Raw genomic sequence first — 80,985 nt, 5'->3', positions numbered from 1 at the left:
TGCCGTGCGGCCGCTCGGGCGTGCCCTCCGAACGCGGGAAGAACTCGTACCACGAACCGAACAGGGCCCGTTCACGCTCCACCAGCAACGGCAGCACCTCGGAGACCGTCACCAGCTCCCGCAACGGATACCGCGCCAGGACCTTGTCGACCTCGGGCGTGAGGGCGGCGGCCAGCCGCCAGGGGGCGGGCCGTTCCTCGTCGCGCAGGGCGGCGACGGCGGTCAGCAGGATTTCCCGTTTCTTTGCCTTCGGGACCCCGGCGACGGCCCGTTCGTAGAGCCGGGCGCCCTCTTCCAGGACCAGCTCGGTGTCGATGCCCGCGGGTATCTTGATCTGCGCGTGGTGGCGCCAGGTGGCGACCGGATCTCCCCATGCCTCGACCTGGTAGGTCCAGCGGCCCGGTTTCCCGTCGACGGTGACGGTGGCCCCCCAGCGGTCGGTGCCGGGGGCCAGCTCCCGCATCGGCGTCCAGGGCCCCGGGCGGCCCTTGGGGTCCTTCAGTACGACGTTGGCGGCGACGGCGTCATGGCCCTCGCGGAAGACGGTGGCGGTGACCTCGAACGACTCCCCGGTGACCGCTTTGGCGGGCCGGCGCCCCTGCTGGACCAGCGGGCGGACGTCGAGGACGGGTATGCGGCCGACGGCGGTGGCCTCGTCCGCGGGAGGCGGCGCACCGGGTGGCGTGCGCCGGGTCGGAGGTGCTGACGGTTGGTGCGTGGCGGGCATGACCGCTCCTGTCCGCGGCAACGAAGGTGTGGGCGGATGGGTGGTGGGGAGGTGGGTCCTGCGGGGTGTATCTGCTGTTGTACCGCTGCCTGGTGTCAGTGCTGTGTCTGTGGGGTGTACCGGAGGAGCCTTCCCACCCTATTCGGGTGGGCAATCCGGCACTTTGTTAACTACTCAGCCGTATGTCTACACACAAGACCGGCCCCGTTCACGGCGAACGGGACCGCTGGCGTGTTCGGATACCGGAAACCGCTTCAGGACTCCGGTACCCGCAGGAGCCTGTTCGGCGCCCCGCGCCCCGCATCCGACACCTTCCCGCTCGCCGCCCCCGCAATCAGGGCGTCGGCGACCGGGGCGAACAGACCGACGGCGAGGGGCATGGCGAGCCGTCCGGCCTGTGCAGCGCTTGCCGCGACGGCGTAGCCGTTCGGCACACTGCCACAAGTATGGCTTGTTTGCGTCCGGCGCGGCCCGGTCCGCACCGCCTCCGGCCCGTCCGGCGTTCGAGGACGAGGCCGTTCAGGCCGAAGCGGGGGTCTGGGGACGGCAGCCCCCAGCGGTACCCCGACACCGGTACTGTCGGACAGACGCCGAGCCGCACACCGCCGTACGGCTCTCACCGCGAACGCGAAACGCACGAGGTGGAATGTGAAGGCGATCCGTCGGTTCACCGTCCGTCCCGTTCTCCCCGAACCCCTCCGCCCCCTCAGCGACCTGGCCCGCAACCTGCGCTGGTCCTGGCATGCCGAGACCCGTGACCTCTTCCAGGCCGTCGATCCCGAGCGCTGGGCCGCCTCGGAGGGCGACCCGGTGCGGCTGCTCGGCAGTGTGCCCCCGGCACGGCTCGCCGAACTGGCGGGCGACCGGCGCTTCCTGCGCCGGCTGACCGCGGTCGCCGACGACCTGGGCGACTACGTGACCGGCGACCGCTGGTACCAGTCCCGCCCCGAGGCCGCCGAACTCCCGGCCGCCGTCGCCTACTTCTCACCCGAGTTCGGCATCACGGCCGCCCTGCCCCAGTACTCCGGCGGCCTCGGCATCCTGGCCGGCGACCACCTCAAGTCGGCCAGCGACCTCGGCGTGCCGCTGATCGGCGTCGGCCTGCTGTACCGGCACGGCTACTTCCGGCAGACCCTGTCCCGGGACGGCTGGCAGCAGGAGCACTATCCCGTCCTCGACCCCAACGAACTCCCCGTGGCCCTGCTGAAGGAGGCCGACGGCACCCCGGCGCACGTCTCCCTCGCGCTGCCCGGTGGCAGACTGCTGCGCGCCCGCATCTGGCTGGCCCAGGTCGGCAGGGTGCCGCTGCTGATGCTGGACTCGGACGTCGAGGAGAACGACGTCGGCGAACGCCAGGTCACCGACCGGCTCTACGGCGGCGGCAGCGAGCACCGGCTGCTCCAGGAGATGCTGCTCGGCATAGGGGGTGTGCGGGCCGTACGGACGTACTGCCGGCTCACCGGCCATCCCGAGCCGGAGGTCTTCCACACCAACGAGGGCCACGCCGGCTTCCTCGGCCTGGAGCGGATCGCCGAACTGGTAGCCGAGGGGCTGGACTTCGACGCGGCGCTGGAGGCGGTGCGGGCCGGCACGGTCTTCACCACCCACACGCCCGTCCCGGCCGGCATCGACCGCTTCGACCGCGAGCTGGTCGCCCACCACTTCGGCGCCGACGCCGAGCTCCCCGGGATCGGCGTCGAGCACATCCTGCGGCTCGGCATGGAGACCTACCCCGGCGGTGAACCCAACCTGTTCAACATGGCCGTGATGGGGCTGCGGCTCGCCCAGCGCGCCAACGGGGTCTCGCTGCTGCACGGCAACGTCAGCCGGGAGATGTTCTCCGGGCTGTGGCCCGGCTTCGACGCCGACGAGGTGCCGATCACCTCGGTGACGAACGGGGTGCACGCCCCGACCTGGGTGGCCCCGGAGGTGGTCCGGCTGGGTGCCCGGCAGCTCGGTGACCGCCGCACCGAGGAGGCGCTGACGGTCGGTGGTCCGGAGCGCTGGGACGCGGTCGCCGAGGTCGCCGACCAGGAGATCTGGGAGCTGCGCCGCAGCCTGCGCGAGCAGCTGGTGCTGGAGGTGCGGGAGCGGCTGCGCGCGTCGTGGCGGCAACGCGGCGCCGGCACCGCCGAGCTGGGGTGGATCGACGGGGTCCTCGACCCCGACGTGCTCACCATCGGGTTCGCCCGGCGCGTCCCGTCGTACAAACGTCTCACGCTCATGCTGCGCGATCGCGACCGGCTGCTGGATCTCCTGACCCACCCCGAGCGGCCGATCCAGATCGTGGTGGCGGGCAAGGCGCACCCGGCCGACGACGGCGGCAAGAGGCTGGTGCAGGAGCTGGTCCGGTTCGCCGACGATCCGCGGGTCCGGCACCGGATCGTCTTCCTGCCCGACTACGGCATGGCGATGGCGCAGAAGCTCCTGCCCGGCTGTGACATCTGGCTGAACAACCCGCTGCGCCCGCTGGAGGCATGCGGGACGAGCGGGATGAAGGCGGCGCTCAACGGCGGCCTCAACCTCTCGGTCCTGGACGGCTGGTGGGACGAATGGTTCCAGCCGGACTTCGGCTGGGCGATCCCGACGGCGGACGGCGCCGGCACCGATCCCGACCGCCGGGACGACATCGAGGCCGCCGCGCTGTACGACCTGCTGGAGCAGCGGGTGACCCCGCGCTTCTACGAGCGGGGCCGCAGCGGTCTGCCGGACCGCTGGATCGAGATGGTCCGCCAGACCCTCACCCTCCTCGGTCCCAAGGTGCTGGCGGGCCGCATGGTCCGGGAGTACGTGGAGCGCCTCTACACCCCGGCGGCCCACGCCCACCGGTCCATGACCCCAGACACGGCCCGGGAACTCTCCGCCTGGAAGGGCAGGGTGCGGGCGGCCTGGCACGGCGTCTCGGTGGACCACGTGGAGACGGCCGCCGCGACGGCCACCGCCGAACTCGGCACCACCCTCGCCGTCCGCGTCCGGGTCCGCCTCGGCGACCTGGTCCCCGACGACGTGGAGGTCCAGGCCGTCTCCGGCCGCGTCGACCCGGAGGACCGCATCACCGACGCGACCGCGGTGCCCCTGAAGCCGACCGGCGGCCCCGACCTGGAGGGCCACTGGACCTACGAGGGTCCCCTCTCCCTGGACCGCACGGGCCCCTACGGCTACACGGTCCGCATCCTCCCCACCCACCGCCTGCTGGCGTCGGGCGCGGAGCTCGGGCTGGTGGTGGTCCCCGCGGAGGGGGCGGTGACGGGGGCCGGGCTGCTGATGCGCTGAGGTCCGGGCTGCCCCGAGGGCGGGTGGTCTCCGCTCGCCCTCACGTCCGTCCCTCGGCGGTCCGCCCGTCGGGCTCCGTCAGAACTCCGGCGCCGGATCCGCGCAGAGGCGGCGCACGACCGCCCCGCACCTGCGGGCGTACGCGTGTTGCAGTCCGCGGGCCGCGGCGCCGCCCGCGCGGGCGTACCACTTGGCCGGTCTGCTGAAGGCCGCGACCGTGAGCCACACCGTGCCGTCGCCGGTGCGGTCCACCACGAAGGCCTCCTCGCCGCTTTCGGGGTGGCCGGCGAGGGTGCCGTAGGCCCAGCCCGCGCGGCGGGACTCCTCGGCCGTCCAGACGACCCGGCAGGGGGCCTTGATGAGGCCGGCCAGGGTGACGGTGACGTCGACGCCCGGGGCCGCGCGGTCGGCGGCGGCGTCGATGCCCAGGCCGAGGGCGCGGTGGAGTTCCCAGGTGAGGACCGCCTCGGCGGCCCGGCGGAAGACTTCCTGGCCCTCGCCTATGCGCGTGCGCACGTGCAGCGGGTGGAAGCCCGGTGGGCAGGCGGCGAGGTTCTCGCGGGTGGCGCCGACCGCCTCGTACGTGAAGGACATGGGAGAGAGCGTAGGGCGGGCCCCCGGGACAGCTGCTCCCCGGGGGCCCGCCCGTAGCGCTCGGCGCGGGGTCAGCTGACGTTGACCGCCGTCCAGGCCGCCGCCACCGCGTTGTACTCGGTGGAGCCGGAGCCGTACAGCGCGGCCGCCGCGGAGAGCGTGCCGGTGCGGGCCGACTTGTAGTTGGTGGTCGACGTGAAGTACGTCGTCAGCGCCTTGTACCAGATCTGCAGCGCCTTGGCGCGGCCGATGCCGGTGACCGTGGAGCCGTTGTACGTCGGCGAGTTGTAGCTGACGCCGTTGATCGTCTTCGAGCCGCTGCCCTCCGAGAGGAGGTAGAAGAAGTGGTTCGCGACGCCGGACGAGTAGTGCACGTCGAGGTTGCCGACCGAGGAGGACCAGTAGTTGGCGCTGCCGCCGTCCTTGCTGGGCTTGTCCATGTAGCGCAGCGGGGTGCCGTCGCCGTTGATGTCGATCTTCTCGCCGATGAGGTAGTCGCCCGGGTCGGAGGCGTTGTTGGCGTAGAACTCCACGCCGGTGCCGAAGATGTCGGAGGTCGCCTCGTTCAGGCCGCCGGACTCGCCACTGTAGTTGAGGCCCGCGGTGTTGGAGGTGACGCCGTGGCTCATCTCGTGGCCGGCCACGTCCAGCGAAGTCAGCGGGTGCGTGTTGCTGTCACCGTCGCCGTAGGTCATGCAGAAGCAGCTGTCGTCCCAGAAGGCGTTGACGTACGAGCTGCCGTAGTGGACGCGGGAGTAGGCGCCGACACCGTTGTTCTTGATGCCGCTGCGGCCGAAGGTGTCCTTGTAGAAGTCCCAGGTCTCCTGAGCGCCGTAGGCGGCGTCGGCGGCCGCGGTCACGTCGGTGCTGGAGCTGGAGGCGGCGCCGGTGCCCCACGTGTTGGTGGTGTTGGTGAACAGGGTGCCGGTGCCCGAGGTGCCGTGCTTCAGGTTGTACGTCTTGTGGCTGCCGCGGGAGGCGTCGGTCAGCGAGTACGTCGAACCCGACAGCGTGGTGGTGAGGCTGACCGTGCCCGAGTACAGGGTCTTGCCGGTGCCCGTGGCGTTCTCGGCTTCTTGCCGGTGGCGGCGTCGGTGATGACGTGCAGCTGGTTGGGGGTGCCGTCGTCCTGGAAGCCGCCGACGACCGTCTCGTAGGCGAGGACGGGGGTGCCGGAGCCGGCCCAGATCACCTTGCGGGCGCCGTCGGCCGCCGACTTGGTCGAGCCGAGGGTCCTGGCGACGCTCAGCGCCGACTTCTCCGCCTTGGCGGTGCTGATCTGCGGCTTGAGGGAGGCCACCTTGATGGCGGTCTTCGTGGCCTTGGTGACGCCCTCGGTTTTGCCGGCCTTGGACGTGTGCACGACGAGGTCGCCGCCGAGGACGGGCAGGCCCGCGTAGGTGCGCTCGTAGCGGGTGTGGACCGTGCCGTCGACGTCCTTCACGACGTCCTTGACGACCAGCTTCTCCTTGGCGCCGAGGCCTATCTGCCGGCCCGTCTCGGCGAGGTTCGCCTCCGCCTTCTGGATCAGGGCGGTGCGGGCGGAGTTGGAGAGCAGGGTGGGGGCGGCGGCCAGCGGCTGCTTGTCGACGGCCGAGGCGTTCGCGGTCATAGCAGTGGTGAGGAGGGCGCCGGCGGCGACAGCGGTGGCGATGGCGAGCGTGGTGCGCTTGTGACGCGCGTAGAGGGGGCTCACTCAAGCTCCTTCAGGATGTGGGGAGTCCGGGCGGAGTGGGGTTACCGGCCCGGCTGTGGGGTTGTGAAGTTGCTGTGCTGTGCGACGGGTGATGGAAGAGTGACATCAAGGTCGCGTACATGTCAGGACCCTGAAGTGATGTTGGCCGAAAAGCAGGTGTTGGGTGAACATTGCGGCCATGTAAAACGTGCGCCGCCCGCGGGGGAGACTCCCCGTGGACGGCGCCCGGAGTGCGCGTCGGGTACCTGCGGTTACGGGAAGGTCAGCTTCCACCCGTTGATCGTGCCGACGTCCTGCGCGGCCTGGTCCTGGACCTTCAACTTCCAGGTGCCATTGGCCGATTCCGACGAGGCGTTCACCGTGTAGGTGTCCGTCACGTCGTCCGCCGAGTCGGAGGAGCTGAAGTTCTTCAGGCGGTACGACGTCCCGGACGGACCGACGAGGTCGATCACCAGGTCGCCGCGCCACGTGTGGCTGATATTCGGCGTTACCTGGAGGTTGCTCGGTGCGTTCCCGGTCCGGCCGGAGACCGTGATCGACGAGGTGACCGCCGGGCCGTTGTCCGGAATCGACACGGGTGTGGTGCTCTCGTACGACGTGCCCGTACCGCCGCCACCGCCGGACCGCGAGCCGACCGCCACGGCCGCCCAGGCGTCCTGCACCGCCTTGTACTCGGTGCTGGTGGTGCCGTACAGCTCACCCGCCGCCGCGAGGGTGCCGGTGCGGGCGGCCGCGTAGTTGGTGGTCGAGGTGAACTTGGTGGTGAGCGCCCGGTACCAGATCTGCAGCGCCTTGTCCCGGCCGATGCCGGTCACCGGAAGGCCGTCCTTCGTGGGCGAGTTGTAGCTGACGCCGTTGATGACCTTGGCGCCGCTGCCCTCGCTCAGCAGGTAGAAGAAGTGGTTCGCCACGCCGGACGAGTAGTGCACGTCGAGGCCACCGACCGACGAGGACCAGTAGTCGGCGCTGCCGCCGTCCTTGCTGGGCTTGTCCATGTAGCGCAGCGGGGTGCCGTCGCCGTTGATGTCGATCTTCTCGCCGATGAGGTAGTCACCGACGTCCGAGGAGTTGTTGGCGTAGAACTCCACGCCGGTGCCGAAGATGTCCGAGGTCGCCTCGTTCAGGCCGCCGGACTCGCCGCTGTAGTTGAGGCCCGCGGTGTTGGAGGTGACACCGTGGCTCATCTCGTGGCCGGCCACGTCGAGGGCGGTCAGCGGGTCCGCGTTGCCGGACCCGTCGCCGTAGGTCATGCAGAAGCAGCCGTCGTCCCAGAAGGCGTTCACGTACGAGTTGCCGTAGTGGACGCGGGAGTAGGCGCCGACGCCGTTGTTCTTGATGCCGCTGCGCCCGAAGGTGTTCTTGTAGAAGTCCCAGGTCTCGGCGGCCCCGTAGTGCGCGTCGGCGCCCGCGGTGGCGGCGTTCGAGGTGGTGCCGTTGCCCCAGGTGTTGCTCGACTGCGAGGCTTCTTGCCGGTGGCGGCGTCGGTGATGACGTGCAGCTGGTTGGGGGTGCCGTCGTCCTGGAAGCCGCCGACGACCGTCTCGTAGGCGAGGACGGGGGTGCCGGAGCCGGCCCAGATCACCTTGCGGGCGCCGTCGGCGGCCGACTTGGTGGAGCCCAGCGTCTTCGCGGTGGCGAGGGCGGTCTTCTCGGCGCTCGCCGCGCTCTTGGCCGGGGTGAGGTCGGCGACCTTGAGGGTGTGGCTGTTCGCCTTGATGACCCGCTCGGTGGCGCCCGACTTGGCGGTGTCGACGATCAGGTCGCCGCCGAGCACCGGCAGGCCCGCGTAGGTGCGCTCGTAGCGGGTGTGCAGGGTGCCGTCGGCGTCCTTGACGACGTCCTTGACGACCAGCTTCTCCTGGGCGCCGAGGCCTATCGCCCTGGCGGTCGCGGCCCGTTCGCCGCTCGCATCGCGCAGCAGTTCGGCGCGCTGCGAGGGGGAGAGCCTGACGGCCGCGTGGGCCGGGTTGGCCCTGCCGGGCTGCGGGGCGGCGCTGGCCGCGCCCGACTGGACCGCTGCGGCGATCAGGGCGCCGACCCCGGCGAGGGCGACGGCGGCGGTGCGGCGGTACGTGCTGTGGGGGGTGCGTCTGCGAGAGGAACTGCTTCTCAACACTGACTCCTTCTGCGTGGCCGCGGGTCACACGGCCAGGGGAGATCCGGACGGCGGGTGGGCCGGCCGGGCAGAACTGGGCGGAGCGCGGAACCATGTGCGCGTGCAGTGCCGGACCGACGGCGACGGCGGGGTGAAGCTGTGGGGTTGCTGTGAGTCGGCCGTGGGAAGAGTGGCACCAGAAAACGCAAACTGTCAGGACCGCGTCAGAAACTTGGCCGGAAATCGTCCGTTGTCCGGATGTTCATGTTCGGTATGCGGATGTGTTGCGGTGAGGCCGCGATCGGCACCCGCTCCGGCGGCTCAGGGCGCCTTGTCACCGTGCCAGGTCGCCCACAGGGCCGCGTACGCCCCGCCCGCCGCCACCAGCTCCTCGTGCGTGCCCAGTTCGGTGAGGAGGCCGCCCTCCATCACGGCCACCCGGTCGGCGTCGTGGGCGGTGTGCAACCGGTGGGCGATGGCGATGACCGTACGGCCTTCGAGTACGGCGGCCAGGGCGCGCTCGGTGTGCCGGGCGGTCGCCGGGTCCAGCAGCGCGGTCGCCTCGTCCAGGATCAGCGTGTGCGGGTCGGCCAGCACCACCCGGGCCAGCGCGAGTTGCTGGGCCCGGGAGCCGTCGGTGGTCGTGCCGCCCGTGCCGAGCGGGGTGTCCAGGCCGCCGGGCAGGCCGCGCACCCAGTCGTCGGCGCCGACGGCGGTCAGCGCCGCCCACAGGTCGGCGTCGGCCGCGGCCGGTTCGGCGATCAGCAGGTTGTCCCGGACCGTACCGAGGAAGACGTGATGTTCCTGGGTGACCAGCACGACCTGGCGCCGCAGCCGCTCCGGCTCCAGTCCGGCGATCGGCACCCCGCCCACCGTCACCGTGCCCGACCCGGGCGCCTCGACGCCCGCCAGCAGCCGGCTCAGCGTCGTCTTCCCGGCACCGGAAGGACCCACCACCGCGAGCCGCTCCCCGGGCCGCACCGTCAGATCCACCCCGCGCAGCACCTCGCCGCCGCGCTCGTAGGCGTAATGCACCCCGCGTACGTCGATCCTGTCGTCCGCCGGCGTCGGCGCCGTGCCGTCCGCCGCCGCCCGCGGGGCCCGCGCCAGCCCCTCCACCCGGGCGAACGAGGCGCCGCTGGACTGGAGTTGCTCCACCCGGATCAGGATCTGGTCCAGCGGTTCCGTGAACTGCCGCAGATACAGCGCCGCCGACACCACCACCCCGACGCCCGTGTGCAGCAGCCCGCCGACCAGCAGCACCCCGGCCACCGGCACCGAGTACGACACCTCGACCGCCGGGAAGAACACGGTGCGCAGCCACAGGGTGTAGAACCGGGCCTTCCGGTTGGTCTCCAGCGCGTCCCGGCTCGCCGTGATCCGCTGCCCCTGGAGCCGGAACGCCTCGACCGTGCGGGCGCCCGCCACCGTCGCCGTGACGATCTCCGCGACCCCGGAGGTGGCCGCGCCCTCTGCGAGGTAGCCGTCCCGGGCCCGGCGCAGGTACCAGCGCAGCGCGAACCAGACCGGGGTCAGCCCGAGCACCCCGAACGCGGCCAGCGCGGGGTCCAGGACGAACACCGCGCCCATCACGAACACCGCCTGCACCGTGTTGACCAGCAGCTCGGGACCGGCGTCCCGCAGCGTGGTGCCGACGGTGTTCACGTCGCCGGTGCCGCGGGCGGTCAGGTCGCCGGTGCCGGCCCGCTCCACCACCGCCGCGGGCAGCGCGAGCGCCCGGCCCACGAACTCCTCGCGGACGCGGGCCAGCGTCCGCTCGCCGAAGCGGTGGCCGAGGTAGCGGGCGGAGCGGGCGAGCAGCAGCTGGGCGAGGGAGCAGAGCAGGATCCACCGGGCGAGGTGGTCCACGGCGCCGACCCCGCGGCCGGCCCGTACCTCGTCCACGATCCGGCCCACCAGCCAGGGGCCGGCCAGGCCGGCGCAGGCCGCCGCCGCGTTCAGCAGCAGCGCGGCGGCGAAGGGGCCGCGGTCCGCCCGCACCAGGCGCAGGGTGGCGCGGCGGACCTCGGCGGGTTGGGCGACGGGGAGTTGACCTGTCGTCACCTTGCGAACTCCTCGTCCTCCGTGTCCCGGGCCACGAGGGCCCGGTAGCCGGGTGCGTGGTCCAGCAGGCCCTCGTGCGTGCCGGTCGCGGCGACCTTGCCGTCGACCAGGAAGACCACCTCGTCCGCGTGGGCCAGCAGCAGCGGGGAGGTGGTGGTGACAAGGGTGGTGCGGCCGCGGCGGGCGGTGCGGAGGCGCTCCGCCACGAGGGCCTCGGTGTGGGCGTCGAGGGCGGAGGTGGGCTCCACGGCGAGGAGGACCTCGGGGTCGCTGAGCAGCGCTCTGACGAGGCGGATGCGTTGGCGTTGGCCGCCGGAGAGGTTGCGGGCGTTGGCGTCGATGGGGGAGTCGAGGCCGGCGGGGAGGCCCTGGACGATGTCGTTCGCCGCGGCGGCGTGGAGGGCGTGGGTGATGTGCGCGTCAGGGGGTGGGGTGGGGTGTGCGTCGGCGGGTGCGGGATGGTCGTGGCTGGTCGCGCAGTTCCCCGCGCCCCTTTGGGGCGCGTTGTGGCTCGGGCCTCGGGGTGTGTCGGTGGGTGAGTGGGGGCTGGTCTCGCCCGCGCGGCGGCAGCCGCAAGTCAGAAACAGCCCCGCGCCCCTTTGGGGCGCGTTTGCGGTGCCGGTGATGACATCGATCAGGGGGCCCGCGAAGAGGTCGGCATCGTTGTCGGCGACCAGGATGCGGGACCTGACCTCCGCCAGGGGGACGGCGTCGAGGCGTACGCCTCCCCAGGTCACGTTCGAGGGGGTGTAGCGGCCCAGGCGGTCGATCACCGTGGTCGTTTCCGTCGCGCTCACCAGGGCCGTCAGGCGGCCGGGGCGGACCAGTACGCCCGAGTCGGGGTCGTGGAGGGCGGACGGCTCGGCCGGGGCCGGTGCGGAGCCCGTGTCCGGTTGCGGCTCGTGGCGCAGGAGGCGGACGACCCGGCGGGCGGCCACCACGCCGCGGCTCAGCTGGTAGCCCATGTCGAGGAAGAAGGCCACCGGGCCCACCAGGACCGCGACATAGCCGTACACGGACACCAGCTGGCCCACCGTGATGTCGCCGCGGGCGGCCATCCGGGCCGCGATCCAGGTCACCACCGCCAGGAACACCGTCGGCAGGCCCATGCCCAGTGCCTGGACCCAGCTGGCGACCGCGCCCACCCGGTAGCCCTGGTCGCGCAGGTGCCGGGAGTCGCGGCGGAAGGCGTCCGCGAACAGGCCCTTGCCGCCGAGGCCGTTGAGGACGCGCAGGCCGCCCGCGAGGTCGCCGATGCGGGCCGTCAGGATGCTCTGGCGCTCCCGGTACTCGGTCTCCCTGCCCTGCAGCCGCCGGGCCAGCGGGCCCGCGACGAGGGCCACCACCGGCACCCCGAGCAGCACCACACCGGCCAGCAGGGGCGAGATCCTCAGCAGGAGACCGGCCACCACCGCGTACACGACGACCGCGCCCACCCCGGGGCCGACGACGGTCAGCGCCTGGGCGATGGTGTGCACGTCGCCGACGCCGATCGTCACGACCTCCCCGGCGTCGGACCGGCGCGACAGCTCGGCGCCGAGCCGTACCGTCTGCCCGACGAGCACCTTGACGGTGCGGAAGTAGGCGTCCATCCGCACCCGGGTCATCGTGCGGTGGCGCATGATGCTGATCCAGGCGTTGACCGCCCCGAGGACGAAGATCGCCGCCGTCCACCCGGCCAGCACCGCCATGCGGCCCGGCACCAGGCCGTCGTCCACCGCCCGGGACATCATGTACGGCGTCCCGGCCATCAGCGACAGCCACGCACTGCCCAGCAGCGCCCCGGCGAGCGAGCGGCCGGGCTGGCGGGCCACCAGCCACCACAGGTAGGACCACCCGCCGCGCGTGTCGGGCGTGCCCGGATCCTCGTACGCGTCGATCACCCTGCGACCCCCGTTCTCCCGCCGTCGGCCGGCTAGGCCAGACTGTCCCGCCACGCCCGGTGCAGATCCGCGAACCGGCCCGTGCCCGCGATGAGTTCGGCCGGGCGGCCGTCCTCGACGATGCGGCCGTGCTCCATCACCAGCACCCGGTCGGCGATCTCCACCGTGGACAGCCGGTGCGCGATCAGCACCGCCGTGCGGCCCTTGAGGACGGTCGACATCGCGCGCTGCACGGCCCGTTCGCCGGGAATGTCCAGGGAACTGGTCGCCTCGTCGAGGATCAGCACCGCCGGGTCGGCGAGCAGGGCGCGTGCGAACGCGACCAGTTGGCGCTGCCCGGCCGAGATGCGCCCGCCGCGCTTGCGGACGTCCGTGTCGTACCCGTCGGGAAGCGCGGCGATGAACTCGTGCGCGCCGATCGCCTTGGCCGCCTGCTCGATCTCCGCGCGGCCGGCGTCCGGGCGGCCGATGGCGATGTTCTCGGCGACCGTGCCGGAGAACAGGAACGACTCCTGGGTGACCATCACCACCCCGCGGCGCAGTTCCGGCACGGTCAGCTCGCGCAGGTCCACGCCGTCCAGGAGGACCCGGCCCTCGGAGGGGTCGTAGAAGCGGGCGAGCAGTTTGGCGAGCGTCGACTTGCCGGCGCCGGTGGAGCCGACGACCGCGACCGTCTGCCCGGCCGGGAGGGTGAGGTCGAAGACGGGCAGCACCTCGCCGCCGGTGCGGTAGGCGAAGCGGACACCGTCGAAGACGACCTCGCGGCCCGGGAGTTCGCCCGCCGGCGGGGGCAGCTCCTTCGGGACCGAGGGCTCCGGGACGGACGGGGTCTGGGCCAGCAGGCCCGCGATCTTCTCCAGGGAGGCCGCGGCCGACTGGTAGGAGTTGAGGAACATGCCGAGGCGGTCGATCGGGTCGTAGAGCCGCCGCAGGTAGAGGACGGCGGCGGCCAGGACGCCGAGCTCCAGCGAGCCGGACGCCACCCGGTAGGCGCCCCACAGCACGATCACCGCGACCGAGGTGTTGGCGACCAGCCGGGAGCCGACCACGTACCGCGCCATTTCGAGGAGCGCGTCGCCGTTGGTGCGCTCGTGGCGGCGGTTCAGCACGGCGAACTCGGCGTCGTTGGCGGCCTCGCGGCGGAACGCGCGCACCGGGCGGATGCCGTTCATCGTCTCCACGAACTTCACGATCACCGCCGCGATCGCCGTGGACCGCGCCTTGTACACCCGTACCGCGCGCCGCTGGTACAGCCGCACGAGCAGGTACAGCGGTACGAAGCTGGCCACCGCGACCGCGCCGAGGCCCAGGTCCAGCCAGAGCAGCATCGCCGAGATGTAGAGGAAGGAGAGGATGACCGTGACCAGTTCCTGGAGGCCCTCGGCCAGCAGCTCGCGCAGCGACTCGACGTCCGTGGTGGAGCGGGAGATGAGCCGGCCGGACGTGTAGCGCTCGTGGAAGTCGATGCTCAGCGCCTGCGCGTGGCGGAAGATGCGGCCGCGCAGGTCGAGCAGGACGTCCTGGTTGACGCGGGCGGAGGCCTTGACGAACGCGTACTGGAGGCCGCCGGAGAGCAGGGCGCTCAGGCCGTACCCCGCAGCGACCGCGAACAGCGGGCCGTGGTCGTGGCGGCGGAACGCCGGTACGGCCGTGTCGATGGCGTACGCCACCAGCAGCGGGCCCGCCTGGACCGCCGCCTGCTGGAGCAGCAGCAGGAGCGTGGTGACGGCGACCCGTGCCTTCATGGGGGTGAGGAGCGAGCGCAGCAGGGTGGCCGTGGCGCCGGGCGGGGTGGGCAGGACGTCGCGGTCGAAGGGGTCGCCGCCGGGGGTGCCGGCCGGGTGCGGGCGGGGGCGTTCCTCGTCCTCGTCGGGGGCGGGCAGGGAGGTGGCTGCGGTCATCGGCGGTGATCCTCCCCGGACATCAGGTGGGCGTACTCGGCGTTGGTGCGCAGGAGTTCGTGATGGGTGCCGACGGCGGTGACCCGCCCGCCGGAGAGCAGGGCGACGCGGTCGGCGAGCAGGACGGTGGAGGGGCGGTGGGCGACGATCAGCGCGGTGGTGTCGGCGAGTACGTCGCGCAGCGCCGCCTCCACGGCGGCCTCCGTGTGCACGTCCAGGGCGGAGAGCGGGTCGTCGAGCACCAGGAAGCGGGGATGGCCGACGACCGCCCGCGCGAGCGCGAGGCGCTGGCGCTGGCCGCCGGAGAGGCTGAGGCCCTGCTCGCCGACCTGGGTCGCGGTGCCCTGGGGGAGGGCGTGCGCGAAGTCGGCCTGCGCGACGGCGAGGGCCCGTGCCAGCTCCGGTTCGCCGGCGCCGTCCCCGGCTCCCATGAGCACGTTCTCGCCGACGGAGGCGGAGAAGAGGGTGGGTTCCTCGAAGGCCACGGCGACGAGGGAGCGGAGTTCCTCGCGGGGCATGGCGGTGATGTCGACGCCGTCGAGGGTGATCCGCCCCGAGGTGACCTCGTGCAGGCGGGGGACGAGCGCGGTGAGCGTGGTCTTGCCGCTGCCGGTGGCGCCGACGAGGGCCATGGACTCGCCGGGGCGGATGTGGAGGTCGACGAGTTCGAGGGTCGGGGCGGAATCGGGGGCGGCGTCGGGGTAACGGAACCGCACGTTCTCGAAGCGGATGCCGTCGGGTTCGGGGGCCGGTCCGCTGTCGGGTGCGGCGCCGTCGTGGCTGGTCGCGCAGTTCCCCGCGCCCCTTTGGGGCGCTGCGCCGAGGCGCCCGGTAAGGGGCGCGGGGAACTGTGCGCTCAGCCCCCACGCACCCGCACCCGACGCCGCGTCGGCGCCCTCCTCCAGCGCGTCCCGCACCTCGAAGTACCGCTCAGTGGCAGTGGCGGCCTCCTGGCTCATCGCCAGGAGGAAGCCGATCGACTCCACCGGCCACCTCAGCGCCAGCGCCGTCGACAGGAACGCCACCAGCGTCCCCGCGCTCAGCTCGCCCTCCGCGGCCTGGATCGAACCCCACAGCAGCGCCGCCCCGATCGCCACCTCCGGCAACGTCACGATGACGCCCCAGATCATCGCCAGCATCCGCGCCTTGCGCAGCTCCGTGCCCCGCAGGGTCCGTACCAGTTCGCGGAACGCGTGCGCCTGGCTGCGGTGGCGGCCGAAGCCCTTGATGATGCGGATGCCGAGCACGCTCTCCTCGACCACCGTCGTCAGGTCGCCGACCTGGTCCTGGGCGAGCCGTGCCACCTCCGCGTACCGGCTCTCGAAGATCACGCACGTCCAGATCACCGGGATCGTCGGCCCGAGGATGACCAGGCCCAGCGACCAGTCCTGGGCCAGCATGATCAGCACGCCGACGAGGATCGTCACCCCGTTGACCAGGAGGAAGGTCAGCGGAAAGGCAAGGAACATGCGGAGCAGCATCAGGTCGGTGGTGGCCCGGGAGAGCAGCTGGCCGGAGGCCCAGCGGTCGTGGAAGGCGACCGGCAGACGCTGGAGGTGGCCGTACAGGTCCGCCCGCATGCCCGCCTCGACACGGGACAGGGGCCGGGCGACCAGCCAGCGGCGCAGGCCGAAGAGCAGGGCTTCCGCGATGCCGAGCAGCAGCAGGTACAGCGCGCCGAGCCACACCCCGGCCGGGTCGCGGTCGGCCACCGGGCCGTCCACCATCCACTTGAGGACGAGGGGGATGACGAGCCCCGTACAGGAGGCGACGATCGCCACGAACGCGGCGACGGACAGCCGCACCCGCACCGGCCGTACGTACGGCCACAGGCGCAGCAGGGTGCGGATGGCGGACCGGTCCTTGGTGGTTGCACGTGTCGGAGGCATCAGGGGCGAGCCTACGGATCGGCACTGACAACGCCCACCGAGTTTTGGCCGGACCGGAGTCGGCCGCTGGTCCTACGACCTGGGCGTTCGAAGGGTCGTACAGGTGGATCCGCGGCATCAGCCGATCGGTTGATGACGGTTCGAGCGGGGCGGCCGATGTGGCGGACCCGGGCCGGGCGGGACCCTCGGAGCATGCCAACCGTCATCGAAGTGACAGACCTGCGCAAGTCCTACGGCGGCCGGGCCGTCGTGGACGGGGTGAGTCTCGCCGTCGAGGAGGGCGAGATCTTCGGGATCCTCGGGCCGAACGGGGCCGGCAAGACCACCACCGTGGAGTGCGTGGAGGGACTGCGGGTGCCCGACGCGGGGCGGGTCCGGGTCACCGGGCTCGATCCCGTCGCCGACCACGAGAAGGTCGCCCGCGTCCTCGGCGCCCAGTTGCAGCAGAGCGAACTGCAGCCCAAACTCACCGTCCGCGAGGCCCTTGAGCTGTACGCCTCCTTCTACCCGAGCCCGCTCGACTGGGCTCCGCTCGCCGAGCGCCTCGGCCTCGCCGACAAGCTGGCCACCCGGTTCGGCAAGCTGTCCGGCGGCCAGCGGCAACGCCTCTTCATCGCACTGGCGTTGATCGGCAACCCGCGGATCGTCGTCCTCGACGAACTGACCACCGGGCTTGACCCGCGGGCCCGGCGGGACACCTGGAAGCTGATCGAGGACGTCCGGGACCGCGGGGTCACCGTCCTCCTCGTCACCCACTTCATGGAGGAGGCGCAGCGGCTCTGCGACCGGATCGCGGTGATCGACAAGGGCCGGGTGGCCGCCCTGGACACCCCGGCCGGGCTGATCCGCCGCAGCGCCGGGGCCACCGTCATCAGCTTCACCCCGTCCGCCCCCCTGGACGACCACGACCTCGCCGCCCTCCCGGCCCTCGCCTCGATCGAGCGCAAGGACGGCCGGATCACGCTCTCCGGCACCGACGAGACCGTCAACGCCGTCATCACCCTGCTCGCCCGGCACCGCGTCACCGCCCACCAGCTCCGGGTCGTGGACGCCACCCTCGACGACGCGTTCCTGGACCTCACGAAGGAGGCAGACGCAGCATGAACACCGCCGTCCTGCGCACCGAGTTCCGTCTCTTCCGCCGCGAACCCGGCGCCGTCTTCTGGGTCTTCCTGTTCCCGACGCTGCTCCTGGTGATCCTCGGCTCGATCCCCTCCTTCCGGGAGGCCGACAAGTCCCTGGGCGGGCTGCGCCCGGTCGACGCCTATGTGCCAGTCGCCGTGCTAATCGCCCTGATCATGTCCGGGGTGCAGACCCTGCCCCAGGCGCTCACCGGCCACCGGGAGCGGGGCATCCTGCGCCGGATGCGGCTCACCCCCGTACGGCCCTCCGCGCTGCTGTCCGCACAGATGGTGGTGCAGGGCACGGTCGCCCTCGGTTCGGCGCTGCTGGCGCTCCTCGTGGGCCGGCTCGCCTTCCACGTACGGCTGCCGGAGCAGCCCGGCGGATACCTGCTGGCCCTGCTGCTCGCGGCCGCGGCCGCCCTCGCCCTCGGCTCCGTCGTCTCGGCGCTGTCCCGCACCACGAAGATCGCGGGCGCGATCGGCTCGGCGGTGTTCTTCCCGATGATGTTCTGTGCGGGCGTCTGGATCCCGGTCCGGGAGATGCCGCACGCCATGGCCCGGGTGGTGCAGCTGACCCCGTTCGGCGCGGCGGCCCGCGCCCTGGACCGGGCCGCCGCCGGACAGTGGCCCGGCTGGGAGCACCTGGGCGTGCTCGCCGTCTGGACGATCCTGCTGACGGCGGGTGCCGCCCGCTGGTTCCGCTGGGAGTAGGAGGCGGCCCGCCGTGCAGACTGGGGACATGACCGCGGAGGACAACCGGATCGACCGGCGCTGGGAGCAACTGCACACCTGGGGGCCGTACGGGTTCCTCGGCATCAGCATCGTCCTCGGAGTCGCCTCCGCCGACCCCCACACCCCCGACACCGTGTGGCTGACCGCATGGTCGCTGGTCGGCGCCGCGCTCGTGCTTCAACTGTGGTGGCACGGCACCCGGTTCCGCCGACCCGGCCACGGCCGCACGCCCTCCGCGGCCGGCAGCGCGTACTACCTGGTCCGCTGGGCCCTCGCCTTCGTCCTCACCTGGCTCAGCCCGTTCTTCGCGTTCTACGCGGCCACCGGCTACATGGACGCCGACGAGCTGCTGCCGCGCCGGTTGCGGCGGCTGGGGCTGCTGGCGAGCGCCGTCACCGTGGCGGGTGCGCAGTCGGGCGGGATGCCGTTCGGGAGCGTGGTCCAGTGGACCCTCTTCGCCGTGCTGCTGCTCGCCAACTCGGCTCTCCAGGTGGGGATCGCCCACCTCAACGAGCAGGAGAAACTGCGGTCGCGTGAACGCAGCGAGACGATCGCCGCCCTGCGCCAGGCCCTGGACGAGAACGCGGCCCTGCACACCCAGCTCCTCCTCCAGGCCCGGGAGGCCGGGGTCGCCGACGAGCGGCGCCGGCTCGCCGCAGAGATCCACGACACGATCGCCCAGGGCCTGGCCGGGATCATCGCCCAGCTCCAGGTCGTCACCAACGCCCCCGACCCGGAGGTCGCCGAGGAGCACGTGGGCCGCGCCCTCGCGCTGGCCCGGCACAGCCTGGGCGAGGCCCGCCGCTCCGTGCACAACCTGGCCCCGGTGGCCCTGGAGCACGACGGCCTCCCCGAGGCGCTGCAGAAGACGGTCACCGAGTGGAGCGAACGGACGGGCATACGCGCCGAGTTCACCGTCACCGGCACCGCCGAGCAACTGCACGAGGAGGTCGCGGCCACCCTCCTGCGCATCGTCCAGGAGGCCCTCTCCAACGCCGCCCGGCACGCGCACGCCTCCCGCGTCGGCGTCACCCTCTCCTACCTGGGCGACTTCCCGGGCGGCGAGGTCATCCTCGACATCCGCGACGACGGCACCGGCTTCGACCCGCTCGCCGTGCCCGCCCGCACCCGGGCCGGCGGCTTCGGCCTGGACGGCATGCGCGCCCGCGCCGAACGCATCGCCGGCTCCCTGACCGTGGAGTCCGAACCGGGGCTCGGCACCGCCCTGTCGGCGCGCGTACCGTTGGTCCGCCATGACAACTGAGCCCCCGATCTCGCTGCTCATCGTCGACGACCACCCCGTGGTCCGCGACGGACTGCGCGGCATGTTCGAGTCCGCCGCCGGCTTCACGGTCCTCGGCGAGGCGTCCGACGGCGCCGAAGCCGTCACGCTCGCCGGTACCCTCGACCCCGATGTGATCCTCATGGACCTCCGTATGCCGGGCGGCGGCGGGGTCGACGCCATCCGCGAACTCACCCGGCAAGGCGCCCGCGCCCAGGTCCTCGTCCTCACCACGTACGACACCGACTCCGACACCCTCCCCGCGATCGAGGCGGGCGCGACCGGCTACCTCCTCAAGGACGCCCCGCGCGAGGAGCTCTTCACCGCCGTCCGCGCGGCCGCCCAGGGCCGCACCGTCCTCTCCCCGGCCGTCGCCTCCCGCCTGGTCTCCGCCGTCCGCACCCCCACCGCCCCCGCCAACGAACCCCTCTCCGCCCGCGAACGCGAAGTCCTCACCCTCGTCGCCCGAGGCACCTCCAACCGCGAGATCGCCCGCGAACTCTTCATCAGCGAAGCGACCGTGAAGACCCACCTCACCCACCTGTACGCCAAACTCGGCGTCAACGACCGCGCGGCTGCGGTCGCGACGGGGTACCAGCGGGGGATTCTGGGCTAGATGATCAATTCCAAGGGACGCTTGCGGAGGGTGTGGGGGTTGGCCGTGGCCGAAGCCACCGCGAGACGGTCAGGCGGTGGGCTGTCGGCCCTGGTTGTCGAGGTGGCAGCGGGCGGTCAGGCGTCAGGGTCGACTTCGGGGTGCGTGAACCGCACGGGCTTGCCCAGCGACCGGGCGTAGGCGATTTCGGCTCGGGTGCTGTCTCCGACGTAGTCGCCGACTACGAGCACCTCGTCAGCGAGCCGGATCTTCGCCCGATGCAGATCGTCGAGTCGAACCTTCAGCGCCTCGGCCTCGAGAGGATCGGGCCAGAGTTCGTGCGGCGACTTCATGTCACAGCCCGGTTTGACGACAATCTTTCCGGCTTTGGTCTCCCGCAGATCGGCCTCGTCCATCTCGGTCATGAAGCGGGTGGAGCCGCAGATCACGACGATACGCGGGAGGCTCAACAGCTTCTTCGCGGCGGCGAGCTTCTCCTCGGGGGTGAGAAGTTGCGGGTATGACACTGGTTCCTCCTGGTGGTTCTGATCACAGAAAAAGCCCCGGTTTCTCTTCGTGTTTTGTACGGCAGATATCGGGGTGATTTCTGCGTTGTGCAGAGCCGTCAAATGCTAACGGGCGTTGCGCGCGACCATAGCTCTTCGGCGTGCTCAGTGAACCGCTCGAACAGTCCGTCCTGGTCACGTCGGCGTAGGTGCAACAGGGGGGAGTCGTGGCCCACAAGCCTGGCAAGGTGAGGTGTTACGAGAGCCTGGGAATCGAACCGGAAAACAGAAAGACTCACGTGATTCGCTGCATCTTCCGAGACGCTAAAACGCGTTTCCAGGTTTTCTGCGCTCCCCAACTTGCCTAGATTCTCAAGCGTGATGCGGATGCGTGTCGAGACGGACAAGGCAACATCTTCGATAGCTTCACGCTGGCTTGTGATTTCACTTTCGGGATCGCCCAGAAGGAATCGGACTCGACAACCGCTTTCGAGTTTTTTGCGCAGGGTGGCTACGAAGTTCGGTTGGTCGATGAATAGGAAATAGTTCGTGTATCCGGCAAAGAACAGGTCTTCTTTCGTGCTGGCCACAAGCTCGCCCCAGACCGTTGACGGGCAGGCCGAGCGGTAGGGGTAAGTCCGCACGATTTCCAGGTCTCCACCTGTTTTTAGGCGATCCTTCACTGCCTGCGGCCAGAGCATTTCCTCATCTACTTTCAGTGCTTCGGCGGCGTCTGCCCTGTTTCGAGCATGCGGAATTAAGTTCTCATCCGCGACCCAACGTTCAATGGTTTTGCTCGCGACTCCTACACGGACCGCAAGCTGTCGCGGGGACAGCCGGGCGTCGTTCATAGCTGACCGTAGGCCGTGGTTCAAGTCCGCTCCTCTGGACGTTTGGGCGTTTTCAACGCTACCGCCCAACTGGCCCAACTGTCCTTCCATGTCCGGCGATACGGCCACCAGGTGTCAGGACGATTGGGCACGCAAGAGACCCCGGCGACCGCGCGAACGGTCCCGGGGCATGGCCAACGCTTTAGAGGAGCGGTGACAGTGTCCTACCTATCACAGGCACTCGAATGGATGAGAGGCGTCCTGTTCGGGCGCCGTACGCCCGGCAAGCACGCGGCCACCCACACGCGCCCAGCAGCGCCCCCGGCGTTCCGCGGGCGCTCCGCGCCGGACGTCTGGGGGGCACGGCTGGTCATCGCTCGCAGGCGGCGCGCGCAACGGCAAGCCTGGACCCCGTATCCGCCTCAGCCGTACGGACGTTCCGAGTGGTTCGCGTCGCGCGACTGGGAGGCTCAGGAAGCGTGGGAGCGTACGGGACCTATTGTCCGGCCCTACGTCGACACGTGGTGCGAGGTGCCCAGGAACAGCTGCCCAGGCGTTCAAGTAGACCCCTGGGAGCACATCCAGTGATGACGATCGAGGTCTACAGGGTCAACCCGGCGACAGGCGCCCGTACACAGGTGCGCGGCAAGCGCACTGTGAAACCGTCGGATGTGCCGGACCTCTCCAGCGGATACCCGCCCTGCGCGTGCCCATGCTGCACCGCACCAGGCAGTCGCAGCAGGATGCATGCCCTTGTGACCGAAGCCAACCGGCGTAGCAGGGGGGAACTGTGATGCGCGCGCTGATCACTGCCGCTGAATGGACCCTCGGGGCCGAAACCGGCGAGGGTGCCCCGTCGGGCATCCACTCGGCCGAGTGCCTCATCTGCGGGGCGCAGGCGCAGCCAACCGACGACGAGCGCCTGCCGGTTGAGATCTGGGCGCTGAAGCACACGGGTCTGAATCCGACACATCGTCAGTTCAAAGCAGTGGCGGAGACCTTCTGGCGAGTCACCCCCGCCCACGGCAACCCGTACGCCAGGCAGGGCACAGGCCAGGGCGCGCCCAGCGCACGCTAGCACCACCCCCGGTTGTGCGACTTGCCGCACAACCGGGGATTCTGGCTAGCGTGTGCCGCCTTGCAGACTGTCGACCAGCGCGAACGCGTCCTCGGTCTTGGGGTGGGTCCTGCCCAGCCGGGTGTGCAGGATGTGTGCACCCCGGCGCGCCAGGTCCGCGGCTGTCGAGTCGTTCAACGTGTGCAGGACCCGGGCCTGGAACAGCAGGACGTACCCGATGTAGAGGTGGTCCGGCGCGTACTTGGCCTCGCGGATCCGCAACGCGCGCGCGATGAGCGGTGCGGCACTCGCGTGGTCGCCGAGATCGACGTGGACGTTCGCCAGCGCGATCAGGTCGAAGCTCACGTACGGGTCGTCCGGCCCGTACGCCGCCTCGTCGATCCGCAGCGCCCGCTCGGCCAGAGGCCGCGCCGCCTCGTGTTCACCGAGGATGCACAGCGTCCGCGCGAGCGTGGCCAGATCCGTCGCGATGGCGGGACTGTCCGCCGGCAGACAGGACTCGTGCACGCTCAGCGCGCGTTCCGCCAGCTGACGTGACCGCTCCGGCGCGCCGAGATCCCGGTGGATCTGCGACAGGGCGATCAGATCGAAGCCGACCTCGGCGCTCCGGCCGTCGAGCGACTCGTCGATCGCGAGGGCACTTTCGCACAGGTGCAGCGCCACCGAGTAGTCCCCGATCTGGACGAGGAACTCCGACGCCAGCCGCAGCAGCACCGCCGTATCCGCGGCACACTCGGCCGGTGGATCGTTGTTGGCCACCGCGAGGACGTGCGGAAGCAACTGCTGCCACCGCGGCCGGGCGTCCGGGGCACTGTGGAGGTCGTCCGGTACGGCCGCCAGCAGCGCACGACACAGCCGGACCCGGGCGTCGACGTGCGCCTCGGCCGGCATCCCGGCCCGGATGGCGGCCTGAACCAGCCGGTGCACCACCAGGGACGCGTCACCGCGCCTCGCCAGACCCAGACCGGCCAGGGCGCCGACTGTCGCGTCCCACGCCAACGGATCGGCGGGGACTCCGTCCAGTGTTTCCGGGCTACCGGTGAACAGGTCCAGCGGGACCGGCTCCGGCGCCAGCAAGGCGCAGAGCTCCAACAGGCTTACCGCCTGAGGCTGGTCAGTCTCCAGTCTTTCCACGCTGAGCTGCCACAGGGTCGCGACGACGACCGAGGGCCGGTGGCTCGGCTCACCCCGCCCGATCATGTCCTCCAGGTGCGACGCCAGCAGGTCCCGGTACCTTTCGGGTGTCGTCTGGTGGTAGCCCATGTATCCGGCCGCCTGCTCCAACGCCAACGGCAGGTCGCCCAGTTGCTCGGCGATCCGGTCCGCCACGGCCTCGGTCATGCCCGGCACCCGTTGTGCCAGCAGCTTCATCGACTCCTGCCTGGTGTACACCTCCAGGTCGACGACACCGGCGCTGCTCGACCAGCCGCTCACTCTGGTCGTGACGATGACATGACCGTTGCCCGCCAGGCCCCCCGACGGCAGCGCGTGTGCGAGCGTGCCCGGTTTCTCCGCGTTGTCGAAGATGATCAACCAGGGCCTGCGGTCCACCAGGTTGCCGTACACCCGTGGGATCGCTTGGTCGGAGCTCACCTCCGCCAGCCCCAGCTCCCCGGCCAGTGACACGAACTGCGGCGCGACCAGGTCGGGTGTCTCGGCGTCCAGGAAGGCGACGAACCGGTACTTCGACAGGTACCGGTAGGCGTACTCCACCGCGAGCTGGGTCTTGCCGACGCCGCCCAGCCCGTGCACGACCAGCATCGCCACGTCGTTCACCGAGGTCAGGCGCTGCCGCACCTGCCGTAGCGTTGCGTCACGGCCGGTGAAGTCGGAGTTGCGCGGCGGCAGCCGGTACGCCGTGGCCGGGAGTGGATCCTGCCCGCGGTCGGGGCGCGGCGGCTGCCCCAGCCCGATCAGCGCCAGGGGGATCAGAAGGAGCAGCACCACCCACGGGTGGACCCGCACGAAGTCCAGCGGCCCCGGCCAACGGCTCTGCCCGGACGCCGCGTTGAAGGCAAGGCTGCCGACGAACAGTACGAGCAGACCAGCCACCGCACCCGCCAGCCTTCGCCACATGGCTCCCTCTCCGGTACGGCGGCCGACCGCGCCGGTCAGCGGTCGGTTCGGTCTTGTCCTAGAGCGTAGCCCGGGTAGAGGTGAAGCCCGGAGTGATCTTCTCTCAGGCCGCCTTCAGCCGACCACCCTCAGGAAGAGCACCGCCCGCCCCGGTACCGTGACCACCGCCCCCCCCTCGTGCACCACCCCCGGCTCCGCGCCCTGTTCCTCCAGTGACGTGTCCACCAGCACCTCGTAGCGCTCCGCCCACGGCGCGCCCGGCAGGACGAACCGTGCCGGGCGGTCGCCGGCGTGCAGGACCGTCAGGAAGCTGTCGTCCAGGACCGGGGCGCCCCGCTCGTCGCGGCCCGGGATGTCCCGGCCGGAGAGGTACATGCCGAGGGTGGCGGCCGGCGCGTACCAGTCGCCCGCGGTCATCTCCTCGCCGCGGGCCGTGAACCAGGCCAGGTCGCGCAGGCCGTCCGCCGAGTGTGCGCGTCCGGAGAAGAAGGCGCGGCGGCGCAGCACCGGGTGGCGGTGGCGGAGCCGGATGAGCCGGGCGGTGAGGTCGAACAGCGGCCGCCAGGCCGGGTCGTCCAGCAGGCTCCAGTCCAGCCAGCTGATGTCGTTGTCCTGGCAGTAGGCGTTGTTGTTGCCGCGCTGGGTGCGGCCCAGCTCGTCGCCGGCGACCAGCATCGGGACGCCCGTCGACAGCAGCAGGGTCGTCAGCAGGTTCCGCAACTGCCGCCTGCGCAGCGCCCGTACGCCCTCGTCGTCGGTCTCGCCCTCGGCCCCGCAGTTCCAGGACCGGTTGTCGCCGGAGCCGTCCCGGTTCTGCTCGCCGTTGGCCTCGTTGTGCTTGCGCTCGTACGACACCAGGTCGCGCAGGGTGTAACCGTCGTGCGCGGTGACGAAGTTGACGGAGGCGTACGGGCGGCGACCGCCCCACGCGTAGAGGTCGCTGGAGCCGGAGAGGCGGTAGCCGAGGTCGCGCACGTCCGGGAGGGCGCCGCGCCAGAAGTCGCGGACGGCGTCGCGGTAGCGGTCGTTCCACTCGGTCCAGAGGGGTGGGAAGGCGCCTACCTGGTAACCGCCCGAGCCCACGTCCCACGGCTCGGCGATCAGCTTGACCCGGCGCAGCACCGGATCCTGGGCGATCACCGCGAGGAAGGGGGAAAGCATGTCGACGTCGTGCATCGAGCGGGCCAGCGCGGCGGCGAGGTCGAAGCGGAAGCCGTCCACGCCCATCTCCGTCACCCAGTAGCGGAGGGAGTCGGTGATGAGGCGCAGCACGTGCGGGCGGACCACGTGCAGGGTGTTGCCGCAGCCGGTGTAGTCGGCGAAGCGCCGGGCGTCGTGGTCCTGGAGCCGGTAGTAACCCCGGTTGTCGATGCCCTTCAGGGACAGCGTCGGGCCCAGCTCGCCCGCCTCCGCGGTGTGGTTGTAGACCACGTCGAGGATGACCTCGATCCCGGCCGCGTGCAGCGCGCGCACCATCCGCTTGAACTCGCCGACCTGCTGTCCCGTCGTACCGGAGGCGGCGTAGGCCGCGTGCGGGGCGAAGTAGCCGATGGAGTTGTAGCCCCAGTAGTTCTTCAGGCCGCGCCTGAGCAGGTGGTCCTCGTGGGCGAACTGGTGGACGGGGAGCAGTTCCACCGCCGTGACGCCGAGGCCGACCAGGTGCTCGATCGCGGCCGGGTGGGCCAGTCCCGCGTATGTGCCGCGCAGCTCCTCGGGTATCCCGGGGTGCAGTCTGGTGAAGCCGCGCACGTGCAGCTCGTAGATGACGGAGTCCGCCCACGGCGTCTTCGGGCGGTGGTCGTCCGACCAGTCGTCGTCATCGTGGACGACCACGCCCTTCGGGACGTACGGCGCCGAGTCCCGGTCGTCGCGGACGGTGTCGGCGACCTGCTGGTCCGGCCAGTCCCGGACGTGCCCGTACACCTCGGGCGGCAGCGCGAACTCGCCGTCCACCGCCCGCGCGTACGGGTCCAGGAGCAGCTTCGCCGGGTTCCAGCGGGCGCCGGTCCAGGGGTCCCAGCGGCCGTCGACCCGGTAGCCGTACCGCTGTCCCGGCAGTACACCGGGGACGAACCCGTGCCAGATCTCGTGGGTGAGTTCGGTCAGCGGGATGCGGGTCTCCCGCCCCTGCTCGTCGAAGAGACAGAGCCGGACCGCCTCCGCACCGGCCGCCCACAGCGCGAAGTTGGTGCCCGCCACCCCGTCCGGCCCGACCCGGAACCGGGCGCCGAGCGGTGTCGACGCCCCCGGCCACGCCGCCGGCACGGGGAGGGGCGTCCCGTTCACCGCGGGGGCGTGCGCCGTGGCGCCGTCCGCCCTCGGGGCCCGCGCCGGTGCCCCCTGCTGCTCGGCTGCGCTCGTCACCTGTCGGCCCCTTTTTGTGTCCCGCGGCTCGCCGACCACCGGGGCGCCCACCCGCGTGAGAGCAGCCGACGGCGCCCGGACTCCCGGTCCCGGGCACGGTCGGCGGCTCGCTACGGACGTGCCCGCGACGGTTCGCGCACGGGCACGGCGGCTCCCCAGCTCGTCGTCCTTCCCTCTGTTCTGCCCAGTGCCGGCGTCGCACTCACGTTTCCCAGGGGCATGCCCGCTCGTTGAGCCGCACGTGAGTCATCCACAAGGGCGCGCACGGCGCGCGGGGGCCGCGCTGGCCGCGGCACTGACATGGGCGGGGCTGCTGGCGGGAGCCGCCGGCTGCTCCTCGGACGGCACGGACGGGCTCGGCATCGACCGCGTCCTCGGCGGCAAACCCGCGGCGCCCGAGGACGTCATCCGTATCTCCCCGGACGACGGCACCAAGGCCGTACGGCCCGACGGACGGCTGGCGGTGCGGGTGCCGGCCGGCCGGCTGGAGTCCGTCAGCGTCGTCAGGTCCCAGGACGCCCAGGACTCCCCGGTCCCCGGGCACATCGCCGCGGACGGCAGGACCTGGCGGCCCGACGACCCGAGACTCGCGCTCGCCGCCAAGTACACCGTCGACGCGGTGGCCGTCGACGGCGCAGGCCACCGGTCCGCCCGCCACACCACCTTCACCACGCTCGTCCCCGACGAGCGCTTCATCGGGTACGTGACCCCGGAGAACCGGGCCACCGTCGGCACCGGCATGATCGTCTCCCTCGCCTTCAGCCGCGACATCGACAACCGCGCCGCGGTCGAACGCGCCATCCGGGTGACCGCGAAGCCCGCCGTCGAGATCCGCCCGCACTGGTTCGGCAAGAACCGCCTCGACTTCCGCCCCGAGCGCTACTGGCAGCCCGGCACGGTCGTCACCGTCGGCCTGGACCTCCGTGACGTCGAGGGCGCCCGCGGCGTCTACGGCCTCCAGTCCAAGACGTTCACCTTCACCGTCGGCCGCAGCCAGGTCTCCCTCGTCGACGCGGCCGCGCACACCATGGAGGTCCGCCGGGACGGCGAGCTGCTCGCCACCGTGCCGATCACCGCCGGGGCGCCCGAGCACACCACCTACAACGGGAAGATGGTGGTGATGGAGATGCACGACGTGACCCGCATGAACAGCCGCACGGTCGGCTTCGGCGGCGAGTACGACATCCCCGACGTCCCGCACGCCCTCAAACTCACCGACTCCGGCACCTTCCTGCACGGCAACTACTGGGCACCGGACGCCCCCGGCCACGTCAACGTCAGCCACGGCTGCGTGGGCCTGCGCGACGTGAAGGGCGGCAGCTCGGACACGCCCGCGGGCTGGTTCTACGACCGCAGCCTCATCGGTGACGTGGTCGAAGTCGTGAACAGCAAGGACAAAACCGTCTCTCCCGACAATGGCCTCGGGGGATGGAACATGGGGTGGAAGGAGTGGAAGGCGGGCAGCGCGGTCAAGTAACCAGGTGGGGGCGGGTCGGTGGGGGCGGGAACTTGCGACGCAACGGTGACATTCGCCCAACACCAAGCTCAAAACCCTGCGGTTACTATGCGCCAATGCGCGCGCCTGACGCGCTGGGGTGGGCCTGACCAGGCCCTGGGAGGGGAGAACGACTTTGAACGAGCGGCCGATATCGGGGGCGTCGGTTCGGGGGGCGCGGAGGAAGCAGGGGATGGCGGTCGTCGCCGGAGTCCTGCTCATGGCCGTCACCGCCTGCGGCGGGGGCGGCTCCTCCGCCAAGGGGGCGGACCAGGGCAAGGCCAAGGACTCCACCACCCAGGCGAGCAAGCAGTCCGTCGCCACCGTCAGCATCAGCCCCAAGTCCGGCGCGACCGGCGTGGACACCAGCGGAGCACTCAAGGTCAACGCAGCCAAGGGCAAGCTGACCGACGTCGAGGTCAAGGACGCCAAGGGCACGGAGATAGCCGGGGCGATAGCGGCGGACGGCGCCAGCTGGACGCCGTCGACACACCTCGCCAACTCCACGAAGTACACCGTGCACGCGGTCGCGAAGGACGCCGACGGCCGTGAGTCGGCGGAGGACTCCAGCTTCACGACACTGACCCCGAAGAACACGTTCATCGGCTACTTCACGCCGGAGGACGGTTCCACGGTCGGCGTCGGCATGCCGTTCTCCATCCACTTCACCCGGGGCATCACCGACCCGGACGCGGTGGAGAAGGCGATCACCGTCAAGACCGAGCCCGCGGTCGACGTCGAGGGCCACTGGTTCGGCAACGACCGGCTCGACTTCCGCCCCGAGAACTACTGGAAGTCCGGCACGAAGGTCTCCGTCTCCCTCAACCTCAACGGCGTCGAGGGCCGTGACGGCGTCTACGGCGAGCAGGCCAAGACCGTGAAGTTCACGATCGGCCGCAGTCAGGTGTCCGTCGTCGACGCCAAGAAGCACACCATGAAGATCATGCAGGACGGCAAGGTCGTGAAGACCCTCGCGGTCACGACCGGCAAGCCGGGCTACGACACGTGGAACGGCCAGATGGTCATCAGCGAGAAGCTGCGCGTCACGCGCATGAACGGCGAGACGGTCGGCTACGGCGGTGAGTACGACATCAAGGACGTGCCGGACGCGATGCGGCTGACCACGTCCGGGACGTTCATCCACGGCAACTACTGGGGTGGCGACGCGTTCGGCAACTACAACGCGAGCCACGGGTGCGTGGGGCTGCGCGACCTCCGGGGTGGGGGTGACCGGTCGGTGCCGGCCGCGTGGTTCTTCGACCACTCGATCATCGGCGACGTGGTGACGGTGAAGAACTCCAACGACCGGACGGTGTCGCCGGACAACGGGCTCAACGGGTGGAACATGTCTTGGGCCGAGTGGACCAAGTAGTTCGTCGGCCGGCGGGTGCGTGGGGGCTGGTCGCGCAGTTCCTCCCCCAGCGCCCCTGAGGTAGGGGGCGTGAACGCCCGCTAACCTGCGGGGCATGACTGTGACCCTCGAAGTCTCCGAAGGCGTCGGCACGCTCCGTCTCGACCGGCCGCCCATGAACGCGCTCGACGTCGCCACCCAGGACCGGATCAAGGAGCTGGCGGGAGAGGCCACCCGTCGCGAGGACGTTCGTGCCGTCGTCATCTACGGCGGCGAGAAGGTCTTCGCGGCGGGAGCCGACATCAAGGAAATGCAGAACATGGACCACGCCGCCATGGTTCTGCGCTCCCGTGACCTCCAGGACTCCTTCAGCGCCGTCGCCCGCATCCCCAAGCCGGTCGTCGCCGCCGTCACCGGCTACGCGCTCGGCGGCGGTTGCGAGCTCGCCCTCTGCGCCGACTACCGCATCGCCGCCGACAACGCCAAGCTCGGGCAGCCCGAGATCCTCCTCGGGCTCGTCCCGGGAGCCGGCGGCACCCAGCGGCTGCCCCGGCTGATCGGCCCGTCCAGGGCCAAGGACCTGATCTTCACGGGCCGTATGGTCAAGGCCGACGAGGCGCTCGCCATCGGGCTCGTCGACCGTGTCGTGCCCGCCGCCGACGTCTACACCGAGGCCCACGCCTGGGCGGCGAAGCTGGCGCAGGGTCCGGCGATCGCGCTGCGGGCCGCCAAGGAGGCGATCGACACCGGCCTCGAGACCGACCTGGAGACCGGGCTCGCCGTCGAACGGAACTGGTTCGCCGGGCTGTTCGCGACCGAGGACCGGGAGCGCGGGATGCGGAGCTTCGTCGAGGAGGGGCCGGGCAAGGCCAAGTTCCTGTGATCTTCGCCCCGCTGTGAATGCCCCGAACCACTTGCAATTGACGCGATGTCTGATTCCGGGTCCCCCGATGGGGCGGATTATGGGAGCCTTAAGGCAACCCTAAGCCCGCCTTGTCGAGGGGGTCTGGCGATTGCCCGGAGATGGTACGTCTTCGCAGGTAGGACCAGTTGTCGATGAGTCCGTTATGCCGACGGCATATGCCGATCGCCCGGTATCGGACGGAAGCTTTGCGGGGGCGTATTCCCCGGGAACGGCCACGGAGGGCGCTCCGGGCGGCCATGATGGGGGCATGGCGGGGCTGGAGGGCATCGAACAGCCGCGGGGACACAGTCGTGCGGCCGCGGCGCGCTGGTCGCCTGCGGTCGAGGACGAGCGGGCGCTCAAGGCGATCGAGCTGTTCGGCAACCCGACCGACGCGGAGGTTCCGCTGCCGTCCCGCCCCGAGTCCGCGGCGACCGCCCGCCGGCTCGCCCAGGTCGTCGTCCTCCGCCAGTGGCGGCTCAGCCCCAAGATGACGGAGGACGCGGTCTTACTCGTCTCGGAGCTGGTGGGCAACGCCGTACGGCACACCGGCGCCCGGGTGTTCGGCCTGCGGATGCGCCGCCGCCCCGGATGGATCCGGGTGGAGGTGCGCGACCCGTCGCGGGGGCTGCCCTGCCTGATGCCGGTTCAGGAGACGGACATCAGCGGCCGCGGCCTGTTCCTGGTGGACAAACTGGCGGACCGCTGGGGCGTGGACCTGCTTCCCCGCGGCAAGACGACGTGGTTCGAGATGCGGGTGGCTGATCGATAGGGGCAAGCGAAGGCGCCCCGTCAGGGGTGCGGCGAACTGTGCGACCAGCCCCACCCGTCGCGACTTGCAAGAACAACCCTTTTCGGGTCAATAGCCCACTTTCTTACCTATGCACCCTTAAATGGTGCAAGTGACCCCTACCAATCGACGCGACCTCCTCCGCGCAGGCGCCGCTCTCACCGCCGGCGGCACACTCGCCGCCGGATGCGGCACCACAGGTACGGCCACCGCAGCACCGCCCACCGTCACCCCCACCTCACCGTCGGCTTCCCCCCGCCGGCTCCCCTTCCAGGTCACCCACGGCCCCCGCGCCACCGCGTCCGTCGCCCTCACCTTCCACGGTCAGGGCGACCCCGCCCTCGCCGACCGGCTCCTCACCACCGCCGAGCAGCACGGCGCCCACCTCACCGTGCTGGCCGTCGGCAGCTGGCTCGACGCGTACCCCGCCATGGCCCGCCGTGTCCTCGACGGCGGCCACGACCTGGGCAACCACACCCAACGGCACGTCTCCATCAACGCCATGGCGGAGCCGGACGCCCGCAAGGAGATCACCGAGTGCGCCGAGCGGCTGAAGCGGCTCACCGGATCGATCGGGAGCTGGTTCCGCCCCTCCCGGGCGCCGACCGCCTCCCCGCTCGTCGCCCGGCTCGCGGCCGAGGCCGGCTACCCGCACGTGCTGTCGTACGACGTCGACTCGCTCGACTACACCCGGCCCGGCGCATCGGCCATCACCCGCAAGGTGCTCGCGGAGGTCACGGGCGGCTCGGTGGTGAGCATGCACTTCGGATACCCGGACACGGTCGCCGCTCTCCCCGCCGTCCTCCAAGAACTCCACCGCCGTGGACTGCGCGCGGTCACCACCACGGAGCTGCTCAGCTGATGCGAACCACGAACGCCGCCCGTCTGCTGTCCGCCGGTGCCGTCCTCGCCGTCCTGGCGCTGCTGCCCGCCTGCAGCGGCGGTTCCGAGAGCCCCGTGAAGCCGGCCGCCGGCACCACCGCGGCCGTGCAGCCGCCGGCGAAGAAGGCGGAGCAGGCCGTCGACGGACTGCCGGGGATGCCCCCGGTCCTCGACCCGAAGGACGTGTACGCCGCCGACCGCCCCGGCAACCTCTCACCCGTCGTCAAGGGCTTCCCGTCCCTGGTCTACGTCCCGAACACCAACTCCGACACGGTCTCGGTCATCGACCCGAAGACGTACCGGGTGATCGGGACCATCCGGGTCGGCCGGCAGCCCCAGCACGTCGTGCCGTCCTGGGACCTGAAGACCCTGTGGGTCAACAACGACCTGGGCAACAGCCTCACCCCCATCGACCCGAGGACCGGCAGGGCCGGCAAGCCGGTCGCCGTGCACGACCCGTACAACCTGTACTTCACGCCCAACGGCAAGTACGCGATCGTGATGGCCTCCAACGACCGCCAGCTGGTCTTCCGGGACGCGCACACCATGCAGACCGTCAAGGCCGTCCCGGTGAGCTGCTACGGCGTCAACCACGCCGACTTCTCCCTGGACGGCCGGTACTTCATCGTCTCCTGCGAGTTCAGCGGCGAACTGCTCAAGGTGGACACCGAGAAGATGAAGGTGCTCCGGCAGGAGAAGCTGCCGTACCACGGAGCCATGCCGCAGGACGTCAAGGTCTCGCCGGACGGCAAGCGGTTCTACATCGCCGACATGATGGCCGACGGGGTGTGGGTCCTGGACGGCGACGCCTTCACCAGGCCGACCTTCCTGGCCACCGGCAAGGGAGCCCACGGGCTGTACGTCAGCCGGGACTCCCGCGTGATGTACGTCTCCAACCGGGGCGAGGGCACCATTTCCCTCTTCGACTTCGCCCAGAACCGGCTGACCGGCAAGTGGCGGCTGCCGGGCGGCGGCAGCCCCGACATGGGCGGGGTGTCGGCGGACGGCAAGGTGCTGTGGCTGTCCGGCCGGTACAACTCCGAGGTGTACGCCATCGACACCCGCACCGGCGCCGAACTGGCCCGCATCCACGTCGGCAGCGGCCCGCACGGCCTCGCCGTCTACCCGCAGCCGGGCCGCTACTCGCTCGGCCACACGGGCATCTTCCGCTGACCTGTGCGGGGTCAGGCCTTGAGCAGCAGCGCCTCGGCGCCCACCGGCACATAGCCGGCCGCCTGGAACGCCCGGACGCTGCGGGCGTTCCCCGGCGCGACCTGCGCCCACAGGGGCTCGTCCGCGAGCTGCCGGGCGGCGGCCACCAGGGCCCGGCCCAGCCCCCGCTGCCGTCCCCCCTCGTCCACCTCCACCGAGACCTCAAGACGTCCCGCGACCCCCCGGCCGAGCACCACCACCCCGCCGTCCGCCGCCCAGGCGCGCACCTCCTCGCGCCGGTTGCGGGCGTAGGCGACCCGGGAGTGGTCCGGCCCGGTGAGCTCGGTCAGCGGGAGATCCGGGCGGCCGGGCAGCGGGCCGGCCACCAGCAGCGCGTCGATCGTCTCCTGCTCGCGGCCGGTGCGGTCCATCAGGGCGGTGAGGAAGCGCGCGTTCATCGTCGCGCACAGGGGATCGCAGGGGACCGCGCGCAGGGTGTCGTACACCCACCCGGGGTCCTCGTCGACGAAGACGACCGAGTGGGCGGTGAAGGAGAGGACCCCGGCGTCCCGCGGGGAGGGCTGCGGCACGACCGTCGTACGGCCGTCGGGCGGCGGGAAGACCCCCCGGGCCGCCGCGTCCAGTATGTCCCGCAGGGTCTCTGTCACCGTGCTCCTTGAGTCTCCACCCACTGGAAGGCCCACACTCGCAGACATGATCGACGACGGCACCGGACTTTTCACCATCGGCGAGCCGGCGAAGGCCACTGGGCTGACCGTGCGCACCATCCGCTACTGGTCCGACGAGGGCGTGCTCACCCCGGTGACCCGCTCCGCGGGCGGCTTCCGGCTCTACGACGCCGAGTCGTTCGCCCGCCTGGAGCTGATCCGCACCCTGCGCGAGCTGGGCCTCGGGCACGTGTGTGCAGTGCTCTCCGGTGAGCAGACCGTGGCCGAGGTCGCGGCCGCGCACGTGGCGGCGCTGGACGCCCAGATCCTCCCCCAGAGGGGGGACCCCCACCTCAAGGTGACCCGTGCGGTGCTGTCGACCGTGGCGCGACGCGGTTCCGATGCGGAGGAGATGACGCTCATGAACAGGCTGGCACGGCTGTCGGCAGCCGAACGGAAGCGGATCATGGAGGAGTTCGTGGCCGAGCTGTTCCAGGGGCTCGACACCGTGGACCCGGCCATCGAGGACCGGATGCGCTCCATCGCCGTGGACCTGCCGGAGGACCCCACCCCGGAGCAGGCGGACGCCTGGGTGGAGCTGGCCGAGATGGTCCAGGACCCGGAGTTCCGGGCGCAGATGCGGCAGGTGGTCGCGTTCAACGCGGCGGACGGCGACCGCTCCCTCGCCCCCGGGCGGGCCACCTGGTTTCCCATGCGGCTGGTGCAGCTCGGCGCGGAGGCCCGCGAACGGGGAATCGCCCCCGAGTCGCCCGAGGCGGAGGCGATCGTACGCCGTGAGGAGTTCGCCTGGGTGGTCGCCGCACTGCGGGCCCGCGCGGCCGGTTAATCTGACCTCCGTCAACAGGCAGTAAAGCGTACGAAGGGGCGGATCCGGTGGCGGACATCGAGGAAGCACGTAAGCAGTTCGAGCGGATCGATACGGACGGTGACGGCGTCATCACCGCGGCCGAGTTCAAGACCGCCCTGGCCCAGGGGGGCGACTGGAACGTCACCGAGACGGTCGCCGAGGCCGTCATCAAGACCCGTGACCTCAACGGCGACAAGGTCCTGTCGTTCGACGAGTTCTGGGCCTACCTGAGCCAGTGACCCGAGGGGGGCGGCCGGCTCCGGGAGCCGGCCGCCCCCCTTCTCATACCCCGGCCTCGACGGGCTTGCCGACCTGGTCGCCGGTGAGGACGTCGGCCGTTCGCGGGCTCTCACCCGTCTGGCCCAGCAGCGGAATAGGTCACGCACCCCCGAGGTTGTCGCCGCCGACAGTACGTATGCAAGTGCATGGACTTTCGAAAGGCGTGTCATGAAGATCGGCATCATCGGCGCGGGCAACATCGGCGGCAACCTCACCCGGCGGCTGACCGCCCTCGGCCACGACGTGTCCGTGGCGAACTCGCGGGGCCCCGAGACGCTCGCCGGGCTGGCCGCGGAGACGGGAGCGACGGCGGTACGGGCCGAGGAGGCGGCGCGCGGTGCGCAGGTCGTGGTGGTCACGGTCCCGGTGAAGGCGGTCCCGGACCTGCCGTCCGGTCTCCTGGACGGCGCCGCGGAGAACGTCGCGGTGATCGACACCAACAACTACTACCCGCGGGAGCGGGACGGCCGGATCGCCGGCATCGAGGACGAGGGCATCACGGAGAGCCGGTGGACCGAGCGGCAGATCGGCCACGCCGTGATCAAGGCGTTCAACGGCACCTTCGCCCAGGACATCCTGGACCGCGGCCGCCCCGCCGGTGACCCCGACCGCCAGGCCCTCCCGGTCTCCGGCGACGACGAGGCCGCCAAGCGGGTCGTCCGCGCCCTGATCGACGAGCTCGGCTTCGACACGGTCGACAACGGCGGCATCGACGACTCCTGGCGCCAGCAGCCGGGCACCCCGGTGTACGGCCTGCGGGCGAACGCCGAGGGGGTCCGCAAGGCCCTGGCGGAGGCGTCCCCGGAGCGCACGGAGGACTTCCGCGGCTGACGGCGCCGCGGGTCAGTGGGCCTGTGGGGCAGCGGACCTGCGGGTCTGCGGGGGTGGCCGACGGTGGGATCGGACCGGGGAGCCCGGTCCCGCCGCCGCTGCTCAGTCCTCCTTCGACGCCCAGGCCTTGAGGGCGGCCTTGTCGGCGAAGTCCGCCACGTTCTTGTCGTGCGGGTTGCTGGTGTACTGGTGAAAACGCCAGTCGGCCTTGATGCGGGGGTGGCCGGCGCTGACGTAGTCGGCGATCCAGAGGCCGTCACCGGCGTACGAGGTGGTGTCGATGTTCAGCCAGAAGTCCCGGTTGGTGTAGAGGATCACCCGGTGGCTGGGCCGAAGCGCCTTCACCTTGCGGATGAAGGAGTCCTTCTCGGCGTTGCTCGCGTGGGTGCCGTCGCCGGTGGTCTCCCAGTCGACGGCGAGGATCTCGCCCGCCTTCTCGGGGGCGTGCTGGACGAAGTACTCGGCCTGGGCGGTGAGGTTGCCGGGCCAGAGGAAGTGGTAGAAGCCGACGACCAGTCCGGCGTCGCGGCCGGTCTTGGTCTGGGCGGCGAGTTTGGGGTTGAGGTACGAACGGCCCTCCGTCGCCTTGATGAAGACGAAGGAGAGGCCGTCCGTGTCGTAGGCCGATGGCTGGTACGCGCTCACGTCGATTCCGTGCAGCATGTGCGGGGACTCCCTGGGTGCCAGTGGGGTGACACGAATTGCAACTGCGTAGGTCGTATGCCCCGACACGCCGAGAGCGATCCGCGAGGGTGCGTGTTTTGTCAGCCGCGGGCCGCCACTTCGCCGAGCACGGCCGCCGACTTCGTCGACCAGTCGGAGGTGATGATGCTGGCGTGGTCCGCGGCGAGCAGCGCCAGCCGGGCGGCGACCTCGGCGTCCGTCGGAGCGGTCGAGGAGATCGCCGGTGAGACGTTGTAGGCGTCCGTCATGATCAGGATGTAGTGGTTCGCGGCGTAGAACGACGTGTCGTAGCCGTTGTTCACGTACGTCGCCGCGTCGCCGTCGAAGAACACGAACCAGGGCTGGATCGAGGCGTCGTACCTGCTGGTCCGGGGATCCCCGTTCGCGGCGCCCAGTACCGCCGGGAAGGCCTGGGCCTGGGAGATGTTCCCGGCCGCGTACAGGTCGCGCAGGTGGTCGCCGTACTCCTCGTCCGTCCAGTAGTGGTCGAACGGGTTGGCCTCCTCCACCGTGCCCGGGATCAGTTCGAAGATGAACTTGCCCTTGAGCTGGTCACGGGTGGGCCAGGCGTCGGCCTTGGCGGCGGCGTCGAGAGTGGAGTACGAGGAGCCGAGCAGGTCGGCCGGCTTGTACACACTGCTGCCGAGCTTCTGGGAGACGAGCGTGTCGAACGCGCCGGGGCCGAGGCCGATGGTCTGGTTGAACCCGACCTTCATCTCGACCTTGACGACGACGGGCGCGTGGTCCGGGTGCAACTGCTCCCAGGCCGCCATGTTGTCGAGGCAGCTGCCGAGGTCCTGGCTGGTGGCCTGGCTGTACAACTGGCCTGGGGCGTTGGCGTGTTCGCAGTTGTTGTCGTCTCCCCACGGGTTGCTGTGGCTGACCCGCCACCGCTTGCTGATGCTGTCGACGTACACGTCCAGCTCCAGCAGCGAGGCGCCGGAGTCCAGGGCCTGCGCCCAGTAGGTGTACTTGTCCTTCTCGTACGCGTTGTGCGTGCCGATGGAGGTGGTCTCGGAGAACTTCGCCGCGCTCAGGTCCGTGTCCGCGTGCGCGGCGGAGCCCGCCATCACGAACAGGGCCCCGGCACCCACGACCGCCGCCAGCCGTCTCAGTACACGCATGACCCAACTCCCTTGGGTTGGTGGTGAGTTGGCGGCAGCGTAGAAGCAAGTGGTTACTGAGCGGTAGCCCCTGGGGGAACATCGGCCTCCGGGACGTCGTCCGTGTCCCCAGAACGGGTGAGTGGCCGTAGTCTCCCCGGGGCGGGAAGGCTCCGCGGGTGCCGACGAATGGAGCCCTCCGAGCCCTCCGTGCGACTCAACGCCCGTGTGTGCCAGGAAACGGACTCGCCGATCGGCCTGGCGTACGACCTCCTCGACCACCGTGCCGGTGACCGCCCGCAGCTGGGCCTGGCGCAGGCCGCCCCGCAGTACCCGGCCGCGCCCGAAGCGGTCGCCCATGCTGCCGCCGTCGCCCGGGACGCCCGCGGCGCGGACTGCGTCGAGATCGCCGGTCTGCCGAAGCTGCGGAAGGCGTTCGCGGCCGAGCTCAGCGGCGCCTACCGGGGGGCGGTGCGTACCGAGCACGTCGTCGTCACCGCGGGCTGGCGGGGATGCCGTCCCCGTTGGCGTCCGGGGTGCCGACCGTCGGTCCGACTGCATACGCCCACGCGGGTCCTGCCTTCCGCGCTCTGATGACCGAGGGCATGACGGCGGGGGGAATCGAGGTCCCCGAGAGCTGGCGGGCGTGATTTCCGCTGAGCCCCGTCACCTTCTTCGTGGCCTCGCAACACAGGCCGCGTTGAGCTGCTCGTCGGAGTCGGCGCTGTCGTGGGAACCTGCTGTGAGGGATGTCGCTGGTGAGGCGAGCTCCACGCTCAGGCCTGGGTGGTGCTGCATGCAGCGATGCGGCATGGAACCGTTCGTGAGGCGCTGAGCTTGGCCGGCGTTGGTGGGGCTCGGGCCGCGGGCGGCCCAGGAGCTGCCGGGGAAGAGGAGTTGGCGGACCGGTTACGCACGGCCGCGGCCCTCCCCTTTCCGCGCCCGCTCGCGGTCGATCTGGAGATACGCGCCGTGCTGTTGGAGGGCGCCTTCGCCGAGCCGGCGTCCACCGGCGAACTGGAGCCTGGGCCCGGGGCTCAGGAAGCGGACGGCAATGGCTGTATGTGCTGGCTCTGGGTTCCCCGGTCAGGCACGGGACAAGGAGTTGTTCATCGACGGACTCGCGACTGCCTGCGGATTGCTTTCCTGCTACCGGTTCCGCGAGTTCGGGATTTGCTCTGGCAGGGAAACCCTGGGGACTTTTCGAGGACTTTCCGCCGCCTAAGCAGGTAAGGCCCCGACAGCACAGAAAGAAACGAACGCGCTGGTCAGGGCCCCTTCCTCTAGCACTCTGATGTTCACCGCCAGCCCCCCGCGCGCCGTCTCCTTGTACGTGACGTACATGTGGACGGTTATTGATCATGGGGTTGACCTGCAGTTTTGGCATGCCCAGGCTTGTCTTGAATCACGTCTGGGACTTTTTGGGACTTCTTGTCGAGAGCTGATTGCAACGTATCCCGCTGCGTGAGGCACCTGCGGGGTTGGGCAGTTGATGCTCGGGCGGCAAGCGATGGCTTCGGCGAGCCCCGCACTCGTCATGCGTAGGTCTCGGGTTCGGATCCCGAAAGCGGCTCCATGTCGAACCCCGGGGCGGGCCTCTGGCTTGGGGTTTCTCGGTTTCGTTGACCTTGGAATTCGGGCCAATCGGGCACGTGTGGCCTATGCATCGCAATGCGTAGGTCTGAGGTTTGCAGCCAGTGGCGGTTCTGCTCTGTAGGGCTGTGAGCTGGCCTTTTGTCTCTTGCGGTCGCTCTCCATCGGGCTGTTCGGATTGGCATGGTGGCCATGTGGTGGCCGAGCGTGCAGACGGGCTCCGGGACTACCGCGAGATTGGTGGTTCACGGGGGAACGATGGTCGTGGCATCCCGGCAGTGGGTGCGTGCTCCTGGCTCAGCAAATTCCGGGCGTAATGGGTGCGGCATCGCTGCCAGGAGGCTCCGGGCAGCGTGGCGCCGATCGCGTTGACCAGGCCGGTGTGCGCGTCGGAGATGACCAGCTGGACGCCGGACAGGCCGCGGGCGATCAGCGAGCGCAGGAAGGCGAGCCAGCCGGCGCCGTCCTCGTTCGACGCGGGCGTGGATCTTGCCCCGCTTGCCTTCAACACCCCAGCCATATAGCGGAGATGCCCTGTTCACGGCCTTCTGCAAAGCGTTTTGGGCGATGGCGCCGCCGGTGGGAGCGTAAGTGAGCGCGCCGGGGGTCGTGAGTGTTGAAAGGGATCTTGAGGGAGATGCGAGTTGCGTGAGCCTGAACTCAGTTCTGCTCGCTGCTGTCCCTCACCAACCACCTTTGGAACTCGATGTGCCGGAACTGGTACGACCTGCCGGCGACGCGCAGGAGTCCGGCGTGATGAGCCCAGTCCAGGAAGCGGGCCAGCCGGAACGGCAGGCGCTTGCGTGCCGCACAGACACCCAGGACGAGCAGGTAGCGCACCGTCGCCTGCGAGGCGATGAAGACGGTGGCCAAGGAGACCGCGAACGCGGTCGCGGGGTAGGGCAACAAGAGCACCAAGGCGACACAGGTCACGAGGGAGGCCAGGGTGAGAACGGCGTCCCGGCGCAGTGGGTCGCGAGGCCGGACGGCATCCGCGGTGTCGGCGTAGTCGATGCCCCTCGCGGCGGCGGTACCCAGGGAGATGGCCACTGCGAAGAACAAGCCGCTGGCCAGAACGCCGCCGCCGTAGAGGGCTGGTGCGAACCACCATGCCGGTGGTGGGCCGAGCAGGAGATTGGCGGTCCCCAGAACGAGGAGCAGGGGCAGGCCCATGAGCCCTCCGAAGGCCAGTCCGTACCCGAAATTCTTACCGATCGTGTCGCGTGGCTCAGCCGAAGCTGTCCTGGTCCACAACCGTCCCAGAGTCAGCTCCATCGGCCGCTCATCGGCCATGCACCGGCCCCCGGGCAGGAGAAGGATGAAAAGCTGGGCCCCGGCGGCAAGCACCAGGTCACGGACGTCCCAACTCCTCGCCCGTAGACAGGTGAGAAGGTACACCGATTCGGCCAGGGACACTCCCAGGACGTAGTGCAGGGAGTTCAGCAGACGGGGCCCGGCCATCGATGACAGTTGATGAAGATTGATGTCCGTGGCGGACCCGCCCTGTCTGCACTGTTGCAGTAAGTGCTCTGCCAACCGGGTCAGCCACAGGGACGTATGGTGTGCTTCGTAGCCCCGGCGCGGCATGGCGTCTACGGACGCGGGGATGAAGCGGGCCAACAGCAGACGGTCGGCGTCTGCTTCGTCCCGGCAGGTGAGCAGCTCAGCCGGGTCTACCCCGCCTCGATAGACAGTGGTGGCCAGAGACAGTCGCCAGGGAGTCGACAGGATGTGCATCAGCCGGTGCGAGTCGGCGTCGATGACCCGCGCCCATGCTGCCTTCTCCACCGGTGGCCGGCAGGCCAGTTTTGCTTCGAGGTACTCGCGGACGCGTTGCGGTTCGAGCGTGTCGATCTGCACCGTGGTGGCCTTGACTAAACCGCCGTTGTGCTCCGTGACCCGGGCATAGTGGAGGTCGCGGCAGGTGAGGACCATGGGAGCGGGTCCCTGACCGTCGTGGTAGCGATTGAGTTGCTCCACCGCGGCCGCCGCGCGCGTGCCGTGCTCAGGGCTGACGTCCAGTTCGTCGAGTCCGTCCAGGACTGGCGTGATCAGGCGGCTGGTCACCAGCGCTCTGGCGACCCGGCGGCGCACCCGGTAGTTCTCGGTGATCCGGCGGGCGAGCCACTGCTCGAAGGGGACTTCAGGATCCCACCCGGACAGACCGATCCGGACCGGCACGGCGGCCCCTGAGGGGCGGCGGTCCAGGAGCCGGAGGGTCAGTTCCACCGTGAGTACGGTCTTCCCGGCCCCTGCCGCACCGGTGATCACAAGACGCTTATGCGGAGCAGCCCGGTACACGTCGGCGATGGTGTCCAACGTGCCGCGCAGTTCACCGGTCGAGCTGCGAAACGAGACCAGCTTCCCGTCGAAGGAAAGATCCGCGGCGGCCCCTTCCACCCCCAGCAGTCCCAGCCTCGTCGACCGCTCGGCGGCCTCGACCTTGTCGGCCAGAGAGTCCGCCAGCCGTTCCAGCCGGGTGGGCGAAACGACGTTGTTGAAGATGTTGAAGATATTGGTCTGCGGGCCTGACCCCGTGTTCACCGCACCGTTGATCGTGGTTCGGTCGAAGCTGGTGTGGAATTGTGCAGAACGGCCGTGATTCCGGTCGTCACTCATGAGCGCTCGGGTCGCTTCTCGTTCCGTAGGTGAGGCCGTACGTGATCTGAGCCCCCGAACCGGTGTTGACCGGGCCGTTGATGGTGGTGTCCCGGAAGTGGGTCTCGGCTTGATTCCGGTCCGCTGGGCCGGCCAACTCGTCCAGAACAGCGCGGAGGTCATGGGCGGCACCAGGGTCGCTGGCCAGCAGCAGGCGAAGTCGGGAGCGCCACTGGGCCTCCAGGCCGTCGACGGTCGTTGGGTCCATCGCCTGACGAGCTGCTACCAGAGTGTTTCTGGAGCGTTCCAGTTCCTCGTCCACGTCCGTGCTCTGATTTCCGAAGAGGGCTGCGAAGCGGCGGCGTACCTGCTGCCAGCCGTCCGTGACCATCAGCCCGATCAAGGTCGTCGCACCTGAGGAAGCGAGCGCCGTTAATTCGGCGTCCATCTGTCCCACCGCCTCTGCTCGTTCACGAATGAGATCGTGCCGTGCCGGCCTACGCAACGCAAGGCGCTCGGGGCGAGGACCGACAGCTCATCGTGGCGCCGTGTCGAGAGACAGGTTGCCTCGCGCCGACGTCGGCCACCAGCCGTGAACTCCCACTTCCGGCAGACGGTTCTGTCGTAGGCATCGTTCAGAGCCATGGCCGCTGCCAATAGAAACTGTCATCCTCCTGGCGGCAGGCCGTTGTTCATCGATGTCCCGTGGCTGATGCGGATGCAGCGTCGGGGTCGCGGCGTGCGATGTCCTGACGGAGTCGGGTGAGCGCGCGGTGCAGTGTGCTCTTGACCGTTCCGGGGGCCATGCCGAGCGTGGCGGCGGTCTCGTCCGTGGTCATCTGCTCGCAGTACCGGAGCACGACGACGCTGCGCTGGTTGGGGGCCAGACTCTTCAGGGCGTCCGTCAGCAGGGCCCTGTCGGCGTGTTGGTCGCTGCAGTCCTGGACGAGTGCCTCGGGTATGTGTGCAGTCGGAACTTCTTTCAATTTCTGTGCCCGCCACCACTCGGTGCGCGTGTTGATCATGACACGGCGCAGGTAGGCGTCGGCGAGTCGTTTGTCGGCGATGCGTTCCCACTGGCGGTAAGTGCGCAAGAGCGCGATCTGCAAGAGGTCCTGGGCGTCGAGCGGGTCGCCGACCAAGCGCCGGGCGCTGCGCAGTAAAGCGTCGTGCCGGGTACGGACGTAGTCCTCGAATTCCAGCACCATGGCGCGATGCTTGCCGGGGTTCATGCGTGGGGCTCCTCACGCGCCGCACTGCATGGCGCGCTCGGGTTGTTCACGGCGGCCGACCTGCCCGATCTTGGTGCGCTTTTTGTGCCGTTTGGCAGGGCGGCCTTTCCGTCCGGACGGAGCAGCCCGTCTGCCGCACCAGGTGACTGGCTGGACCGCAGCTCAGGCGTACTGCTGGGCGTGTCGGCTGCAGGAGACGGATCCGCACCGCTGACGAGCGGTGGGTAACGTCCTGGCTGTCGCGCCGGGCTGCCGGCCGCTCCCCTCGCGTCGGCCAGCAGACCAGCCCCACCGTGCGCTCTGGTGCGGGTTCGGCAGCGGTTGTGCTCAGTAAGAGCTGGTTTGAGCGCAGCCCAAACCGTCAGGCGGGCAGATCACGGCGAAGGATTTGTAACCAGCGTCGTTGATCATTCCGGTCCAGGTGTGCGCCCCGTAGGTCGCCCAGTCCTCGCTGTGCAGGCTTCCACCATCCCGGTAGACCACGATGCGGGTCTTGTAGGGAGCGCTCCAGGTCTCGGCCCACGTGGCACGGCAGGAAGGGCTGTAGTACAGGTACACCACGGAACCGTCGCTGTCCTTGGCGCCCGGCAGGGGCCGGATTGCGTCTCCGGCGCAGGTGGTCTTGTACGGGTTGAGGTGGTTGCAGCTGGAGGCGTAGCAGGAGATGCGCGCCGCCTCGGCTGTTCCCGAGCTGGCGACCATGCCGCCGGCTGCGATGGCGGTAGCCGCCACAGCTGACGCGACCCGTCGCATGTTCATGGACGTTTTCCTTTCTGCGGTAGCCGCCTGCCTGCAGCAGCAAGGCACAATCGGCAGCATCCGGTGAATTGCGAGGTGGTTCGCCCCGCTGGCACGACAGTTCCGGTCGGGGGATTGAATGGGGAGCCGCTTCCGCCACCCTGATCAATGGCCGCACCGCAGGTCATGGGGCAGCCGGGGGCGCTGACCGAAGAGCGCGCCTTTGGTTTGCCCTTCAGCGGCGGGCGCGCGTAGCTTCTGCGGCCACAGCGCCGCATCCACGGGGGAGGCGGGACGAGCAGGGGGCCGTCGATGGCGGGACGTCCAGAAAGCCCACTGGATCCGAGTGCCGGGCCGGTTGCGCAGTTCGCGTTGCAGTTACGCAAACTGCGTGCGGAGGCCGGGAGTCCGACGTATCGGGTGATGGCGCAGCGGGGGGGGGCAGGGGGCGAGCACGCTGCCGCAGGCTGCTGGTGGTGAGCGGCTGCCGACCCTGCTCGTCGTGCTGGCCTACGTGAAGGCGTGCGGTGGTGATCCGGAGGAGTGGGAGGAGCGGTGGCTTCAGGCGGCCGCTGCAGTAGCGGCGGAACCCCGCACTGAGGAGGATGCCGAGCCTCCGTACCGGGGTTTGGCCCGCTTCGAACCTGGCGACGCCGATCTGTTTTTCGGCCGCGACGAGCTCACCGACCGCCTGCTTGAGTTGACCCATTCCCTCCGGTTCACTGCTGTGTTCGGCCCTTCGGGCAGTGGCAAGTCCTCTCTGCTGCGCGCTGGCCTCATCCCATGCCTGCGCAGCCCCGAGGCGACCGGTCCGCGGCCTACCTCCGTGCGCATTCTCACGCCCGGGGAGCATCCTCTGTGCGTCCATGATCGACGGCTGATACCGAAGGACGCCGACGGCGACACGTGGCTGATCATCGACCAGTTCGAGGAGCTCTACACACTCTGCACCGACGGAGCCGAACGCAATCAGTTCATCGACCGAATCCTGGCCGCCACCGACCCGGCAAGCCGACTGCGCGTCGTCATCGCCGTGCGGGCCGATTTCCTAGGTCGCTGCGCCGAACATCCCGCCCTCACCGCTGCGTTACAGGATGGCACCGTGCTGGCCGGCCCAATGAGCCGCGACGAGTTGCGCCAGGCCATCACCAAACCCGCCCAGGCGGCGGGGATGATCGTGGAACGAGAACTGACCGCTGGCATCCTCGACGAGGTCGAAGACGAACCCGGCGCCCTGCCCCTGATGTCCCACGCCTTGCTGGAGACCTGGCGTCGCCGCAAAGGTCGAGCCCTCACCCTGGAGGCGTATCAGGCAGTCGGCGGTCTCAACGGTGCCATCGCCCGCACCGCCGAAGACGTCCACTCCCGTCTGACCCAGTCGCAGGCTGACCTCGTGCGCCGCATCATGCTGCGCCTGATCACCCCGGGCGAAGGGACTCCCGATACCCGACGGCCCGCTCCTCGCACGGAACTCGACTTCGGTGACCCCAACGGCACGGCCAAGGTCCTCGAACACCTCGCCCGCGCCCGCCCGCTCACCCTTGAACAGGACACCGTCGACCTGGCCCACGAAGCTCTGATCGCCGCGTGGCCCCGGCTACAGGCATGGATCAACGAAGCGCGCGACCGCCTGCGTCTTCACCGTCAGCTCACCGAAGCCGCACGGACGTGGGACGACCTCGACCGTGACCCGGGCGCGTTGTATCGCGATACCCGGCTCACCGCAGCCGAAGACACCTTCCTCCGCACAGACGCCGAGAGCGACCTCACGGCTCTGGAGCGGGAGTTCCTCGTCTTCAGTACCACGGCTCGCCGTCGCGAAGAAGAAGCAGCCGGCCGCACTACCCGGCGCCTGCGCCAGTTCGCTCTGGCCTTGTCGATCCTGCTCGTCCTCGCCCTTACCGCGGGACTGATCGCGTGGCAGCAATACCGGCTCAGCGAGCAGCAGCGGCACCAGGCGCTCACCGCACAGCGGATGGCCGTATCCCGCCAACTAGCCGCAGAGTCCGACGGTCTCATCGGGGCCAAGCGGCGACGGGCAAGCTGCGCGTACGTAGTACTTGCCGCCGCAGCTGTTCTGCTGGTACTCGCCGACGCCAAGGATCCCAAGGGCCTCATGGAGGTCGTCGCTGTCGTCGGCGGCAGGGGCCAGGAGCTCTACCGGGATGTCATCGGGAGCCAGCCACGCCAGCGTGGACAGGACGGAGACTGTGAGGGGGGTGCGCTCGGTGAGGGCGCTGATCGTCTGGCTCCAGATCCGGGCGATGGTGCGCTCTGGGTCGACGCCGTCGGGAGCCGTGTCCAACTTGCCGACCAGCCTTCCGCGATAGCTCTCGACGCCGATCCTCGGGTTCTGTGCGAGGTAGGCGCCGGCCTGCTCCAGCGCGAGGGGAGCTGCCCGAGGTCAGCGGCGGGGGCCCGGGTCTCCTGCATCTGACGGGGGGACGGCGGAGTCCACCGAACACGTGTCGGCAGAGGAGCTTGCCCGCTGCGGCCAGGTCGAGTACGTCCAGGGCGAGCGTCGCGACCGAGGTCGACCATCCGGCTGCCCGTCGGCTGGTGGCGATGACGTAGCCGTCCGGCGCGCCGATGTAGGGTCGCAGTTCGGCCGGGTCCTCGACGTTGTCGAAGACCAGCAGCCAACCTGGTTGCCACTGCAGCCACATCATCGCCCAGGCGGCACGTTCCTCGGTGGACGCGCTGCCGGCCCATGCGGGGATCAGGCGCAGAGCGAGGTCGGCCGGCGTCTGCTCGATGCGGTCGGGCGAACCGGCGGCGATCCACCACGCCACGGTGTGGTAGCGACGGTTCCTGTGGGCATACGCGAGCGCGAGAGTACTCTTCCCGACGCCGCCGAGGATGACAGCCGATTGTTCCCCGCCGCTTTCGGGTGCGGGCCCGGGGGAGACTGCCGCACCGACGACCTGCTGCGTGCACTCATCTCAGTCCCCTCTCCGGGCCAGCCGGATGTCTCGCTCTCCAGCACGCAGCGTATGGCGTTCCCCACGACGGGTCAGTATGGGCCGGGCTGCGGCGGCGGGCGGTGGCCTGGAGTCTGGGCCTCCGGCACTCACGCGATCGCCGATGTCGAGGCACGGCACGCTCCCTGTAGGAGCCAGTGGTCTCAATTGCGGTCTCACCGTTCAGCGGTCGGCGATGCCTGGTGTCACGACCCACTCGGTGGGTTGGCCGGTGAGGGAGGCGATCATGTCGAAGTCGCCGTCGTAGTGGAGGACGGTCAGCCGGTTCAGCTCCGCTGTGGCGGCGATGAGAAGGTCGGGGAGTGACAGTGCCCGGTGGAAGCCTGCGTTGAGAGCGTGGCGCTGGACCTCCAGGGCGCGAGTGAAAGTGTGGTCGTCACTGTGCAGGTAGTCGAAGGCGTGCAGCCAGGTACTGATTCGCGTTGCCTCGGCGGCGTCCCGGGCCGAGTGGATCATCTCGTATTCGGTGGGTTGGCAGACCGAGAGCAAGTAGCGCTCGTGGAGGGGCTTGAGTACCTCTCTGACGCCGGGTTTTGTCCAGCGCGCCAGAGCGGACTTGTCGATCAGGTAGCGGTCCTGCATCAGGCGGCTCGGCCACCTTCGCGCTTAAGGGTTCCGTCGGCGTTCCGGGGGCCGGTGCTCTCGATGATCTCGCTGAAGTCGAAGTCGCCGGCGTCCATGGCGTCGAAGCCCTCCTGTCGCAGGTGCCGTTTGACGGCGTCCTCCATGGCGAGGCGTACGGCCTGGGCTTTTGTCTTGGTGCCGAAGATGCGCATGGCCTCGGCGACCATGGTCTCGTCGAGGTCGATTACTGTCCTCGCCATACTGGCCTCCTCGCGTGATTAGAACCACCAAATGATATCAGATTTGCACGAGAAGCGATATCGTATGGCGTGCCCTGGCGGGGTCCGTCATGGCGGTCGTGGAACCTGGCCGGCCTCCTGGGGGCGAGCGGCCGAAGATGTCGATGTGCCGCGGGTGGGGTTGGCCATCAGGTGAGCACCGCTTCTACGGCGGGGCGGACGACGGAGAGAGCGTCCAACTCGCCTGCGATGTGCTGGAGTTCGCTGACCCCGCCGCGTCCGCTCCGGCGCAGGTAGCGGCCAAGCGCGGACAGGGCGAGGGTCTCGCCGAGGCGGCTGCGGTGGCGCATCGCATCGACGACGCTGCGGGCTGCGTTGTACATGGGGATGCTCTCTCCCGGGGCTGCTTCGAACCGTTCGATACCGAGGCCGAAGGTCTTCACGGCGTACTGCGCCACCACGGTCGGCGGGTAGGAAATCGTCGGGCGGCGTGTACCGCGCGGCACGGCGATGTGTACTGCTGCGGGGATATCGTCGATCAGCTCATGCAGGGCCAGGGCGGATTCACCGCACACGACGGCGCGAGGGGCCCGTGCGCAAACGGCCAGCAGATCCGCGTGCGCGGTCTCCGGGGCGTCTGCTCGCCGGTACACCCCACGGGACAGTTCGTCTATCTCCGCTTCCGTGACCAAGTTCGCCAGATCGCGAGGGGAGAGCAGGGCCTGACGTGCTTGCGCGGTCGTGAATGTGGGGGAGAGGGCGGCTAGCCGCTGTTCCAGGCGCGAGCTTTCCGCAGCGTCCATGTATCGAATGGCACCCCTCAGGTGGACCCAGGGGATCGATTTAATACGTCCAGTGGTGGGTGGGCGCTGTATCCGGCGTTGATCACATACCGCGAACCCGCAGGTCAAGAGCCCCTTCCATGGGAACTTCCTGGGACTTTCACGCCTGTCTCAGGGGCATTTCGGGGACTTTCCGCTGCGTAAGCAGAGAAGGCTCCGACAGCACCGAAAGAAACGAAAGCGCTGGTCAGGGCCTGTATCCTCAGCACTCGATGATGTTCACCGCCAGCCCGCCGCGGGCCGTCTCCTTGTACTTGACGCTCATGTCGGCGCCCGTGTCCTTCATGGTCTTGATGACCTTGTCCAGGGACACCTTGTGGGAGCCGTCGCCGCGCATGGCCATGCGGGCCGCGGTGACCGCCTTGACCGCGGCCATGCCGTTGCGTTCGATGCAGGGGATCTGGACCAGGCCGCCGACCGGGTCGCAGGTGAGGCCGAGATTGTGCTCCATGCCGATCTCGGCCGCGTTCTCGACCTGTTCGGGGGAGCCGCCGAGGACCTCGGCGAGCGCGCCCGCCGCCATCGAGCAGGCCGAGCCGACCTCGCCCTGGCAGCCGACCTCGGCGCCGGAGATGGACGCGTTCTCCTTGAAGAGCATGCCGATCGCGCCGGCGGCGAGGAGGAAGCGGACCACCCCGTCCTCGTCGGCGCCCGGGACGAAGTTGATGTAGTAGTGCAGGACCGCCGGGATGATGCCCGCCGCGCCGTTCGTGGGGGCGGTGACCACCCGGCCGCCGGCCGCGTTCTCCTCGTTCACGGCCATCGCGTAGAGCGTGATCCACTCCATCGCGTGCGCCAGCGGGTCGCCCTCGGCGCGCAGTTGGCGCGCGGTCACGGCGGCCCGGCGCTTCACCCGGAGCCCGCCCGGCAGGATGCCCTCCCGGGACATGCCGCGGGAGACGCACGCCTGCATCACCCGCCAGATGTCCAGCAGGCCCTCGCGGATCTCCTCCTCGGTGCGCCAGGCCCGCTCGTTCTCCAGCATCAGCGCGGAGATCGACAGACCCGTGTCCTTCGTCAGGCGCAGCAGCTCGTCGCCCGTGCGGAAGGGGTACTTCAGGACCGTGTCGTCCAGCACGATGCGGTCCGCGCCGACCGCGTCCTCGTCGACGACGAACCCGCCGCCGACCGAGTAGTACGTCTTGGAGAGGAGTTCGGCCCCGGACGCGTCGTAGGCCCAGAGGGTCATGCCGTTCGCGTGGTAGGGGAGCGCCTTGCGGCGGTGGAGCTTCAGGTCGTCGTCGAAGGAGAACGGGATCTCGTGCTCGCCGAGCAGGGACAGGCGCTTCGTGGCCTTGATCGTCTCGATGCGGTCGTCGGCGGTCTCCACGTCCACCGTCCGTGGCGAGGAGCCCTCCAGGCCGAGCAGCACCGCCTTGGGGGTGCCGTGGCCGTGGCCGGTCGCGCCGAGGGAGCCGTACAGCTCGGAGCGTATCGAGGCGACGGACTCCAGCAGGTCCTCGTTGCGCAGGCGGCGGGCGAACATCCGGGCCGCGCGCATCGGGCCGACGGTGTGGGAGCTCGACGGGCCGATGCCGATCGAGAACAGGTCGAAGACCGAGATGGCCACGGGAACTCCTCCAGAGAGGGCGGGGGCACACGCCGTCGGGTGCCCCCACCAGGGAACTACTTGTTCAGACCGGGGTAAAGCGGGTGCTTCGCCGTCAGCGCCTCGACCCGGGTCTTCAGGGCCGCCGCGTCGTAGGACGGCTTCAGCGTCTCGGCGATCACGTCCGCGACCTCGGCGAAGTCCTCGGCCGTGAAGCCGCGGGTGGCCAGCGCCGGGGTGCCGATCCGCAGGCCCGAGGTGACCATCGGCGGCCGCGGGTCGTTCGGGACGGCGTTGCGGTTGACCGTGATGCCGACCTCGTGGAGCCGGTCCTCGGCCTGCTGCCCGTCCAGCTCGGACTCACGCAGGTCGACGAGGATCAGGTGGACGTCCGTGCCGCCGGACAGGACGTTCACGCCGGCCTCGCGGGCGTCGGCGGCGGTGAGCCGCTCCGCCAGGATGCGCGCACCCTCCACCGTACGACGCTGGCGCTCCTTGAAGTCCTCCGAGGCGGCGACCTTGAAGGAGACCGCCTTCGCCGCGATCACGTGCTCCAGGGGACCGCCCTGGAAGCCCGGGAAGACGGACGAGTTCAGCTTCTTCGCGAAGGCCTGGCGGGCCAGGATGATGCCGCCGCGCGGACCGCCGAGGGTCTTGTGGGTGGTGGAGGTGACCACGTCCGCGTAGGGGACCGGGTTCGGGTGCAGACCCGCCGCGACCAGGCCCGCGAAGTGGGCCATGTCGACCCACAGGTAGGCCTCGACCTCGTCGGCGATCCGGCGGAACTCCGCGAAGTCCAGCTGCCGCGGGTACGCCGACCAGCCCGCGATGATCACCTTCGGGCGGTGCTCCTTGGCGAGCCGCTCCACCTCGGCCATGTCGACGAGACCGGAGTCGTCCACGTGGTACGCGACCACGTCGAACTGCTTGCCGGAGAAGTTCAGCCGCATGCCGTGGGTCAGGTGGCCGCCGTGGGCGAGGTCCAGGCCCAGGATGGTGTCGCCGGGCTGGGCCAGCGCGAACAGGGCCGCCTGGTTGGCGGAGGCACCGGAGTGCGGCTGCACGTTGGCGTACTCGGCGCCGAACAGCTCCTTCACCCGGTCGATGGCGATCTGCTCGGTGACGTCGACGTGCTCGCAGCCGCCGTAGTAGCGGCGCCCCGGGTAACCCTCGGCGTACTTGTTGGTGAGGACCGAGCCCTGCGCCTCCATGACCGCGAGCGGAGCGAAGTTCTCCGAGGCGATCATCTCCAGGGTGGACTGCTGGCGCGCCAGCTCGGCGTCGACCGCGGCGGCTACCTCGGGGTCGAGCTCGTGCAGGGGCGTGTTCAGAACGGACATCTGTTTCTACGACTCCTAGGCCGGGGTCTGCGGCGGCTCTCAGCCGGCAATGAAGGCGGTGTACTCGTCGGCCGAGAGCAGGTCGCCCGGCTCGTCCGTGACGCGCACCTTGAACAGCCAGCCGCCCTCGAAGGGGGCCGAGTTCACCAGGGACGGGTCGTCGACGACGTCCTCGTTGACCGCGGTGATCTCACCGGTGACCGGCGCGTACAGGTCGGACACCGACTTGGTCGACTCCAGCTCGCCGCAGGACTCGCCCGCGGTCACCGTGTCGCCGACCGCCGGGAGCTGGACGAAGACGACGTCACCGAGCGCGTTGGCCGCGTGCTCCGTGATGCCGACCGTCGCCACGCCGTCCTCGGCGGCCGTCAGCCACTCGTGCTCCTTGCTGTAACGCAGCTGCTGGGGGTTGCTCATGGCCTGAATTCTCCTGTACGCGGGGGAGTGCTGGTGGATGGGGGACTGCTGGGAACGCGCGTGACCAGCGGCGATGTGCGCCAGGTCACGCCCGGTGGCTGGTGCCGACGCCGGTTGCGGCGATCACTTCCGGCGCTTGTAGAACGGCAGCGGCACGACCTCGTACGGCTCGTGACTGCCCCGGATGTCCACGCCGACGCCCGCCGTGCCCGGCGCCGAGTGCGCGGCGTCGACGTACGCCATGGCGATCGGCCTGCCCAGGGTGGGGGAGGGGGCGCCCGAGGTGACCTCGCCGATCACCTCGCCGCCGGCGACCACCGGGTACCCGGCGCGCGGCACCCGGCGGCCCTCGGCCACCAGGCCGACGAGCACCCGCGGCGGGTTCTGCTCCGCCCGGGCGGCGGCCTCGGCGAGCGTCGCGCGCCCCACGAAGTCGCCCTCCTTCTCGAACTTCACCACCCGGCCGAGCCCGGCGTCGAAGGGGGTGAGCGAGGTGGTGAGCTCATGCCCGTACAGCGGCATGCCCGCCTCCAGCCGCAGCGTGTCCCGGCAGGACAGACCGCACGGCACCAGGCCCACCGGGGAGCCCGCCTTCGTCAGCGCCTGCCACAGCTCCACCGCGTGCTCCGGCTTCACGAACAGCTCGAAGCCGTCCTCGCCGGTGTAGCCGGTGCGCGCGATCAGCGCCGGGACGCCGGCGACGGTGCCGGGCAGCCCGGCGTAGTACTTCAGCCCGTCCAGGTCGGCGTCGGTGAGGGAGGCGAGGATGCCCGGGGACTCCGGGCCCTGGACGGCGATCAGCGCGTACGCGTCCCGGTCGTCGCGGACCTCGGCGTCGAAGCCGGCGGAGCGTTCCACGAGCGCGTCGAGGACGACCTGGGCGTTGGAGGCGTTGGCGACGACCATGTACTCGGCCTCGGCCAGCCGGTAGACGATCAGGTCGTCCAGGATGCCGCCGTCGGCACGGCAGATCATGGTGTAGCGGGCCCGGCCCACGCCGACGGAGGAGATGTTGCCGACCAGGGCGTGGTCGAGCAGGGCGGCGGCCCGGGGGCCGGTCACGGTGATCTCGCCCATGTGGGAGAGGTCGAAGAGCCCGGCCCTGGTCCGTACGGCGACGTGCTCGTCGCGCTCGGAGCCGTAGCGCAGGGGCATGTCCCAGCCGGCGAAGTCGGTCATGGTCGCGCCGAGCGAGCGGTGCAGGGCATCGAGCGCGGTACGGCGGGGTGCGGCGGAATCGGTACTGCTCATCGGTCGGTCGTCTCCCGGAGGTCCCAAGGGCATGACAGGCGAGGGCTGTCCTCCCCATCTGTCATCGGAACCTGAGAGGTTCGCCCTGACCACGGATGTGACCACGGCTTGCACCTTGGGTGGAGCCACTGACACAGCGGCCCGCTTTTCAGATGTGCCTCGCCCGCGCGGTAACGGGGCCTGAGAGATTCAAGGGAGGGACTTGCTCCTTCGGCGCCCCAGCGAAGACGGCTGGGGACTCTCCCGCGCGGATTCAAGCGGCCGGTATGCAGTTGGCGCGGACATCATTGCACGCCGCCCGGGGCCGTGGCAGGCCGGACCTGGCCCTCCGTTCTGTGACGGGCCTGTGGCAGTACGCGAACCGAACCGCGAGACGCCGTGCATTACCTTCTCTTTACGTTAAGTGGGGAGAACCTTTCCTGAACCCCCAGGGAGGACGATCACGGTGACAAGGACCACGGCATACGCGACGACGACGGGCATCGCCGTGCCCCGGCAGCCGGCGGCCCCGGCCCGCGACCGGTGCGGCGAGCTCCCCGCACCGGTCGTCCGCGACCTGCGCGACCGTGCCGGGCACAGTCCGTACGGCCTGCTCTTCGGCCCCCGTGACCTGGTCGTGGTCACCGGGCTGCCCGGCAGCGGCAAGTCCACCCTGATGCACCGCACCGTCCAGGGCATCCGCATCGACTCCCAGGACACCCGCGACCGGTGGGACGCCCGCCTGGCCCGTCTCCTGCCGTACGCCGTCTACCGCCCGCTGGTCCGCCTCGCCCACTACGCCGGGCTGCGCCGGGCCCTGCGCGCCGGCGAGGGCGTGGTCGTGCACGACTGCGGGACCCAGGCCTGGGTGCGCGACTGGCTGGCCCGGGAGGCCCGCCGCCGCGGTGGCACCCTGCACCTGCTGCTCCTCGACGTCACGCCGGGCACGGCACTGGACGGCCAGCGCGAGCGCGGCCGGCGCGTCTCCCGGTACGCCTTCCTCCGCCACCGCCGGGCGGCCGGGCGGTTGCTGCGCGCGGCGGAGAAGGGGAGCCTGCCCGAGGGCGTCGGCTCGGCGGTCCTCCTCGACCGGGACGCGGCGGACGTACTGCGCCGGATCGCCTTCGCGGCCTGAATCGGCTGGTGGGGTGGCTTTGTCGGTGTCACCCGCTAGCCTTTCCAGCCTCAGCAGTGGTTTCCAGCAGGCGGTAGGCAGATGGACTTCCCGGCGGACATTCCCGCGGACTTCCCGGCACAGGCACACCCCCACCCGCACGGCGGGTGGCCCGGCAACGAACTGGAGGAGGTCCTGTCGGCCTCCCTCGGCGTGCCCGCGGCGGCGGGCCGGCTCATCGAGGTACTGGGCCGGAGTTTCCTGTGGATCCCGCTGCCCGAGGGTGGCGGCCCGCACAGCGGCCCGCTGGACCTGCCCACGACGGAGATCGCGGGCCAGGTGTACGTGCCGGTCTTCAGCTCCGAGGAGCAGTTCCGCCTGGTGGCCGGCTCCCACCTCTCGTACACGATCGCCCCGGCGGTCGAGTTCGCCCGCGGGCTGCCCCCGCAGGTCGGCATCGCCGTGAACCCCGGGGGAGTCGTCGGGGTCCCGCTGCCGCCCGAGGCGGTCGCCCAGCTCTGCCGGGCCGGCCGTAGCGAACTGGACGGCCCCGCCTCCGGCGGCCGGGTCCGCCTCTTCGAACCGGACTGGCAGGACGACCCGATGGACTTCCTGGCCGCGGCGTCGGCGGAGTTCGCGGCGATCGGCGTGGTCGCCTCGGCCCGCCGCTGCCTCGCCGCGATCGAGACGGCCGACCCGGTGATGTTCGTGGGCGTCGAACTCTCCCAGTGGGAGGGCGACCTGCGCGCCCTGCCCCTGGAGGCCCTGGGCAAGGCATTGGGCCGGGTCCCGGTGTCGTGGCCGGTGAACCTGGTCCTGCTGGACGTCGCGGACGACCCGGTCGGCCACTGGATGCGGGAGAACGTCCGCCCCTTCTACCAGTACGGCCACTAGAAACGCCCCCAGGGCAGCCGGCCAAGGGGCGCGGGGCTGTACTCGTTTGCGGCTCCGCCGCGTGGGCGCGACCGGCCACCGCGAAGCCGCACCCGCGCACGGACAATCGGCCCTGCCCCTTGGGCGCATAAGCTGTCTCCGAACGCGGGGCACCAGATGAAGGGGCGGTAACACGTGAGCGCCAGCGGCACCGCGGCGACCGGACAGGTCGAGCACATGCTGCGCCAGGTAACCCCCGGGCGCTACGACGCCTACGAGGCACTCCTCCGCGCCCTCGCCACCCCCTCCTCCGGCCAGATCTGGATGCTGCTCTGGCACGGCCAGGCCGGCTCCCCCGACGCCCAGTACGGGAACATGGAGGTCGACGGCCACGGCTACGCCCCCTGCGTGACCTCGGCCCAGGAGCTCTCCGCGAGCGGCTGGAACCGCTCGTACGAGGTGGTCGACGGCATCGATGTGGCCCGCACGCTCTACCCCGACCACTTCGGCCTCTGGCTCAACCCGCACGCCCCCGGCGGCGGCGTCGGCATCCCCTGGCTGGACCTGCGCCGCATCGCCACCGGCCTGGACCGCCAGCCGGCCGGCCCGCTCCGGCTCACCGAACCGGCCATCGAGATCCCGCAGTTCTACGCCCTGCTCACGCAGAACGCCCACCGCACCCCCGCGGTCCGCTCGCTGCGCCGCGCCTGGGTGCAGCCGGCCCTCGGGGCGCCGTACCTCGCGATCGGCCTGGACGTGTACGACACCTCGCCGCCGGCCGTGGACTCGGTGCGCGGGATGATGCAGCAGTCGATCGGGGCGGTGCCGGACGGGCTGCCGGTGTCGACGGTCGCGATGACCGACGAGTACGACCCGGTCGTGATGTGGATGCGGGCGACGGCACGCCCGTTCTACGACCGCGAGGCCCACGCGGCGCTGCCGCCGGCCCCGGCGACGGGGTACGGGTACCCGCCGGCCCAGGGCGGTTACTGACGCGACGGGGCGCCCACCCTGCGGGCCGACCGGGAGGGTTCACAAGATTTACGTAACGAACACATTTCTCCGCGCGTAGATGGCGGCGGAACGTTCCGTTCCGGCCGAATTGGGCGTTCTGTCCCAACTGGCCCGTGTCCGAGGGGCGTTACCCACTGTTCGGATAACGGAATCCCTCGGACTGCATCACGGTTGCGCATACTTTCTCCGCCAGATCTGGCGGGTGATCGCGACGACGCTGAAGACTCGCGAGTCAGACATGAGGTCGGTTTAAACCTCATGATCGAGCAAGTCGACAAAGCCGCAATCCGCGGCTGGCGTAGGCCGGTCACCGCCGGCGAGAGGGGTCGCTCACCGTGACCGCACCGATCGAGACCACCGGGGCGGCAGCCGAGGCACAGCCGGAGGCTGTACTGGAGGGTGCCGGTAAGGGGCAGATCGAGGGTCGTTCCCTCGGGCAGATCGCCTGGACCCGGTTCAAGAAGGACAGGGTCGCCGTGGCCGGCGGCATCGTTGTCGTTCTGCTGATTCTCGTCGCGATCCTCGCCCGCCCCATCCAGGCCCTGTTCGGTCTCGACCCCAACGCCTTCCACCAGGAGCTGATCGACGCCAACACCTCGCTGCCCAACGGCGGCTGGGGCGGCATGAGCCTCGATCACCCGCTGGGCGTGGACCCGAAGTTCGGCCGTGACATCGCCACCCGGGTCCTGGAGGGCTCTTGGGTGTCGCTGGTGGTCGCCTTCGGCTCGACGATCCTGTCCAACGTGATCGGCGCGATCATGGGCGTCGTCGCGGGCTACTACGGCGGCCGTGTCGACTCGGTCATCAGCCGGCTGATGGACACCTTCCTGGCCTTCCCCCTCCTGCTGTTCGCCATCGCCATCTCCGCCACCCTCCAGGGCGGCGCGTTCGGCCTCAACGGACTGCCGCTGCACCTCAGCGTGCTCATCTTCGTCATCGGCTTCTTCAACTGGCCCTACCTCGGCCGCATCGTGCGCGGCCAGACCCTGGCCCTGCGGGAGCGCGAGTTCGTCGACGCCTCCCGCGGCATGGGCGCCAAGGGCCCGTACATCCTGTTCCGCGAGCTGATGCCCAACCTGGTCGGCCCGATCATCGTCTACTCGACGCTGCTGATCCCGACCAACATCCTCTTCGAGGCGTCCCTCAGCTTCCTCGGTGTGGGTATCCAGCCCCCGCAGGCGTCCTGGGGCGGCATGCTCCGCGAAGCGGTGACGTACTACCAGGTCGATCCCGAGTACATGATCGTGCCCGGCCTTGCCATCTTCGTGACCGTGCTGGCGTTCAACCTGCTCGGTGACGGTCTCCGCGACGCTCTCGACCCGCGCAGCCGCTGACGCCTGCTGTCACCGAGAGCCCGAAAAGTTTCCGACAATGGAGGGGAACCCACCCATCATGCGAAGGTCAGCGCTGGCCGCGATCGCGGCCATCGGCTCCGCCACCCTGCTGGTTGCAGGGTGCAGCAAGGCCGATGACAACAAGGATGGCAACGGCGGCAGCTCCGCCGCGGCCAACGCGGCTACCAAGGGTGTCGTCAACGCGTCCGACAAGAAGGGCGGCACGGTCACCTACGAGCTGTCCGACGTCCCGGACTCGTTCGACCCCGGTAACACGTACTACGCGTACATGTACAACTTCAGCCGGCTGTACGCCCGCCCGCTGATGACGTTCCAGCCCGGCCCCGGTTCCAAGGGCAACACCCTGGTCCCGGACCTCGCCGCGAGCAAGGGCGTCCCGAGCGACGGCGGCAAGACCTGGACGTACAAGCTGCGTTCGGGCCTGAAGTACCAGGACGGCACGGCGATCACGTCCAAGGACGTCAAGTACGCCGTCGAGCGTTCCAACTTCGCGCGTGACGTGCTCTCCCTCGGCCCGAACTACTTCCAGCAGTTCCTGGTCGGCGGCGACAAGTACAAGGGTCCCTACAAGGACAAGAGCGCCAAGGGCCTCTCGTCCATCGAGACCCCGGACGACACCACGATCGTCTTCCACCTGAAGTCGGCCTTCCAGGAGTTCGACTACCTGGTCTCGGCCCCGCAGACGGCCCCGGTCCCGCAGGCCAAGGACAACGGCGTCGACTACGTCAAGAACATCGTGTCCTCGGGCTCGTACCAGTTCCAGAGCTACCAGGACGGCAAGCAGGCCGTGCTGGTCCGCAACAAGAACTGGGACCCGAAGACCGACCCGCTGCGCAAGCAGCTGCCGGACAAGATCGTCGTCAACCTGAAGGTCAACGCCGAGACGATCGACAAGGACGTCCTGGCCGGCGACGCGATCGACCTCGGCGGATCGGGTGTCCAGGCCGCCACGCAGGCCCAGGTGCTCACCGACGCCGGCAAGAAGGCCAACACGGACAACACCTACGGTGGCCGTCTGGTCTACATGGCGATCAACACCAAGCTGAAGCCGTTCGACAACGTCGCCTGCCGCAAGGCCGTCGAGTACGCGATCGACAAGGTCTCGGTCCAGACCGCCGAGGGCGGCCCGATCCGCGGTGACATCGCCACCACGGTGCTGCCCCCGGACATCCCGGGCTACGCCAAGGCGGACGTCTACGCCACCACCGGCAACAAGGGCGACGTGGCCAAGGCCAAGGAGCAGTTGAAGGCCTGCGGCAAGACGTCGATCAACACCAACATCACGGCGCGGTCCGACCGTCAGCCGGAGATCGACGCCGCCACGGCGATCATCGCCTCGCTGAAGAAGGTCGGCATCAACGCCACCCTCAAGCAGTACCCGTCGGGCAAGTACTTCACCGACTACGCGGGTGTCCCGAAGTTCGACAACAAGCAGAACGTCGGCCTGATGATGATGCAGTGGGGTGCCGACTGGCCGTCCGGCTACGGCTTCCTGCAGCAGATCCTGAACGGCCAGGCGATCAGCCAGTCCGGTAACACCAACCTGTCGCAGTACGACAACAAGACCGTCAACGACCTGCTGGCCAAGGCGATCGGTACCCAGGACGACACCGAGCGCAACAGCATCTACAAGCAGATCGACGCGCAGACCATGGACGACGCCGCCCTGGTGCCGTTGACCTACTTCAAGGTCCTGCTGGCCCGCCCGACCACCTTCACCAACCTGGTCTCCACGGCGGCCTTCAGCGGTCAGTACGACTACCTCAACATCGGCGTCGCGTCGAAGTAGCAGCCCCGGAAGGCAGGTGAAGGCATTGGTGCCCGCGGGCCGATTGGCCCGCGGGCACCAGCGCCGATCCCCGTGATCTCGTACATCCTCCGTCGGACGCTCGCAGCGGTGATCCTGCTGCTGGTCGTCTCCGCGGTCACCTTCGCCATCTTCTTCGTGCTGCCACGGCTGGCCGGGCAGACCGCTGATCAGCTGGCCCAGCAGTACATCGGCAAGGCCCCGTCGAAGGCGGACATCGCCGCGGTCAAGCACAACCTCGGTCTGGACCAGCCCGTCTACGTCCAGTACTGGCACTTCATCAAGGGGATCGTCTCCGGCGCCACCTATGATCTGGGCCCCTCCACGGTGCACTGCGACGCACCGTGCTTCGGCTACTCCTTCAAGACCCACCAGGCGGTCTGGCCCCAGTTGACCTCCCGGATGCCGGTGACCCTGTCGCTGGCCCTCGGCGCGGCCGTGCTGTGGCTGGTCTCCGGCGTGGCGATCGGCGTGATCTCCGCGCTGAAGCCCCGCTCCTTCTTCGACCGCACCTTCATGGGTGTGGCCCTCGCCGGCGTCTCGCTGCCGATGTTCTTCACGGGCAACCTGGCGATCCTGCTCTTCACCTACCAGTGGCCGATCTTCGGCCGAACGTACGTCCCGCTCACCGAGAACCCGGCGCAATGGGCCAACACCCTGATCCCCGCCTGGTGCTCGCTCGCTCTCCTGTACTCGGCCATCTACGCGCGGCTCACCCGCTCGGGCATGCTGGAGACGATGAACGAGGACTACATCCGCACGGCCCGCGCCAAGGGCCTGCGCGAACGCAAGGTCGTCGTCCGGCACGGACTGCGCGCCGCGCTCACCCCGATCATCACCGTCTTCGGCATGGACCTCGGTCTGCTGCTCGGCGGCGCGGTGATCACCGAGACCGTGTTCTCGCTGCACGGCATCGGCCAGTACGCGGTGCAGGCCATCGACGACAACGACCTGCCCCCGATCCTCGGCGTGACCCTGCTCGCCGCCTTCTTCGTCGTGATCGCAAATCTCCTGGTGGACTTGCTCTACGCGGCCGCCGACCCGCGGGTGAGGCTCTCGTGACCGAACTCTCCAAGACCGGCGCCGCCGTGGGCGAGCCCACGCCGGCCGCCCCGTCCGACGCCTTCCTCGAAGTCCGCGACCTCAAGGTGCACTTCCCGACGGACGACGGCATCGTCAAGTCCGTCGACGGCCTCAGCTTCTCGCTGGAGAAGGGCAAGACCCTCTCCATCGTCGGCGAGTCCGGCTCCGGCAAGTCCGTCACCTCGCTGGCCATCATGGGCCTGCACCGGCTCGGCGCCCGCGGCAAGAACGTGCGGATGTCCGGCGAGATCTGGCTCGGCGGCAAGGAACTGGTGAACGCGTCCCCGGACGAGGTGCGCCGGCTCCGCGGCCGCGAGATGGCGATGATCTTCCAGGACCCGCTGTCCGCGATGCACCCGTACTACAAGATCGGCGACCAGATCGTCGAGGCGTACCGGGTCCACCACGACGTCAGCAAGAAGGTCGCCCGCACCCGCGCCATCGAGATGCTCGACCGGGTCGGCATCCCCGAGCCCGCCAAGCGCGTCGACGGCTACCCGCACGAGTTCTCCGGCGGTATGCGCCAGCGCGCCATGATCGCCATGGCCCTGGTCAACAACCCCGAGCTGCTCATCGCGGACGAGCCGACCACCGCCCTCGACGTCACCGTCCAGGCGCAGATCCTCGACCTGATCCGCGACCTCCAGAAGGAGTTCGGCTCCGCGGTCATCCTCATCACCCACGACCTGGGTGTGGTGGCCGAGATCGCCGACGACGTCCTGGTGATGTACGGCGGCCGGTGCGTGGAGCGCGGCCCGGTCGACGAGATCTTCGAGAAGCCGCAGCACCCCTACACCTGGGGCCTGCTGGGCTCGATGCCGCGCATCGACCGGGAGACCTCCGACCGGCTCATCCCGGTCAAGGGTCAGCCGCCGAGCCTCATCAACGTCCCCTCGGGCTGCGCCTTCCACCCGCGCTGCCCGTACGCGGACCTCCCCAAGGGGAACGTCACCCGCACGGTCCGCCCCGAGCTGGAGCTGGTCGACGGCGGCCACTGGTCCGCCTGCCACCTCTCGGCCGAGGACCGCACGCGGATCTGGACCGAAGAGATTGCGCCGAAGCTGTGAGCGACACGAAGAAGACCGATGACGCCGTCATCCCGCAGCAGGCGTCGGCTCCCGAGAAGGCCTCCGCGGACCGGGAGGTGCTGCTGAAGGTCGAGGGCCTGGAGAAGCACTTCCCGATCAAGAAGGGCATCCTGCAGCGCCAGGTCGGCGCGGTGAAGGCCGTCGACGGCATCGACTTCGAGGTGCGCAAGGGAGAGACCCTCGGCGTGGTCGGCGAGTCGGGCTGCGGCAAGTCGACCATGGGCCGGGTCATCACCCGGCTCCAGGACCCGACCGGCGGCAAGGTCACCTTCGAGGGCCAGGACATCACGCACCTGTCCACCGCGAAGATGCGCCCGCTGCGCCGCGACATCCAGATGATCTTCCAGGACCCGTACGGCTCCCTGAACCCCCGGCACACCATCGGCTCGATCGTCTCCGCGCCGTTCCGGCTGCAGGGCGTGGAGCCGGAGGGCGGGGTCAAGAAGGAGGTCCAGCGTCTCCTGGAGCTGGTGGGCCTGAGCCCCGAGCACTACAACCGCTACCCGCACGAGTTCTCCGGCGGTCAGCGCCAGCGCATCGGCATCGCCCGAGCGCTCGCCCTGAAGCCGAAGCTGGTGGTGGCCGACGAGCCCGTCTCCGCCCTGGACGTGTCGATCCAGGCGCAGGTCGTCAACCTCATGGACGACCTCCAGGAGGAACTGGGCCTGACCTACGTGATCATCGCCCACGACCTCTCCGTCGTCCGGCACGTCTCGGACCGGGTCGCGGTGATGTACCTCGGCAAGATCGTCGAACTCGCCGACAGCACCAAGCTGTACGAGTCGCCGATGCACCCGTACACCAAGGCGCTCATGTCGGCGGTGCCGGTCCCGGACCCGCAGCGGCGCGGGCAGAAGAGCGAGCGCATCCTGCTCCGCGGTGACGTGCCGTCGCCGATCGCCCCGCCGTCCGGCTGCCGCTTCCACACCCGGTGCTGGAAGGCGACGGAGATCTGCCGCACGACGGAGCCCCCGCTCCTCGAACTCCGTCCGGGCCAGCGGGTGGCGTGCCACCACCCGGAGAACTTCGCCGACCAGGCCCCGCAGGACACCGTTCTGCTGAGCGCGGCGAAGGCGGCCTCGGAGCTGGTGGGCGAGTCCGTGCTGGAGGAGTCGGCGAAGCCGGCCGAGGCCATGAAGGCGGCGACCACGGAGGCCGCGACCACGGACGCTCCCGAAGCCGAAGCCGAAGCAGTGGCCGAAGCCGAAGCAGTGGCCGAGGCCGCGACTGCGACTGCGGAAGCTGCGACCACGGACGCCTCCGAAGCCGAAGCAGTGGCCGAGACCGTGACCGAAGCCAAGGCCGAGACAGAAGCCGAGGCCGAGGCCGAGGCTGAGATCGGAACCGAAGCCAAAGCGGAGACCGAGGCCGAGACCGAGGCCGTGGACGCAGCGGCTGACGAGTCGTCGGCTACGGAGTCGGCGGCCGAGGACGCGGAGAAGCCCGCGGCCGGTGAGGCCACAGCCGATGCACAGACGGCACAGGAGTCAACCGGCAAGTAGCGCATGACACAACTGAGTAAAGTCATGTACATGCATGAACGGGAGAGCGCAGAGTCGACCGTGTCCGTCCACTGACCGGCACGCTCGAAAGGGACGACTCATGCGCCTCTCCCGTTCGGCACGTCTGGCGGCCGTCGCAACCGCGGCGGCCGCCTCCTTCGTGATAGCCGCCGCCCCCGCCCCCACCCCGGGCGCCGACGGCATCGGCGACCCCTACTTCCCCCAGCTCGGCAACGGCGGTTTCGACGCCCGCCACTACGATCTCGACGTCGCCTACGCTCCGGACACCGGCCGCCTGGACGGCCGTACCACCCTCACCGCCCGGGCCACCCAGAACCTCTCCGCCTTCGACCTCGACCTCCAGAAGCTGGAGGTCACGAAGGTCGAAGTGAACGGCCGGCGAGCCGGGTTCACACGCACCGGCGACGAGATCACCGTCACCCCGCGGGACGCGCTCCGCAAGGGCCGTGACTTCACGGTCTCCGTCACCTACGGCGGGATCCCCGAACCCCTCAACGGGCCCATCGTCTTCGGCTCCGACTACGGCTGGATGAAGACCCCCGACGGTGTCTTCGTCGCCTGTGAGCCCAACGCGGCCTCCACCTGGTTCCCGTCCAGCGACCACCCTTCCGACAAGGCCACCTACGACATCCGGATCAAGGCCCCCGAAGGCCTGACCGGGGTCTCCAACGGCCGGCTGGTCTCGACGTACGACAAGGGCGGCTCGACGTACACGCACTGGCGCGAGTCCAAGCCGATGGCGACCTACCTGGCCACCGCCACCATCGGGAAGTTCGACGTGCGGACCGGGAAGACCCCCTCCGGCATCCCGATCTACGTCGCCATCGACCCGGTCCTCGCGAACAGCAACAGCGTCGACGTGTACGCCGTCACCGCGGCCGCCACCGACTACTGGTCGCAGCTCTTCGGGCCGTATCCCTTCGAGGAGACCGGAGCCATCGTCGACGACATGCCCGAGGCCGGGTTCTCGCTGGAGGTGCAGAGCAAGCCGGCCTACTCGGCGGTGCGCAGCGAGACGACGATCGTGCACGAGCTGGCCCACCAGTGGTTCGGGGACTCGGTGAGCGTGGCGCAGTGGAAGGACGTCTGGCTCAACGAGGGCTTCGCCACGTACGCCCAGTGGCTGTGGGCGGAGCACCAGGGCACCCGGTCCGCGCACGACTCGTTCCTCGCCGCCTACAACTCGCGGGCCGCCGAAAACCCCTTCTGGCAGACCGTCGTCGCCGACCCGCAGCGCGACACCATGTTCGCCTCGGCCGTCTACCAGCGCGGCGCGATGACCCTCCAGATGCTCCGCGAACGCATCGGCGACACGGCGTTCTTCAAGCTGCTCCCGGCCTGGACGAAGCTGCACCGCTACGGCAACGCCGACACCGCCGACTTCATCCGCCTCGCGGAGAAGGTCAGCGGGCAGCAGCTGGACGACCTCTTCCAGACCTGGCTGTTCACCACAGGGAAACCCGCCCTGTAGACCTGGGTTTGTAAGGTGCGTGCACCCTGACGGGTCACAATGTCAGGGTGCAGCTCCAGCAACTCTTCTCACCCTCCGTCCAGCACACGCTCGACGTCATCGGCATCTTCGTGTTCGCCATCTCCGGCGCGCTGCTGGCCGTCCGCAAGAACTTCGACGTCTTCGGCATCGGAGTGATGGCCGAGGTCACCGCGCTGGGCGGAGGGATCTTCCGGGACGTGATCATCGGAGCCGTCCCCCCGGCCGCCTTCACGGACCTCGGGTACTTCATCACCCCGCTCATCGCCGCCCTGGTGGTGTTCTTCCTGCACCCGCACGTCGAGCGGATCCAGTCGGCGGTCCTGGTCTTCGACGCGGCCGGCCTCGGCCTGTTCGCCGTCAGCGGCACCACGAAGGCCTACTCCTACGGTCTCAACCTCACCGCCTCCGCCGCCCTCGGGCTCGCCACCGCGGTCGGCGGTGGCGTGCTCCGGGACGTGCTCGCCAACGAGGTTCCCTCGCTGCTGCGCTGGGACCGCGACCTGTACGCGGTCCCGGCGATCGTCGGGGCGACGACGGTGGTGCTGTGCATCCGCTACGACGCGCTGAACCCGTTCACCAGCGGGCTCGCGGTCGTCACCGCTTTCGTACTGCGCCTGCTCGCGATGCGGTTCCACTGGCGAGCGCCGCGTGCGTGGAACCGGCGCTCGACGGTTCGAGAGGAGTAGTGGAGCGGCCCCTGACGTGGCTCTGGCCCATGTTCACCGTGAGCCACTCGAACACGGTCGTCACCTGGGGTCGCCACAGCGCCATGTTGTGGCCGCCGTCGCTGCGCGGCAGGTACACCACGTGCACGGTGGTCGGCGCCTTGGCGATCTGTTCGAGCGCCACCCCGGCCTGGTAGCCGTCACCGGACTCGCCGGAGAGGTAGAGGGCGATCCGGGGCGGGCTGACCGCCTTCCTCAGCAGCAGGTAGGGGTTGTTCTGCTCGCGCAGGGGCACGCTCTGCGCGGCGAGCGAGTTGCGTTCGCCGATCGGGTCGTTGTAGCCGGAGAGGCTGACCGCGGCCCGGTAGCGGTCCGGGTGGGCGACGGCCAGCTTGACCGCGCAGTGCGCGCCGGCCGAGTAGCCGGCGGTGGCCCAGTTCGCCGGGGCGGGGGCGGCCCGGAAGTTGTCGGTCACCATCTTCGGGACGTCGATGCTCAGCCAGCTGTCGGCGTTGACCGTGCCCGGGATGTTGGCGCAGCCGGTGTCCACGCCGGCCAGCAGGTTGGTGCGCGGCGCGACCAGGATGAAGGGCGCGACCCTGCCGCTCCTCATCAGCGGCTCCAGCTGCTGGGTCACCTTCATCGAGCCGAACCAGGCCTTGGCCGAGCCGGGGTAGCCCGGCAGCAGCTCCACGACCGGGAACTTGTGGTTCCGGTACTTCGGCTCGTCGTACTGGGGCGGCAGCCACACGTAGACCTCGGCGTTCACCCCGGAGATGCGGCCCTTGAGCTGGGTGACCCGCACTCCGCGCATGCCCGGTCCGCTGGCCGCGGCGAAGGACTGCCGCACCTTGGGCAGCGTCTTCAGCGCTATGCCGCCGGTACCGTCCTGGCCGAGGTTTGCGGCCTGCTGGACGTGGTTGCCGGTACCGAGGAGGTCGGCCCAGTTGTCGTACAGGTTGTTCTCGTTGTTGACCAGCACGAAGATCAGCGTCACCGCCGTGGCCTGGGCGAACAGCAGCATCAGGCCCCGGGCCGCGGTACGCACGGCCTTGGGTCCCCGCATCCTCGACCACAGGAAGAGCGGCAGTATGAGGGCGACCACCGACAGGACGATGGACGTGTAGAGGAACGGAGTCCCGGTGAGGCTCATGTCCCCATAGAGGGGAATTGCGGGCTCCGGGTTACGGACGTGTCCGGACACTTACCTAGAAATTGCCGGAACCTCACTCGGCGGAGGGATCCCTTACCGGCCGGGCCGCTGCCGGCCGGCTGGTGCGTGGATCGCAAAAGCTACCGCTTAGTAATTACTTCTTGTACTGTTCAGGCATGCCAGAAGCAGCATCCACGCGGGCCGTGATCGGTGACAGCGAGTTCGACCGCGACACCGCGGTCACCCGGCGCGCTCCCGGCGTCTACGACATCGACCTCTCGGCCGGCTGGACCATCATCAGCGCCGTCAACGGGGGCTACCTGCTTGCCGTGCTCGGCCGGGCCCTCGCGGACACGCTGCCGCACCCGGACCCGTTCACCGTCTCGGCGCACTACCTGACCGCGTCTCAGCCGGGCCCGGCCGTGATCCGCACGGACACCGTCCGCACCGGCCGCACCCTCTCCACCGGCCAGGCCTCGCTCTTCCAGTACGACGAGGAGGGCAACGAGGTCGAACGCATCCGCGTGCTCGCCTCCTACGGCGACCTCACCACCCTCCCCGACGACGTGCGTACGACGGCGACCCCGCCCGCCTTCCCGCCCATGGAGCACTGCTTCGGCCCCGAGGACGGTCCGGCCACGGTCGAGGGCAGCTCCGCCATCACCGAGCGCCTGATGCTCAAGCTGGACCCGGCCACCCTCGGCTGGGCCCTCGGCGCCCCCTCCGGCAGGGGCGAGATGCGATCCTGGTTCGGCCTCGCGGACGGCCGTGACGCCGACCCGCTCTCCCTCCTCCTGGCGGTGGACGCGCTGCCGCCGACCGCGTTCGAGATCGGCCTCAAGGGCTGGGTCCCCACGGTCGAGCTCACCGTCCACGTCCGCCACCGCCCCGCCCCGGGCCCGCTGCGCGTCTCCGTCACCACCCGCAACCTGGCCGGCGGCTTCCTGGAGGAGGACGCCGAGGTCTGGGACACCGAGGGCCGCCTGGTGGCGCAGTCCCGCCAGTTGGCCCGGGTCCGTCTCGGCTGACCTCGCAACGACCGTGTTCTGTCACGGACTTGTACCGGCGAGCAGGTGGTGATCGTCCAGGGAGGCGCAGGTCGGAGCGGTTTCTTGGGCTTCCCATTACCCGAATCACAGGCTGGGGACAGGGCGGCCCCAAGAACGCCCTAAACGCCGTTGGTTGAGTGCTGCGCCTCAGGACTCCCTCATCCTTTACGGAGTTGTCTCTCATGAAGCGCGTACGCCTCGTCCCCGCTGTCGCCCTGCTCGCCGTGTCCCCGCTGCTGCTGACCGCGTGCGGTTCGAGCGACTCGTCCTCCTCCGGCAGTGGCAACTCCGGCCAGAACCAGTCCTGTCAGCAGGCGTCCGGGATGCCGACCGGCAATGCGTCGGGCCGCCCGAGCGGCGCCCCCTCGGGCGCTCCCACCGGCACCGTCAAGCCGACCGGCACCCCCACCGGCATGCCGAGCGGCGCGCCGGGCGGCGGCGGTCAGGGCGGCGGCCCCGGCGGCGGCATGGGCGGTGGCTGCGGCGGTGGCCAGGGTGGTCCCGGGGCCGGCGGCGCGGCCCCCAGCGGCGCGCCGAGCGCGCAGGCGACGAAGAGCTGACCGCAGAGGTCGTACGACAGGGGCGGCGCGTCCGGCGGACGGACGCGCCGCCCCCGTGCGTCACGGCTCCTGGTCCAGCCAGTGCTGCCGGCCGAGGCTGATCAGCCGCATCTGGCGGGTGGCGATCCGGGCGACGCGCTCCCGCTCGGCCTCCGAGGGCTCCGGGGACTCCAGGGTCTCCAGGAACAGCGAGGCCGTGATGAGCATCTGGTCCACGTAGAGGTGGGCGAGCATCAGCAGGTCGTCGTCGTTCCACCCCTCGGCCTCGGGGTCCTTGGCCAACTCCGTCTTGACCTCCGTGGCGAACCGGGCGAGTTGGTCCCGGATCGCCTTCCGTACCGGCTGCACGCCGCCGTGCCGCTCCCGGGCGATGAACCGGACGTGCGCCGGGTGCGCGGCCACATGGTCGGCGATCAGCTGCACCGCCCGGGTGATGCGCTCCGCGCCGGGCGTGCCGACCGTCGTGCGGACCATCGGGTGCAGGCTGCCCAGCGCCTCGTCGACGAGGGCGACGCCGAGGTCGGCGGTGGAGCGGAAGTGCCGGTAGAAGGCGGTCGGGGCGACGCCCACGGCCCGGGTGACCTCGCGCAGCCCCAGGCTGCTCAGGCTCTGCTCCTCCAGCAGGGCGAGCGCAGCGTCCAGGAAGGCCTGGCGGGTCTTCTGCTTCTGGGCCTGTCGGATGCCGAGGGTGTGACTCATGTCATCCAGTTAACAACTGTTCTCCGGAATTGGAAAGCCGTGCGAGTTGCTAGACTCGAAGTCAGTGAACAACTGTTACTACAACCGTTCACCCAAATGTAACGGAGGGGGATCGACCCCATGCTGTTCCTCGTCGCCGCACTCATGCTGCTCGGCGTGGTGCTGGGCACCGTGGCCCACGCGCCGCTCGACGTCACCGCAGGCCTCGCCGCCGTGATCGTCGTCTGGCTGGCCGGCTTCGCAGTCCGCGAGCGCCTCGCCCGCCGCCGCCACACCCCGACCAACTGACCTTCCGTACCCGCTCGCTTGAGGAGCTGAGCATGATGCAACTCACCGCCCCGGCCACCCCGCGTCCCCAGACCCGCACCCGCGACGCCGACGGCATGGCCGTCGCCTCCTTCATCCTGGGCCTCCTCGGCCTCCTGGTCCTGAACCTGTTCCTGGGCCCGGTCGCGATCATCCTGGCCCTGGTCTCCCTGTGGCGCGGCACGCAGCGCAAGGGCCGCGCGTACCTGGGCCTGGCCCTGGGCGTGGCGGACCTGGCGGTCCTGGCCATCGCCATGGCGGCGTCGCACACGGTCTCCTGGAGCCTGTAGACGTGAACTCCGAAGCGCCGTTCACAGGAGCGCCCCTTCAGGGGCGCGGGGGAGTGCGCGACCAGCCACGACGTACCGGTACCCGCAAACGGTGATCGCCCCCTACGGCGGCTGGGCGCCCCTCACCCCGCCCCCCGTAGAATCGACCCCACCATGGCCTACCTCGACCACGCCGCCACGACCCCGATGCTCCCGGAGGCAGTCGCGGCTCTCACCGCGCAGCTCGGCGTCACCGGCAACGCGTCCTCCCTGCACGCCTCCGGCCGCAAGGCCCGCCGCACGGTCGAGGAATCCAGGGAGACCCTCGCGGAAGCGCTCGGCGCCCGCCCCAGCGAGGTCGTCCTCACCTCCGGCGGCACCGAGGCCGACAACCTCGCGGTCAAGGGCCTCTACTGGTCCCGCCGCGATGCCGACCCGGCCCGCACCCGGGTCCTCGCCAGCCCCGTCGAACACCACGCGGTCCTGGACGCCGTCCACTGGCTCGGCGAACACGAGGGCGCGACGGTGGAGTACCTCCCCGTCGACACCTACGGCCGGGTCCACCCCGAGGCGTTGCGCGAGGCGATCGAACGCAATCCCGACGACGTGGCCCTCGCCACCGTCATGTGGGCCAACAACGAGATCGGCACGGTCCTGCCGATCCGTGAACTCGCCGCCGTGTCCAACGAGTTCGGCATCCCGCTGCACGCCGACGCGGTCCAGGCCTTCGGCCAGGTCCCGGTGGACTTCGGTTCCTGCGGCCTCGCCGCGATGACCGTCTCCGGCCACAAGGTCGGCGGCCCGTACGGCATCGGCGCCCTGCTCCTCGGCCGCGAGTACACCCCCGTACCGGTCCTGCACGGCGGCGGCCAGGAGCGGCACGTCCGCTCCGGCACCCTCGACGTGCCGGCGACCGCCTCGTTCGCGGTGGCGGCGCGGCTCGCCGCCGAGCGCCGCGAGTGGTTCGCCCGGGAGATCGGCGCCCTGCGCGACGCGCTGATCGACGCCGTCCGTTCGGCCGTGCCGAACGCGATCCTCGGCGGCGACCCCGTGGACCGGCTCCCCGCCAACGCGCACTTCACCTTCCCCGGCTGCGAGGGCGACTCGCTGCTCCTGCTGCTCGACGCCCAGGGCATCGAGTGCTCGACGGGCTCCGCGTGCACCGCCGGGGTGGCCCAGCCGAGCCACGTCCTGCTGGCCACCGGCACCGACCCGGACCTGGCCCGCGGCACCCTGCGCTTCTCGCTCGGCCACACCTCCACCCAGGCCGACGTCGAGGCGGTCGCGAAGGCGATCGGCCCGGCGGTGGAGCGGGCCAGGGCGGCCGGGCTGAGCTGAGAGCGGTCCGCACCGCCCGCTCCGGCGGGACCGTGCGGACGCCTCGGCAACACGCGGAATCTTCCGATGTGTTCCGGGGGAGCCGCCGGTGACCGGAACCTCGCGAACGGCTGCCGCCGGCACTTCCACTGCCGGCGGCAGCCTGCTCAGGAGGCCCGGGGGCGGTTAGCTGTCCGTGACCATGAGGGACGCCATCATCCCCTCGTCCTCGTGCTGCAGCAGATGGCAGTGGAGCATGTACATGTACGTGTCGTCGGAGAAGTCGGTGAACTCCATGGCGATCTCGATCGAGCCGCCGCCGACCACCTCGTAGGTGTCGTACCAGCCGAGTTCGACCCCGGTCGGATCCTCGCCGTTGACGGAGATCAGCTGGTATGGCACGTCGTGCAGATGGAACGAGTGCTCCAGCTGCGTGCTGTTCTTGATCGTCCAGATCTCCTTGGACCCCAGCGTGGTGCTGATCATGGCCATGGAGGACATGCTCGTGCCCGCCGAGCCGTTGATCAGCATCGTCGTACCGGACTGGCCGAGGGTGATGGTGCGCGCGGTGAAGTCGCCGGTGTCGTACCGGTCGATGGTCCGCAGCGAGCTGGGCAGGTCGGACGGGGTGTCGGTGCCGCTCGCGGTGACGGTCAGGAAGTCGTACGTGCCGCTGCCGCCGCGCACCCAGCCGGTGGTGACGACCGCCTGGAGGGTGACGTCGTCCGACATGTCCATCACCATCTCGGCGCGGGCGCCCGCCACCAGCCGGATCGTGGTCACGTCCGCGGCCTCGGCCAGGTAGCCCTGGTCGGTGGCGATCTGGGTCATCGTGCCGCCGTCGCTGCGCAGGATGGTGATGATGTCCGACGGCGAGGCGTTGAGCAGCCGGAACCGGGTCCTGGTCTTGGTCGCGGTGAAGGTGAGGGTGGTGTCGTCGACGTTGGTGCCGTTGACCAGCAGCGGGTAGCTCAGGCCGCTGCTGAGGTAGCCGGTCAGGTCGTACTTGATGTCGCCGTCGGCGTCCACCGCGAGGCACTGGAAGATCAGCGGGATGTCGTCGGTGCCGTAGGTGGTGGGCAGTTCGGCGCTGGTGGTGTTGTCGCTGTCGTCGACGATGATCATGCCGGCCAGGCCGTGCACCGCCTGCTTCGCCGTGGTGCCCAGCGCGTGCGGGTGGTACCAGAGCGTCATGGGCTCGTCCTTGACCGTGAAGGTCGGCGACCAGGTGTCCCCGTCGGAGAACGCGACCTGGGGGCCGCCGTCCATCTTGGCCGGGACGTGCGCCCCGTGGAAGTGGACCGTGGTGTCCTCGCCCAGGCTGTTGGTGATGTTGAGGACGTTGACGTTGCCCTTGGTCCACTTCATGGTGGGGCCGAGGAACGACTGGTTGTAGCCGGCGGTGGTGCTGGTGACGCCGCTGAGCACCTCGGCGGTGCCGGTCTTCGCCTCCAGGGTGAAGGTGGTGGTGCTGTCGGAGGTGGTGCCCTCCAGGAGGTCGGGGACGGTCAGGGTCGCGGTGTTGGTCGCCGCGCCGGCCTTGTTGCCCTGCGCGTCGGTCAGCAGGGCGAAGGTGGAACCGGCCGCGGCGACGGCGCCCAAACCGACGCCGGCCATGCCGCCGAGGAACTTCCGCCGGTGAACTCCCTTGCCGCGCCTGGCCGTTCCCTCCTTGGAGTGGTCGGCGTCTGTGATGCGCTCCGCCTTCACGTGCCCCGCCTCGGCGGGCTTCGCGCCCTTGGCACGCCGGCGCCTGCCGCCGGTGGCCTGCTCGTCGTTCCTGTCCGCCCCGGGGGCGGGATCTGTGGTGTGGGTCATGGCCACGGATGTTTGACCTGGGGACTGTGTGAAATCTGAGGTGAAGTTAGGAGCGAACCTGCCCGACTGTGAGGCGGCCGTGGATGCTGATAATGCTGAACTCCCTTCAATAAAAACAGAGTTGAGCATCCGCAGCTGGCGCCCCGGGTGCGGGACGCAACGGACACAGGCAGCGTGCAGTACGGGCACAGGATAACGATTGAGTCACAGGCGGAGCCGGGTGTCAGGCCCGTCCGACGCGCCGAACAAGCCCCATGTAGCGATCCCAGTCCCAGTGTTCCCCCGGGTCGGTGTGATCCGTCCCCGGCACCTCCGCATGCCCGATCACGTGCTCGCGGTCCACGGCCATGCCGTACCGCCGGCATATCGCGGCCGTCAGCCGCGCCGAGGCCGCGTACATCGCGTCCGTGAAGTCCTCCGGGCGGTCCACGAACCCCTCGTGCTCGATCCCGACACTGCGCTCGTTGTACGACCTGTTCCCCGCGTGGAACGCCACGTCCAGCTCGCGGACCAGCTGGGTGATCCGCCCGTCCTTGCGCACGATGTAGTGCGCCGCCGCCTGGTGCGCCGGATCCTGGAAGGCCTTCACCGCGCTCGTGTAGCCGCCCTGGGTGACGTGGACGACCACCCGGTCGACCGGGTAGTCGGACGGCCGGTCCGCCGTCCGGTAGTTCGCCGGGGACGCCGCCACCCAGCGCGCCCCCGTGAAATCCACCGCGCCCGCCACCCGCGCCTTGCGCACCCCCGGCAGCCGCCAGTACAGCCGCGCCAGCTCGTCCCTGGTCAGCGCCACCGTGCCCGCGGCGGCCGCCGCACCGCCCACCAGCAGCGCCCGCCGCCCGAGCCTGCGGTCACCGTCACCCGTCCTCGCCCCCATGTGATCCCCAACGGATACTCGCGGGCCCCGGTTCCCGCGCCCCCGTACCCTGGAGGGGCTATGACTGACACCCCGCAGCGCCCCCGCCCCCTCCGCGTCCTCGCCGCCATGTCCGGCGGCGTGGACTCCGCCGTCGCCGCCGCCCGCGCCGCCGAGGCCGGCCACGACGTGACCGGCGTCCACCTCGCGCTCTCCGCGAACCCGCAATCCTTCCGCACGGGCGCCCGGGGCTGTTGCACCATCGAGGACTCCCGCGACGCCCGCCGAGCCGCCGACGTCATCGGCATCCCGTTCTACGTCTGGGACCTCGCCGACCGCTTCCGCGAGGACGTCGTGGAGGACTTCGTCGCCGAGTACGAGGCCGGCCGCACCCCCAACCCCTGCCTGCGCTGCAACGAGAAGATCAAGTTCGCGGCCCTGCTGGACAAGGCCCTCGCCCTCGGCTTCGACGCCGTCTGCACCGGCCACTACGCGAAGATCGTGACGCTCCCCGACGGCTCCCGGGAGCTGCACCGCGCCTCCGACATGGCGAAGGACCAGTCGTACGTGCTCGGCGTCCTCGACGAGCGGCAGCTCGCCCACGCCCTCTTCCCGCTCGGCGACACCCTCACCACCAAGGACGAGATCCGCGCCGAGGCCGAGCGCCGTGGCCTTGCGGTCGCGAAGAAGCCCGACTCGCACGACATCTGCTTCATCGCCGACGGCGACACCCAGGGCTTCCTCGCGAAGCGGCTCGGCAAGGCCGAGGGCGACATCGTCGACGAGTCCGGCACCAAGGTCGGCACCCACGAGGGCGCGTACGGCTTCACCATCGGCCAGCGCAAGGGCCTGCGCATCGGCCACCCCGCCGCCGACGGCAAGCCCCGCTACGTCCTCGACATCTCGCCGGTGAACAACACGGTGACGGTCGGCCCGGCCGACGCCCTCGACGTCACCGGGCTCACCGCGATCAAGCCCCGCTGGTGCGGCACCGCCCCCACCGCCCCCGGTGTCTACACCGCCCAGCTCCGCGCCCACGGCGGCGAGACCGAGGTGAGCGCCGAGCTGGCCGGCGGCGAACTGCACGTCACGTTCACCGAGCCGGTCCGCGGTGTCGCCCCCGGCCAGGCGATCGTGCTGTACGACGACACCCGCGTCGTCGGCTCGGCGACGATCGCCTCGACGGTGCGCCGTCAGCCGGTGACGTCGACCTCGTAGAAGCAGAGGTGGTCCTTGATCCGGGCGACGTCCGGCTTCGGCTCCGGGTACGCCCAGACCAGGTCCGGCGCGTCCGGCAGGGACCAGTAGGAGGCGGTCCCCTTGAAGGGGCAGACGGTGTGCGTCTCGGAGGGCGTGAGGAGGTCCAGGCGGACGTCCTCGGCGGGGATGTAGTAACGCACGGGCGACCCGGTCTCCCGCAGGACGAGAGACCGGTCGCTCTCGGCGAGGACGAGGTCCCCGTGCGTCACGCGCACGTGCTGGTCACTGTTCTCGATGGTGATCGTGTGTCCTGAGGCCATGTAAGGGTGACGCCGAGGGACGCCCACTTGTTCCCGCCGGGTGCGCGAGCGCCCTGCTTTTAGGAGCGCTGGGGGTTACCTCCGGCCGAAGGCTGGGGGCGGAACTGCGCGACCAGCCCCCGTGCACCCGCACCCGCCGAGCCACCGGCCCTACCCTGACCTCATGCGAATCTGCGTCTTCCTCTCCGCCGCCGACCTGGACGACCGCTACACCCGGCCCGCCCGCGACTTCGGAAAACTGATCGGCAAAGGCGGCCACTCGCTGGTCTGGGGAGGCTCCAACGTCGGCCTCATGAAAGTCGTCGCCGACGGCGTCCAGGAAGCCGGCGGCAAGCTGATCGGCATCTCCGTCGAGTTCCTCGCCAACAAGGCCCGCCCCGGTGCCGACGAGATGGTCGTCGCGGCCGACCTCGCCGAGCGCAAGCGACTGCTCCTGGAGAAGGCCGACGCCGTGGTCATCATGGTCGGCGGCACCGGCACCCTCGACGAGGCCACCGAGATCCTGGAGCTGAAGAAGCACGGCCGCACCGGCAAGCCCGTCGTCCTGCTCAACACCGCCGGCTTCTACGACGGCCTGAAGCAGCAGTTCCACCGCATGGAGGCGGAGGGCTTCCTGCCCCGCCCGCTGGCGGAGCTGATGTTCTTCGCCGAGGAACCGGCCGAGGCGCTCGCGTACCTGGAGGCGGCCCACGCCGCCGGCTGATGCGAGCATGGCCCCCATGGCAACTCATGTGATCACCGGCGCCGGTTCCGGCATCGGCGCCGCCGTGGCCCGCCGCCTGCACGCGCGCGGGGACGACGTCGTACTGCACGCACGCGACGCGGGCCGCGCGAAGGAGCTGGCCGCCCGGTTCCCCGGCGCCCGCACCCTGGTCGGGGACCTGGCGGACCCGGACAAGCTCTCCTGGGCCTTCTCCCACCAGACCCTCCCGGACCGGGTGGACTCGCTGCTGCACATCGCCGGCGTCGTCGACCTGGGCGAGGTCGGCGAGCTGACCCCGAAGTCCTGGCGCCACCAGCTCAACGTCAACCTGATCGCACCGGCCGAGCTGACCCGGCACTTCCTGCCCCAGCTCCGCGCCGCCCGTGGCCACGTGCTCTTCGTGAACTCCGGCGCGGGCCTCAACGCGCACGCGGGCTGGTCGGCGTACGCGGCCTCCAAGCACGGCCTGAAGGCCCTCGCCGACTCCCTCCGCGCCGAGGAAAACGGCAACGGCGTCCGCGTCACCTCCGTCTACCCTGGCCGCACGGCGAGCCCCATGCAGGCGAAGGTGCACCAGCAGGAGGGCAAGGAGTACGACCCGGCGCGCTGGATCGACCCGGAATCGGTGGCGACCGCGGTCCTGACCGCCCTGGACCTGCCGCGGGACGCGGAGATCAACGACCTCACCGTGCGCCCCGGCCCGCTTCCCGGCTAGGCGCTCCGCGGGTGGCGCCGCGACAGGCCGTGTGCCGACTGCGGGTGCGTCGTGGCTGGTCGCGCAGTTCCTCCCCCGGCCTTCGGCCGGCGGTACCCCCAGCGCCCCTTCGGGGGGCGCTGCTCACCGCAGCGTCAGCCGCCCCCGGAAGTTCTCCGGCACCGGCGCGAACCGCAGGGCCATCGTGACCGCCTCCGGATCCGCCACGGTCAGCCGGTATCGGGTGCACAGCAGGTGGCACAGGGCCATCAGCTGGACGACGGCGATGTTCGCGCCGATGCACTTCTTCGGCGCCCAGCCGAACGGCACGTAACAGCTCCGGTCCGCCGGGCCGTGCGGCGCGCCCGGCAGGAAGCGGTCCGGGTCGAAGACGTCGGGCTGTTTCCACACCCGCTCGTCGCGGTGGATCAGGTGCGGACTCAGCAGGTACCACTGCCCCGGCTCCAGCCGGGTCGTCCCCAGGTCGAACGCGAACGTGGAGCGGCGCACCAGCAGCAGCGGCGGGCTCCACATCCGCAGCACCTCCTTCACGAACCGGTGGGTGACCGGGGCCGCCCTGGTGGGTGCCGTACGGAACTCCACCGGGTCCACCGCGCTCAGCTCGGCCTCGAGCCGGCGCCGCCACGCCGGCTGCCGGACGAACTCGAACAGCACGCTCGCGGCGGCGGTGCCGGGCGGCCCGCCGATGGCGGTGAGGACGGTGGTCACCACGTCCAGCGCGCGGTCCATGCCGAGTTCCGGCAGCAGGTCCACGAAGGGGTCGGCGAGGTCCGGCTCGCGCCCGCGCACGCCCCGGGCCCGCTGCCGCAGGACCCGGCGGACCACGAGTCCGGCCCGCACCTGGACGGCGACGTGCCGCAGGTGGTGCAGGACGCCGCCCGGCGCGGGCGACACCAGCCGCGCCAGCTTCATCTCCAGGTCCCGGCGGACCAGGTCCGCCTCGCCGTCGGTGAGGCCGCCGAGCGCGAGGGGCAGCAGCGACCGCAGCGTCATGTCCTGCATCAGCATGGTCAGGTCGGTGTCCTGCCCGGTCCGCGCGTCCAGCACCCGCTCCATGCGCTCGATCAGCAGGCCGTGCTGCTCCGCCGTCGCGAGCGCGTGCAGCCGGGTCATCCAGGCGGAGCGGATCCGGCTCCACCGCATCTCGGGGCTGCGCCGCCTGCGCACCATGTCGACCAGCCGGTCGTGCATCACGTACCGCTGCCAGTTGAGGGCGCTGACCCGGCGGGCCGCCTCCGGCTCGAAGACCCCGAGCCGCTGGTCGTCGACCCAGAAGATCCGGTCCTCCCGAGCGCTGCGCAACCGCATGGAACTCAGGAAGTCCTCGGGGTGCTGCGGGGTGGTCATCGTGAGCGTTCCCCTCGTGGGAGCGCGGGGAGCCGACCGGCTGTCGCCTCCCCGCGCGGGCCGGTCAGATGTGGTGGTACAGGTACCAGAACTGCCCGTACGTGCGTCGGACGTTGAGCACCGACTTCGTCTTGAGGTACAGCGCGCGCATGCTGGTTCACCTCCTCTCGGGACAGCCGTCGGGACGGCTCAGCACCGCGGTGAACCGCGGCGGAGCCAGCGCCGGACCCACCTGGGGCCCGCCGCCGTCAGGGGTGACCGACACGCGCCAGTCACGGGTGAGGAGGCCCACCAGGTCCTCCAGCAGCCGCACGGTGACGGTCGCGCCGGCACAGGTGTGCGGACCGAGGCCGAACGGCAGGTACGCCCCGTCGGGCGTGCCCTCGGCCCAGCGCTCCGGGACGAACTCGTCGGGCCGCTCCCAGTGCCCGGGGTGCCGGTGCACCAGATAGCTGCAGACCACCAGCCGGTCCCGGGGCGTGACCGGCACGCCGCCCAGCTCCAGCGCGCGGCTCGGGGTGCGGGCGAACAGCCACGCCACCGGCCACAGCCGCAGCGCCTCGCGGACGGTCCGGCCAGGGTCCGCCGCCGCCCGGTCCGGGTGTGTGCCCAGCAGCAGGACCGACCAGCCGAGCGCGAACCCGACCGAGCCGGCCGTGGCGAACAGGAAGGAGAGGTAGACCTCGACGAGTTCGTCCGGATCTGCGGCCGGGCCGCTCCCGCCGACGACGACGTCGAGGAGGTCGCGCAGGCCCGCCGGGTGGTCGAGCGGCCGGCCCGCGCGCTGCCGTGCCCGTACCTCGGTGCGCAGGGCGTGCAGCGCACGGCGCCGGAACAGCAGCCGGGACGGGGCGGAGCGGCGCTCTCCGGCGCCCGCCACCACCGCGCGGGCGACGATCGCCTCCACCGTCCGGTGCAGGCGGGGCGGGGCGTCCGGGTGCAGCAGCACATCGCGCAGGTGCTCCAGGACCAGCAGGTTCCCGGCGTCCGGCCACTCGCTGCGCGGCGCCAGCCGCCGGGCGACCAGACCCGGCAAGTCGTCCCGCCGGGCCTGGACGTGACGCTGCAGCAGAGACCGGGCGGCGCGGCCGATCGTGATCTGTGCCGAGCGCGGCCCGAAGACGCCGTGCCGGTGGTGGTAGAAGTCGGAGGTCTCCGCGACGACGCCGTGCCGGTTGCCCAGCACCGCCCGGGCCGCCTCGGGGCCGGCCACGCACACCGCGCCGCCCGGCGCCGAGCGCCACACGTCGGAACCGCTCTTGGCCGCGGTCTCGAACTCGGCCTTCAGCAGGGCCAGTTCGTCACCGGGCGCGGGGCGTTGCGGCGGCGACGTCATGGGTGTCCTCCCTGAGCGGTGGCGGGGCCACGGAGCCGGTCCGCGGTGCCCGACCCAGACTGCGGAGCGGGCCGAGTTCTGTCGCCCGCTGTGCCGCTGAGCGGAACGAGCGGGCGACGGCCCAGGTCAGCGGCGTCCGAGTCCGGCCGTGACGGCCGACGCCGCGCGGCGTGCCGTGTCGGCGAGGCGCTCCAGGTGGTGGCCGGGACCGGTCAGCAGGCACAGCGCCGCCACCGGGACGCCGTTCGGCGCGGTCACCGGGACGGCGGCGCAGCACACGCCTTCCAGCACCTCCTCGCGGTCGTAGGCGGCCCCGGTCTCGCGGATCCGCGCGGCCTCCTGCGGCCAGGCCCGGGGCAGCGGGCCGGGTGCCTGGCCGGGGCGGGTCCAGGCGGCCAGGACCTTGCCGGCCGCCGTGTACCAGGGCCAGACCGGCCGGTCCTCGGGCAGCGCGCACGGCGCGTCCGCGGGCGCCGTCCAGTCCAGGAGCAGCGTCTGCCCCCGGTGCAGCACGGCAAGGGCCACCGTCGCCCCGGTGACGGCCGTCAGCCGCCGCAGCGGCCGCCGGGCGGCCGGCCGCAGCCCCGGGTGCGGCTGCCAGCCCTGGCCCAGCCGGAACATGCCCGGCCCGATGCGGTAACGGCCCGCACTGCGTTCCACGGCGCCCAGCTCCGCCAACTGGTCGAGCAGCCGGTACGCGGTCGTCTTGGGCAGACCGCACACCTCGGCCAGCGCGGTCACCCCGGCGTCCTGCTCCTGCTCCATGGCGTACAGCAACGCGAAGGCCCCCTCCAGAACCCCGCGCCCGGCCGCACCGGACAAGGGTCCGTCGGGGCCGGCCGAGGACGCCGTCCCCGGTGGCCCGGTCCGTGGTGGTGCCGGGACGGTCGTGGTCGCCCTCTCCGATCGGTGCACGTGTCTACCCCCGTGGTCACGTGTGAGCCCCCGTCCGGTGCCGGACCGGGGTGCGGTGGCGGGTGCGACACGCCGACGAACCGGCGCCGCACCGCCCGGACCAGGGTGGGTCGCGCGCATGGGCCGATTCTTTGCCGAAAGGTTGTCGCCCAGCCCACGGATGTGAGGAGACTGTGAAACCGGGGCGGACGGGGGTGGGCCCAATGCTGCGGTTGTGTCTGTCGGGACCGGTGGAAGTGCTGGTGCGGGAGGCGCCGGTCGATCTCGGGCCGCCCCAACGCCGGGCGGTGCTCGCCGCGTTGGCCGTGGACGCCGGCCGGCCCGTGCCGGTGGAGGCGCTCGTCGACCGGGTCTGGGGCGTCGATCCGCCGGAGGGCGCCCGCCGCGCCCTGTACGCGCACATCGCCCGCATCCGGCGGCTGGCGGAGCGCCTCGACGACAGCGGCGAGGGACGATTACCGGTGCTGCGCCGTGCCGGCGGCTACCAGCTGGACCTCGACCCCGACAGCGTGGACCTGCACCGCTTCCAGCGCTTGGCCGCGACCGCCCGCGACGACGCGCTGCCCGGCCGCACCCGTGCCGCGCAGCTGCGCGAGGCGCTCGCCCTGTGGCGCGGCGAGCCCTTCGCGGGACTGCCCGGGACCTGGCCCGCCCGGATGCGCGAGACCTGGCGACGGCAGCGCGTGGACGCCGCCATACGGCTCGCGGACATCGAGATCCACGGCGGTGACCCGGCCGCCGTCGTCGGCCAGTTGACGGACCTGCTCGGCGAGTACCCGCTCACGGAGCCCCTGGCGGAGGCCCTCATGCGCGCCCTGTACGCGGCCGGCGACGGCGGCGAGGCGTTGCGCTGCTACGCCCAGACCCGCAAACGCCTGGTGGAGGAGCTCGGCACGGAACCCGGCCGCCGGCTGTGGGAACTGCACCGGCGGATCCTCCGGGACCACCCCCCGGCCCCCGCCTCCACCCCCGCCCCCGCATACGTGCCGCTCCCCGCCGCCGGACCCCCGACGGCCCCCGCGGCCGTACGACCGGCCCACGCCACCCCCGCCGTCCCGGCTGCCCCCGTCTTCCCGGACCCTTCTGCAACCGAGGCCGACCGGAACCCGGCCGGACCCCCCACGGCGGATCCACGATCCGCGCCCGCCGGATCTGCGGCTGCGGCCGCCGGGCCCCCGGCGCTCCCCGTCGGGTCTGCGGCTGCTCCCGTCGGGTTTTCGGCTGCGCCCGCTGGGACCGCGGCTGCGCCCGCCGGGCCCCCGGCGCTCCCCGCCGGGTCTCCGGCTGCGCCAGCCGGGCCTGCGGCCGCGCCCGCCGGGTCTCTGGCCGCTCCCGCCGGATTGCCGGCTGCGCCCTTCGGGTCTTCGGC

General features: G+C 70.5%; 68 protein-coding genes, 4 pseudogenes and 1 riboswitch. Of the genes and pseudogenes, 36 read left to right on the top strand and 36 right to left on the bottom strand.

Annotation, left to right across the window (positions count from 1 at the left end):
• A partial coding sequence (locus JF597_RS21235) for a maltotransferase domain-containing protein (RefSeq protein WP_293996962.1) occupies positions 1-727 on the bottom strand: 727 nt, incomplete at its 3' end.
• A gap of 648 nt (positions 728-1,375) precedes the next feature.
• Here JF597_RS21235 and glgP point away from each other — a divergent pair.
• Positions 1,376-4,000, top strand: coding sequence for an alpha-glucan family phosphorylase (gene glgP / locus JF597_RS21230; protein WP_293996960.1), 2,625 nt, complete (start codon positions 1,376-1,378; stop codon positions 3,998-4,000).
• Between the two features lie 78 nt (positions 4,001-4,078).
• Here the strand turns inward: glgP and JF597_RS21225 are convergent, their stop codons facing one another.
• The 7 genes and pseudogenes from JF597_RS21225 to JF597_RS21195 all read right to left on the bottom strand — a co-directional run bounded on the left by JF597_RS21225 (position 4,079) and on the right by JF597_RS21195 (position 16,122).
• Entirely contained in the window at positions 4,079-4,594 is a 516-nt protein-coding gene (locus JF597_RS21225) for a DUF1990 family protein (RefSeq protein WP_293996958.1), read from the bottom strand.
• 71 nt (positions 4,595-4,665) lie between these two features.
• A pseudogene (locus JF597_RS21220) lies at positions 4,666-6,290 on the bottom strand (M4 family metallopeptidase).
• 251 nt (positions 6,291-6,541) lie between these two features.
• Positions 6,542-8,403 (bottom strand): annotated as a pseudogene (locus JF597_RS21215) (M4 family metallopeptidase).
• A gap of 303 nt (positions 8,404-8,706) precedes the next feature.
• Positions 8,707-10,449: an ABC transporter ATP-binding protein gene (locus tag JF597_RS21210; RefSeq protein WP_293996956.1), complete on the bottom strand. Its 1,743-nt coding sequence runs from the start codon at positions 10,447-10,449 to the stop codon at positions 8,707-8,709.
• Positions 10,446-12,332: an ABC transporter ATP-binding protein gene (locus tag JF597_RS21205; protein ID WP_293996954.1), complete on the bottom strand. Its 1,887-nt coding sequence runs from the start codon at positions 12,330-12,332 to the stop codon at positions 10,446-10,448. The genes JF597_RS21210 and JF597_RS21205 overlap by 4 nt, the downstream gene beginning before the upstream one ends.
• A 32-nt stretch (positions 12,333-12,364) precedes the next feature.
• Positions 12,365-14,233 carry an ABC transporter ATP-binding protein gene (locus JF597_RS21200; protein WP_293996952.1) on the bottom strand — a complete coding sequence of 623 codons (1,869 nt, stop codon included), beginning with the start codon at positions 14,231-14,233 and terminating at the stop codon, positions 12,365-12,367.
• Positions 14,230-16,122 (bottom strand): ABC transporter ATP-binding protein, encoded by a 1,893-nt coding sequence (locus JF597_RS21195; RefSeq protein ID WP_293996950.1) that lies wholly within the window; start codon positions 16,120-16,122, stop codon positions 14,230-14,232. Before JF597_RS21195 ends, JF597_RS21200 begins: the two co-directional genes overlap by 4 nt.
• 192 nt (positions 16,123-16,314) lie before the next feature.
• Here JF597_RS21195 and JF597_RS21190 point away from each other — a divergent pair, with 192 nt between their 5' ends.
• Genes JF597_RS21190 through JF597_RS21175 form a run of 4 tightly spaced genes read left to right on the top strand, consistent with a single transcriptional unit; the run spans position 16,315 to position 19,876 of the window.
• Positions 16,315-17,226 carry an ABC transporter ATP-binding protein gene (locus JF597_RS21190; protein WP_293996948.1) on the top strand — a complete coding sequence of 304 codons (912 nt, stop codon included), beginning with the start codon at positions 16,315-16,317 and terminating at the stop codon, positions 17,224-17,226.
• A complete protein-coding gene (locus JF597_RS21185) occupies positions 17,223-17,957 on the top strand; it encodes an ABC transporter permease (protein WP_293996946.1) in 735 nt (244 codons plus the stop codon). The genes JF597_RS21190 and JF597_RS21185 overlap by 4 nt, the downstream gene beginning before the upstream one ends.
• A 28-nt stretch (positions 17,958-17,985) precedes the next feature.
• Positions 17,986-19,242: a sensor histidine kinase gene (locus JF597_RS21180; protein WP_293996944.1), complete on the top strand. Its 1,257-nt coding sequence runs from the start codon at positions 17,986-17,988 to the stop codon at positions 19,240-19,242.
• Positions 19,232-19,876, top strand: coding sequence for a response regulator transcription factor (locus JF597_RS21175; protein ID WP_293996942.1), 645 nt, complete (start codon positions 19,232-19,234; stop codon positions 19,874-19,876). Before JF597_RS21180 ends, JF597_RS21175 begins: the two co-directional genes overlap by 11 nt.
• A 116-nt stretch (positions 19,877-19,992) precedes the next feature.
• Here the strand turns inward: JF597_RS21175 and JF597_RS21170 are convergent, their stop codons facing one another.
• Together JF597_RS21170 and JF597_RS21165 are read right to left on the bottom strand one after the other, a co-directional pair.
• A complete protein-coding gene (locus tag JF597_RS21170; protein ID WP_293996940.1) occupies positions 19,993-20,382 on the bottom strand; it encodes a hypothetical protein in 390 nt (129 codons plus the stop codon).
• A gap of 98 nt (positions 20,383-20,480) precedes the next feature.
• Positions 20,481-21,212 carry an XRE family transcriptional regulator gene (locus JF597_RS21165; RefSeq protein WP_293996938.1) on the bottom strand — a complete coding sequence of 244 codons (732 nt, stop codon included), beginning with the start codon at positions 21,210-21,212 and terminating at the stop codon, positions 20,481-20,483.
• Positions 21,213-21,984: 772 nt separating this feature from the next.
• On the opposite strand from JF597_RS21165, the gene JF597_RS21160 reads away from it, so the two are divergent.
• A complete protein-coding gene (locus JF597_RS21160) occupies positions 21,985-22,269 on the top strand; it encodes a hypothetical protein (RefSeq protein ID WP_293996936.1) in 285 nt (94 codons plus the stop codon).
• 45 nt (positions 22,270-22,314) lie between these two features.
• Here the strand turns inward: JF597_RS21160 and fxsT are convergent, their stop codons facing one another.
• Positions 22,315-24,345, bottom strand: a complete 2,031-nt coding sequence (fxsT, locus tag JF597_RS21155; RefSeq protein WP_293996934.1) for an FxSxx-COOH system tetratricopeptide repeat protein — start codon at positions 24,343-24,345, stop codon at positions 22,315-22,317.
• 114 nt (positions 24,346-24,459) lie between these two features.
• A complete protein-coding gene (gene glgX, locus JF597_RS21150; RefSeq protein WP_293996970.1) occupies positions 24,460-26,631 on the bottom strand; it encodes a glycogen debranching protein GlgX in 2,172 nt (723 codons plus the stop codon).
• Positions 26,632-26,950: 319 nt separating this feature from the next.
• On the opposite strand from glgX, the gene JF597_RS21145 reads away from it, so the two are divergent.
• The 6 genes from JF597_RS21145 (at position 26,951) to JF597_RS21120 (ending at position 33,304) form a co-directional block, all read left to right on the top strand.
• On the top strand, positions 26,951-28,186 hold the full coding sequence (locus JF597_RS21145) for an Ig-like domain-containing protein (RefSeq protein ID WP_293996932.1): 1,236 nt from the start codon (positions 26,951-26,953) through the stop codon (positions 28,184-28,186).
• A 211-nt stretch (positions 28,187-28,397) separates the two neighbouring features.
• Positions 28,398-29,576, top strand: a complete 1,179-nt coding sequence (locus JF597_RS21140) for an Ig-like domain-containing protein (RefSeq protein ID WP_293996930.1) — start codon at positions 28,398-28,400, stop codon at positions 29,574-29,576.
• A gap of 94 nt (positions 29,577-29,670) precedes the next feature.
• Positions 29,671-30,438 carry an enoyl-CoA hydratase-related protein gene (locus tag JF597_RS21135; protein WP_293996928.1) on the top strand — a complete coding sequence of 256 codons (768 nt, stop codon included), beginning with the start codon at positions 29,671-29,673 and terminating at the stop codon, positions 30,436-30,438.
• A gap of 289 nt (positions 30,439-30,727) precedes the next feature.
• Positions 30,728-31,231, top strand: a complete 504-nt coding sequence (locus tag JF597_RS21130; RefSeq protein ID WP_177232932.1) for an ATP-binding protein — start codon at positions 30,728-30,730, stop codon at positions 31,229-31,231.
• A 121-nt stretch (positions 31,232-31,352) separates the two neighbouring features.
• The gene (locus tag JF597_RS21125; RefSeq protein WP_293996925.1) at positions 31,353-32,111 is read left to right on the top strand and encodes a polysaccharide deacetylase family protein; all 759 of its coding nucleotides are present in this window, start codon (positions 31,353-31,355) and stop codon (positions 32,109-32,111) included.
• Positions 32,111-33,304 carry a YncE family protein gene (locus JF597_RS21120; protein ID WP_293996923.1) on the top strand — a complete coding sequence of 398 codons (1,194 nt, stop codon included), beginning with the start codon at positions 32,111-32,113 and terminating at the stop codon, positions 33,302-33,304. Before JF597_RS21125 ends, JF597_RS21120 begins: the two co-directional genes overlap by 1 nt.
• Positions 33,305-33,315: 11 nt before the next feature.
• Here the strand turns inward: JF597_RS21120 and JF597_RS21115 are convergent, their stop codons facing one another.
• A complete protein-coding gene (locus JF597_RS21115; RefSeq protein ID WP_293996921.1) occupies positions 33,316-33,999 on the bottom strand; it encodes a GNAT family N-acetyltransferase in 684 nt (227 codons plus the stop codon).
• Between JF597_RS21115 and JF597_RS21110 the strand changes: the two genes are divergently transcribed.
• The 3 genes from JF597_RS21110 to JF597_RS21100 all read left to right on the top strand — a co-directional run bounded on the left by JF597_RS21110 (position 33,998) and on the right by JF597_RS21100 (position 35,929).
• Positions 33,998-34,798 (top strand): MerR family transcriptional regulator, encoded by an 801-nt coding sequence (locus JF597_RS21110; RefSeq protein ID WP_293996919.1) that lies wholly within the window; start codon positions 33,998-34,000, stop codon positions 34,796-34,798. The genes JF597_RS21115 and JF597_RS21110 overlap by 2 nt on opposite strands.
• Positions 34,799-34,845: 47 nt before the next feature.
• On the top strand, positions 34,846-35,058 hold the full coding sequence (locus JF597_RS21105; RefSeq protein ID WP_293996917.1) for an EF-hand domain-containing protein: 213 nt from the start codon (positions 34,846-34,848) through the stop codon (positions 35,056-35,058).
• A 73-nt stretch (positions 35,059-35,131) separates the two neighbouring features.
• Entirely contained in the window at positions 35,132-35,929 is a 798-nt protein-coding gene (locus JF597_RS21100; protein ID WP_366916434.1) for an NAD(P)-binding domain-containing protein, read from the top strand.
• 102 nt (positions 35,930-36,031) lie between these two features.
• Here JF597_RS21100 and JF597_RS21095 read toward each other — a convergent pair whose 3' ends face one another.
• Together JF597_RS21095 and JF597_RS21090 are read right to left on the bottom strand one after the other, a co-directional pair.
• Entirely contained in the window at positions 36,032-36,592 is a 561-nt protein-coding gene (locus JF597_RS21095) for a glycoside hydrolase family 25 protein (protein WP_293996915.1), read from the bottom strand.
• Positions 36,593-36,693: 101 nt separating this feature from the next.
• Positions 36,694-37,737, bottom strand: a complete 1,044-nt coding sequence (locus tag JF597_RS21090; protein WP_293996913.1) for a phosphatidylinositol-specific phospholipase C domain-containing protein — start codon at positions 37,735-37,737, stop codon at positions 36,694-36,696.
• Positions 37,738-37,905: 168 nt separating this feature from the next.
• Between JF597_RS21090 and JF597_RS21085 the strand changes: the two genes are divergently transcribed.
• Positions 37,906-38,310, top strand: coding sequence for a hypothetical protein (locus tag JF597_RS21085; protein WP_293996911.1), 405 nt, complete (start codon positions 37,906-37,908; stop codon positions 38,308-38,310).
• 1,297 nt (positions 38,311-39,607) lie between these two features.
• Here JF597_RS21085 and JF597_RS21080 read toward each other — a convergent pair.
• From JF597_RS21080 to JF597_RS21060, 5 genes and pseudogenes are all read right to left on the bottom strand, one after another.
• Positions 39,608-39,784: pseudogene (locus JF597_RS21080) on the bottom strand (transposase); the annotation flags it as partial.
• 185 nt (positions 39,785-39,969) lie between these two features.
• Positions 39,970-41,928 carry a hypothetical protein gene (locus JF597_RS21075; protein ID WP_293996909.1) on the bottom strand — a complete coding sequence of 653 codons (1,959 nt, stop codon included), beginning with the start codon at positions 41,926-41,928 and terminating at the stop codon, positions 39,970-39,972.
• A complete protein-coding gene (locus JF597_RS21070) occupies positions 41,921-42,364 on the bottom strand; it encodes a hypothetical protein (RefSeq protein ID WP_293996907.1) in 444 nt (147 codons plus the stop codon). The genes JF597_RS21075 and JF597_RS21070 overlap by 8 nt, the downstream gene beginning before the upstream one ends.
• Positions 42,365-42,599: 235 nt before the next feature.
• Positions 42,600-43,139, bottom strand: a complete 540-nt coding sequence (locus JF597_RS21065) for a SigE family RNA polymerase sigma factor (RefSeq protein WP_293996905.1) — start codon at positions 43,137-43,139, stop codon at positions 42,600-42,602.
• Positions 43,140-43,466: 327 nt separating this feature from the next.
• Complete coding sequence (locus JF597_RS21060) at positions 43,467-43,898, bottom strand: DUF2690 domain-containing protein (RefSeq protein ID WP_293996903.1); 432 nt, start codon at positions 43,896-43,898, stop codon at positions 43,467-43,469.
• 481 nt (positions 43,899-44,379) lie between these two features.
• Here JF597_RS21060 and JF597_RS21055 point away from each other — a divergent pair, with 481 nt between their 5' ends.
• Complete coding sequence (locus tag JF597_RS21055; protein WP_366916432.1) at positions 44,380-46,314, top strand: GTPase domain-containing protein; 1,935 nt, start codon at positions 44,380-44,382, stop codon at positions 46,312-46,314.
• A 706-nt stretch (positions 46,315-47,020) separates the two neighbouring features.
• Here the strand turns inward: JF597_RS21055 and JF597_RS21050 are convergent.
• The 7 genes from JF597_RS21050 to gcvT all read right to left on the bottom strand — a co-directional run bounded on the left by JF597_RS21050 (position 47,021) and on the right by gcvT (position 53,060).
• On the bottom strand, positions 47,021-47,440 hold the full coding sequence (locus JF597_RS21050) for a PIN domain nuclease (RefSeq protein WP_293996901.1): 420 nt from the start codon (positions 47,438-47,440) through the stop codon (positions 47,021-47,023).
• Positions 47,440-47,682, bottom strand: coding sequence for a type II toxin-antitoxin system VapB family antitoxin (locus JF597_RS21045; RefSeq protein ID WP_293996899.1), 243 nt, complete (start codon positions 47,680-47,682; stop codon positions 47,440-47,442). The genes JF597_RS21050 and JF597_RS21045 overlap by 1 nt, the downstream gene beginning before the upstream one ends.
• Positions 47,683-47,849: 167 nt before the next feature.
• Positions 47,850-48,464 carry a hypothetical protein gene (locus tag JF597_RS21040; RefSeq protein WP_293996897.1) on the bottom strand — a complete coding sequence of 205 codons (615 nt, stop codon included), beginning with the start codon at positions 48,462-48,464 and terminating at the stop codon, positions 47,850-47,852.
• 241 nt (positions 48,465-48,705) lie between these two features.
• Entirely contained in the window at positions 48,706-50,073 is a 1,368-nt protein-coding gene (locus tag JF597_RS21035) for an L-serine ammonia-lyase (RefSeq protein ID WP_293996895.1), read from the bottom strand.
• A gap of 56 nt (positions 50,074-50,129) precedes the next feature.
• Entirely contained in the window at positions 50,130-51,392 is a 1,263-nt protein-coding gene (gene glyA / locus JF597_RS21030) for a serine hydroxymethyltransferase (protein ID WP_293996893.1), read from the bottom strand.
• Positions 51,393-51,431: 39 nt separating this feature from the next.
• Complete coding sequence (gene gcvH / locus JF597_RS21025) at positions 51,432-51,809, bottom strand: glycine cleavage system protein GcvH (protein ID WP_293996891.1); 378 nt, start codon at positions 51,807-51,809, stop codon at positions 51,432-51,434.
• Between the two features lie 123 nt (positions 51,810-51,932).
• The gene (gcvT, locus tag JF597_RS21020; RefSeq protein ID WP_293996890.1) at positions 51,933-53,060 is read right to left on the bottom strand and encodes a glycine cleavage system aminomethyltransferase GcvT; all 1,128 of its coding nucleotides are present in this window, start codon (positions 53,058-53,060) and stop codon (positions 51,933-51,935) included.
• Positions 53,061-53,218: 158 nt separating this feature from the next.
• Positions 53,219-53,316: riboswitch (glycine riboswitch) on the bottom strand.
• A gap of 183 nt (positions 53,317-53,499) precedes the next feature.
• Here gcvT and JF597_RS21015 point away from each other — a divergent pair.
• The 10 genes from JF597_RS21015 to JF597_RS20970 all read left to right on the top strand — a co-directional run bounded on the left by JF597_RS21015 (position 53,500) and on the right by JF597_RS20970 (position 65,074).
• Positions 53,500-54,174 (top strand): AAA family ATPase, encoded by a 675-nt coding sequence (locus JF597_RS21015; protein ID WP_293996966.1) that lies wholly within the window; start codon positions 53,500-53,502, stop codon positions 54,172-54,174.
• Between the two features lie 81 nt (positions 54,175-54,255).
• A complete protein-coding gene (locus JF597_RS21010; protein ID WP_293996888.1) occupies positions 54,256-55,047 on the top strand; it encodes an enhanced serine sensitivity protein SseB in 792 nt (263 codons plus the stop codon).
• Positions 55,048-55,221: 174 nt separating this feature from the next.
• Positions 55,222-56,019: an enhanced serine sensitivity protein SseB C-terminal domain-containing protein gene (locus tag JF597_RS21005; protein WP_293996886.1), complete on the top strand. Its 798-nt coding sequence runs from the start codon at positions 55,222-55,224 to the stop codon at positions 56,017-56,019.
• A 356-nt stretch (positions 56,020-56,375) separates the two neighbouring features.
• Positions 56,376-57,374 carry an ABC transporter permease gene (locus JF597_RS21000; RefSeq protein ID WP_293996884.1) on the top strand — a complete coding sequence of 333 codons (999 nt, stop codon included), beginning with the start codon at positions 56,376-56,378 and terminating at the stop codon, positions 57,372-57,374.
• A 58-nt stretch (positions 57,375-57,432) separates the two neighbouring features.
• The gene (locus tag JF597_RS20995; RefSeq protein ID WP_293996882.1) at positions 57,433-59,184 is read left to right on the top strand and encodes an ABC transporter substrate-binding protein; all 1,752 of its coding nucleotides are present in this window, start codon (positions 57,433-57,435) and stop codon (positions 59,182-59,184) included.
• 72 nt (positions 59,185-59,256) lie between these two features.
• Positions 59,257-60,264 carry an ABC transporter permease gene (locus JF597_RS20990; protein WP_293996880.1) on the top strand — a complete coding sequence of 336 codons (1,008 nt, stop codon included), beginning with the start codon at positions 59,257-59,259 and terminating at the stop codon, positions 60,262-60,264.
• The gene (locus tag JF597_RS20985; protein ID WP_293996878.1) at positions 60,261-61,352 is read left to right on the top strand and encodes an ABC transporter ATP-binding protein; all 1,092 of its coding nucleotides are present in this window, start codon (positions 60,261-60,263) and stop codon (positions 61,350-61,352) included. The genes JF597_RS20990 and JF597_RS20985 overlap by 4 nt, the downstream gene beginning before the upstream one ends.
• A complete protein-coding gene (locus tag JF597_RS20980; protein ID WP_293996876.1) occupies positions 61,349-62,875 on the top strand; it encodes an ABC transporter ATP-binding protein in 1,527 nt (508 codons plus the stop codon). Before JF597_RS20985 ends, JF597_RS20980 begins: the two co-directional genes overlap by 4 nt.
• Before the next feature lie 100 nt (positions 62,876-62,975).
• Positions 62,976-64,367 carry a M1 family metallopeptidase gene (locus JF597_RS20975; RefSeq protein ID WP_293996874.1) on the top strand — a complete coding sequence of 464 codons (1,392 nt, stop codon included), beginning with the start codon at positions 62,976-62,978 and terminating at the stop codon, positions 64,365-64,367.
• 47 nt (positions 64,368-64,414) lie between these two features.
• Positions 64,415-65,074, top strand: coding sequence for a trimeric intracellular cation channel family protein (locus JF597_RS20970; protein WP_293996872.1), 660 nt, complete (start codon positions 64,415-64,417; stop codon positions 65,072-65,074).
• Here JF597_RS20970 and JF597_RS20965 read toward each other — a convergent pair.
• Positions 64,983-65,804 carry an alpha/beta hydrolase-fold protein gene (locus JF597_RS20965; RefSeq protein ID WP_366916433.1) on the bottom strand — a complete coding sequence of 274 codons (822 nt, stop codon included), beginning with the start codon at positions 65,802-65,804 and terminating at the stop codon, positions 64,983-64,985. The genes JF597_RS20970 and JF597_RS20965 overlap by 92 nt on opposite strands.
• Positions 65,805-65,818: 14 nt before the next feature.
• Positions 65,819-65,884 (bottom strand): annotated as a pseudogene (locus JF597_RS55620) (hypothetical protein); the annotation flags it as partial.
• A gap of 498 nt (positions 65,885-66,382) precedes the next feature.
• On the opposite strand from JF597_RS55620, the gene JF597_RS20960 reads away from it, so the two are divergent.
• The gene (locus tag JF597_RS20960) at positions 66,383-67,234 is read left to right on the top strand and encodes a thioesterase family protein (RefSeq protein WP_293996868.1); all 852 of its coding nucleotides are present in this window, start codon (positions 66,383-66,385) and stop codon (positions 67,232-67,234) included.
• 203 nt (positions 67,235-67,437) lie between these two features.
• A complete protein-coding gene (locus tag JF597_RS20955) occupies positions 67,438-67,815 on the top strand; it encodes a hypothetical protein (RefSeq protein WP_293996866.1) in 378 nt (125 codons plus the stop codon).
• 60 nt (positions 67,816-67,875) lie between these two features.
• Here the strand turns inward: JF597_RS20955 and JF597_RS20950 are convergent, their stop codons facing one another.
• Entirely contained in the window at positions 67,876-68,514 is a 639-nt protein-coding gene (locus JF597_RS20950) for a TetR family transcriptional regulator (protein ID WP_293996864.1), read from the bottom strand.
• Positions 68,515-68,634: 120 nt separating this feature from the next.
• Between JF597_RS20950 and JF597_RS20945 the strand changes: the two genes are divergently transcribed.
• From JF597_RS20945 to JF597_RS20935, 3 genes are all read left to right on the top strand, one after another.
• Complete coding sequence (locus JF597_RS20945) at positions 68,635-68,802, top strand: hypothetical protein (RefSeq protein WP_293996862.1); 168 nt, start codon at positions 68,635-68,637, stop codon at positions 68,800-68,802.
• 35 nt (positions 68,803-68,837) lie between these two features.
• A complete protein-coding gene (locus JF597_RS20940; protein WP_293996964.1) occupies positions 68,838-69,110 on the top strand; it encodes a DUF4190 domain-containing protein in 273 nt (90 codons plus the stop codon).
• A 153-nt stretch (positions 69,111-69,263) separates the two neighbouring features.
• A complete protein-coding gene (locus JF597_RS20935) occupies positions 69,264-70,427 on the top strand; it encodes a cysteine desulfurase family protein (protein WP_293996860.1) in 1,164 nt (387 codons plus the stop codon).
• A gap of 165 nt (positions 70,428-70,592) precedes the next feature.
• Here the strand turns inward: JF597_RS20935 and JF597_RS20930 are convergent, their stop codons facing one another.
• Together JF597_RS20930 and JF597_RS20925 are read right to left on the bottom strand one after the other, a co-directional pair.
• The gene (locus JF597_RS20930; protein WP_293996858.1) at positions 70,593-72,224 is read right to left on the bottom strand and encodes a multicopper oxidase domain-containing protein; all 1,632 of its coding nucleotides are present in this window, start codon (positions 72,222-72,224) and stop codon (positions 70,593-70,595) included.
• 223 nt (positions 72,225-72,447) lie between these two features.
• Positions 72,448-73,101: an N-acetylmuramoyl-L-alanine amidase gene (locus tag JF597_RS20925; protein ID WP_293996856.1), complete on the bottom strand. Its 654-nt coding sequence runs from the start codon at positions 73,099-73,101 to the stop codon at positions 72,448-72,450.
• A gap of 60 nt (positions 73,102-73,161) precedes the next feature.
• Here JF597_RS20925 and mnmA point away from each other — a divergent pair, with 60 nt between their 5' ends.
• Positions 73,162-74,298, top strand: a complete 1,137-nt coding sequence (mnmA, locus tag JF597_RS20920; RefSeq protein ID WP_293996854.1) for a tRNA 2-thiouridine(34) synthase MnmA — start codon at positions 73,162-73,164, stop codon at positions 74,296-74,298.
• Here the strand turns inward: mnmA and JF597_RS20915 are convergent.
• On the bottom strand, positions 74,274-74,600 hold the full coding sequence (locus tag JF597_RS20915; RefSeq protein ID WP_293996852.1) for a DUF427 domain-containing protein: 327 nt from the start codon (positions 74,598-74,600) through the stop codon (positions 74,274-74,276). The genes mnmA and JF597_RS20915 overlap by 25 nt on opposite strands.
• 163 nt (positions 74,601-74,763) lie before the next feature.
• Here JF597_RS20915 and JF597_RS20910 point away from each other — a divergent pair, with 163 nt between their 5' ends.
• Both JF597_RS20910 and JF597_RS20905 read left to right on the top strand, forming a co-directional pair.
• Positions 74,764-75,303, top strand: coding sequence for a TIGR00730 family Rossman fold protein (locus JF597_RS20910; RefSeq protein ID WP_293996850.1), 540 nt, complete (start codon positions 74,764-74,766; stop codon positions 75,301-75,303).
• Positions 75,304-75,319: 16 nt separating this feature from the next.
• Positions 75,320-76,018, top strand: a complete 699-nt coding sequence (locus JF597_RS20905; protein ID WP_293996848.1) for an SDR family oxidoreductase — start codon at positions 75,320-75,322, stop codon at positions 76,016-76,018.
• Positions 76,019-76,141: 123 nt separating this feature from the next.
• Here JF597_RS20905 and JF597_RS20900 read toward each other — a convergent pair whose 3' ends face one another.
• From JF597_RS20900 to JF597_RS20890, 3 genes are all read right to left on the bottom strand, one after another.
• Positions 76,142-77,365: a cytochrome P450 gene (locus JF597_RS20900; protein ID WP_293996846.1), complete on the bottom strand. Its 1,224-nt coding sequence runs from the start codon at positions 77,363-77,365 to the stop codon at positions 76,142-76,144.
• 157 nt (positions 77,366-77,522) lie between these two features.
• Positions 77,523-78,701 carry a cytochrome P450 gene (locus JF597_RS20895; protein ID WP_293996844.1) on the bottom strand — a complete coding sequence of 393 codons (1,179 nt, stop codon included), beginning with the start codon at positions 78,699-78,701 and terminating at the stop codon, positions 77,523-77,525.
• 126 nt (positions 78,702-78,827) lie between these two features.
• Positions 78,828-79,523 (bottom strand): helix-turn-helix domain-containing protein, encoded by a 696-nt coding sequence (locus JF597_RS20890; protein WP_293996842.1) that lies wholly within the window; start codon positions 79,521-79,523, stop codon positions 78,828-78,830.
• Between the two features lie 296 nt (positions 79,524-79,819).
• Here JF597_RS20890 and JF597_RS20885 point away from each other — a divergent pair.
• Positions 79,820-80,985, top strand: a 1,166-nt coding sequence (locus JF597_RS20885; RefSeq protein WP_293996840.1) for an AfsR/SARP family transcriptional regulator, incomplete at its 3' end; no start/stop codon positions are given.

It is taken from the genome of Streptomyces sp., assembly GCF_019510245.1.
Taxonomy (GTDB): Bacteria; Actinomycetota; Actinomycetes; order Streptomycetales; family Streptomycetaceae; genus Streptomyces.
This window is presented reverse-complemented; position numbering and strand designations above follow the sequence as displayed.

What these genes read in the sequence shown, in the direction of transcription:
- JF597_RS21225 (WP_293996958.1), bottom strand. Translation starts at nt 4,594, where the DNA reads ATGTCCTTCACGTACGAGGCGGTCGGCGCCACCCGCGAGAACCTCGCC.
- JF597_RS21200 (WP_293996952.1), bottom strand. Translation starts at nt 14,233, where the DNA reads ATGACCGCAGCCACCTCCCTGCCCGCCCCCGACGAGGACGAGGAACGC.
- JF597_RS21195 (WP_293996950.1), bottom strand. Translation starts at nt 16,122, where the DNA reads ATGCCTCCGACACGTGCAACCACCAAGGACCGGTCCGCCATCCGCACC.
- JF597_RS21190 (WP_293996948.1), top strand. Translation starts at nt 16,315, where the DNA reads ATGCCAACCGTCATCGAAGTGACAGACCTGCGCAAGTCCTACGGCGGC.
- JF597_RS21185 (WP_293996946.1), top strand. Translation starts at nt 17,223, where the DNA reads ATGAACACCGCCGTCCTGCGCACCGAGTTCCGTCTCTTCCGCCGCGAA.
- JF597_RS21180 (WP_293996944.1), top strand. Translation starts at nt 17,986, where the DNA reads ATGACCGCGGAGGACAACCGGATCGACCGGCGCTGGGAGCAACTGCAC.
- JF597_RS21175 (WP_293996942.1), top strand. Translation starts at nt 19,232, where the DNA reads ATGACAACTGAGCCCCCGATCTCGCTGCTCATCGTCGACGACCACCCC.
- JF597_RS21165 (WP_293996938.1), bottom strand. Translation starts at nt 21,212, where the DNA reads ATGAACGACGCCCGGCTGTCCCCGCGACAGCTTGCGGTCCGTGTAGGA.
- JF597_RS21160 (WP_293996936.1), top strand. Translation starts at nt 21,985, where the DNA reads ATGCGCGCGCTGATCACTGCCGCTGAATGGACCCTCGGGGCCGAAACC.
- fxsT (WP_293996934.1), bottom strand. Translation starts at nt 24,345, where the DNA reads ATGTGGCGAAGGCTGGCGGGTGCGGTGGCTGGTCTGCTCGTACTGTTC.
- JF597_RS21140 (WP_293996930.1), top strand. Translation starts at nt 28,398, where the DNA reads ATGGCGGTCGTCGCCGGAGTCCTGCTCATGGCCGTCACCGCCTGCGGC.
- JF597_RS21135 (WP_293996928.1), top strand. Translation starts at nt 29,671, where the DNA reads ATGACTGTGACCCTCGAAGTCTCCGAAGGCGTCGGCACGCTCCGTCTC.
- JF597_RS21130 (WP_177232932.1), top strand. Translation starts at nt 30,728, where the DNA reads ATGGCGGGGCTGGAGGGCATCGAACAGCCGCGGGGACACAGTCGTGCG.
- JF597_RS21125 (WP_293996925.1), top strand. Translation starts at nt 31,353, where the DNA reads ATGGTGCAAGTGACCCCTACCAATCGACGCGACCTCCTCCGCGCAGGC.
- JF597_RS21120 (WP_293996923.1), top strand. Translation starts at nt 32,111, where the DNA reads ATGCGAACCACGAACGCCGCCCGTCTGCTGTCCGCCGGTGCCGTCCTC.
- JF597_RS21110 (WP_293996919.1), top strand. Translation starts at nt 33,998, where the DNA reads ATGATCGACGACGGCACCGGACTTTTCACCATCGGCGAGCCGGCGAAG.
- JF597_RS21115 (WP_293996921.1), bottom strand. Translation starts at nt 33,999, where the DNA reads ATGTCTGCGAGTGTGGGCCTTCCAGTGGGTGGAGACTCAAGGAGCACG.
- JF597_RS21095 (WP_293996915.1), bottom strand. Translation starts at nt 36,592, where the DNA reads ATGCTGCACGGAATCGACGTGAGCGCGTACCAGCCATCGGCCTACGAC.
- JF597_RS21090 (WP_293996913.1), bottom strand. Translation starts at nt 37,737, where the DNA reads ATGCGTGTACTGAGACGGCTGGCGGCGGTCGTGGGTGCCGGGGCCCTG.
- JF597_RS21085 (WP_293996911.1), top strand. Translation starts at nt 37,906, where the DNA reads ATGGAGCCCTCCGAGCCCTCCGTGCGACTCAACGCCCGTGTGTGCCAG.
- JF597_RS21075 (WP_293996909.1), bottom strand. Translation starts at nt 41,928, where the DNA reads ATGAGTGACGACCGGAATCACGGCCGTTCTGCACAATTCCACACCAGC.
- JF597_RS21065 (WP_293996905.1), bottom strand. Translation starts at nt 43,139, where the DNA reads ATGAACCCCGGCAAGCATCGCGCCATGGTGCTGGAATTCGAGGACTAC.
- JF597_RS21060 (WP_293996903.1), bottom strand. Translation starts at nt 43,898, where the DNA reads ATGAACATGCGACGGGTCGCGTCAGCTGTGGCGGCTACCGCCATCGCA.
- JF597_RS21050 (WP_293996901.1), bottom strand. Translation starts at nt 47,440, where the DNA reads ATGCAGGACCGCTACCTGATCGACAAGTCCGCTCTGGCGCGCTGGACA.
- JF597_RS21045 (WP_293996899.1), bottom strand. Translation starts at nt 47,682, where the DNA reads ATGGCGAGGACAGTAATCGACCTCGACGAGACCATGGTCGCCGAGGCC.
- JF597_RS21040 (WP_293996897.1), bottom strand. Translation starts at nt 48,464, where the DNA reads ATGGACGCTGCGGAAAGCTCGCGCCTGGAACAGCGGCTAGCCGCCCTC.
- glyA (WP_293996893.1), bottom strand. Translation starts at nt 51,392, where the DNA reads ATGTCCGTTCTGAACACGCCCCTGCACGAGCTCGACCCCGAGGTAGCC.
- gcvH (WP_293996891.1), bottom strand. Translation starts at nt 51,809, where the DNA reads ATGAGCAACCCCCAGCAGCTGCGTTACAGCAAGGAGCACGAGTGGCTG.
- gcvT (WP_293996890.1), bottom strand. Translation starts at nt 53,060, where the DNA reads ATGAGCAGTACCGATTCCGCCGCACCCCGCCGTACCGCGCTCGATGCC.
- JF597_RS21010 (WP_293996888.1), top strand. Translation starts at nt 54,256, where the DNA reads ATGGACTTCCCGGCGGACATTCCCGCGGACTTCCCGGCACAGGCACAC.
- JF597_RS20995 (WP_293996882.1), top strand. Translation starts at nt 57,433, where the DNA reads ATGCGAAGGTCAGCGCTGGCCGCGATCGCGGCCATCGGCTCCGCCACC.
- JF597_RS20975 (WP_293996874.1), top strand. Translation starts at nt 62,976, where the DNA reads ATGCGCCTCTCCCGTTCGGCACGTCTGGCGGCCGTCGCAACCGCGGCG.
- JF597_RS20960 (WP_293996868.1), top strand. Translation starts at nt 66,383, where the DNA reads ATGCCAGAAGCAGCATCCACGCGGGCCGTGATCGGTGACAGCGAGTTC.
- JF597_RS20955 (WP_293996866.1), top strand. Translation starts at nt 67,438, where the DNA reads ATGAAGCGCGTACGCCTCGTCCCCGCTGTCGCCCTGCTCGCCGTGTCC.
- JF597_RS20950 (WP_293996864.1), bottom strand. Translation starts at nt 68,514, where the DNA reads ATGAGTCACACCCTCGGCATCCGACAGGCCCAGAAGCAGAAGACCCGC.
- JF597_RS20945 (WP_293996862.1), top strand. Translation starts at nt 68,635, where the DNA reads ATGCTGTTCCTCGTCGCCGCACTCATGCTGCTCGGCGTGGTGCTGGGC.
- JF597_RS20940 (WP_293996964.1), top strand. Translation starts at nt 68,838, where the DNA reads ATGCAACTCACCGCCCCGGCCACCCCGCGTCCCCAGACCCGCACCCGC.
- JF597_RS20935 (WP_293996860.1), top strand. Translation starts at nt 69,264, where the DNA reads ATGGCCTACCTCGACCACGCCGCCACGACCCCGATGCTCCCGGAGGCA.
- JF597_RS20930 (WP_293996858.1), bottom strand. Translation starts at nt 72,224, where the DNA reads ATGACCCACACCACAGATCCCGCCCCCGGGGCGGACAGGAACGACGAG.
- JF597_RS20925 (WP_293996856.1), bottom strand. Translation starts at nt 73,101, where the DNA reads ATGGGGGCGAGGACGGGTGACGGTGACCGCAGGCTCGGGCGGCGGGCG.
- mnmA (WP_293996854.1), top strand. Translation starts at nt 73,162, where the DNA reads ATGACTGACACCCCGCAGCGCCCCCGCCCCCTCCGCGTCCTCGCCGCC.
- JF597_RS20915 (WP_293996852.1), bottom strand. Translation starts at nt 74,600, where the DNA reads ATGGCCTCAGGACACACGATCACCATCGAGAACAGTGACCAGCACGTG.
- JF597_RS20910 (WP_293996850.1), top strand. Translation starts at nt 74,764, where the DNA reads ATGCGAATCTGCGTCTTCCTCTCCGCCGCCGACCTGGACGACCGCTAC.
- JF597_RS20905 (WP_293996848.1), top strand. Translation starts at nt 75,320, where the DNA reads ATGGCAACTCATGTGATCACCGGCGCCGGTTCCGGCATCGGCGCCGCC.
- JF597_RS20900 (WP_293996846.1), bottom strand. Translation starts at nt 77,365, where the DNA reads ATGACCACCCCGCAGCACCCCGAGGACTTCCTGAGTTCCATGCGGTTG.
- JF597_RS20895 (WP_293996844.1), bottom strand. Translation starts at nt 78,701, where the DNA reads ATGACGTCGCCGCCGCAACGCCCCGCGCCCGGTGACGAACTGGCCCTG.